The organism is Salinispora sp. CH2A1_6, assembly GCF_056820975.1.
On the sequence record NZ_JBXEDG010000001.1, the window covers coordinates 788,366 to 903,708 of the forward strand.

Below are 115,343 nucleotides of genomic sequence, written 5' to 3' on the forward strand. Positions count from 1 at the left end.
CGCCGGCAAATCCACCCTGCTGCGCCTGCTCACCCGGCAGGAGGAGCCGGACGACGGCCGGGTGACGCACCGTCGCGACCTGCGCGTCGCCGCGTTGCCGCAGACCCTGCAGCTGGCCCCCGACGCGACCGTCCGAGACGTGGTCCTCGGCACCGCGTGGCTGGCCGAGGGGATGGGCGCCGAGCACGAGTGGGCCGGCGACGCCGGAGTCCGGGCGGTCCTCGACGGTCTCGGGATGCCGCACCTCGGCCTCGACGCTCCGGTCGGCCCGATGTCCGGCGGCGAGCGCCGGCGGGTCGCCCTGGCCGCGTTGCTGGTCCGCGACGCCGACCTGCTGATCCTCGACGAGCCCACCAACCATCTCGATGTCGGCGGCATCGACTGGCTGGCCCGGCATTTGCTCACCCGCCGCGGTGCGCTCGTCGTGGTCACCCACGACCGCTGGTTCCTCGACGCCGTCTGCACCACCACCTGGGAGGTCGCCGACCAGACCGTCCGGGCGTACGAGGGCGGTTTCGCCGCCTGGACCCTCGCCCGGGTCGAACGGGAACGGGTCGCCGCCGCCACCGAGGCGCGCCGCCAGAACCTACTCCGTAAGGAGATCGCCTGGCTGCGCCGCGGCGCGCCGGCCCGTACCGCCAAGCCGAAGTTCCGCATCGACGCGGCGAACGCGCTGATCGCTGACGTTCCGCCGCCGCGGGACAGCATGTCGCTGCAGCGGCTCGCCACCGCCCGGCTCGGCAAGCAGGTCTACGACCTGGAGCACGTCCGGTTGGACGCGGGGCCGAAGGAGATCCTGCGCGACCTCACCTGGCAGGTCGGTCCCGGGGATCGGATCGCCGTTCTCGGCCGTAACGGCGCTGGCAAGACCACTCTGCTGCGGATGCTCGCCGGCGTCACCCGGCCGGACCATGGCCGGTTCGTGGCCGGTTCCACCGTGCGTCCCGCGTTCCTCTCCCAGGAACTCGCCGAACTCCCCGGCCGGCTGCGCGTCCTCGAGGCGGTAGAGGAGGTCGCCCGCCGGGTCCGGCTCGGTGACCGAGAGATCTCCGCCGCCCAGCTCGCCGAGGTCTTCGGCTTCGACGACCGCCGGCTCTGGACCCCGGTGGCTGATCTCTCCGGTGGCGAGCGGCGGCGGCTGCAGCTGCTGCGCCTGCTCGCCGGTGAGCCGAATGTGCTCCTGCTGGACGAGCCCACCAACGACCTTGACACCGACACCCTCGCCGCGCTCGAGGATCTGCTCGACTCCTGGCCCGGCGTGATCGTCGTGGCCAGCCACGACCGTTACCTGGTGGAACGGGTCGCCGACACCGTGTATGGCATGTTCGGTGACGGCGAGCTGGTGCACCTGCCCGGCGGGGTTGACGAGTACCTGGCTCGGGCCACCGACGGCCCCGCTCCAGCGCCGGCGACGGGTGCGGGGCCGGCGCCGGCGAAGGCGAGCGGGATGTCTGCCGCGCAGGTCCGCCAGGCCCGCAAGGAACTGGCCCGGCTCGAGCGGCAGGTCGGCCGGCTGGAGCAGCGGGAGGCGGAGCTGCTTGACCAGCTGGCCGCGAACGCGACCGACTACGCGCGGGTCGCTGAGCTGGATAGCCAGCTCAAGGAGGTCCGGGGCGAGCGGGAGCAGGTCGAACAGGCCTGGTTGACGCTCGCTGACGAGATCCCGAGCGACTGACCGCCGCCGCGCCGCAGCCCGCCCGGACCGTGTGCGGCGTCACACCGGCCGGTACGGGACAATCGGCGCCGACCCTCACCGTAACGTCGTTGGAGACTCAGCCATGGCCCACACCCCCGTGAACCACCCCGCGCGGCCGATCTACCGGGCGATCGGCGGGCTGACCGGCCTGTACCTGGTCGCCTTCGGCGCGCTCGGTCTCGTCGCGACCGTCGGCGACGAGCTCTGGGCCCAGGGCGACACCGCGGTGCTCGGTCAGGGCACGAACCTTGGTTTCTCGTTGCTCAGCGTGCTGCTCGGTGGCACCGTGCTGGCCGGTACGGCGATCGGCCGCAACGTCGATGTGTTGATCAATCAGGGGCTGGGGTACCTGGGTATGGTGCTCAGCCTCGCCGGCCTCGCCTTCCTTCGGACCGAGGCGAACATCTTCAACTTCAGCATCGCCACCGTCCTCGTGCTGATGGTGACCGGCCTGGTCCTGCTCATGGTCGGGATGTACGGCAAGGTCGGCACCGACGCCGAGCAGGAGGCCTGGCAGCGGGCGCGGCTGGTGCTCTGACCATCGGCGCCGTGGTGCTTGCGGCTACCGGTCGATTCCCCGTACGTGCGGCCCCGGCCCGGGTGACAATGGCCCCTGACTGTCGTCGATCGGTCGGAGGGCGTCATGGCGCACATCCCGCTGAACCATCCGGCGCGGCCGATCTACCGGGTCCTCGCCGGGCTGATCGGTCTCTACATCCTGGTCTTCGGCGTCTGGGGCACCGCGCAGACGCTGGGTGACCCGCTCTTCGACCGGGACGGAGAGTGGGTGCTCGGCCTCCGCACCAACCTCGCGTTCGCGCTGGCCTCGGTGGTCTTCGGTGTCTTCCTCCTGGTGGGGGCGTCCCGGCGGGGCAATCTGGGCCACTACATGAACCTGACCGCCGGGGTCGTCTTCCTGGTGACCAGCATCCTGATGATGGCGGTGCTGCAGACCTCGGCCAACTTCCTCAGCTTCTCGATGTCGACCGTGGTCGTGTCGATGCTGTTCGGGCTGATCCTGCTCGGCACCGGCCTCTACGACAAGGTCGGGCCCGTGGAACACACCGAGACGGAGCAGGGCGGCTCTGGCCAGCCGGTCGCCGACCAGAACCGGTCCTGACTCAGCGTCTCCGGATGGTGATCAGGTCGGGCTTCGCCTCGAGGTGAGACAGGCCGTTCCAGGCCAGGTTCACCAGGTGCGCCGCCACCGTCTCCTTGCGCGGCCGGCGCACCTCCAGCCACCAGCGCCCGGTCAGCGCCACCATTCCCACCAGGGCCTGGGCATAGAGTTCGGCGAGTTTCGGGTCGTAGCCGCGGCTGGAGAACTCGGCACCGAGGATGTGCTCCACCTGGTGCGCGACGTCGTTCATGACGCTGCTGAAGTTGCCCGTTGACGACATCAGGGGTGATTCCCGGACCAACACCCGGAATCCGCTGGTCTCCTCCTCGATGTAGGTGAGCAGGGTCAGCGCGGCCTGTTCGAGCAGCTCCCGCGGGTGGCCGGCGGTCAGGGCGGTGGTGATCCGGTCGAGCAGGCCGCGGACCTCCCGGTCCACCACCACCGCGTACAGCCCCTCCTTGCCGCCGAAGTGCTCGTACACCACCGGTTTGGAGACCTTCGCCCGAGCCGCCACCTCTTCGATCGAGGTGGCGTCGAAGCCGCGTTCGGCGAAGAGCTGGCGCGCGGTCGAGATGAGTTGTTCGCGCCGCTGTGCCGCCGACATGCGTACCCGTGCGCTCTTGCCGGCCGCCGCGGCTCCCCGTCGCCGACCGGGGGTGGGGTCGGTGCTCAGGCTATCCATCATGTCGTCACCTCATCGGCGCTCGGTGCCGTCCAGTCGTGCGGGGTCGAGCCGGTCACCGGCCATCCTGCCAGGTGGGCTCGGCCGCTCCGTTCGGCGGCGGTCGGGAGTATGGCCGCCGTGGCACGGTGTGACCCGCGCCGACCCCACCACCCGGTTGCCCCTCGGGGGGCGGGGACTATCGTGGCTTCCGGTAATCCGACACGCGGTCGGGCGCCGTCCGGGCGGATCGCAGGTATGATCACCGAGCTGTTCCGGATCGTAGGTCTGCCCGACTGCGCCTTCGGATGACATGGCGATGGGGTGTGGGGTAACGGCAACCCGCAGGCCTTTGGAGCCTTGAGCTCCTGGTTCGAATCCAGGCACCCCAGCTCATGCCACCGGTCAGCATTGTGAAGGCCCCGCCGATGCCGCGTTGATGTCTGGTTAGCATGACCGCGAGACTGTCGCCGCACCGACGGGAGCCCTTCCGTGTCCCAGCAGCCCCCTGCCCGTACCGTCGTCGTGCTCGCCGCCGGTGCGGGTAAGCGGATGAAGTCCGGGCTCCCGAAGGTGCTGCATCCCCTGCTTGGCCGCACGCTCGTCGGCCACGTGCTCAGCGCCGCCGCACCGCTCGCCGCCGACCGCACGGTGGTGGTGGTCGGCCACGGCGCCGACCAGGTCCGGGCTCATCTGGCGGAGATCACCCCGCAGGCCACCCCGGTGCTCCAGGCCGAACAGCTCGGCACCGGGCACGCGGTGCGGATCGCGTTGGCCGCCGTCCCGGAGAGCAGCGGCACCGTGGTGGTTCTCAACGGGGACGTGCCGCTGCTGCGGCCGGAGACGCTCGGCGGGTTGGTCGAGGCGCACGAGCGGGCGGGTGCCGCCGCGACGGTGCTGGCCGCGGAGGTACCCGATCCGACCGGGCTCGGCCGGGTCGTCCGGGACGCGGACGGTCAGCTTCAGCAGATCGTGGAGCAGCGCGACACGACCCCCGCCCAGCGGGAGATTCGGGAGATCAACGCTGGCATCTACGCCTTCGACGCGGACCGGCTGCGGGGCGCGCTCGGCAAGCTGTCGACCGACAACGCCCAGGGCGAGGAGTACCTGACCGACGTCTTCAGCCTGCTGCGGTCGGCGAACGAGCCGGTGGCGGTGCACGTGGCCCCGGACCACATCGAGACGCTGGGCTGCAACGACCGGGTGGAGTTGGCCGGGCTGCGGCGACTGCTGCGCGACCGGGTCAACGAGGCCTGGATGCGCAGCGGGGTCAGCCTGCTCGACCCGTCGACCACCTGGATCGATGTGACCGTGGCGCTGGACCGGGACGCGGTGGTCGATCAGAACACGCAGCTACGGGGTGGCACCGCGATCGGTGCCGGGGCGCAGGTCGGCCCGGACGTCACGTTGGTGGACACCCTGGTCGGGCCCGGCGCCACCGTGGTCCGCAGCCACGCGGTCGGGGCGGAGATCGGCCCGGCGGCCAGCGTCGGCCCGTACGCGTACCTGCGGCCGGCGGCACGGCTGGCGGAGAAGTCGAAGGTCGGCACCTTCGTCGAGGTAAAGAACTCCGAGGTCGGCGTGGGGTCGAAGGTTCCGCACCTGACCTATGTCGGGGACGCCACGATCGGCAAGCAGACCAATATCGGCGCGGCGACCGTGTTCGTCAACTACGACGGGGTACGCAAGCACCGCACGGTCATCGGTGACCACGCCCGTACCGGCGCGGACAACATGTTCGTGGCGCCGGTCGAGGTCGGCGACGGGGCGTACACGGCGGCGGGTTCCGTGATCGCCGAGGACGTGCCGGCCGGGGCGATGGGGGTGGCCCGGTCGCGGCAGCGCAACATCGAGGGCTGGGTGCTCAAGCGGCGGGCCGGCACGGCCGCCGCGGCGGCCGCCGAGCGCGCCGGGCGGGCCGGTGTCGCGGGAGTGTTCTCCGGGGCGACGGCAAGTGAAGGTGAGGCAATGCACGCGGGGCCCGAGCCGGTGGGCGGGGCGCACGGCACCGGGGATACTGCAACCGACTAGCCCCGGCCCACCACCCGCGCCGGGCACCACCAACCAACAGGAGCAGACGGGCCATGGGCAGCATCGTCGCCGAAAACCGCAAGAGCTTGATGCTCTTCTCCGGGCGTGGCTTTCCGGAGTTAGCCAAGGAGATCGGCGAGGTGCTCGGGGTCGCCCCGACACCGGCCGACGCCTACGATTTCGCCAACGGTGAGATCTTCGTCCGCTACAAGGACTCGGTGCGCGGTTCGGACGCCTTCGTGGTGCAGTCCGTGACGCACGGGGTCAACACCTGGGTCATGGAGACCCTGATCATGATCGACGCGTTGAAGCGTGGGTCGGCCAAGCGGATCACCGTGGTCCTGCCGTTCTACCCGTACTCGCGGCAGGACAAGAAGCACCGGGGTCGGGAGCCGATCTCGGGCCGGCTGATCGCGGACCTGTTGAAGACCGCCGGCGCGAACCGGATCCTCACCGTGGATCTACACACCGCCCAGATCCAGGGCTTCTTCGATGGCCCGGTGGACCACCTCTTCGCGATGGACGTGCTCGCCGAGGAGGTGGAGCGTCGGTACGCGGGGAGACCCATGACGGTGGTCGCCCCGGATTCGGGTCGGGTCCGGGTCGCCGAGCGGTGGACCGACCGGCTGGGTGGTTGCCCGCTGGCGTTCATCCACAAGACCCGGGACCCGTCCAAGCCGAACCAGGTGGTGGCGAACCGGGTGGTCGGTGAGGTCGAGGGCCGGGTCTGCCTGATCGTCGACGACATGATCGACACGGGTGGCACGATCACCAAGGCGGCGGAGATCCTCAAGGAGTTGGGTGCGGCCGAGATCGTCGTCGCCTCCACCCACGCGCTCTTCTCGGATCCGGCGACCGAGCGGCTGAAGAACAGCCCGATCAGCGAGGTGCTGGTGACGAACACGTTGCCGCTGCCGCCGGAGAAGCAGCTTGACAAGATCACCGTGCTGTCGATCGCACCGCTGCTGGCCCGGGCGATCCGGGAGGTCTTCGACGACGGCTCGGTGACCACCCTCTTCGGTGGCCTGAGCTGAGTTGCGCTGTGGGAGCCCGGTCCGCAGTGGTCACCGCCGTCGGACCGGGCTTCTCCGGCACTCTGTGCCGGCTTTCGCTTCGGTGTGCTGGGGGGACGCTCCGGCGGGAGCGATCGAATCGCGGGGTGCCGCCGGAGTGGGCGGCAACCTTCGGGTAGACTAGTCGGGTTGCCACGGCGAGGGTGCCCTGCGGGCCGCTGACCAGGACCGCATGGAGGCGCCGTCATCGACGCGGCGCTCCTAGGCGGTCGGTCATGACGCAGGAGCCCCAGCGAGCCCCTCACCCGGCACCGAGACGACCATCGCCGCAGCGAAGCATCAGGAGTTCCCCCGTGTCCGAGGTAAAGATCAGCGCCGAGCCCCGCACCGAGTTCGGCAAGGGTGGTGCCCGCCGTACCCGCCGGGCCGGCAAGGTGCCTGCCGTGCTGTACGGCCACGGCGAGAAGCCCAAGCACATCGCGCTGCCGGCCCGTGAGTTCGCCGCGGCGATCCGGCGCGGTGGCGCCAACCAGCTCTTCACCATCGACATCAGCGACGGCACGCAGGTGCTGGCGCTGCCGAAGGCGATCCAGCGGGATCCGATCAAGGACACCTTCGAGCACGTGGATCTGCTGCTGGTCCGCCGCGGCGAGCAGATCACGGTCGAGGTCCCGGTGCAGCTGGTCGGGGAGGCCGCGAAGGGCACGCTGATCGTGCACGACCATGACAGCCTCTCGGTGACCGCGGACGCCACCAAGGTGCCGGACCACCTCGACGCCACCATTGAGGGCTTGGAGGCGGGCACGCAGGTCGCCGCCGGCGATGTGCAGCTGCCGGCCGGAGTCGAGCTGGCCACCGACCCGGAGCTGCCGGTCGCCGCGGTGACCGCCGCCCCGACCGAGGAGCAGCTCGAGGCCACGCTGCCGGAGGTGGAGGAGGCCGCTGCGGAGGCCGAGGCCGAGGTCGGCGAGGTCACCGAGGGTTCGGAGGGCGCCGAGGCCGGGGCTCCGGCGACCGAGCAGGAGGCGGGTTCCGAGGCGAAGGCCGAGGCCTGATCGTTCGCTGCGCAGGTGCCAGGCGTCCCCGCTCGTCGGGGGCGCCTGTTGGCGTATTGGTGGGCGGCACGGTGTGAGCGGAAGGGGCAGACGGTGGCGGAGGAGACAGGGCCGTGGCTGGTCGTCGGTCTGGGTAACCCCGGTCGGCAGTACGCCGGAAACCGGCACAACGTCGGCTTCCTCGTGGCTGACCTGTTGGCCGGGCGGCTGGGGTCCCGCTTCAGTCGACACAAGCGGGCGATGGCGGAGGTCGCCGAGGGACGGTTGGGTCTCGGTGGCCCGCGGCTGGTGCTGGTGAAGCCGCTGACGTATATGAACCTCTCCGGTGCGGCGGTGGCCGGCCTGGCGCAGTTCTACAAGGTGTCGCCGGCGCGGGTGGTCGCCATCCATGACGAGCTGGATATCCCCTACGGTCAGATTCGGGTGAAGTGCGGCGGCGGCGAGGGCGGCCACAACGGCCTGCGGTCGATGACGAAGTCCCTGGGGACGAAGGAGTACGCCCGGGTGCGGTTCGGGGTCGGCCGGCCGCCGGCGCGGCGGGACCCCGCGGATTTCGTACTGTCGGATTTCGGTACCGTCGAGCGCAAGGAGCTGGATTTCCTGGTGGATCGGGCGGCAGATGTCGTGGAGTCGGTTCTCCAACGCGGGGTGGAGCCGACCCAGAACCTCTATCACGGTGCCTGACGGCCGGTGTGGTGATGGTCTCCGATCCTTCAGGCGGGTGGCGCGGCGACGGGAGTACGGGAATGAGTAGCCCTCCGATGATCGACGGGGCATTCGCCCGTTGGCTGGCGGTCCGGGCCGGGCAGGCGTTGGTCAGCCTCCGCGACGAGGTGGGCTTCGGTGACCCGGCTGCCCTGAAGGCCGCGGGGGACAAGGTCTCGCACGACCTGCTCCGTACTGAACTGGCGATGTGGCGTCCGCAGGATGCGGTCCTGTCGGAGGAGGACGAGGGCTCCCGGCTGGCCTGGTCGGCGGAGGCGGGCGCTTCGACCGCACCCCGACTGACCAGCGACCGAGTGTGGATCATCGACCCCTTGGACGGGACCCGGGAGTTCGCCGAGGCCGGCCGGGTGGACTGGGCCGTGCATGTGGCGCTCTGGGCGAGGAACGCCCCGACGCCGCACGGACTGGTGGCGGGTGCGGTCGGGTTGCCGGCCCAGGATCGGGTACTGGGAACGGACTACCCGCCGGGATACCCGCCGGCGGCGACCACTGCGGGCGAGCCGGCGATCCGGTTGGCCGTCAGCCGCAGCCGCCCCCCGGTCTTCCTCACCGACCTGGCCGCCGAGGTGGGTGCCCAGCTGGTGCCGATGGGTTCGGCCGGTGCGAAGATCGCGGCGGTGATCACCGGTGAGGTGGACGCGTACATCCACGCGGGCGGGCAGTACGAGTGGGACTCGGCGGCGCCGGTGGCGGTGGCGACCGCCGCTGGGCTGCATGCTTCCCGAATCGACGGCTCCGCACTGAGGTACAACGACGCCAACCCGCGCCTGCCGGACCTGCTGGTCTGTCGCAAGGATCTCGCCAGTCGGTTGCTTGCGGCGGTGCAGCGCCATTGCGGGTAGCCTGAGCGCTACTTCTGGTAAAGCCGACCGGAAAGGTCTGGAAATGAGTGCGGGAATCGAGTCGGCGTCATGACGACGACGGCCGCATACCAGGTATCCCACCTTGACGCGCTGGAGGCGGAGAGCATCTTCGTGCTGCGCGAGGTGGTCGCGGAGATGGAACGACCGGTGCTGCTCTTCTCCGGCGGCAAAGACTCAATTGTGATGCTGTGGCTGGCGCAGAAGGCGTTCGCCCCGGCGAACATTCCGTTCCCGGTGCTGCATGTCGACACCGGGCACAACTTCCCCGAGGTGCTGGCGTACCGGGACCAGCGGGTCGCCGAGCTGGGCCTGCAGCTGGTGGTGGCGAGCGTACCGGAGGCCCTGGCCAGTGGGCTGGTACGGGAGAGCGCCGACGGCATGCGCAACCGGATCCAGACCCCGGTGCTCCTGGCCGCGGTCGAGCAGCACCGCTTCGACGCGCTCTTCGGTGGTGCCCGTCGGGATGAGGAGAAGGCGCGGGCCAAGGAGCGGGTGTTCAGCTTCCGGGACGAGTTCGGCCAGTGGGATCCGAAGAACCAGCGTCCGGAGCTCTGGTCGCTCTACAACGGCCGGCACCAGCCGGGTGAGTCGATCCGGGCGTTCCCGCTGTCCAACTGGACCGAGCTGGATGTCTGGCACTACATCGCCCGGGAACGGATTGAGGCGCCCTCGATCTACTACGCGCACGAGCGCGAGGTGATCGAGCGCGACGGGATGCTGTACGCGGTGAACGAGTTCATCCGCCCCCGCGCCGGCGAGGAGCGGTTCAAGGCTCGGGTGCGCTATCGGACGGTGGGCGACGCCTCCTGCACGGCGGCGGTCCGGTCGGACGCCGACACGGTGGCGAAGGTCATCGCGGAGGTGGCAGCCACCCGGATCACCGAGCGGGGCGCGACCCGCGGTGACGACCGGGTCAGCGAGGCCGCGATGGAGGACCGCAAGCGGGAGGGCTACTTCTGATGACCACCGAGACGACCGTCGAGGTCGGTGCCGAAGCGGCGTCCGCCCGTCCGATGGACCTGTTGCGGTTCGCCACGGCCGGCAGCGTGGATGACGGCAAGTCGACCCTGATCGGCCGCCTGCTCTATGACACCCGGTCCCTCTTCACTGATCAACTCGCCGCGGTGGAGGCGGTCAGCGCGGCCCGCGGCGACGAGTACACCAATCTCGCGCTGCTCACCGACGGCCTGCGGGCCGAGCGGGAGCAGGGCATCACGATCGACGTGGCGTACCGCTACTTCGCCACCCCCCGGCGGAAGTTCATCATCGCCGACACCCCGGGGCACATCCAGTACACCCGGAACATGGTCACCGGTGCCTCCACCGCCGACCTGGCGCTGATCCTGGTCGACGCGCGGAAGGGGTTGGTGGAGCAGTCCCGTCGACACGCCTTCCTCTGCTCCCTGCTGCGGGTGCCGCACCTGGTCCTCTGTGTCAACAAGATGGACCTGGTGGACTGGTCGCGTGAGGTCTACGAGAAGATCGCCGACGAGTTCACCGCGTTCGCGGCGAAGCTCGACGTACCCGACCTGACGGTGGTGCCGGTCTCCGCGCTGCACGGCGACAACATCGTCTCCCGGTCGGAGAAGATGCCCTGGTACGAGGGGCCGTCCCTGCTGCACCACCTGGAACGGGTGCACATCGCCAGCGATCGCAACCTGGTCGACGTGCGTTTCCCCGTGCAGTACGTGATCCGCCCGCAGTCCACCACCGTCACCGACTACCGCGGGTACGCGGGTCAGGTCGCCTCCGGCGTCCTCAAGCCCGATGACGAGGTGATGGTGCTGCCGAGCGGTTTCACCAGCCGGATCGCCGCGGTGGAGACCGCCGACGGGCCGGTCCCGGAGGCGTTTCCGCCGATGTCGGTGACCGTACGGTTGACTGACGAGATCGATATTTCCCGAGGCGACATGATCTGTCGCCCGAACAACGCCCCGGCCGTTGCCCAGGACATCGAGGCGATGGTCTGCTGGATGGACGAGACCCGACCGTTGCAGCTCGGTGGCAGGTACGTGATCAAGCACACCACCCGGTCGGCCCGAGCCATCGTCCGTGGGCTGCACTACCGGTTGGACATCAACTCGCTGCACCGGGACGAGTCGGCGGGGGAGTTGAGGCTCAACGAGATCGGTCGGGTCCGGTTCCGGACCATGGTTCCGCTGCTCGTTGACGAGTACCGCCGGAACCGCACCACCGGTGGATTTGTGGTCATCGACGAGACAACGAACCGGACGGTTGGCGCCGGCATGATCGTAGAGGCGGGCTGACCCACCGGTCGCGCGAGCGCTCCGGGCCGCCGCCCATCGCGATGGCCGCGTGCCGGCGACACGTGCCCCGGCACGCGCCGCCGGCACCCTGCCGGCTACCCCCGTTTCGGCAATTGGTCGCGGTAGAAGGTCCAGGCGTCGCGGACGATGTCGTGCAGGGCAGGCATGCTGGGCGTCCAGCCCAACTCGGTGCGGGCCAGGTCGGCGGCGGCGACCAACTCGGCGGGGTCGCCGACGCGGCGGGGGGCGACCACCACCGGAACCGGACGGCCGGTGACCTCACGGACCACCTCGACGACCTGACGGTTGGTGAAGCCGCTGCCGTTGCCGAGGTTGTAGATCCGGTGCTGCCCGCCGGCCGCGGCGTCGAGCGCGAGTAGGTGCGCCCGGGCGAGGTCGGTGACGTGGATGTAGTCGCGGACGCAGGTGCCGTCAACGGTCGGGTAGTCGTCGCCGAAGAGCTGAAGCTTCTCCCGGTGGCCGGCGGCGACGTCGAATGCGATGGGGATGAGGTGCGTCTCCGGATCGTGCCGCTCCCCGAGGGGCACCGGGGCATCCAGGTGAGCGCCGGCGACGTTGAAGTAGCGCAGCGAGACGGCAGCCAACCCGTTCCCGGCCGCTGCCGAGGTGAGCGCCATGTCGACGGTGAGCTTGGTGGCCCCGTACGTGTTGGTGGGGGCGGTGATCGCCGTCTCCGAGATGGGTAGCGCGGTCGGGTTGCCGTACACGGCGGCGGTGGAGGAGAAGACGACCTTCGGCACGCGGGCGACGCGTACGGCCTCGAGCAGGGCGAGGGAGCCGACGACGTTGGTGTGCCAGTACAGCTCTGGCCGGACCATCGACTCACCGGCAGCGATCAGGGCGGCGAAGTGCAGCACCCCGTCGAAGCCCGCCTGTGGGGTCAGTACCTGTGCCACGTCGTCCAGGGGGGCGACGACGTGGGTGGCGTCGGGTGCCACGGCGACACGGTGTCCGGTTCGGAGGTCGTCCAGGACGACAACCTCGTGGCCGGCGTCGAGCAGCATCCGGGTCACCACGCTGCCGATGAAGCCGGCGCCGCCGGTGACGAGCAGTTTCACGTCGATCTCCTCCCGCCGGGTCACCCCACCAGCGACCTTCGGTGGTCACCCTACGGCGGCTGGCTGTGCCGGCGCTGCGAGTCCACCGGCGGGGCGGGCCGCCGTCTCCGTCGAGGAAGAACTGGCGCAGTGCTGTCCCGCCACGGCGATCGGTGTCTACCATCCATCTCATGCGGGAAGCGGGTCGTCCCGGGCTCCGGCGCCGTGCGCGGGGGCGATCCCGCCGCGAACCCAGCCCGCTGGCCTGGGCGGTCGCCCGGGTCGTGGTCCGCGCCGCTGCCGCCGCCGCCCGACTGGTGACCGGTCTGCTCGGCACCAGCCCGGCGGCCGGCCGGGAACGGATCAGCGAGGACGAGTTGCGCGACCTGGTCGCCGCGGCGACCGTGCTGGGCCCGGTGGAACGGCGGATCATCGACGAGGTCCTCGTGGCCGGTGCGAGCCTGGTACGCGAGGTGATGATGCCGCGCACCGAGGTGGTCTTCCTCTCCACCGAGCTGAGCACCGCCCAGGCGGAGCGCCTGGTCCGGGCGGAGCCGCACACCCGCTACCCGGTGGTTGACGGGACCCACGACGACGTGGTCGGCTTCGTGCACCTACACGACGTGCTGCTCCGTACCGACGAAGATCCCCAGGTCACGGTCGGCGAGTTGGCGCGGGAGGTCAAGCGCCTGCCCGGCAGCAAACGGGTGCTTCCGGCCCTGACCGAGATGCGCCGGGAGGGGCATCACCTGGCGGTGGTCGTTGACGAGTACGGGGGGACCGCCGGCATCGTCACTTTTGAGGATCTGATCGAGGAACTGGTCGGCGAAGTGCACGACGAGTACGACACGCCGCCGGAGCCGACCCACGCCGGATTGCCCACCACCGTTGACGGTCGGCTGAACCTGGCCGACTTCGCCGAGCGCACCGGGGTGAACCTGCCGAACGGACCGTATGAGACGGTTGGTGGTTACGTCATGGCCGCGCTGGGGCGGCTGCCGGTGGCCGGCGACGAGGTGTTGGTGATCGTCGCCCCGGCCGCCCCGGTGGCGCCGGTGCGGGAGACACCCGGGTGGCGGCTGCGGGTGCTGGCGCTGGAGGGGCGTCGGGTGGCCCGGGTGACGGTAGCCGCCGCTCGGCCCCCCGAGTCGAGACGGGAGACGGGTGCCCCCACCCGGTCCGGCCACGATCGACCCGCCGGCCCGTCCTGACGGGCGCCTCGGCTTGCTGACAGAATTGCCAGCATGTCCAACGTACCCGTTCGACCGCGCGTGTTCTCCGGCATTCAGCCGACCGCCGATTCGTTCCATCTCGGCAACTATCTGGGCGCGGTTCAGCACTGGGTGGCGTTGCAGGAGACGCATGACGCCACCTACTGCGTGGTCGATCTGCATGCGATCACCGCCGGGCACGACCCCCGGGTGTTGGCGCAGCGGTCCCGGGTGGCCGCTGCGCAGCTGCTCGCGGTGGGGCTGGACCCAGAGCGCTGCACCCTCTTCGTGCAGTCCCAGGTGCCCGAGCACGCGCAGCTGGCCTGGGTGCTGGGGTGCATCACCGGGTTCGGCGAGGCGGGCCGGATGACCCAGTTCAAGGACAAGTCGCAGAAGCAGGGCAACGAGCGGGCCAGCGTCGGCCTGTTCACGTACCCGGTCCTGCAGGCGGCCGACATCCTCCTCTACCAGGCGGACGCGGTGCCGGTCGGCGAGGACCAGCGGCAGCACCTGGAGCTCAGCCGCGATCTGGCGCAGCGGTTCAACACGCGGTTCGGGTCAACCTTCACGGTTCCCGCGGCGCACATCGTCAAGGACACGGCGAAGATCACCGACTTGCAGGACCCAACGGCGAAGATGTCGAAGTCGTCCTCCTCGCCGGCGGGTATCGTCCTGTTCCTGGAGGACGCGGCCCGGTCGGTCAAGAAGATCCGTTCGGCGGTCACCGACACCGGCCGCGAGATCGTCTTCGATGTCCAGCAGAAGCCGGGTATCTCCAACCTGCTGACGATCTACTCGGCGCTCTCCGGTCGGAGCATCGACGATCTGGTCGGCGCCTACGCGGGCAAGGGCTACGGTGACCTGAAGAAGGACCTCGGAGAGGTGGTACGCGAGTTCGTGACGCCGATCCAGGAACGCACCCGCGGCTATCTGGACGACCCGGCCCAGCTCGACAAGCTGCTCGCTGCCGGGGCGCAGAAGGCGCGGGCGGTGGCGGCACCGACCCTGCGGGCGGTGTACGAGCGGGTGGGCTTCTTCCCGCCGGTGCGCGGCGAGTAGGCAGCGCCGCGACGGGTGCGGGTGAGCGGGATGGAACCGGTGGCCAAAGAGGTGACACGAGGCGTGGACCTGCGGGACGGGTCGCCGGCGGCCGGCGGCACAATCCAGATCGGCATCGCTGTGGACATCCCCGAGCCGTGGGGGAGTGTGCTGACCCAACGGCGAATGGCGGCGGGGGACCAACAGGCCGTCCCGGCGCACGTGACGCTGCTCGGGCCGACCGAGATTCCAGGTGCTGCCCTGCCGGCCGTCGAACGGCACCTGACCGCGGTCGCCGCCGCGCACGTCCCATTCAGCCTGCACCTGCGTGGGACCGGGACGTTCCGGCCGGTCACCCAGGTGGTTTTCGTAACGGTGGCGACCGGGATCAGTGAGTGTGAGCTGCTCGCCGCGGCGATCCGGGCGGCTCCGGAGCTGCGCCGGGAAACCCGATTTCCGTACCATCCGCACGTCACGGTGGCGCAGGATGTCTCACCCGAGGCACTGGACCAGGCGTACGGGGACCTGGCCGACTTCTCGGCGATGTTCGAGGTGGGGGCGTTCACCCTCTTCTCCCATAGTGGCCAGACGCGGTGGCAGCCCCGGCGGGACTTTCGGCTCGGCGGCTGAGCAGGTGCCTCGCCCCCGACGGCGCAACCCGTACCCCGTTCCCGGCGGGTCCGCGTCGGTCCGGGCTTACCGCGGGGGATGCCGGTGCGCCGGTGACAGGTCGGCGAGGATGGCGGGGTGAACGTGTTCCGCCGTATTCAGGATGGTGTCCTCGGGCGGATCACCACCGCGCGGCGCCGCTATCCGGCCTTCGACCACGGGCTGCGGGCGGCCCTGCTCTACAACCGCCGGTTCGGCAGCCGGCTCGCCGCCGCGATCGCGTACTACGGCTTCTTCGCGGTCTTCGCGCTCGCCCTCGTCGCCTACTCCGTCTTCGGGGCGATCCTGGAGGACAACGCCGAGGTCAATTCCGCCGCGGCGGGATTCCTCCGGGAGAATCTGCCCTTCCTTGACCCGGTGCAGGTCGCGGAGAGTAGCGGGGCCGTCGGCGTGGTCGGCCTGGTCATCCTGGTCTTCACCGGGGTCGGCTGGGTGGAGGCGATCCGTTCCTCCCAGCGGCTGCTGTATGACCTCGACCAACAACCCGGCAACTTTGTCGTTCGCCGCCTGGTCGACCTGGGCGTGCTGCTGGTGGTCTTCGTGCTGCTCGGCGTCTCGGTCGCGGCGGTGGACACGCTGGAGTCGCTGCTGCGGTGGTTGTTGGGCAGTGCCGGCTCGGCCGGACTCACCACGATCAGCGCGGTGCTCAGCATCTTCGTGAACGCGGTGCTGGCGACCCTGCTGCTGGTGGCGGTGCCTCGGCTGCGGCCCAGCCGGGTCCGGCTGCGCCCGGCGGTGCTGCTGGTGGCGGTGGGTATCACCCTGCTCAACACCATCGGGCGCTACTACGTGGTGCGGACCGAGCGAAACCCGGCGTACACGGTGGTGGCGGGCGCGGTGGGGCTGTTGCTCTACCTCTACCTGCTCCACCAACTCGTGCTCTTCGGCGCGGCGTTGGTGGCTACCGACACCCGGGGACAGGTGGTGGACCTCACGGCGGAGCGGGGGGTGGGCGATCAGGAGGAGGAGGGCTCCCCACCTCCCGAGCAGACGAGTGCGAACCGGCCGACGGCACCCGAACAAGGGACGGAGCGTCGAACCGGGGATCCGCCCACGGCCGGGCAACGATGATTGGCGGGTGGGCGCTCTCGTGACACTCGATCTGCCGGACGACTCGCCGATGCTCGACCTGCCGTGGATTATCACCTTCGGGCCGCTCGGCGACGCCGACGAGTGGGAGCCGGTGGTCTGTGGCCCGTACGAGCGAGCGCCCGCGTTGGCGCTGGCCGAGGTGATGGTGGCGGAGGAGGCGTTGATGGCGGTGGTCGAGCCGCTGCTGCCGGCGGTGTCGGCGGAGCAGATCCGCGATGAGATCACCGCGGCGCAGGCCGCCGCCGAGGATGAGGCGGCGGCGGAGGCGGACAGCGACGAGCTCTACGGCAACTTCGAGGACACCTTCGACGAGGAGTTGGCGGCGGCGGAGCGGGAGCCGGAGGCCCCGCCGGCGATGCCACCGAGTGAAGCCGCGATCCGGGCGGGCTTTGCCCGGATCGCGGCGAAGTTGCCCGGCCTCGAGCGGTGACCCCGCGCCGGTCGGTGCCTAGCCGCCCGGCGGCGCGGGGCACGCCGAACGACCAGGTCGATCAGGGCATACCCGCTCAGCGTCGTTCGAACCAGGCAGCCGCGTCGACCGGAATCAGGTAGCTGGAGCCCTCCCGGGTGAGCGCGGCGCTGGCGACGAGCGGCTCGCCGTATTCGGCGCTGACGGCGGGTGCGTCGCTGATGTTCACCACACAGGTGAGGGCCGTACGGTCGGCGGCTCGGGTGAAGGCGAGGACGCCCGGCTGGGTCTCCTCCCAGACGAGGTGGGCCGCGGCGGTGGAGAGCGCCGGGTGCGCTCGGCGGATCCGGAGCGCGGTGCGATACAGCTCGAGCGTGGAGTCGGGGGCACCGGTCTGGGCGGCCACCGACAGTTCACGCCAGGTGGCCGGGGCGGGTAGCCAGCTCGGCGCGCTGCCGTCGGGGCTGAAGCCGTACGGGGCCAGCTCGCCGCTCCACGGGATCGGCACCCGGCAGCCGTCCCGGCTCTGGCCGGTCCGCAGGTACTGCGGGTCCTGTCGCAGGTCCTCGGGGAGGTCGAGGACCTCGGGTAGGCCCAACTCCTCGCCCTGGTAGACGTAGGCGCAGCCGGGCAGCGCGAGCATCAGCAGGGCCGCGGCGCGGGCGCGGCGCAGCCCTGCTGGCCCATCCCCGTACCGGGTGACGTGTCGCTGCTTGTCATGGTTCGACAGCACCCAGGTGGTGGGCGCGTTGATGACCGCTGACTCGGTGAGGGCGCTGTCGATGACCTTACGGAAGGAGTCGGCTGACCAGTGGGCGTCGAGGAAGTCGAAGCTGAACGCCTGGTGCAGCTCGTCTGGACCGATGTAGCGGGCGAGCCGTTGCGGGGTCTCCGCCCATGCCTCGGCCACCGCCATCCGGCCGCCGGGGTAGCTGTCCAGGATCGGCCGCCAGGCACGGTAGATCTCGTGCACCTCGTCCTGGTCAAAGTAGGGCAGTCGGCTCTTGCCGAGCAGCTCGACCTGTCGTTGGCCGGTCTGCTGGCCGAAGCCGACATCCGGCAGGCCCTCCGCCTTGATCATTCCGTGGGCCACATCAATCCGGAAGCCGTCCACACCGCGGTCCAACCAGAACCGGAGCACATCCTCGAACTCGGCGCGGACCTCGGGGTTGCGCCAGTTCAGGTCTGGCTGTGCCGAGTCGAACAGGTGCAGGTACCACTGCCCGTCGGGCAGTCGGGTCCAGGCCGGTCCGCCGAAGATGCTCTCCCAGTCGTTCGGCGGCAGTTCGCCCGCCGTGCCGCGCCCCGCGGCGAAGTGGTAGCGGGCCCGCTCGGGGGAGCCGGGGGCCGCCGCGAGGGCAGCCTGGAACCAGGGGTGGGCGCTCGACGTGTGATTGGGCACCAGGTCGACGATGATCCGTAGGCCCAGTGCGTGGGCGTCAACGACCATCTCGTCGAACTCGGTGAGGGTGCCGAACATCGGGTCGACATCGCGGTAGTCGGCGACGTCGTAGCCGCCGTCAATCATGGGTGAGGGGTAGAAGGGGGTCAACCAGAGCGCCTCCACCCCGAGGTCCCTAAGGTACGGCAGGCGTTGCCGCAGGCCCGCCAGGTCGCCGATCCCGTCGCCATTCGCGTCGGCGAAGCTGCGGAGGTAGACCTGATAGATGGCGGCGGAGCGCCACCAGTCATCGTCGGAGGTCGACGGGGTGGGGTTGCGGACGGTCATGAGGGGTTCCCCGATCTCGCGCGGTACGGCGGTCTCCGGCGCGGGCAGGGGTGGTGGCGCCGGTTGCTGTGCAGAATGCCGGCAGGGCGTTGCAAGAGTCAAGCAGAGCTTGCGCAAGATTACTCGACGGCTTACGTCCTGGGGGGAACCCGACGGGCGGACGGCGGGGTGTTCAGACCGAGACCGCCAGGGGGGACGGGGCGGGGTCAACGCCGGGCGTCCGGGCGACCGCGGTCGAGCCGCGTACCACCAGCTCTGGCCGGAACAGGTACTCCGAGTGGGGGGCGGCGTGCCCGTTGATCTCGTCCACCAGGGCCTGGACGGCGGCGACCGCCATCGCCGCGACCGGCTGGCGCATGGTGGTCAGGGGTGGGTCGGTGAAGGCCATCAGCGGGGAGTCGTCGTATCCGACGACGGAGATGTCGCGGGGCACGGCGAACCCACGCTGCCGGGCGGCGCGGATGGCACCCAGCGCCATCGGGTCGGAGCCGCAGACCAGGCCGGTGACGCCGCGGTCCAGCAACCGGGTGGCGGCGGCCTCGCCTCCCTCGACGCCGAAGAGGGAGAGCTCGGTCAGCTCGGTGAGCTCGGCCGCGGAGATATCGGTGCAGCGCCGCATGGCGGCCTTGTAGCCGGCGACCTTGCGCTGCACCGGGACGAACCGGTCCGGTCCCGTGATCAGGCCGATCCGTCGGTGTCCCAGCGCGACCAGGTGGGTGACGGCCAGCTCGGCGGCCTCCCGGTCGTCACAGGAGATGAAGGGCGCGGGGAGGGTCGGTGCGTAGCCGTTGACCATGACAATCGGCAGCGGGCGGGCGATCAGTGCGCGGTACCGCTCGTGGTCGGCGGCGGTGTCGGCGTGTAGGCCGGAGACGAAGACGATGCCGGAGACCTGTCGGTCGAGCAGCATCTCCACATATTCATCCTCCCGGATTCCCCCGGGGGTCTGGGTGCACAGCACGGGGGTGAAGCCGGTCGGCGCCAGGGCCGACTCGATGATCTGCGCGAAGGCGGGAAAGATCGGGTTGTCGAGCTCCGGGACGACCAGGCCCACCAGTCCGGCGCAGCGTTTGCGCAGCCGGGCTGGACGTTCGTAGCCGAGCACGTCGAGGGCGGTCAGGACGGCCTGTCGGGTCTCGGGCGCCACTCCGGGTCGGTCGTTGAGTACCCGCGACACGGTGGCCTCACTGACCTCTGCCTGCTGGGCGATGTCGGACAGTCGAGCGCGCATGGCGGCACTGTAGCTCACCGAATCCTTTTTGCGCTTACCGGCAAGTTTTTGCAGTCGTGGGTTCCGGGGCTGCCAGCCCGGGCTGCGGACGGCGTGTGGTCGGTGCGCGCCCAAGGCCCTGCATCGAGCAGCGTCAACGCGGCGGGGGTGCTGGCGGCCGGGGGGCGGAGGGCGATGGCCGACCGATGCCCGGGCCTGCCGTTTTGTCGCGCAAGCCCGACATGAGAAGGGTCTGGATGACAAGATGGCCCCGGTTGTTGCAAGACCGTTCGCAAAGGGTTTCTAACTTAGAAAACTCTTGCTAGTGTCCCGCCGACACCGGCAGGCAATCTAGGAGCGAACATGCGTCGCACAGCCAAGGGAGTCGCCGTACTCGCCTCCGCCGCCCTTGCTCTGACCCTCGTCGCCTGTGGCGAGGACGAGCAGAGCGCGGGGGAAGGGTCAACGACCGACCCCGCAGCCATGAAGGCCGAGCTGACCTGGTGGGACACCTCGGACCCGAAGAACGAGGGTCCGGTTTTCCAGGAGCTGATCGCCAAGTTCAACCAGGCCTATCCGAACGTGAAGATCAATTATCAGTCGGTCCCGTTCGGTGAGGCACAGAACCAGTTCAAGACGGCAGCACAGGCCGAGACCGGCGCGCCGGACATCCTGCGGGCGGAGGTGGCCTGGGTTCCGGAGTTCGCCTCGCTGGGCTACCTCTACGCGCTGGACGGCTCCGAACTGCTCGCCGACGAGGCGGACTTCCTTGCTACTCCGCTCGCCTCGAACAAGTACGACGGCAAGACCTACGGCGTCCCGCAGGTAACCGACACGCTCTCGCTCATGTACAACAAGAAGCTGTTGGCCGAGGCGGGTGTCGCCGCCGCGCCGACGACCTGGGCCGGACTGAAGACCGCCGCCCAGGCCGTCAAGGAGAAGACCGGCGCGGACGGCCTCTACCTCAATCCGGAGGGCTACTTCCTCCTGCCGTTCCTCTACGGCGAGGGCGGGGACCTGGTGGATGTCCCGGCCAAGAAGATCGTCGTCGGCTCGGACCAGAACGTGACCGGGCTGAAGATCGCCAAGGATCTGATCGACAGTGGGGCGGCCGTCGCGCCGCCCGCGACGGACTCCTACGGCACCATGATGACCCTCTTCAAGGAAGAGAAGGTCGCCATGATCATTAATGGTCCGTGGGAGGTCAACAACGTCGCGCAGGCCCCGACCTTCGGCGGCGTGGAGAACCTCGGCATCGCCCCGGTCCCCGGCGGCTCGGCCCGGGCCGGTGGTCCGGTCGGCGGGCACAACTACACCGTCTGGTCCGGTATGCCGGAGGAGAAGATCGAGGCCGCTATCGCCTTCGTGGCCTTCATGAGCTCCGCCGAATCACAGGCATTTCTCGCCGAGAAGCTCGGGCTGCTGCCGACGCGCAAGTCGGCCTACGACCTCGACGCGGTACGGAGCAATCCGATCGTGGCCGCGTACCAGCCGGCCGTCGAGGCCGCGGTCAGCCGCCCCTGGATCCCCGAGGCCGGCCAGTTCTTCGAACCGCTGGACCAGATGGCCACCGAGGTCCTGATCCAGAACCGGGACCCGAAGGAGGCGCTCGACGAGGTCGCGAAGAGGTACCAGGCGGAGGTCGTCACCGCGTACGGGTTCTGATCCACCGCCGGCGGGCAGGGGCCGGCGACCACTCGTCCCTCGGCATCCGGCAGGGCCGGCGACCGTTCCGGTCGCCGGCCGGCCGGCTCACCTACTGGAGCTCAGCTGATATGCGCACCGTGACCGCCGCGCCAGCATCCGCGCCGCCGGACCGTCGCCCCGTCCGCCCCTCTCGACTTCGTCGTAGCTGGGACCGGAACTGGTACGCCTGGGCGATGGTCCTGCCGGTGGTGATCGTCCTGGCAGTCTTGATCTTCTATCCGCTCGGCCGGGGAATCTGGCTCTCCTTCACCAACCTCAACGAGGCCAACCAGGTGGCGGAGATCTGCACCAAGTCGATCACCGGCGGTGAGGTCTGCGAGGAGAACCCCAACCGGTGGGAGTACGCGGGTCTGGACAACTACGTCCGGGTCCTCACGGGCCAGGTTGGCCGGTTCTGGGAGTGGACCGGGATCACCCTGATCTGGACCTTCGTCGGCGTCGCCTTCCACTATGGTCTCGGGCTTGGCCTCGCCATCCTGCTCAACCGCCCGATCCGCGGCCGTGGCCTCTACCGGGTGTTGCTGGTGCTGCCGTGGGCGGTGCCGGCCTTCGTCAGCGCCTTCGCCTGGAAGTTCATCTTCAACGAGCGCTTCGGCCTGGCGAACTCGCTGCTCACCGGGCTCGGGGCCGACCCGCTCCCGTGGTTCTCCGAACGGTGGACGTCACTGTTCACCGCGATCGTCACCAACGTCTGGCTCGGCGTGCCGTTCATGATGGTGGCGCTGCTCGGCGGGCTGCAGACCATTCCCGGTGAGCTCTACGAGGCGGCGGAGATCGACGGTGCGTCGCCGTGGCAGCGGTTCCGGGCCGTCACGATGCCGGGTCTGCGGTCGACCAGCATGACCGTGATCCTGCTCGGCACCATCTGGACGTTCAATCTCTTCCCGGTCATCTTCCTGGTGACCGAGGGCGAGCCGGCCGGAGAGACCGAGATCCTGGTGACCGGCGCGTACCGGGCCGCCTTCGAGGGCATTCGGAACTACTCGCTCGCCTCCACGTACGGCGTGTTGATTCTCTCCATTCTCTTGGTCTTCTCCGTGTTCTACCGGCGGGCACTGCGTAAGCAAGGCGAGGTGTGGTGATGAGCCAGTCGACCAGCTCCGGGACGGCCGCGTCCACGGCGGGGGCGCCGGCGGCCCCGATCGAGGCCGGGGCCACGCCGACCGCCCGGGCCGAGACCGCGCGGCGTGCTGGCCGTGGTCGGCGTAGCCCGACGACGTCGTTGCTGCTGCACGGGACCTTGATCGTCGCGTCGCTGGTCGCGATCGGTCCGATCGTCTGGGTGCTGCTCTCCTCCTTCAAGCCCGGGTACGCGGTGCAGAGCACCGACCTGACCCTGGTCCAGGATCCGACCCTGACGAACTACCGCTACGTGCTCTTCGACACCAGCTTTCTGCGGTGGCTGCTGAACTCGGTGATCGTGGCCGCCGGCACGATGGGGATCGGTATCTTCCTCTCGGCGACCACCGGTTACGCCGTCTCCCGGTTCAACTTCCCGGGCCGCCGGCCGCTGATGATGGTCTTCCTGGTCACCCAGATGTTTCCGGTGGCCATCCTGATCGTGCCGATTTACACGATCATGGCGCGGCTCGGGTTGATCAACACGTTGCCGTCACTGGTGATCGCCTACCTGACCATCGCCGTTCCGTTCTGCTCCTGGATGCTGAAGGGCTACTTCGACTCCATCCCCACCTCGCTGGACGAGGCGGCGGCGCTGGACGGCTGCGGCCCGTTCGCCACCTTCTGGCGGGTGGTGCTGCCGCTGGCCCGTCCGGCCGTCGCGGTCACCGCCTTCTACACCTTCCTCACCGCGTGGGGGGAGGTCGCGTACGCGTCGGCCTTCATCCAGACCGACAGCCAGTTCACCCTGGCGTACGGGCTTCGGCAGTTCGTGCCGCAGTACAACCCGCAGTGGGAGTATCTGACGGCGGCGGCGGTGCTGGTGACGGTCCCGGCTGGTCTGGTCTTCCTGGTCGCCCAGCGGCACCTGGTCTCGGGCCTGACCGCGGGTGGTACGAAGGGCTGAGGCGCTGATCGACCGAGCCCCCTCTACTACAACCCGTCGTTGTGCGGGAGGATAGGCCGCGTGGAAGCTCTACGACTCACCCTCCGTTACATACACCTGATCGGGTTCGCGCTGTTGCTCGGTGGCGCGGTGGTGCAGTACCTCAAGGGCAGGTTCCGGATCAACCCGGCCATGCTCTGGGGCGCGACGCTCACGTTGCTGACCGGAATCGGCCTCTCCGCACCACTGCGGGACGGAGGTGAGCCGGATCCCGCGAAGCTCGTCACCAAGCTGTCGCTCGCGCTGCTCATCTTCGTCATGGTCTTCTTCTCCCGGAAGCGGGAAGCGGTCAATCGTGGACATTTCCTCGCGATCATCGGGCTGACCCTGGTCAACGCTGCAGTGGCGGTCTTCTGGCGGTAACGTCCGACTGAGGGGTATCTCCCCCTTCGGAGGAGAGTTCGTCCCACCCACGCTCCTTTGACCGGCATGTCGAGTGACCGAAAAACCCCAGGATCACGTCGGGGTAACAGGCACTCAACAGTCACGCATGATTGTCGGCCGGGGGAGGTGCCGGGGCGTACGCTCGGCGTCCGGAACGTGGGACACCGGCGGCACAGTGCAGGCCGGTTCACAAGGGCTGCCACCGTGGTGAACGCGGTGCGCAACGGAAGGAGTCGTCTTGCGCTCGGTGCGTGGGATGCGGATCGCCTCGGTCTTCGCGGTGGGTGGCCTCGTGCTGGCCGCCTCCGCCTGCGGTGAGGCGCCCGAGGAGAACAACGCCGGTAACGGCGGCGAGAAGTTCAGTGCCTGCATGGTGACCGACGTCGGCGGGATCGACGACAAGTCCTTCAACACCTCGGCCTGGCAGGGCTTGGAGGCAGCCAAGGCCGAGAACAAGGACATCGACATCAAGTACGTCGCGTCGAAGGCCGAGGCGGACTACGAGCCGAACCTGACGCAGTATGTCAACCAGGACTGCGACTTCATCCTCGCCGTTGGTGGCCTGATGGGGGGCGCCACCGGCAGGATCGCGGAGGCGAACCCGGACCAGCAGTTCGGCATCGTGGACACGAAGTTGCCGCAGAGCAACGTCTACCCGATGCAGTTCGACACCGCCCAGGCCGGCTTCCTCGCCGGCTATCTGGCCGCCGGCTTCAGCCAGACCGGCAAGGTGGGCACCTACGGCGGCGAGAAGATCCCGCCGGTGACGATCTTCATGGACGGCTACGCCGACGGGGTCGACCACTACAACGAGGCCAAGGGGAAGAACGTTCAGGTCCTGGGGTGGGACAAGGCCAGCCAGGACGGCTCGTTCGCCAACAGCTTCGTCAAGCAGGACGAGGGCAAGAAGGTCAGTGACGCGCTGGTCGCCCAGGGCGCGGACATCATCATGCCGGTCGCCGGCGGTGCGGGCCTCGGCACCACCGCGGCGGCCCAGGCCTCCGGCGGCAAGTACAACACCATCTGGGTCGACGTCGACGGCTGCGAGAGCACCTCGAACTGCCCGGCGATCATCACCACCGTGGTGAAGAACATCCCCGGCGCCGTTCAGGAGGCCGTGCTCAAGGCCGCCGCCGGCGAGAAGCTGGAGGCGAACCCGGGCTTCACGGGCACGCTGGCCAACGAGGGCGTCTCGCTCGCGCCGTACCACGAGTTCGACAGCGAGATCCCGGCCGAACTGAAGGCCGAGGTCGACAAGCTGAAGGCGGACATCGCCGCTGGCCTGATCAAGGTTGAGTCGCAGTCCCAACCGCAGTGAGCTGATGCCAGCTCGCCGTGGTGAGATGCTCTACCACGCCGTTCGGCGAGCGGCACCGCACGACGATCCGGCCGCCTTGGCGCCACGGGACCTCCCGCTGGCGCCGGGGCGGCCGATCGGCTCCACCACGAGTGTCGTTGCCGGCGTACCGGCAACTCCCCCGCACCATCGCTTCGTACCCGGGAGGTTGCGCTGAGACTCGAACTGCGCGGCATCACCAAACGCTTCGGTGACCTGGTCGCCAACGACCACATCGATCTCACGGTGGAGCCGGGGGAGATCCACGCCCTGCTCGGGGAGAACGGCGCGGGTAAGTCGACCCTGATGAACGTGCTGTACGGGCTGTACCAGCCCGACGAGGGCGAGATCCTGGTGGACGGAAAGCCGCTGCAGCTGCGCGGCCCAGCGGACGCCATCGCGGCCGGGATCGGGATGGTGCACCAGCACTTCATGCTGGTCCCGGTCCTCACCGTGGCCGAGAACGTCATGCTCGGGGCCGAGCAGGTCCGGGGCGGCATCGTCGGCTTCCTCGACCGCCGACGTGCCCGGCGCGAGGTAGCGGAGGTCTCCGCCCGCTACAACCTCCAGGTCGACCCGGACGCGATCATCGAGGACCTGCCGGTCGGCATCCAGCAGCGGGTCGAGATCGTCAAGGCCCTCACCCGCGACGTTGACCTGCTCATCCTCGACGAGCCGACCGCGGTGCTCACGCCGCAGGAGACCGAGGAACTGCTCACCGTCATGCGGGAGCTCAAGGCCGCTGGTCGGTCGATCGTCTTCATCACCCACAAGCTCGGCGAGGTGAAGGCCATCGCCGATCGGGTCACCGTGATCCGGCGTGGGCGGACCGTCGGCACCGCCACGCCGGAGGCGAGCCGGGACGAGCTGGCGGCCCTGATGGTTGGCCGCACCGTCCGGCTCACCGTGGACAAGCAGCCCGCGACGCCGGGCGAGCCCGTTCTCGAGCTCTCCGGGCTGGTGGTGGACGACGACCGGCAGGTACGTGCGGTGGACGGCGTTGACCTGTCCGTGCGCGCGGGTGAGGTGCTCGGCATCGCCGGCGTGCAGGGCAACGGCCAGACCGAGCTGGTCGAGGCGGTCATGGGGCTGCGTCCGCTGCTCGCCGGCTCGGTGCAGCTGGGCGGGGAGCGGATCGACGACTGGTCAACCAAGGAGGTCCTCCGCGCGGGCGTCGGCTACGTGCCCGAGGATCGCAGTGTTGATGGGTTGGTCAAGGAACTCAGCATCGCGGAGAACCTGGTGCTGGACCTGTACGACCGACCGCCGTTCGGCAGGGGGCTCGCGCTCCGGCCGGATGCGATCAAGAAGTCGGCGCAGGAGCGGATCGCCCAGTTCGACGTCCGTACCCCGTCGGCGGAGGCGGCGGTCGGCACGCTCTCCGGCGGTAACCAACAGAAGGTGATCGTCGCCCGGGAACTGTCCCGGCCACTGAAGCTTCTCATCGCCGCCCAGCCGACCCGCGGCGTCGATGTCGGCTCCATCGAGTTCATCCACAGTCGGGTCATCCACGAGCGGGATGCCGGAACTGCCGTCCTCCTCGTCTCCAGTGAACTCGACGAGGTGATCGGCCTGGCGGACCGGATCGCGGTGATGTATCGCGGCCGGATCATCGGCATCGTCGGCCCGGACACCCCCCGCGAGGAGATCGGCCTGCTGATGGCGGGCATCACTGCGGACCCGGCGGGCGCCGGGGCGAACGGAGCGACGGCGGGTACCGACGGCGGGGCGCCCAGCCCGTCGGGCCCCGGCAGCGAGGACGAGGCATGACCAACGCAGAGTCCGGCTCCCCGGACAAGGAACCGGCGACCGCGGACCAGACGGCCAGGATGGCGGTCGACAACACCGAGCGCGCCGAGCCGACGAGTCAGCAGCCACCGGAGCGCCCCACGCTCGGGCGGCTCTTCGTGGCGAATCTCTGGGCCGCCAACACCTTCACGGTGACGTTGCTGTCGCTGGTCCTGGCGATGATTGTCGGCGGCATCCTGATGATTGTCTCCGATCCGGACGTACTGGCCACCTACAGCTACATCACCGCCCGCCCGGCCGACGCCCTCAACGCCAGTTGGACGTTGGTCAGCGAGGCGTACGCGAACCTGTTCAAGGGCGCGGTCCTCGACCCGGACGCGGTCGGGCTCACCGCGGCGCTGAGCCCGATCTCGGAGACGCTGACCTACACCGCCCCGCTGGTCTTCACCGGTCTCTCCGTGGCGCTCGCCTTCCGTGGCGGCCTGTTCAACATCGGTGCCCAGGGGCAGGCCACGATGGGCGTCATCGGGGCCGGACTGGCCGGGTTCCTGCTGCCGCTGCCGGCCGGGCTGCACCTGCTCGTCGCGGTGTTCGCCGGTGCGGTCGGCGGGGCCGTGTGGGGCTTCATTCCGGGGATCCTCAAGGCCCGCACCGGCGCTCACGAGGTGATCAACACGATCATGCTCAACTACGTCGCGGGCTACTTCCTGGTGTGGCTGATCGTGCAGAACGGGGTTCAGGACCCGAATCGTACGAATGCCATCAGCCGGCCGGTGGACGCCTCCGCGCAGCTTCCCCGGCTCTTCGGCGACAACCTGCGGGCGCACGCCGGAATCATCCTCGCCGTGCTGGCGACGTGGGCGGTTGCCTGGCTGCTGAACCGATCGACCCTCGGCTTCGAGCTGCGGGCCGTGGGGAGCAACCCGGCGGCTTCGCGTACCGCCGGCATCAGTGTCACCCGGACCTATGTGTTGGTCATGGTCTTCGCCGGCGCCCTGGCCGGCCTCGGCGGCTCGCAGATGGTGCTCGGCACCACCGCTGCCGCACTGACCCCGCTGGTCGTGGCCCAGGTCGGTTTCGACGGCATTCTGGTGGCGCTGCTTGGCCGGGTGAAACCGTGGGGCGTGTTGCTCGCCGCCCTGCTCTTCGGCGCGCTGCAGGCCGGCGGTAACCGGATGCAGTCGTACTCGGGCGTCTCGCTGGAACTGGTTACTGTGCTCCAGGCGCTGATCGTCATCTTCATCGCCGCACCGGCCCTGGTGAAGGCGATCTTCCAGCTTCGAGCCGCCCGGGCCGCCCGGCCGCAGACGAGCCTCGCGAAGGGCTGGTGACGCGCATGTCCACCATGGCTGTTGACGACGTCGCGGTCGCCCCGGTCAACGAGGGGTTCTGGACCCGGGCCCGGAAGGCCGGCCTGGTGCTGACCGCGCTCGGCCTGCTGGCGGTGCTGCTCTTCACCACGCTCGCCGCCAGCGAGCCGGCCCGGTTCACCCTCAGCGAGGATGCCAGCGGCGCCGCGTTGAAGATCAATGGAACGGTCGGCGCGGCCCTCTTCGGGGTGGTCGCCCTCGCCGCCGGGGTGGCGATTCTGGCCGGGCTGCCGAAGCGCTGGTTCACCCTCGTGCTCGGTGTCGGCCTGGTCGGCTTCGTGGTGAGCTTCCTCTGCTGGCAGGTCTCCACCGCGCCGGCCGGGCAGAACTTCATGCCCCTGGTCAACATCGTCCGGGGCACCTTCATCCTGGCTCTTCCGCTGATCTTCGGTGCGCTGGCCGGCGTGCTCTGCGAACGCTCCGGCGTGGTCAACGTGGCCATCGAGGGCCAGCTACTGATGGGGGCCTTCAGCGGTGCCCTCTTCGGCAGCCTCAGCGGCAACCTCTGGGTGGGCCTGGTCGCCGCGGCGATCGGCGGCACCTTCATCTCGCTGCTGCTGGCGGTCTTCGCCATCCGCTACCTGGTGGACCAGGTGGTCATGGGGATCGTGCTGAACCTGCTCGCGGTGGGCATCACCGGCTTCCTCTACGAGCGGCTGATGCAGCCCGACCCGGCGAAGTACAACAGCGCCCCACACTTCAGCACCTGGGAGATCCCGCTGCTGTCGGAGATCCCGGTGCTCGGGCCGGCGCTGTTCGCCGGCAACATCTTCCTCTACCTCGGCCTGCTCCTGGTCCTGGTGATTCACATCGGGCTGTTCCGTACCCGGTGGGGCCTGCGTACCCGCTCGGTCGGTGAGCATCCGACCGCCGCCGACACCCTCGGCGTCCGGGTGTTGCGACTGCGCTACCGCAACGTGCTGCTGGCGGGGGCGGTCGCCGGCATCGGTGGTGCGTCGTACACGCTCGCTCTCTTCTCGTTCACCAAGAACATGATCGGTGGCAAGGGCTTCATCGCCCTGGCGGCGCTGATCTTCGGCCGGTGGAGCCCGACCGGTGCGCTGCTCGCGGCGCTCTTCTTCGGCTTCGCCGACCAGCTCGCCACCTACCTGAGCGCGATCAACAGCGCCATTCCGAGCCAGTTCCTGGCGATGCTGCCGTACCTGGCGACGATCCTGGCGGTGGCGGGGCTGGTGGGTAGGGTTCGGGCGCCGGCCGCCGATGGAAAGCCATATATCAAGGGTTGATGGGGATACCAGATGGAGCTCGACTGGGGGCGACTGCGCGCCGCCGCGACCGAGGTGATGCGGCACGCGTACGTGCCGTACTCGAAGTTTCCGGTAGGGGCGGCCGCCCTGGTTGATGATGGCCGCATCGTGGTCGGCTGCAACGTGGAGAACGCGTCGTACGGCATGGCGCTCTGCGCCGAGTGCGGCGTGGTCTCTTCGCTGCGCGCCACCGGTGGTGGGCGGATCGTCGCGCTCTCCTGCGTTGATGCCACCGGGGAGCCGCTGATGCCGTGCGGGCGGTGCCGGCAGTTGCTCTGGGAACACGGTGGCCCGGAGTGTCTGATCGAGGTGAAGAGCGGAGCGCTGCGGATGGCCGAGCTGCTGCCGCACGCCTTCGACGTGGCGGATCTGGAGGCGGTGACCGGGGCGGACCCGGTTCCGGTGGTGCCGGAGCGGCTGGCTGCCTGGCGGGGACGCGGGACGGTTTTCGTGCACCCGGACCTGTCGGCGGGGCAGCAGGTGTGGACGGCGTATTGGGAACGCTCGGCGGGGGAGGCCGGCGACGGCGACACCGGTGTTCTCGAGGAGGGGCCGAGCTGGGACGATCCAGCGGAGGCGATCACCTGGGGGCTGGCCCGGGTACCCCGGGTTGTGGTGGTGGACGCGGCTGGCACGATCTTCTGGGCGGGTGAGGGCGAGCCGCCGTTGGAGATCCCGATCCGGTGGCCGGGCTGAGCGTAGGGGTCGAGGGCCGACCGACGGGCGGGACACATCGGAGCGTGCGGGTGGCAGCCCGGGCTGAGAACGTGGGGGAGAGGGTTAGCTCATGACGGAATTTACGGCGGTTGATGTCATTCGGGCCAAGCGGGACGGCGCGGTCCTCTCCGATGCGCAGGTTGACTGGGTGGTGGACGCCTACACCCGGGGCCAGGTGGCGGACGAGCAGATGGCCGCGCTCGCAATGGCGATCCTGCTGAACGGGATGACCACGCCGGAGATCGCCCGGTGGACCGCGGCGATGATCTCCAGCGGGGAACGGCTGGACCTCTCGACGGTCGACCGGCCGACGGTTGACAAGCACTCGACCGGCGGTGTCGGAGACAAGATCACCCTGCCGTTGACGCCGTTGGTCGCGGCCTGTGGTGCGGCGGTGCCGCAGCTGAGTGGCCGGGGCCTCGGGCACACCGGCGGCACGCTGGACAAGCTGGAGTCCATTCCGGGCTGGCGGGCATCGCTGGGCAACGAGGAGTTTCTCGCCCAGCTCCGCGACGTCGGCGCGGTGATCTGCGCGGCCGGTGCCGGTCTCGCGCCGGCCGACCGCAAGCTGTACGCGTTGCGGGACGTGACCGGCACCGTGGAGGCCATCCCGCTGATCGCGAGCTCGATCATGAGCAAGAAGATCGCTGAGGGGACCGGCGCGCTGGTGCTGGACGTCAAGGTCGGCTCGGGTGCGTTCATGAAGTCGGTCGACCAGGCCCGGCAACTGGCCCGCACCATGGTCGAGCTGGGTGGTGCGCAGGGCGTCCGCACGGTCGCCCTGCTGACCGACATGTCCACCCCCCTGGGGCTGGCCATCGGCAATGCGGTCGAGGTGACCGAGTCCGTGGAGGTGCTGGCGGGCGGCGGTCCGGCTGACGTGGTGGAGCTGACCCTGGCCCTGGCCCGCGAGATGCTGGACGCGGCCGGGCTACCGGACGCCGATCCGGCGGCGGCATTGCGCGACGGCCGGGCGATGGACGCCTGGCGGGCGATGCTCCGGGCCCAGGGCGGGGACCCGGACGCCCCGCTACCCACCGCCCCGGAGGTCGAGGTGGTCCGCGCTGAGGAGAGCGGCGTGGTGGCCCAGGTCGACGCGTACGGGATGGGGTTGGCCGCGTGGCGGCTCGGTGCCGGACGGGCCCGCAAGGAAGACGCGGTGTCCGCGCCGGCGGGGGTGCTGCTGCACAAGCGTCCCGGTGATCCGGTCCGGGCTGGCGAGCCCCTGTTTGAGCTGCGGGCCGAGGAGGCCGACCGGATCCCGGCGGCCCGGAGCGAGGCGGTGCGGGCGGTACGGATCGCCGCGTCCGCACCGGAACAGCAGCCGCTGGTGCTCGAGCGAATCAGCTGACCGTCCGATCCGTTCCCCGCAGCGGAGGGCTATCCTGCCTGGCCAGGAGGACAATCCGGCCAGTCAGTCCAGATAGACGAGGATGACCGTCGTGGCGGTACCTGCCCCAAACCCCCGAATGGTGCGTGCGGCCAGCCTGGAGGAGTTGTCTCGGCTGGGTCTGCCCCTGCCCCCGGCGCACTTTCCACTGGTGTGGGAGCCCGGCGACGAGATCGAGCTGCGCCCGACCGGCGAGCTCGAGACGCGGGTCGCGGTGCTCCACCTCATCCTGGCCCGCTGTTTCGGGATGTCACCACAGGCCGCGATGAGTTGGCTGCTCGCCTCGCATCTGGTGGAGACAGTCACCCCGCCGGAGTGGCAGTTCGTTACCGGCGGTAAGGGTGACCACCGTTCGTTCGTGTTGCACTATGACGCGTTGTACGCCCTGGCCTGGGTGCTCGGCCTAACCCGGCAGTTGGACCCGACACTGCCGGTGGACGAGCGGCTGGTGGAGCGGCTGCCGAACATACTGGCCGGCGAGACGGTCCGGCACTGGCGGTCCCGAACCCTCACCGCCCCCCGGCATCCGGCGGACGCGGCAGCCCTGCTTGACCTGCACTACTGCCTGGACTGGGCCTATCTCGAGGTGGAGCACGCCCACCGCACACCGCCCGGCCTGGTGGACGCCAATGCGATCGGGCAGCGTCGGTGGGCACTGGAGTGGGCGGTGGTCCTCCGGGGCCCCTACCACGACGAGCCCCCCGGCTGGGAAGAGGTGGATCTCTCCACCTAACAACGGCGGTGGACGCCGAGCCGGACGGCCACGGTCACCTCGACCGGTTCGGGCAGGGCGGCGATCCGTTCGGTGAGCCCGTCCGGGTCGGTGTGCCAGGCGCTGGGTCCCATCCCGACCAGAGCGGCGATTTCTGGGCGGGTCAACGTCAGCCGGGTTCGGTGTGCGGTCTCCGACTCGGTGGCAAAGCGCCTCCCGAGGTGCCCGGCAACCCGGTCGGACTTCGCCGGATCCACCCGGAGCAGGCCGAGTACGCCGACCAACTCGGTGAGGTGATCGGCGGCCGGCGTGACGACCAGCAACGCCCCGGCCGGATCGAGGACCCGGTGAAACTCCGCTCCGTTGCGCGGGGCGAAGACGTTCAGCAACACGGCGACCGACTCGTCGGGCAGGGGCAGCTGCTGCCAGGTGTCGGCCAGTGCCGCCCCGGCTCGTTCATGGGCGCGGGCCGCGCGGCGAAGCGCCGGTTTCGACACGTCCAGGGCTAGGCCGACGGCATCCGGCAGCGCCCCCAGCACCGCGGCGAGATGTCGCCCGGTGCCGGCACCGGGCTCAACTACCAGGGGGTACGCCGCGGCGCTCGCCCCGGGCTGGGGGTGCGCGGCGCGGTGGCGGGCGGCGGCGACTGTGGCCGCGCCGGCCAGCGCCCGGGAGATCAGGTCGTAGTGTCCGGCGGCGAGGAAGTCGGCGCGGGCGGCGACCATCTCGCTGGTGTCCCCGACGTGTGGTGTCCGGCCGGCCAGGAGGTTTACATAGCCCTGTCGAGCCACGTCGAAGCTGTGTCGGCGCGGACAGGCCAGCGTCTGGGTGGTGCCTGCGGTCGCCTCGGCCAGCGGGAGGGCGCAGATCGGGCAGCGCAGCCGCTGGCGGATGCGGGGATCCATGTCGGGCTCCGGCCGGTCGGTGGTTCCCCGGGCGGTCGCCCCGGGGAACCGGCATCCTATCGACCCGGTTGCCGCGTCGCGCACTGCCGCGCCCGGCTGGCGGGCGTGACCCGAGCAACGCGCCAACGGGTCTGACGCGGTGCAGACGCCGGTGCCGACTAGGGTCTGAACATGGTTGCGACTATCCGGTATGAGGACATCGTCCAGGTTCCCAAGGCGCTGCTGCACGATCACCTTGACGGCGGCCTGCGACCAGCGACGGTCGTCGAGCTGGCCGCTGAGGTGGGGCACGAGTTGCCGACGACCGACCCGGAGGCGTTGGGCCACTGGTTCGTCGACGCAGCCAGCTCCGGCTCGTTGGAGCGGTATCTGGAGACCTTCGCGCACACCGTTTCGGTCATGCAGACCGCTTCGGCACTGCGGCGGGTGGCCCGGGAGTGCGCGCTGGACCTGGCGACCGACGGCGTCGTCTACGCGGAGGTCCGGTTCGCGCCGGAGCTGCACCTGGAGCGGGGCCTCAGTCTGGACGAGGTGGTTGCGGCGGTGATCGCCGGCTTCGTCGAGGGCAGTGACCTCGCCGCGGCGCAGGGCACGCCGATTCGGGTCGGCACGCTGCTGACCGCCATGCGGCACGCCGCCCGGTCGCAGGAGATCGCCGAGCTGGCCGTGCGGCACCGGGACGTCGGCGTCGTGGGCTTCGACATCGCCGGTGCTGAGGCCGGTTTCCCGCCCACCCGGCACCTGGACGCCTTCGAGTACCTGCAGCGGGAGAACTTCCACTTCACGATCCACGCTGGTGAGGCGTTTGGGCTGCCGTCGATTTGGCAGGCCATCCAGTGGTGCGGAGCGGATCGGCTCGGCCACGGCGTGCGGATCGTGGATGACATCACGCCCGGATCGGAGCCGGTGCTCGGCCGGCTGGCCGCCTACGTGCGGGACAAGCGCATTCCGTTGGAGCTGTGCCCCTCGTCGAACGTGCAGACCGGGGCGGCCCCGTCGATCGCCGACCACCCGATCGGGCTGCTGCGGGATCTGCGGTTCCGGGTCACCGTCAACACCGACAACCGGTTGATGAGCGGCACCTCGATGTCCCGGGAGATGGCCTTGCTGGTGGACGCGTTCGGTTATGGCTGGCGGGAACTGCAGTGGCTGACGATCAACGCCATGAAGAGCGCCTTCATCCCGTTTGACCAACGACTGCAGATAATCGACGAGGTGATCAAGCCGGCGTACGGGCGACTGCTGGCCGGTGCGGGGCAGCAGTAGGGTGGAGCCCCCTACTCGCGAGTAGGGGGCTCCACCCTTGGTGATGGGCGTAACCTCCGGCAACAACACCCGTTCGGAGAAAAAGAGTAGCGGGTTGGCTACCTTTTCTGCCTAGTTGACTATACAAATTCCGCAGTTGGTTGCGTATAATGCCGGGCCGAGTCGGCCGGTGCTGGGTTGGAGTGCCGTTCCCCCCTGTCGTGTCAGCGCGAGCCGGGTCGGCGCCTCCCCGGCAACGTGGTCTTGTGTGGTAACTGCGGCGGGTGCGCGGAGTAGCGCGCACCCGCCGTTCGCATCGAGGCGGGAAGTCCGTTTCATCGAGCTATATGCGACTTTCGTTGGCCGGAGGGTTGCCTAACGGGACGACGCGGAGGGCCGTCCATTGCATTGGGTGATCCTGGTCGCACTCAAGGCGACCGAATTGCCAAAACATCTCACCGCGTCCGGGGTTCGGCCCGGGCTGGGCTTTCTCTTTCCGGGGCGGCGTGGTGGAATCTCGTGGTCCGACCCAGTGGGTGGGTCACCCAGTGTTGCCCGCGGGCAACGAGCAAGAAGCAAACGCGAGGCGGTGACGTGAGCAAACGACCGAAGAAGGCAGGTTCTCTCCTGTCGCGTCTGCGCCGGCCGGCAGGTCGGCTTCGCGACCTGCCGATCTGGTCAAAGCTCGGTCTCATTTTGATCGTGCCGACCGTCGCAACGGTCGTCGTGGGTACCAGTGGCATCGTTGACCACTTGCAGGAACTCAACAATGCCAATCGCTCCGGCGACCTCGCCAGCCTGGTCGCCTACTCGGGTGACCTGGTCGGCCAGCTGCAGGACGAGCGGACGGAAGCGATCCGGCTGCTCGGCGAGGATCAGCCGGCGCAGCGGGAGGAGCGCGGCGCGGCGTACGAGGAGGTGTCCGCCCGCGTTGACCGGGCGAAAGAACCCTACGCCGAGCGGCGGAGTGAGGTTGAGGACCTGCCCACCACGCTGGAAAACCAGCTTCGCTTCATCGATCAGACCCTCACCGACCTGCCCGGAACGCGAAGCCAGGTGCTTAACGGTCGGCTCAGCATCACCCAGGCGCAGCAGCAGTACGACGCCCTGCTCGCCGACCTGATCAACCTGCGGGACTCGGCCACCCAGCTGGCCGGCGACTCCGAGCTGAGCGACCGGATGCGGGCCGCGACCGCCCTGACCCGGAACAAGGAGTACCTGTCCCAGCAGCGGGACGTGGTGCACATTGCCCTCAGCCGGCAGCAGCTCACCCCCGAGCTTCGGAACACCTACATCTTCACCTGGACCGGTCAGCGACAGTGGCTGGAGACTTTCGCTGCCGTCGCCGACCGCGCTGACCAGGAGCTGTACGACCAAACGGTCGCCGGTCCCGACGCCCGCGAGGCGGACTCCTACAACAGCAATCTGCGCGGTCTCTCCGACGCCAGGAACCTGGCGAGCGCCGGCTTCACACCCGACCAGTGGGATAACGCGATGGTCGCGTACGCCGCCCTGGTCCGGGAGGTGGAGGCGAAGATCGACAGAGACTCCGTCCAGCTCGCGGACGAACTCCGGTCGGCCGTGCAGCTGCGAGTGTTCCTGGAGACCGGGCTGCTGCTCAGCATGCTGCTGCTCGCTATTCTCTTCGCCTATTTGGTCGCTCGGTCGATGGCGCGGGCGCTGCGCGACCTGCGGCAGGGCGCATTCATGATCGCCGAGCACGGGCTGCCGCAGGCCGTCGCCCGACTACGGGAGACGCAGAGCGCCGGCGGCCAGCAAACTCCGGTGCAGCTCGCCACTCGGATCGCCGAGCCGCTGCCGGTGCGCAGCAAGGATGAGTTCGGCCAGGTGACCGAGGCGTTCAACGCGGTCCACCTGGAGGCGGTGCGTACCGCGGCGGAGCAGGCCGCCCTGCGGGCTTCCGTGGCGACCATGTTCGTCAACCTCGCCCGCCGGTCGCAGATCCTGGTCGACCGACTCATCGGCCAACTCGATCGACTCGAACGGGGCGAGGAGGACCCGGACCGGCTGGCCGAGTTGTTCCAGCTCGACCACCTCGCCACGCGGATGCGCCGTAACGACGAGAACCTGCTGGTCCTCGCCGCCGCGGATTCCACCCGCGTGCAGCGGGAGCCGGCCGCCCTGATCGACGTACTTCGGGCCGCCCAGTCCGAGGTGGAGCACTACACGCGGATCGAGTTTGGCGTCATCGATCGCGATATCGAAGTCGCGGCCGCCGCCGTCAACGATCTGGTGCACCTCGTCGCCGAACTGTTTGACAACGCGACGGCGTTCTCGCCGCCCGAGTCGCAGGTCGTCGTGGAGGCCCGCCGGGTCGGTGACCGCGCCTCCCTCTACGTGGAGGACCGTGGCATCGGCATCAGTCCCGAACAGCTACGGGAACTGAACGAGAAGCTCGCCACCCCGCCGCAGGTGGACGTAGCGGTTTCTCGGATGATGGGCCTGGTCGTGGTTGCCCGGCTGGCGTCCCGGCACGGGGTCCGGGTGCAGCTGCGCTCTGGCGCCGATCGGGGAGCCGTCGCGGAGGTGAGCCTTCCAGCTGGCGTGCTGGTGCCCCGGGCGCTCGCCGCCGGGCCACAGCTGCCTCCCGGCCTGCCACCAGTGGCGAACACCAGCTCGACGGCCTCGTTCGAGGCGCTTCCCGCAGCGAATGGTTCGCTCTCCGGCCCCCGTCCGGGGGAGTCGGGCAACCAGGTAACGCTGGGTGGCCGGCCCTTCGATCCGGCCCACAGCAACGGTGCGGGTACGCCCTCGGGTTCGCCGCAGGCGATGCCGGCGTGGTCCGATCTCACCGGTGCGAACCGCGCCAGCACCGGCGGTGCGTTCCCTACCCCGCCCCCCACCAACGGGCAGCCGAATGGCGCGTTGCCGCAACGGCGCTCCTCGGGTGGGTCGGAGATTGCCGGGCAGCAGCCGGGGATTCCGCGACAGCTGCCGAGCAGCCCAGAGGCCCAGCCGTACGCCGCGCCGCCGATTCCGTACCCCGGGCGGTCGGCTTCCGGCCCACCAGCCGCTGGCATGCCGACCTCTGCGTCGCCGGTGTCCGGTACCCCGACGTCCGCGTCGCCGGTGTCCGGTACCCCGACTTCCGCGGCACCGGTCTCCGGGCAACCGTTCGCGGCGCCGTTGCCGCAGCGTCCGACCACCCCGCCCCCGAGTAGCGCCGCCCCACCGGTGTGGCCACCGGTGCCCAGCGCAGCCGGAGACGCCGCCGCTGCCCCGGCCTCCGAACGGTCTCCCGCAGCCCCGGACCTGACTACCGAGTTGCCCCGGGTAACAGGTCCGGCCGGCCCTCCGCCCGCCGCGTACCCCGCCGCTCCCGCGTCGGCCGGCCCCGCCGCTCCCGCGTCGGCCGGCCCCGCCGCTCCGGTGCCGGGTCCCCAGCCGACCGCGGCGCCGGCGATGCCAACGACACCGCAGACCGCACCGGCGCAGAGCCAGCAGCCGCCGGCTGACGCGACGATGGAACTGCCGATCTTCCGGGAACTGGAATCGGCCTGGTTCCGTACCCGACGACCCGGGCCAGAAGAGGCGGCCAAGGGCGCCGACGCTGCCGGGGGCGGCGGTGCCAAGGGGGCGGGTGGTGCCGCGAACCAGCAGTTCGCCAGGATGGATGCGGACAGGCAGCAGCAGACACCACCCGCAACGACAGGTAACACACCAATGGCAGAAACCCCGACGACCGGTGGTACGTCGCGTCAGAACGGCACGACAGCAAACGGGAGCACACTCCCCACGGGCGGGTTCACCCAGCGGCGGGGAAGAGCCGGTGAAGGCTGGAGCACCGCCGCCGATGATGGTTGGCGGGCCGCCACCGCGGCCAGCGACGTACCGGTGGCGGCGACCACCTCGACTGGCCTACCGAAGCGCACGCCGATGGCGCAGCTGGTACCAGGCGCGGTGGAGAAGCCGTCGGCGGCGGTTCAGCGTCGCACGCCCGAGTCGGTCCGAGGGCTGCTCTCCGCGTATCACCGTGGGGTCCAGCGGGGGCGCAAGAACCCTTCGGACAGCAACCGGAGCAGCCCGGAGGGGAATCCGGGCGGGCAGTCCTCGCAATCTGGCTCAGGCCCAATGGCCGGGAGCGGGCAGAAGGAGCAAGAAGGATGACTACTACGCAGGACCTCGGCTGGCTTCTCGCCAACTTTGCCGATCGGGTGCCGGGAGTCGCGCATGCGGTCGCCGTCTCGGCGGACGGCCTACTCCTCGCGGCCTCACGGGACCTTCCACGAGACCGGGCCGACCAGTTGGCTGCCATCGCATCCGGCCTGGTCAGCCTGACCCAGGGAGCAGCCCGCTGCTTCGAGGGCGGTGCCGTGCTCCAGACCGTGGTAGAGATGGACAACGGTTTTCTCTTCCTGATGTCGATCTCGGACGGCTCGTCGTTTGCCGTGCTCGCCGCCCGCAACTCTGACGTGGGGCAGGTCGGGTACGAGATGGCCCTTTTGGTTGACCGGGTGGGTGATGCGTTGACCCCGCAGCCGCGTGCGGCGGCAGGCATGCCGGGCTGATGTTTCGCTGACCGGGTGGTCGGCGGGGCAAGGACAACAACGAGGGGACCGGCCCGCGCCGGCCAGTCCCGGGTGCGAAGGAGGTGAGCGGCGACATGACTGATCATGATGACGAACCGACGGGCGCGTTGGTCCGTCCGTACGCCGTGACCCGGGGTCGCACCCGTCCCCGGCTCGACATCGCGATGGAAGCGCTGATCGAGACGACGGTGCGCGGGCGGGCTGTTGCCACCGGCAACGGCGGACACGGCCGTGAGCACCAGTACATCGCCGCGCTCTGTGATGGACGTGTGCAGTCGCTAGCCGAGATCGCGGCGCGGATGCAGCTTCCGCTCGGGGTGGCCCGGGTGCTCATCGCCGATATGGCGACAGATGGCCTGGTCGCCGTCCATGAGCCGACCATTCTGGACGACTCGGACGATGTGGTGGGCACTGAACTGCTGGAAAGGGTGCTGAGTGGACTTCGCAGGCTCTGACGTGGCGCGTCCGCCGACCTCGAGCGGCCGCGTGACATCGGCGAAGATCGTCATTGCCGGTGGATTCGGCGTCGGTAAGACGACGCTGGTCGGCTCGGTCTCGGAGATCACGCCGCTGACAACGGAGGCGGTCATGACCTCCGCGAGCGTGGGCGTTGACGACAACCGGCAGGTGCCGGGGAAGTCGACGACCACGGTGGCCATGGACTTTGGCCGGATTTCTATCGACCGAGACCTGATTCTGTACCTGTTCGGTACGCCCGGTCAGACTCGGTTCTGGTTCATGTGGGACGAATTGGTCCGTGGCGCCATCGGCGCCGTTGTCCTGGTCGACACCCGTCGACTCGCTGATTGCTTCGCGGCGATCGACTTCTTTGAGCACCGGCGGCTGCCCTACCTGGTGGCCATCAACTGCTTCGATGGGATGCAGTACCACAACCCGCAGGAGGTGCGGGATGCGCTGGCGATCTCCAGCGACGTGCCGGTCGTGCCGTGTGATGCCCGCAACCGAGAGTCCACGAAGCACGTGCTGATCTCGCTTGTCGAGTATGTGCTGACCATGCGCCGGTCCCGGGCTGTCGCCCGGGCCTGATTGACGTGCGGGCGGTCCAGCGACGGCAAGGCCGTCGCTGGACCGCCGAGCCGTCGCTGGACCGCCGAGCCGTCGCTGGACCGCCGAGCCGTCGCTGGACCGCCGAGCCGTCGCTGGACCGCCGAGCCGTCGCTGGACCGCCAGGCCGTTCAACGCCGCCGGCCAGGAGTGGCTGCGCCATATCCGGCCCCCGTATGCCTACCCCGCCCCACATGCGCTACCCACCGATGCCGCGGCATGCCGGGGACTGAGGAAGTCGAACAGCCCCCGGCCAACTGCCGAGGGCTGTTTCGCGAGCTGGCTGGTGCTGGTTGCGGCCTGGGGCTCCGGGAGCCGGAGTCAGGACCGGTATCCGGCCGAGCGGTACTCGTACTTTCGCTCCTCGTCCCGGTCACCGGTGTCCCGGGTGAAGTCCCAGCCACCAGCGGCTTCGCGCCCCGGGCGGCCGCCGACCGCGAAGCCCCCGATCTCCTGACCGCGACGCCAGCCGCGGAAGTAGCCGGTGGTGTTCTCCGCGAGGCTGGCCGGATCGCGAACAATCCGTAGCGGCCGGTCGTCCCGCTTCGGCGAACCGGGGACCAGGTTGGCCTGCGGCACCCGGATGGGAAGGCCCGCTGCCGTCTCGGAGCCGGCTGCCGGCTTCGCGGCCTGCTCCGCGGCCTGCTCGGCCGCCTGCCAACCGGTGTCGTTCAGCGACGACCAGTCCACCTCATCGTCTTCGCTCTGACCGACGAACCAGGCCGACTTCGCCTGGGCGAAGATGAGCAGGTCCCCGTCCCCGTCCCCATCGTCGGCGACCGGTGCGGGTCGGTGTTCCACCGGCGGCATGTGCTGCCCGGTGGGGTGCTCACTGGGCTGGTGATCGCCAGGCCCATCCCGGTCAACGAGGCGGAGCGGCGGCGTCTCGAGCTGTGGGTTGGCCCCATCGCGCAACGCGCGGTCGGCCAGCGGGGGTGGCTCGACCAGGCGCAGCACCGGCGGCTCCTGCGGCATGTCGTCGGCCAGCCACGGTGGTGGCACCCGATTCTCCGCGCCGGGATCAGTCGGAGCGTCCACCCCCTGCCCACCATACGATTCGGCCAGCGGGTTAAGCGCGGAACTGTCCGCCGGATCCGGGTTGTTAACCAGCGGCCAATTCGCCCGCGAGCCCGGAGCGGGATCCCGGGGACGCGGAGTGGGCACCGGCACGCTGGGGTCGGTCACGCTGAACCCGCCGCTCGGGGGCGGCGGTTCGGCTTTCGTGTTGGGTCGTGGCGGGATGACGGTGCGCTGCCGCTCAGCGCGGGCACTCTGGATCGCCGCGGTGGTCAACGTCGCCCGGAACGGCTCACCCGCCTCCGCTGGCGAGCTCGAGCCGCGCTGCGACGGCGGGGCCGGGGTGCTGCCAGGCGACGAGACGGGGCGGTTCGTCGGGCCGTCAACGGCGCCTGGCGTCGCCTCCGGTTGAGCCGGTGCCGCAGCGCCCGCCGGGCCGGCCACGGCCGCGGGCGCGATCGGCTCCGGGGCCACCGGCGGGGGTGCAACCGGCATCGGCGCAACCGGCGGGGGGCCGAGCGGGCGTGGGGACGGCGGGACAGCCCGGCCCGGCAATGCCTCTGGTGGGGACCGGCGGGTGCCAGCCGGCCGGGTGGACAGGGCAGTGCTGGTGGACGCGGGGTCGTCGATTGGTGCACCGCGTCGAGCGGCGGCCCGGCGGCCCGGCACCTGAGTGCCCGCCCGGTCATGGAGCACACCGACCAGCGCCTCACAGCCGACGTCGCAGGCCCGGACGGCGGCGACGGCCTGCCGTACGGTCGTGGCAACCGCTGAGGTGAGGGCCCGGCTGACCGAGGCGCGGCGCGGGGTCTCGGAGACCGCGATCCGGAGGGAGGTGATCGCGGCCTCGACCACCTCGGGTGTGGTCACGCCATCGGCGGCAAGGTCCGCGACGACTCGAGCGGTCGGCTCGTCGGGCCCGCTGCTGGCCAACATCCCGGGCTCGGGAAGGGCGTCCAGCACCGCCAGCGCAACCGGCTCGGCCGGGTCCGGGTAAGCCTGTAGAGCGGCCGGGAAGAGCTCCCGCAGTACCTCCCGCAGCGCGACCGCGGCCGAATGCCGGCCGCTGGCGAGCGCGGCATGCGCGGCGAGGACCGGCTTGTAACCGGCGAGATCCCGAGGAGCGGGGAGCGCGACGGCGGAGAGCGCACCGGCCTGCAGGGCACGGGCGAGGCCGATGGCCCGTCGCTGCACCGGCGGTGCCTGCGTCTCCTCAACCGAGTCGTCGTCGGCGAACCGCTCGGCGAAGTCGTCCACCGAGTCGTCGTCGGCGATCGCCAGCGGACGACCGGCGGCGCTGACGAGGGAGGTGACTGTGTGGTCGTCGTTGTCCGCGGCGATCGCCGCGCCGCTGGGTCCGCCCGATCGCTCCACCAGCAGCGTGACCAACTGGGCGTAGCCGACAGGGTCGTCGCTGATCTCGTGGATGTGTAGCAGACGACCAGCGTCGTCAACCACAGCGGATGTCAGCGTCGAACCGACGGAAGCTGGCTGCTCAGCCGGATCCGCCGAGGCCAGGCCGCAGTACACGCGCACGAGCGCCACGCGTCGTCCTCCTCCCGGGACACAGATCTTCTCTGCCAGAGAATGATGCTCCCTGGTACGGGTCAGTCGCGCCAGTCCACAACGGCAGAGATCTTGCCGACAATGGTGCGCCAACCCAGGCTTGCGGTTTGTGCCCCGATCTTCTTGAGCCGGCGCCGGGCGCGAAACGCGCCGATCCCCCCGTTGCTGGCCGCCCGTAACGCCTCGTCCAGGTCGTCGAGGCTGGAGCCGGTGGAGAGCATCTCCAGCACGGCGGGGAGCCGCAGCGCGTACGAGAGGTCACGGGCGATCTCGCCGGATTCGATGAGCAGCGTGGAGTCCCACGCGTCGCGCCCGCCGCGCAGGTTCTCCACGACCAGGTCGAGCTCGTAGGTGTCCTCGTCCAGCGGCGTGACGTCGGCCGGCTCCACCCGCTCGGACAAGTCGCCCCAACTGTCTAGCTGGGACAGATCGTTGGGGGCGCCGGAGCGCACGAAGCTGACCAGGGACTCGGCCGTCTTGAAGAGCAACAGCCGACCCTGGTGACTGAGGAAGACCGGTACCTCCTCGTCGCCCGCGTCGTCCGCGTCCTCCGAGGTAGCCTTCGTCTCGTCCGCGGAGTCGCCGTGGGTCTTGCGCTCCTCCTCGTCGCTCTCCGCGAACTCCTGGGCGACCTCCTCATCGAGGATGACGACCTCCTCGTCGTCCTCTTCGGTCACCACCTGGCGCCGGGCGAGGAAGGGGTCGTCCTGGTCGCGCTCTTCGACGTCGGTTGGGGTCAGCTCCCGAACGGGGCGGTAGGCCCGCAGCGTGTAGCCGGTGCCGGCGGGTAGTGCGATCTCCACCGGGTCGATCCGCAGCTCCGCCCAGAGCGCGCGGGTGGCCTCAGCCGACTCGGCGGCGGTGCCGGAGGCAGCCGAGTCGTCGAGTTCAGGCTCGTCGGAGTCGGGTCGTTGAGGCGACTGGCGGGCCACGCTGACCTCCGTGTGCTTCGGATTGCCCACCCACCAGGTCGACCGGCGGGTGACTACGCGCACATACCCTAGTGGGCGGCACCGGGCTGTGGTGTCGGCACCCCGGCGGCGTTTGGGAATTACAGACGTGCGAGCGGACCGAGACCAGCCTACGGGCAGTGGCTGGATGCACGTCAATCCGGAAACCGCCGGCCCGGTCAGGGCAGCGGGCCGAGCGCGAGATAGCCGCGCTCGGCAGCCTCCTGGAGCTGCCACTGATCCCGGTACCAGCCCGGGGAGGCGACCAGGTCGGCGTGACGGCCGCGTTGGACCAACCGACCAGATTCGAGCACCAGGATTTCGTCAACCGCGTCGAGGCCGCGCAGCCGATGGCTGATCAGCAGGACGGAGCGCTGGGCCGGCGTGGCGGCCAGCACGGACGCCAGTACGTCGTCCGCGGCCAGCGGATCGAGCCCCTCGGTCGGTTCGTCGAGCACCAGCACCGCCGGCGCGGCGAGGAGCGCCCGGGCCAGCGCGAGACGCTGCCGCTGGCCGCCGGAGAGCTGCCCGCCCTCTTCCCCCACCACCGTGTCCCCGCCGTCGGGCTGCTCCCGTACCCAGCCTGCCAGCCCGGCGGTGCCGGTTGCCGCAGCGAGATCCTCCTCGGTCGCCTCGGGGCGACCGAGCAACAGGTTCTCCCGGACCGTGGCGTGGAAGACGTACGCCTCGGCGAGCAGGCCCCCGACGAAGCGGGGCAGGAGCTCCGGCGGGTAGGTGGAGAGCTCCTGTCCGTCCAGGATGATCTGTCCGGTGGTCGGCCGTACGCTGCCGGTCAGAACGGCGGCGAGCGTGCTCTTGCCGGCGCCGCTCGGCCCCACCACGGCGACCCGTCGACCGGGGGGTAGGTCCAGGCAGAACCGGTCGAGGGCGGGCGGCCCCGCACTGCGGTAGCGGACGGTGACGTCGCTGAACCGGATCTCCGCGGCGGTGGGGGCGGGGTGTGCCGGCGGGGTGGCCGCGGATGCTGCCGGGGCCTCCCGCAGTAGCGCGGCGACCCGGGTGAGGCCGGCACGGAGGCCGGTCCACTGCCGGGCGGCGCCGACGAGGGCGAGCGCGACCTCGACGGCGACCAGCGTGCCTACGGCGAGGACGCCGACCAGCACCCCGGTCACGCCGTCGGCCAGGGCCACCAGCAGCACCGCCCCGGCGGACAGCCCGGCCACCAGAACCCCCAGCGCGTCCACCGCGAAGCCGGTCGCGGCCAGCCGCCGCTCGATACGGGCCAGCCGCCGGATCCGGCCGGTTGCCGCGCCCCGGGCCCGATCGGTGGCCCCGAAGGCGGCGAGGTCGGCAGCGCCGTGGGTCAGGTCAACGGCGTCGGTGGCCAGAGCGCCGCGGAGCGGCGCCAGCTCGGCGGCGGCCCGCCGGGTCAGCGCGGTGGCCAGCGCCGGCAGCGCGACCCCCGCAAGCAGTAGTCCCACCGCGAGCGTGCCGGCGGCGGCCGGTGAGACGAACGCGGTCGCGGCGACGGCCACCACGCCTACCAGCCCCGCTGCCGTTGCCGGAACGAGGACCCGTAGTAGCAGGTCCTGGACGGCTTCGACATCGGAGACCAGTCGGCTCAGGGCATCGCCAGAGCGCTGCCCGGCGTTGTCCCGCCGGGACGCCAGGGCAGCGAAGACGCGGGTACGGACATCGGTGACCAGCCGCAGCACCGCGTCGTGCCCGGCCAGGCGCTCGGTGTAGCGGAGCACGCCCCGCCCGATGGCGAGCGCACGGACAGCGACGATCGCCACCGTCAGCCGGTCCAGCGGCGGGCGGCCGGCGGCGCTCATCAGCAGCCACGTCGCGGTGGACATCAGGGCCAGCGCGGCGAACTCGGTGGCGGCGGCGAGCAGTCCCGCCCCGAGCAGCCGGTTCAGGTAGGGGCGGGCCAGCCGCAGCACCACCCACTCCGGCGTACCGGCACGCCCGGTCCACCGCGGTGCCGCGTCGCCCGCGGTGGCGTCGCCCGCGGTGGCGTCGGCCGGGAGAGCTCCGGGGTTGCCGGTCGGGTTGGAGACACTCATCGGGCCGTCCTCCCGGCGGGGGTCGGGGTGAGCTCGGTAACCCGCCCGTCGGCGACCCGCAGCACGCGGTCCGCGTCAGCCAGCAGCGCGGGACGGTGGGCCACCAGCAGCGCGGTGCGGGCAGCCACCAGCGCCCGGGTGGCCTCGAGGACGGCAGACTCACTCTCCGAGTCCAGGCGGGCGGTCGGCTCGTCGAGGAGCACCACCGGGGCGTCCCGGAGGAAGGCACGGGCTAACGCGATCCGTTGTCGTTGACCGCTGGAGAGGCCGTGCCCCCGCTCACCGAGGCGGGTGGCCAGCCCGTCGGGGAGCGCGGCGACGACATCGGTCAGCGCTGCGTCGCGTACGGCGTCGGCCAGCGCGGCGTCTGGTGTGTCGGGGGAGCCGAGACGGATGTTGTCCGCCAGCGAGGCGGCGAAGAGGTGGGCCCGCTGCGGGACCCAGGCGAGGTTGCGGCGCCAGGCGTCCAGGTCGGCCTGGGCCAGATCGACACCGTCCACGGTGACCCGGCCGGAGGTGGGCCGAACAAATCCGAGCAGCAGGTTCAGCAGGGTGCTCTTGCCGGCGCCGCTCGGCCCGACCACCGCGATCCGCTCGCCAGGTCGGATGGTCAGCGTGACATCACGGAGCGCCGTGGTCCGGTCGTAGGCGACGGTGACACCCTCGAACCGGATCACGCCCCGGCCGTTCGGCTGGGCCGGGCCCGCCCCGGCACCGGCGTCGGGTGCCCCGGCGGAGAGGGTGAGCGCCTCGTCCAGCGCGGTGAGCCCCTCCATGCTGGCGTGGAAGCGGCTGCCGGCGGTCCGCAGCGGCAGGTACGCCTCGGGGGTGAGGAGCAGCACCAGCAGTGCGGTCTGCAGGGTCAGCCCGCCGCCGAGTAGCCGGACTCCGACCGGCACCGCGACCAGCGCAACGGAGAGGGTGGCGACCAGCTCCAGCACCAGCGCGGAGAGGAACGCGATGCGCAGCGTCCGCATGGTCGCCACCCGGTGCCCGTCGGCCATCCGGCGGACCACCTCGGTCTGCGCCCGGGCCCGGCCAAACGTCCGCAGCGTCGGGAGCCCGGCGATCATGTCCAGGAAGTGCCCGCCCAGCAGCGCCAGCCGCCGCCACTGACGTTCCGTCGCAGCCTGCGCCTGCCAGCCGAGCAGTGCGCCGAAGATCGGGATGAGGGGGAGGGTGACCGCGATGATGAGGGCGGAGCTCCAGTCGGCGACGAAGATCCGGGCGAGTACGGCGATCGGCACGGTGACGCTGAGTACAAGCTGTGGCAGGTACCCGGTGAAGTAGGCGTCCAGCGCGTCCAGCCCGCGTCCGGCCAGGGTCGCCAACTGCCCCGCCCGCTGCCCGGCGACCCAGGTCGGGCCGTGCCGACCGACCGCGGCGAGCAGCTCCGCGCGTAGCGCTGCCTTGACCGTCGCGGCGACCCGGGCCGACACCGTTCCCTGCGCCCACACCAGCAGCGACCGGGCGCTGATCGCCACGACGAAGCCGGCCAACGCGGGCCGGTTGAGTCGTCCGTCGAACGCGGTGGCGAGCAGTGCGGCGAGCGCGGTCGCCTGCGCCAGCACCAGGCCCGCGGCGAGTACGCCGAGCAGCGCGAGGACGGCGAGGTCGCGCCGGGCCGCGGGGATCCGTCGCAGCAGGCGTGGATCGAAGGGACGACGGTTCACCGCGGTCCCGGTGCTCTGTCGTTGGTCTGCCCCCGGAACTCCCACCAGCACATTTCGCAGAGCCTAGTCGGGTCGGACTCTGGTGACGCCGTTGCCATCAACTCAGGAACAGCGAGATCGGCAGGGCAACCAGCGTGGCCGTCACCGTCAGCGCGGTGGCGGCCAGCAGCCGGGGCGGGCGCCCCGACTCCAGTAACCGGTGGACCCGGAGCTCGAGATCGTCGTTGCCGATGCCCAGGGTGCCGGCCGGAGCCAGCCGGTCACCAGCGGCGGCGAACCGGCGCAGCGCGCCCGCCAGGGGTGCCTCGGCGTGCCGCTCCCGGGCCTTGTCATCCGCGCGCATCTCGACGAGCAGGGCGACTCGCTCGTGTGCGTCCCGTACCCAGCGGAGCCAGGGCAGCACCCGGCGGAGCGCGGTGAACGGCAACAGGACGAGATCGTGCCGTTCCTGGGCGTGGGCCCGCTCGTGGGTGAGCACGGCCGCCAGTTCGGCCCGGTCCAGCAGGTCGAGGGTGCCGGCACTAACGACGACCCGAGGCCGTACTCCGGGCAGGCAGTACGCGGCCGCACTCGGATGGTCGAGCACCAGGGCACCGGGCACCGTCGGATCCTGCCGGGCGACCAGCGTGAGCAGATCCCGGTGGCGGCGTTGGGCCCGCACTGCGCTGTGCAGGCTGCGGAGGGTGGTGGTGAACAGCACCACGCCGATACCGCAGCCGAGACCGACGAGCCCGAGCTGAGGCGCGGTCACCCCGGCCGGCCATGCGCCGCGCCGCAGCTCTCCGGCGAGGGCCCAGAGGGCGCTGCCGGTCGGCAGGTCGTAGGCGGCCAGGCCGAGGGCCATCGGGAGACCCATCGCCGCCAGGCCAACCGCCAGGCCGACCGCCTGCCAGCAGAGAATGGCCACCCGCGGGCTGCGCCAGGTCCAGGTCGAACGGGCCAACACCTGCGCGGTGAGCCAGCAGGCCAGCACCGTGAGCCCGAAATGCAGCGCGTAGGTCATTCGGGCCGCCCTAGTGCTCCGGCGTCTTGGTAGCCGGTGTGACCGGGCCCGTCGGTGTGGTGCGGGCCGCCGGTGTGGCGGGGCTGGCCGGTGCGCTGGGCTCGCCCGCCGCGCTGGGCTCGCCCGCCGCGCTCAACGCGGCGCGCAGCACCTCCGCCTCGGTGCCGGTCACCGACCGGGCGAAGCGCACCAGGGCGGCGTCTCGGCTGCCGCCGAGGTCCAGCGCGTCGAGCATGAGTTGGGCGATGTGCGCCTCTCGGCTCGCGGCGGCCCGGTACCGCCAGGCCCGCCCCTCGCGTTCCCGCCGCACCATGCCCTTGCCGGCGAGCCGGTCCAGCACGGTCAGCACGGTGGTGTAGGCCAGCTCGCGCCCGGCGAGGGCGTCCACGACCTCCCGCACCATAAGCCCGTCTGATCTGCTGGGGAGTAGGTCCCACAGCACATCCATCACTGCGCGTTCGAGCTCGCCGAGCCGGGTCACCCCGCTATCCTACCCTGCGTAGTAGTGTCCGCTACCCGCCCTTGGGGTGCCAGACCGTCTTCGTCTCCAGCAGTGCCGTCATCCGGGCCAGGCCGGGATCGGCATACCAGTCGTGGTTGGCCGGGACTGGGCGTAGCACCCGCTTGAGGTTCTCCGCCGCCTTGACCTCCAGACTCGTCGCCAGCTCGGCGTCGGCCACGCCCGCCAGGTCGAGGGCGTTGACATCCCGGTGACCCGCCAGCGACGGGACCGTCTCCTGGAGCCGACCGGTCAGGATGTTGACCACCCCGGCGGGCAGGTCGGCGGTGGCCAGCACCTCGGCCAGGGTCACCGCGGCGAGGGGGTCGGTGGGCGAGGCCGCCACGACCACCGTGTTTCCGCTCACGATCGCCGGGGCGATCACACTGACCAGGCCGAGTAGCGCTGGCGCCGCGGGGGCCACCACGGCCACCACGCCGGTCGGCTCCGGCGTCGACAGGTTGAGGTACGGGCCAGCGACCGGGTTCACGCCGCCCCGCACCTGGGGCAGTTTGTCGGACCAGCCGGCGTACCAGACCCAACGGTCGGTCGCGGCGTCCACCTCGTCGCCAGGGATGCCCAGGGCCACGAACTGCTCGCGCCGGCCTTCCAACATCTCGGCGGCGCGGTAGAGGATCTGACCCCGGTTGTACGCGGTCGCGCCGGCCCACCCCGAACCGGCGGCCCGGGCCGCCACGACCGCGTTTCGTGCGTCCTTGCGCGAGGCGAGCGCCACGTTGGCCGTGCTGTTCCCACCTGACTGCACGAGATACGACCGTCCCGACTCGCTGCGCGGGAACTTCCCGCCGATGTAGAGCTTGTACGTCTTTCGTACCGCGACCCGCTCAGACATTCAGGTACGCCTCCAGCCCGTGCCGGCCGCCCTCGCGACCGTAGCCCGACTCCTGGTAACCGCCGAACGGCGAGGTGGGGTCGAATTTGTTGAAGGTGTTGGCCCAGACCACGCCGGCGCGAAGCCGGTCGGCAAGCCACAGCATCCGGGAGCCCTTCTCCGTCCACACGCCGGCGGAGAGCCCGTACGGAGTGTTGTTGGCCTTCTCGACAGCCTCCGCTGCGGTGCGGAAGGTCAGCACGGACAGCACCGGGCCGAAGATCTCCTCGCGGGCGATCCGGTGGGCCTGGGTGACACCGGTGAAGATGGTGGGCGCGAACCAGAAGCCCCGCTCGGGAAGCTCGCCCGGGGGCGACCAGCGTTGCGCGCCCTCGGCCGTGCCGGCGTCGGCGAGCGCGCTGATCCGGGCCAACTGCGCCGCCGAGTTGATCGCCCCGATGTCGGTGTTCTTGTCCAGCGGGTCACCGACGCGCAGCTGGGCCATCCGCCGTTTGAGCGACGCCAGCACCTGGTCGGCGACCGACTCCTGCAGCAGCAGGCGGGAGCCGGCGCAACAGACGTGCCCCTGGTTGAAGAAGATGCCGTTGACGATGCCCTCAACCGCCTGGTCCACCGGGGCGTCGTCGAAGACGATGTTGGCGGCCTTACCGCCCAGCTCCAGGGTCAGCCTCGTGTCGGTGCCGGCGACGGCGCGGGCGATGGCCTTGCCCACCTCGGTGGAGCCGGTGAAGGCGACCTTGTCCACGTCGTGGTGCTCGACCAGGGCCCGGCCGGTCTCACCCGCGCCCGTGACGATGTTCACCACTCCGGCGGGGAGGTCGGCCTGTTGGCAGATCTCGGCGAAGAGCAGCGCGGTTAGCGAGGTCGTCTCCGCGGGTTTGAGCACCACGGTGTTTCCGGTGGCCAGCGCCGGGGCGATCTTCCACGCCAGCATGAGCAGGGGGAAGTTCCACGGGATGATCTGCGCGGCCACCCCGAGCGGCCGCGGGCCGGGCCCGAACCCCGCGTGGTCGAGCTTGTCCGCCCAGCCGGCGTAGTAGAAGAAGTGGGCAGCGACCAGCGGTAGGTCAACGTCCCGGGACTCCCTGATCGGTTTGCCGTTGTCCAGCGACTCCAGCACCGCCAGCTCGCGGGAACGCTCCTGGATGAGGCGGGCGATCCGGAACAGGTACTTGGCCCGGTCTCGGCCCGGCATCGGGCCCCAAACCCGGTCGTACGCGGATCGCGCGGCGCGCACCGCGCGGTCGACGTCGCCGACGCCGCCCGCGGCGACTTCGGCGAGGACCTCCTCGGAGGCGGGGTTGATCGACGTGAAGCTGTCGCCGTCGGTCGGATCGACGAACTCGCCGCCGACGAAGAGCCCGTACGCGGGCTGGAGCCGTACCACCGAGCGTGACTCGGGGGCGGGGGCGTATTCGAACATCGCGCTCAGTCCCGGGTGAAGTAGTCGGGACCGGCGTAGTCGCCGGTCGTCAGCTTGGTGCGCTGCATCAGCAGGTCGTTGAGGAGGCTGGAGGCGCCGAACCGGAACCAGTCCGGGTCCAGCCAGTCCGTGCCGACCGTCTCGTTGACCAGCACGAGGTATGTGATGGCGTCTTTGGTGGTCTTGATGCCGCCGGCCGGCTTCACGCCGACCTGCCGTCCGGTCGCGGCACGGAAGTCCCGGACCGCTTCCAGCATCACCAGCGTCACCGGCGGGGTGGCTGCCGCCGGGAGCTTGCCGGTGGAGGTCTTGATGAAGTCGGCGCCGGCCAGCATGGCGAGCCAGGACGCGCGGCGGACGTTGTCGTAGGTGGCGAGCTCCCCGGTTTCCAGGATCACCTTGAGGTGGGCCGGTCCGCAGGCCTCCCGGATGGCCACGATCTCGTCGTAGACCTCCTGGTAACGGCCGGTCAGGAAGGCGCCCCGGTTGATCACCATGTCGATCTCGTCGGCGCCGGCTGCGACCGCTGCCCGGGTGTCGGCGAGTTTGACCTCCAGCGGCGCCTGGCCGGAGGGGAAGGCGGTCGCCACGCTGGCCAGGTGCACCACGCCGGCCCCGGCCGGTCCTGCCCCGCCGGCGGGCCCACGTAGCACCTCGGCCACATACGGGACCATCGACGGGTAGACGCAGACGGCGCCGACGTGCGGACAGGACGGGTCGGCGGGGTCGGGGCGCAGGGCCTTGGCGGCGAGTGCCCGAACTTTGCCGGGGGTGTCGGCCCCCTCCAGGGTGGTCAGGTCGACCATCCGGATTGCCAGATCGATCGCCCAGGCCTTCGCCGTGGCCTTGATCGAACGGGTGCCGAGCTGCGCCGCCCGCTGCTCGGCACCGACCTGGTCCACGCCCGGCAGGCCGTGGAGGAACGCCCGGAGGGCGGTCTCGGATCGTCCCAGCTCGGTAAGGTCCGACCGGGCCGACATCGCTGTCGCCGTCATGGTCTGGAGTCTACGCCGGAGCTCCAGGCTGTGATCTTGGCCATGGTCATGGTGTGTACCCGCGCCGCCGGTCCGGCCACACCCAGGGTGCCCAGGACCGAGGGCGGGTAGGTTGAGCGACCGTGGAAGTACATGTCATTGACCACCCGCTCGCCCAGGCGCGGCTGACCGCGATGCGCGACGCCCGGACCGACTCGGCCTCGTTCCGCGCCGCGCTGCACGAACTCACCACCATGCTGGTGTACGAGGCGGCCCGCTCCTTCCCCGTCGAGCGCTACCCGGTGCAAACCCCGGTCACCGGAACCCAGGGCACCCGCCTCGCCAATCCACCGCTGCTGGTGCCGGTGCTGCGGGCCGGCCTCGGCATGGCCGACGCCGCGCTGGGCCTGTTACCGGAGTCGTCGATGGGCTTCGTCGGCCTGGCCCGGGACGAGGAGACCTTCGAGCCCCGCGCGTACATGGAGTCGCTCCCGCCCGACCTCGCCGGACTGCCGGTGCTGGTGCTCGACCCGATGCTCGCCACCGGTGGCTCGTTGGAGCACTGTTGCCGGTTGCTCGCCGATCGGGGATGCACCGAGATCACTGTGCTCTGCGTGCTCGCCGCGCCGGTCGGAATTGACCGGTTGCACCACTCCGGCCTGCCCCTGCGTCTGGTGACGGCCGCAATCGATGAGGGTCTCAACGACCACCGGTTCATCGTTCCCGGCCTGGGCGACGCCGGTGACCGGCAGTTCGGCGGTATGCCCCGCTTCTGACTGACCGCTCCACGGCCGGTGTTGCTGCTGTCGGGTTGCTGGGCATGGTCCGGTGTTCTGCTGCCGAGCTGCCCCGCGCCTGCGTCCATCGTTGGTGCGGGGCAGTCCGCTGCTGCTGAGGGGCATCGGGCCGCGGCGCCCCATCTGTGCGGGCAGCTCGACAGCGTGGAATTCCGGAGTATGCCGATCTGTCGGCTGCCCCCAGCATCCTCGGTCGACTGGGACATGCTCGGGCGGCCGCCCCAGAATGCCCCGGTCGGCCGCCCCAACATCCTCGGCGGTGCTGCTTCGGAACGGACCCGCCCTACACGCCCAAGCTGGCGGCGACCTCAGCGCGCAACTCGGCGACGGCAGCGGCGGCGCGGCGGCGGGCCGCGGCGATATCACCCGCCACGACCGGCTGCACCACCTCCAGGTACGCCTTGAGCTTCGGTTCGGTGCCGGATGGTCGGATCACCACCCGGGCGGTGGCGCCGCGCAGGATCACCACGTCGGCCTCTGGGAGCAGGTCCCGAGATTCGATGATCGGCTCTCCGCGCAGCGTGTTCGGGGTCGTGGCGCGGATCCGGGCCATCGCGTCCGTGATCACCTGTAGGTCGTCCACCCGTATTGATAGCTGGTCGGTGTGGTGCACGCCGAACTCGGCCGCCAACTCGTCCAGCCGGTCGGCGAGGCCACGGCCCTCCGCCTTGAGCCCAGCGGCGAGCTCGGCGATGGTCAACGCTGCGGTGACGCCGTCCTTGTCCCGAACATGGTCGGGGGCGACGCAGTAGCCCAGCGCCTCCTCGTAGCCGAAGACCAGCGGGGAGGACCCCCCACCGGCCCGGACAATCCACTTGAACCCGGTAAGGGTCTCGTCATATGGCAGGTCGCGGGCGGTGCACATGGCGCGTAGCAGCGCCGACGACACGATGGTGGTCGCGTAGAGACCGGCTCGGCCGCGTCGCATCAGATGGTCGGCGAGGAGCGCCCCCACCTCGTCACCCCGGAGCATGCGCCAGTGCGTGGCGTCTCGGTCCGCCGCGGAGTCGGCCGACTCCCGGATCACCACCGCGCAGCGGTCCGCGTCCGGGTCGTTGGCGATCGCGAGGTCCGCGCCGGTCGCGTTGGCCAGGGCGATGAGCCGGTCAACGGCACCGGGCTCCTCCGGGTTGGGGAAGGCGACCGTGGGGAACTTCGGGTCGGGCTCAGCCTGGTCCGCCACGAGCTGCGGGGTGGGGAAGCCGGCGTGGGTGAACGCTGTGGTGAGCACCGCTGCGCCGACTCCGTGCAACGGTGTGTACGCCACCTTCAGGTCGCGTGGTCCGCCTGGTGCGATCACCGCGACGGCCTGCTGCACGTACGACTCCACCAGGGTGTCGTCGAGGAGCTGTCCCGGTGGGCCCAGCGGTACGGCAGCCAGCGGGCCGACCGCGCGGATGGCGGACTCGATCTCGGCGTCCGCCGGCGGCACGATCTGCGCCCCTGCTCCCAGTTCACCGCCGAGCTGGGCGCCCAGGTAGACCTTGTAGCCGTTGTCCTGGGGCGGGTTGTGGCTGGCCGTCACCATCACTCCGGCGACCGCCTCGTGCTGGCGTACCGCATGGGCCAGCACCGGCGTTGGCAGCGGGCGGGGGAGCAGCAGGGCCGGGCGGCCGGCGCCGGTGGCGACCTGCGCGGTCCGTTCCGCGAAGGCGCGGGAGCCGGTCCGGGCGTCGTACCCGATCACCAGCGGACCGGCGCCGCCTCTTGCGGTCAGCCAGGCGACCAGCCCGGCGGCGGCCTGCGTGACCACCGCGAGATTCATTCCGTTCGGGCCGGCGCGCAACGGGCCGCGTAGGCCCGCGGTGCCGAAGGTCAGCGGGCCGGCGAAGCGGTCCGCCAGCTCCGGGGCGCTGGCCGGAAACCGGTCGAGCACCGCCTGTAGCTCGGCGCGGCTGGCCGGGTCCGGATCGTCGTCGAGCCAACGTTGGGCCTGTTCACGAAGGTCATTGAGGTGGTGGTGATCCGCCGACATGCCTCTTGATAGCACGTCGGCGGATCACCGCGTCGGCGCGCCCAGCCTCAGCTGGCCGCGGTCAGCTGGAAAGATTTGACCATCTCGTCGAAGATCGGTCGACTCTCCTCGAAGCGGGCGTCGGTGGCGGTTAGGTAGAACGAGTACGACTGGCCCTCGTGGGCGACGCCACGCCAGATGCCGTGCCGCATCTCCGCGCCCTCGCCACAGGTGTATTCGAACTCGGCCGCCGGCTTGCCGGCCAGCTCCGTCTCGACGTCCAGGGCGATCTGACGGTACGGCTTCACACAGGAGGTGGAGCGGGTCTGCAGCCCCTCCTCGGCGACCTCTGCCCAGCGTGCTGAGGTGTTGGTCCACTTCTCGGTGATGACGCGGACCCGACGGCCATTGTCCTCCGGGTCGACGTAGTCGGTGTACAGCCCGCCGACCTTCTCTTCCCAACCCTTCGGCACCAGGACCCGCACCCCCCGCGCCGAGTGCTCCACCAGCTCGGGGAGTTCGACGTCGGGAGCGGTCGACGTCGGGGCCGCCTGTGGGGCCACCGGGGTCTCCGAGTCGTCTGCGCCGGTGAGGGCGAGGACGCCGACGAGGAGCACCACGGCCAGCCCGCCCGCGGCGGCGAGTTGGACCTTGCCCGGCCAACCCTTCACCCGGCGAACGAGTTGGTCGCCGGTGGCCCGCGCCCGGCCGGCGAGACCGCCGGCTGGTGCCGGTGTCGGCGACTGCGGTGTGCTGGTCCACGCCTGACCGGTACCCGGAACCGACCACTGGGCGCCGCCCGCGGTGGGAGCGGCCGGGCCCGGGTAGCCGCCGATGCGCTGGGTGGCATCCCCGCCGTAGGTGCGGCTCGGCGCCGGCATCGCCCCGGTCGGTGTGTTCAACGGACCGGCGAGCCCGTCGGCGCTGGTGTTCTCCAGGATGGCGGGGGTGGCCCGGGACTCCACCGCGGGACGCTCACCCCGGCGCAGCGCGGCCAGTCGGTCGGTGAGTGATTCGCCGGCCGCGAGCATCGCTCGCCCGCCGATCGCGCCGCTCGGCTTCGGCTGGGCTGGTGGGGCCGGCTGAGCCGGCTGCGGGATCGCGGCTGGTTGCTGCTGGACCGGCACCACCGAGTACGGGTCGGTCACCGAGTGCACCGCGGCTGCGGTGCTGGTCAGCGGGCCGGCGAGTAATTCGCGAAGCATGGCGCGGGCGGTGTGTACCGGCAGCCGGCGGTCTGGGTCCTTCTCCAACAGCCCCATCAGCACCGGCACCAGCGGGCCACTGCGCTGGGGCGGGGCCGGCGGGTCTTCGACGACCGCATGCATCGTCTCGATCGGATCGCCCCGGTCGAAGGGCGGGCGTCCCTCGACGGCCGTATAGAGGGTTACCCCGAGGGAGAACAGGTCGCTGGGCGGCCCGAAGTCCTGGCCCATCGCCCGTTCGGGGGAGATGAAGTGTGGGGAGCCGAGCACCATGCCGGGCGTGGTGAGTTGCACGTCGGTGGGCATCCGGGCCACGCCGAAGTCGGTCAGCACGCAACGGCCGTCCGCACAGATCAGCACGTTGGCCGGCTTGACATCACGGTGCAGTACACCGATCGCGTGCGCCACCTCCAGCGCGCCGAGCAGCGAGACGCCAATCTTGGCTACCACCCGCTGGGCTAACGGTCCGTCTTCGATCACCATGTCCGCGAGGCTGCGGGAGTCGAGTAGCTCCATCACGATCCACGGCCGGCCACCCTCGGTGACCACGTCGTAAACCTGGACGACGGCGGGGTGTTGGATCGCTGCTGCGGCACGGGCCTCGCGCAGGGTGCGTTCGTACATGGCGTCGCGGTCTGAGGGGGCCAGCCCCTGGGGGAGGACGACCTCCTTGACGGCCACGTCTCGGCGCAGGAGCGTGTCTGCGGCACGCCAGACCGTGCCCATGCCGCCGTTGCCCACTGTCGAGCGCAATGAGTAGCGCCCGCCGATGATGGTGTCGGGTGTTGCGCGGTCGCTGGGAGGACTGACAGGTCCGCCGCTCCACGTCGGGATCTGAGTCACTGAAGAGCCACCGGGGATTTCGAGGGGGGCTGGGACACAACCCCCCTATCTTGCTGGGTCGGACGCCGGTTGCGAAAGCCGACGCGGCGGACATCCGGCAAAGTCGACGATGCGTGTCCGACCGGGCACGCCGGGTTGGCCCGGGCGGGTTCGTGTGCCCAATCCCTCATCCGGTGCCGGAGCAGGGCGTCTTACCATCCGGTAATGAGCGAACGGCGGTCAAGCGAGTCCGGTTTCCCGATTCAGGGCGTCTACACGGCGGCCGACCTCCCGGAGGACCTGGACTCCCGGCTGGGCAACCCGGGGGAGTACCCGTACACCCGCGGGGTCTACCCCACCATGTACACGGCGCGCCCCTGGACGATGCGCCAGTATGCCGGCTTCGGTACCGCCGCGGAGTCCAACGCGCGCTACCACCAGCTGCTTCGGGCGGGCACGATGGGGCTCTCCGTCGCCTTTGACCTGCCCACCCAGATGGGGTACGACTCGGACGAGCCGATCGCGCACGGTGAGGTCGGCAAGGTCGGTGTCGCCATCGACTCCATCGAGGACATGCGGGTGCTCTTCGGCGGCATCCCACTGGACAAGGTCTCCACGTCGATGACGATCAACGCGCCGGGTTCAGTGCTGCTCCTGCTCTACCAGTTGGTCGCCGAGGAGAACGGCGTGCCCGGGGCGGCGTTGAACGGCACGATCCAGAATGACATTCTCAAGGAGTACATCGCCCGCGGGACATACATTTTCCCGCCGAAGCCCTCGCTGCGCCTGGTCGCGGACACCTTTGCCTACTGTCGCACCGAGGTGCCGAAGTGGAACACCATCTCCATCTCCGGTTACCACATGGCCGAGGCAGGCGCCTCACCCGTTCAGGAGATCGCCTTCACCCTGGCCAACGGGATCGAGTACGTGCGCGCGGCGATCGCCGCCGGGCTCGCGGTGGATGACTTCGCGCCGCGGCTGTCGTTCTTCTTCGTCGCCCGGACGACGCTGTTGGAGGAGGTGGCGAAGTTCCGTGCCGCCCGGCGAATCTGGGCGCGGCTGATGCGGGACGAGTTCGGGGCGAAGAATCCGAAGTCGATGATGCTCCGCTTCCACACCCAGACCGCCGGCGTGCAGCTCACCGCCCAGCAACCGGAGGTCAACCTGGTCCGGGTGGCGGTGCAGGGGCTCGGCGCCGTACTCGGCGGAACGCAGTCGCTGCACACGAACAGCTTCGACGAGGCGATCGCGTTGCCGACGGAGAAGGCCGCCCGGCTCGCGCTGCGGACGCAGCAGGTGCTCGCCTACGAGACGGACCTGACCGGCACCGTGGACCCGTTCGCCGGCTCGTACGTGGTGGAGGCGATGACGGCCGAGATCGAGTCCGCGGCGGAGGGGCTGATGCAGCGGGTCTTCGCGCACGGTTCGGCGGTTGAGGCGATCGAGGTCGGGTTCCAGAAGCGGGAGATCGAGCAGTCGGCGTACCAGATCGCGCAGCAGATCGACTCCGGTGAGCGGGTCGTGGTGGGCCTCAACCGGTTCGCGGTGGACGAGGAGGAGCCGTACGAGCCGTTGCGGGTGGACCCGGCGATCGAGGTCGCGCAGGCCGAGCGGCTGGCGAAGCTGCGGGCCGAGCGGGACTCCGGCGCGGTGGAGCGCGCTCGGGCGCAGCTGCGGGTCGCTGCCGAGGGGGGCGGTAACGTGCTCTACCCGATGAAGGAGGCGCTGCGGGCCCGCGCCACGGTTGGCGAAGTCTGCGGCACGCTGCGTGAGGTCTGGGGGATGTACCGCCCCGCTGACCGTTTCTGACCCGTCCCGCTCCCCGCGTCGCTGGCGGGCGCCGCTCGTTGTCGGCGCTGCCCGCTGCCCGCTGCCCGCTGCCCGCTGCCCGCTGCCCGCTGCCCGCTGCCGCTGCCGGTGGCGGTGGCGGTGGCGGTTTCGGTGCGTAGCGGGCGGCATCCGTGGGTAGCCCGTTCGAGTGCGGTAAACGCACACCGTGTGTGGTCGGTTGCCGGGTGAACGTGTGACCGTCTGCGGGCCCGGTCGCGAGTGTGGTTACTAGTTGTCGGAGTGTCCGTTAACAGAACGGACTAAATGCCACAATTCGGATGACGGTCTCGAGTGTGGGGGAAATTTTCCACACTCGTGAATCGGTTACGCGTTGTAGGAGGTGTGGGGCAGATGGCAGCGTTCAACCGCGATCTACCTGCTGTCCCGCCGATGAACGAGCGCCTCGAGCAGGGCGTACGTGACGCAGAGCGGCCCGATCGCTACCAGAACGAGGTTGCGCAGAGTCACCGTCGGAGGTCTAGGCTGTCGGCGGTTCCGGAAGATTCATCCATTTCTAGTGATCGAGAATTCGACGTGACGAGTGCGTTGACGCTGCCGAGTAATGGCCAGCTGGCGTCGTCCTGGACGGAGGCGCCCGCCGGCTCCCAGCCCCTACCCCTCGACCTGGACCAGTTCCTTGCGCTCCGGGTTTCGGGCCTGATCGCCACCCGTCGGCGGATCCACTCGCATCCGGAGCTCTCCGGCGAGGAGTTCGAAACCGCCGCTCTGATCGCCCGGGAGCTGACCCGGGCCGGGTTGCGACCCCGGCTGCTCCCCAAGGGCAACGGAGTCATCTGTGACATCGACGGCCGGCCAGACGGTCCCGTGATCGCGTTCCGGGCCGACATCGACGCGTTGCCGTTGACCGACAGCAAGGACGTGCCCTTCCGCTCCACCGTTGACGGGGTCTGTCACGCCTGCGGCCACGACGTGCACACCGCGGTCATGCTCGGCTTGGGGATGCTCCTCGCCCGCCTCGCCGAAGCGGGTGAGCTGCCGGGCCGGGTGCGCCTGATCTTCCAACCGGCCGAGGAGATCCTGCCCTGTGGGTCGCTCGAGGTGATCGAGGCCGGCGGTCTCGACGAGGTGGTGCAGATCTTCGCGTTGCACTGTGACCCGAACCTGCCGGTCGGTGAGGTCGGCCTCCGGGTTGGTCCGATCACCGCTGCCGCCGACAACGTCAGCGTTCGGTTGACCGGTCCCGGTGGGCACACTGCCCGCCCGCACCTCACCGTCGACCTGGTTGACGCCCTCGGTCGGCTGATCACCGAGGTGCCGGCCCTGGTCGCCCGGCGGGTGCCGGCCAACAGCGGACTACTGCTGGTGTTCGGCCACGCCTCGGCCGGCACCCGTTACAACGTCATCCCGTCGGAGGCCTGCGCCTCCGGGACGCTGCGCGTGATGGATCGGGACACCTGGGCGATGGCCCCAGAGGTCGTCGCCCAGGTGGTCCAGGACGTGATCGCCCCCACCGGCGCCACCGTGGACCTGGACTATCAGCGTGGTCGACCGCCGGTCAGCAACGACTCCCAGGCCATCCAGGTCCTCGCCGCCGCCACCGCCGCAGCGCTCGGGCCGGCCGGGATCGCGGAGACCCCGCAGAGCATGGGGGGTGAGGACTTCTCCTGGTACCTGGAGTACGTCCCCGGTGCCCTGGCCCGACTCGGTGTCGGCCGCTCCGGCCCGAACGTTGACCTTCACCGTGCGTCGTTCGACCCGGACGAGCGGGCCATCCCGGTCGGCGTTCGGCTCATGGTGCAGACCGCGCTCCAGGCGCTTGCGGCGGCGCAGTAACCACACCAATGCGCCCCGCGTCTGGGTCGAGCACCGCCTCGGTGACGTCCTCGGTGGAGGTCTCCTGTCGCTGCCGGGTGCCGAGTTCGGCGACCCGCTGCACCGCCGTGTTGAACGTCGCGGCCGGCACCCGGAGCGTCAGCTCGGCGGTGGCGTTCCCGGCCGCACTGCGTCGCTGGTCACTACCGACGAAATCGCCGGCCGTGGTGGTCAGGGCGATCGCTTCGCGGGCGGCCCGGACGGCAGGGACGATCGGTCAGTCGGGACGCGATGCGGCGTCCCTTCGGGCAGACTGCGCTGAGGAGGTCACGATTCGATTCTCGAGGAGTCACGAATGCGGCTGACCAAGTACACGCACTCCTGCATCCGGGTGGAGGACGAAGGCGGGGTGCTGGTCGTGGACCCCGGCGTCTACAGCGAGCGCGTCGCGCTGGACGGGGTGGACGCGGTGCTGATCACCCACGAGCACCCGGACCACGTGGACGTGGCAGCCCTGACCGAGCAGCACGATCGGGGGCCGTTCGTCCTGTACGGGCCGCCGTCGCTGGCGGCCGCGCTGGCTGGCCTGGCCGCCGCGTTCGTTCCGGTCGAGGCGGGCGCGGAGTTCACCGCCGCCGGCGTCCCGGTCCGCGTCTACGGCGGTGAGCACGCGGTGATCCACCCCGACCTTCCGCAGGTGGAGAACCTGGCGTACCTGATCGACGACGTGGTCTACCACCCCGGTGACTCCTTCGTCGTGCCGCAGGACGTGCCGGTCGACACCCTGTTCCTGCCGATCCACGCGCCCTGGGCGAAGTTCTCCGAGTCGCTGGACTTCCTCCGTTCCGTCGCGCCCCGCCGGGCGTACGCGCTGCATGACGGGTTGCTCAACGATCGCGGCCTGGACGTGCTCAACAACAATTTCGCCCGCCTCTCCGACGTGGACTACCGGCGGCTCGTACCGGGCACTCTGGTGGACGCCTGAGTGGCATGTCTGGTCCGTCCCGGGAGCTGCTGCGGCAGCTCTATCGCACGCCTCCCGACCGGTTTGTGGCCGCCCGGGACCAGGCGGTGGCCGAGGCGCGGCGGGCCGGCGACGCATCTGCCGCGCGGGAGATTGCCCGGCTTCGTCGCCCCACGGTCGCGGCTTGGTTGGTGAACCTGCTCGCGTTGGAGCGACCGGAGCTCGTCGCCAACCTGGGTCAGCTCGCGGAGTCACTCCGGTCGGCCCAGCGCGAGCTTCGCGGCGCGCAACTGCGGGAGCTCTCCACCCAACGGCGGGCCGTGGTCGGCGCGTTGCTCGCGGAGGTTCGCAGCCTGGCGACCGCGGTGCCCGGTGCCCCGTCGCCGGGCAAGCTTCCACTCGGTGCGGTGGAGTCGACCCTCAACGCCGCGCTCTCCGACGTCGAGGTCGCCGAGCAGGTGCGCTCCGGCCGGCTGCTCCGGGCCGCCAGCTACGCCGGCTTTGGCGAGGTGCCCCGACCACAGCTGCGTCTGGTCACCGAGGAACCAATGCCGCCGTCCCGGGCGCCGGGTAGCGACCGGTCAGCACCCCGTGCCCGGCAGGCGGAGCGGGCCGCCCGTGCCGAGCGGGAACGGCGACGCCGGGTGTTGGAGAGGGAGTTGGCGAAGGCGCGTACCGATCAGGAACGGGCCGAGGTGGAGCTGGCCGGTGCCGCGGAGGCCGAGCGGGGCGGGGTGGACGGCCTCGCGGCGATCGAGGCGGAACTCGCTGAGCTGGAGCGGCGACGGGCTGTTGCCGAAGAGGAGCTGAGCCGGGCTAGGTCGGCGCGGCGGGCAGCTGAACGGGCGGTCACCGTCGCGCGGCGCCGGACCGGCGAGGTTGAGGCCGCGGTCGAAGCGTTCGTCGAGGAGGAGGAGGCTGACCCGAGCGGGGGCGCCGACACCCAGATGTGTGATTGACGACGCACGGCGGGGCCGGCTCGTTGCCCCATCGGGGGCGATAGCAGACTGGGATCGTGCGACATGCCCCGACAGACTGCTGGCCGTCAGGCCGACGCGGTGCCGGTGGGGCGGGAGCGCAGCCCCGTGACGTAGTCGTCCGGCGCGCCCGCCTTCTCGGCGGCGTTGGCGATTTCCGAGAGGTACCACGAGGTCGGCAGGCCGCCCTCGTAACCGTCGAAGACATAGATCCATGCCGTCACGTCGCCGGTCAGGGCCGACACCCGCAGGTGAAGTTTTCGGTAGGTGTCGGAGGTCACGCCCTCGATCTCGTCGAGCTGCGCCGCGTCGAACGGGTGGATGTCGTAGAGCGCCACGAAGACGCGGTCTCCGGGCGACTCCACCACGGTGCTGACCGCGCCCTCCCAGCCGATCACGCCTTCACCGGCGAACGTGAGCCGCCAGCCTTCGAGCCAGCCGGTGCCCACCATCGGCGAATGCGGACAGTAGGCGCGCATCCGGGCAGGGTCGAGGTTTGAGCCGTAGGCGGCGTAATGACGCACAACGATGACGATAGCCCGGTCGGCGGGTGGGGGAGAATACGACGGTGCGTGTCGGATGCGTTCGGGAGAAGAAAGTCACCGTGAGCATGGACGGAGAGTGAGCGCTGTGAGCCGGATCGTGATCATCGGTGGGGGGCCGGCCGGTTACGAGGCGGCGTTGGTCGCCGCCCAACTGGACGCCGATGTCACCGTGGTCGAGGCAGACGGTGCCGGCGGTGCCTGCGTGCTGTCCGACTGTGTGCCGTCGAAGACCTTCATCGCCAGCTCGCAGCTGGTGACGGGGTACCGGGACACGGAGGAGTTCGGGGTCCACTCGGACGGGCTGGAGGCGGTCACCGTTGACGCCCCGGCGGTCCACGCGCGGGTCAGGCGGCTCGCGCTCGCGCAGTCCGCCGACATCCACGCCAAGTTGGTCAAGGCCGGGGTGACGTTCGTGGCGGGCAGCGCCCGGCTCGGTGAGGACACGCTCGGTCACAACCACCGGGTGATCGTCACACCGGCGGACGGCGGCGCGGAGTACCGGATCGATGCCACCACCGTCCTGATCGCCACCGGCGCGACCCCGCGTCAACTCCCCACCGCTGTCCCGGACGGCGAGCGCATCCTCACCTGGCGGCAGGTGTACGACCTCCCCGAGTTGCCCCGGCACCTGGTCGTGGTCGGCTCCGGCGTCACCGGCGCCGAGTTCGCCAGCGCCTACCTGGCGATGGGGATTGAGGTCACCCTCGTCTCCAGCCGGGACCGGGTGATGCCGCACGAGGACGCCGACGCGGCGATGGCGATCGAGCGGGTGTTTCGCAGCCGGGGGATGAGCATCCTGAACAACTCCCGGGCCAACGCCGTCAGCCGGACCACTGACGGCGTCGAGGTCGAGCTCTCCGACGGGCGCCGGGTGCACGGTTCACACGCGCTGATCGCGGTGGGCTCCATTCCCAACACCGCCGACCTGGGGCTGGCCGAGTACGGCGTCGAGTTGGCCCGGGGTGGGTACGTCGCGGTCGACCGGGTGTCCCGGACCAACGTGCCCGGAATCTACGCCGCTGGGGACTGCACCGGGATGCTGCCGCTGGCCAGCGTTGCCGCGATGCAGGGCCGGATCGCGATGTGGCACGCGCTCGGCGAGGCGGTTCGGCCCCTGCGCCTGCGGACGGTCGCGGCGAACGTCTTCACCGACCCGGAGCTGGCCACGGTCGGCGTCTCCCAGGATGAGGTGGACGCGGGGAAGGTGCCGGCCCGGCAGGTCATGCTGCCGCTCGCCGGCAACGCCCGGGCGAAGATGGACGAGGTCCCCGACGGCTTCGTCAAACTCTTCTGCCGGCCCGCCAGCGGCCAGGTGATCGGTGGCGTGGTGGTCGCCCCGAAGGCCAGCGAGCTGATCCTGCCGATCACGATGGCGGTGGAGAACCATCTGACGGTCAACGAGCTGGCGCAGACCATCACCATCTACCCCTCGCTCTCCGGCTCCGTCACCGAGGCCGCGCGGCAGTTGATGCTGCACGAGCCGGAGTGACCACGCCAGAACTCGCGGGGCTTGCCTCCCGAGACCACCAGCCCCGACTCGCAAGGGTCGGGGCTTGCGGCGGTCGCGATCGGAGGTGGGTGAAATTCGGGTGTGGGCTCGGGGTTGCTCGCCGTAGCCTCGCCCCATGCATGCTGCGGTAGGGAACACGACGCCGGGGAACCCCGGCATACCGCACTGACTTCACCGTCAACGAGGCCCCGGGGCGAACCGCCCCGGGGCCTCGGTTGCGTTCCGGGTACCGATCGCTTCGCCGGCCGTACCCGAACCAGGAGCGCGACATGATCGACCACCGTAGGCTCGGCCGGGAGCTGGGCCTGTTCACCTCCGACCCGCTCGCCGGCGCGGGGCTGCCGCTCTGGCTGCCGGCCGGGGCGGCGGCCCGGCACGCCGTCGAGGAGTACCTTCGGGATCTTGAACGCCAGGCCGGCTACCAGCACGTTGTCACCCCGCCCCTCGGTCGGCGGGAACTCTTCGAACGCTCCGGGCATCTGGGCCACTTCGCCGAGGAGATGTTTCCACCGATGCGGCTGTCGGCCGACGATGAGCTCCTGCTCCGCCCGGCGCTCTGCCCGCACCACGCGTTGGTCTACCGGTGCCGGGGACGATCCTGGCGGGACCTGCCGCTGCGGATCGCCGAGCTGGGCGGGATGTACCGGGCCGAGCGCTCCGGTGTGCTGGGCGGGCTGGCCCGGGTACGGACGATCTCGCTCAACGACGCCCACAACTTCTGCACCCTGCAGCAGGTCGGGGCGGAGGTGGCGGAGATCCTTCGGCTGATCCGCACGGCACACGCCGCCCTCGGCGTACGGCCGGCGGGGTTCCGGCTGTCGCTCCGGGGCCCGGGTCAGCGCTACGTCGGCGCGGAGGACGACTGGGCGTGGGCCGAGGAGTTGCTCCGCGCCGCGCTCGACGGGGTGGGGTACACCGAGGATGTCGGTGCGGCGGCCTTCTATGGACCAAAGATCGACATCCAGGTGGCGGACGCCGCCGGTCGAGAGTGGACGCTGTCCACCATCCAACTCGACTTCGACAAGCCGGAGCGGTTCGCTCTGTCGTACGTCGACTCCGGTGGTGCCCGGCGCCGGCCGGTGCTGGTGCACCGCAGCCTCGTCGGGAGCATGGAGCGGCTGTTCAGCTACCTGATCGAGGTGCACGAGGGGGCGTTCCCCGTCTGGTACGCGCCGGTTCAGCTGGTGGTCCTGCCGGTCGCGGCCGAGCAGGACGGCGCGGCTGACGAGTTCGTTGCCGCGGCGCGGGCGGCCAGACTGCGGGTCGAGGTGGACCGGAGCGGCTCGCTGGGCGGGCGGATCCGCGACGCGGCGCAGGCCCGAATCCCGTATGCCGCGGTGGTGGGCCCGCGGGAGGCCGCCGCCGGACGGGTGTCGCTGCGGCTGCGGGACGGCCAGCACCTGGCCCCGCTGCCCGCCGCCGAGGCCCTCGCGCTGGTTGCCCGGGTCGTCGCGACCCGCTCGCCGGAGCTCCTCCCGCCGGGCTGAGCGGCACGCCGAGGAACCGCCGGCAACCCGGCTGATCTGGGTTGCCGGCGGTTCCTCGGCTTTCGTACGGGAGGCGATCTTCCGCGGTCCCCCGGTGTCCCTGCGCCGGCTACGGAGCTGAGCTCGGCTCGGACTCGGCCGGCTGGCCCTGGGTGAACTGGGAGCGGTGCAGGCCGGCGTACGGGCCGTCGGCCGCGAGCAGTTCGTCGTGGGTGCCCTGTTCGACGATCCGCCCGTCCACCATCATCAGGATCAGGTCGGCGTCGCGGATGGTGGAGAGTCGGTGTGCGATCACGAAGCTGGTGCGGTCGGAGCGCAGTGCCGCCATCGCCCGTTGGAGCAGCACCTCGGTCCGGGTGTCCACGGAGCTGGTGGCCTCGTCGAGGATCAGTAGCGACGGCTCGGCGAGGAAGGCGCGGGCGATGGTGATGAGCTGCCGTTCGCCAGCGCTGATATTGCTCCCCTCCTCGTCGATCACGGTGTCGTAGCCCTCGGGCAGGCTGCGTACGAAGCGGTCCACGAAGGTCGCCCGGGCCGCCGCCAGGATCTCCTCCTCGGTGGCGTCGGGTCGACCGTAGGCGATGTTCTCCCGGATCGTGCCGGTGAACAGCCAGGTGTCCTGGAGCACCATGCCGATGCGAGAGCGCAGGTCGTCCCGGCGCAGCCCGGTGATGTCCACCCCGTCGAGGGTGATCCGACCCGCGTTCAGCTCGTAGAAGCGCAGCACCAGGTTGACCAGGGTGGTCTTGCCGGCCCCGGTCGGCCCGACGATCGCCACCGTCTGGCCGGGCTCGGCGGTCAGTGACAGGTCCTCGATCAACGGCTCGTCCGGCGTGTACCGGAAGGTGACGTGCGCAAACGTGACCCGCCCGCGGGGTGCGGTCAGTTGGGCCGGGGCGGCCGGTTCCGGAGCCTGCTCCTCGGCGTCGAGCACCGCGAAGACCCGCTCGGCAGAGGCGACCCCGGACTGGAGCAGGTTCATCATCGCGGCGAGCTGGGTGAGCGGCTGGGTGAACTGGCGGGAGTACTGGATGAAGGCCTGCACGTCGCCGAGGGTCATCGTGCCGGATGCCACCCGGAGCCCGCCGACCACGGCGATCGCCACGTAGCTCAGGTTTCCGATGAACATCATCGCCGGCATGATGATTCCGGAGATGAACTGTGCCCCGAAGCTGGCCTGGAACAGCTCCTCGTTCTTGGCCGCGAAGGAGGTTTGCACCGCCCGCTGCCGGCCGAAGACCTTGACCAGCTCGTGGCCGGTGAAGGCCTCCTCGATCTGGCCGTTGAGCTCGGCGGTGTGCGTCCACTGGGCGACGAACCGCGGCTGGGACCGCTTCGCGATCTGCTGGGTGACGAGGACCGACAGGGGCACCGCCACCAGTGCGATCAGGGCCAACAGCGGCGAGATCCAGAACATCATGGCGAGCACCCCGACCACGGTGAGCAGCGCGGTGAGCAGTTGGCTCAGGGTCTGCTGCAGGCTGACCGAGATGTTGTCGATGTCGTTGGTGACCCGGCTGAGCAGCTCACCCCGGGGCTGTCGGTCGAAGTAGGGCAGAGGCAGTCGGTTCAGCTTGGCCGCCACGTCTTCGCGCAGCCGGTGCACCGTCCGCTGCACGATCCCGGTGAGCAGCCAGCCCTGCCCCCAGAGGAGCAGGGAGGCCGCGACAGCGAGGGCGAGCGCCAGCAGCAGCACCCGGACCAACGCGGCCGAGTCGATCCCGGTGCCGGGAACCACGCCCATCCGGGTGATGATGTCGGCGAAGCTGTCGTTGCCCGCCGCGCGGGCCGCCGCGGCGGCGGCCTCCGTCGTCGTGCCGGGTTCGAGCTGTCTCCCCAGTACCCCGGCGAAGATCAGGTCAGTGGCGTGGCCGAGCACCCTCGGCCCGACCACGTTCAGGCCGACACCGAGCACCGTCAGGGCGATCACCCCGATCAGGGGGAGGCGGTGCGGGCGTAGCCGTCCGAGGAGGCGCCGCGCCGACGGCCCGAAGGACATCGACCGTTCGGCGGGCATGCCGGCCCCCGGCCAGGACGCTCCGCTGCCGCGTGGGCCGCCGTTTGGTAGCCGCTGGGGCGTGGGCTCCTCCCCGGGTGGGTTCTTCTTCGGTACGACTGGAGCGCTCACGCCGTCACTCCGGTGCTCTGCTGAGATGCGACGATCTCCGCGTACGTGGGGCAGGTCGTCAGTAACTCGGCGTGCCGGCCGATCCCCACGACACCCCCGTCCTCCAGCACCACGATCCGGTCGGCGTCTGCCACGGTGGCGACCCGCTGCGCCACGACCACCACCGCCGCGTCGGCGGTGACCGGGCGCAGCGCCGCCCGTAGCCGCGTGTCGGTGCCGAGGTCAAGGGCGGAGAAGGAGTCGTCGAAGAGGTAGATCTCTGGTCGGCGGACCAGCGCCCGGGCGATGGCCAGCCGCTGCCGTTGCCCGCCGGAGAGGTTGGTGCCCCCCTGCGCTACGGGCCCGTCCAGCCCGTCCGGCAGCGCGGCGACGAAGTCGCGGGCCTGCGCCACCTCCAGCGCCGCCCAGAGCTCGGCCTCGGTCGCGGCCGGGTTGCCGTGCCGCAGGTTGGTGGCGATCGTGCCGGTGAACAGGTACGGGCGCTGGGGCACCAGGCCGATCCGCTGCCACAGCGCCTCCGGTGCGAGATCCCGGACGTTGACCCCGTCCACCAGCACCGCACCGGAGGTGACGTCGATCAGTCGTGGGATCAGGGCGAGCAGGGTGCTCTTGCCGGCGCCGGTGCTGCCGATGATCGCGGTGGTCGTGCCCGGGGTCACCCGGAACGACACGTCCCGCAGCACCGGTTCGGCCGCACCGGGGTACTGGAACCGCACCCGGCGCAGCTCCACCTCGGCCCGGGCCGGCGGTGCGGTGACCGGCTCCGGTGGGGGCGGGACCGAGGTCTCGGTCGCCAGCACCTCGCTGACCCGCTCGGCGCAGACCGCCGCTCTCGGCACCATCATCAGCATGAACGTGGCCATCATGACCGCCATCAGGATCTGCATCAGGTACTGGAGGAAGGCGGTGAGGGAGCCGACCTCGATGGCGCCGGCGTCCACCCGTTCGGCACCGAACCAGAGCACCGCGACGCTGGAGACGCTGAGGACCAGCATCACGATCGGGAAGATCAGTGCGGCCAGTCGGCCGGTCTGCAGGGCGGTCGCGGTCAGGTCGGTGTTGGCGGCGGCGAAGCGCCGGGTCTCGTCCGGTTCCCGGACGAACGCCCGTACCACACGGATGCCACTGATCTGCTCGCGGAGGATCCGGTTGACGGTGTCGATGCGGGTCTGCATGAGTCGGAACCCGGGCACCATCCGGCGGATCACCTGGCCCAGACCGAGCGCCAGGACGGGGACGCAGACCAGCAGCAACCAGGAGAGCCCGAGGTCCTCGCGCAGCGCCATCACCACCCCGCCAACGCTCATGATCGGCGCCGCGACCAGCATCGTGCAGCTCATCAGCACCATCATCTGCACCTGCTGCACGTCGTTGGTGTTGCGAGTGATCAGGGATGGTGCGCCGAAGTGGGCGACCTCCCGGGCGGAGAAGGTGTTGACGTGGGCGAAGAGCGCCGCCCGGACATCCCGGCCGTACGCCATCGCGGTGCGGGCGCCGAGGTAGACGGCGGCAACCGAGCAGACGATCTGGACCAGGCTGACGGCGAGCATCCAGCCCCCGGCGCGGAGGATGAAGCCGGTGTCGCCGCGGGCCACTCCACGGTCGATGATGTCGGCGTTGAGGCTCGGCAGGTACAGCGAGGCGATGGTGCCGACGAACTGGAGGGCGACCACGGCCGCCAGGGGGCGGTGGTAGGGGCGTAGGTAGGTGCGGAGCAGTTGGATCAGCACGCCGGCTCTCCGTGGGGCTCGCCTCGGTCGGCCCGGGCGGTCAGGATGACCAGCGCCCGAGTGGCGCGTCCTGGCGGGGGGTTACGGTCACCCGGGCAGGTTAGTGGTCGGATCGTCAGGCGCCAACCGAAATGGCGACGGCGGTGGCGACGAAGACTCCCTGGATGGCGGTACGGGCGGCCAGCGGGGTGACGGGACGGCCGGCCAGGGTGAGCTTGCGCCGTGCCCCGGACACGTTCGCCGGGAACATCGCCAGCATCAGGACGGCCAGCCCGGCGGCGGCCCACCGAGCAGTGGAAGGAGCCAGGAGCGCCGCCGCGCCGAGTAGCTCCAGCACCCCGGTGAGGGTGACCAGGAACGTGGGGTGGGGGAGCCGTGGTGGCACCAGCGCGACCAGGTCGGCCCGGCGTCGTGGGCTGAAGTGCGCCAGGCCGGTGACCGTGAGCATCAGGGCGAGCCCCACCCGCAGCGCGGGATGCCAGCCGTCGAGCGCACCCACGCCGGCCAGACCGGCCAGTCGGGCCAACCCGGTGCCGGCCACCAGTGTGATCAGTGGAACCATCGGAACCTCCAAACCGGATCTTGTCGGTGGCAAGACTGCCTCCGTCGGCAAATCTTGTCAACGGCAAGATATGCTTCCCGGATGACCGGTGCACGTGGCTACCATCACGGCGATCTTCGGCGGGTCCTGCTCACCGCCGCCGTGGTGGCGATCGAGGAGTCCGGGCCCGCCGCCCTGAGCCTGCGGGACCTCGCCCGCCGAGCCGGCGTGTCGCATGCGGCGCCCGCCCATCACTTCGGCGACAAGTCGGGGCTGCTGACCGCGCTCGCGGTCGAGGGCTTCGACCTGCTCGCCGCGGCCCTGCAGACCGGCGACAGCCTGCTCGAGATGGGGGTGGCCTACGTGGACTTCGCCGTCCGGCGTCGGGCGCACTTCGAGGTGATGTACCGCCCCGACCTCTACCGCGTTGACGCGCCGGAGGTGGTGGCGGCCCGAGGACGATCGCGTGCGGTCCTGCGTTCGGCAGTGGCGGACCTGCCGCCGGGACCGGGCGCGGTGGGCGGCGTCGCCGGGGACGCGCTGGCCGCCTGGTCCATCGTGCATGGCTTCGCCACCCTGTGGAACGCGGGTGCCCTGCCGGACGAGGCGGGGGATGATCCGCGGGAGGCCGCACGCGTCGTTATTCGTCGGCTGTTCGGATCCCGCGTGGCGGACGTGGACGCGCGAGGTCGGGCGGCTCCTCCTGCGCGGTCACCACGTACTCCCGCATAACCTCGGCCACCTCCCGCAGGAAGGTGGCCGTGGCGGCTGCCTGCTCCGGCGTGAGCCGGTCGACGGCCTGCTCGATGCCGGCCAGCATCGGCCGCAGTGCCGCCGACACCTCGTCGTACCCCTGGTCGGTGACCTGCAGCGCCACCCGGCGACGATCCTGTGGATGCGGCGTGCGGGCCAGGTGACCGGCGCGCACCAGCCGATCCACCAGCGCGGTGGCCGAGGCGGACCGGATGCCGAGGTGGTTGCCCAACTCCACCGGGCCGAGTGGGTCCGGGCTGGCGGCGAGGTGGTCGATGGCGGCGGCGTCGGTGACCCCGATCCCGAGCCGGTGGGCCAGTGCCCCCCGGGTGCTGCTGGCGGCCCGGATCACCTCGCGCAGGGCCCGGGCGGTTCGGCTGGTCGAGGGCGCTTCGCTGTACGGCCCGCGACGCGAGCCGGCGGTAGTTGACGCGGCGCTGTCCACGGGACGAAGCTAGCAGCTCAGGTAGCTAGACAAACTAGCGATCGGAGCGAAATATGCCGGAGCAGGGACGTGGCCGCTGGTGGGGGCTGCTCGCCATCAGCCTCGGAGTCGCCACGATCATCGTCGACGTGACGATCGTCAACGTCGCCGTCCCGGCGATCATCGCCGACCTCGGCGTCAGCTCCGCCGGGGCGCAGTGGGTCCAGGAGGCGTACACCCTCGTCTTCGCCGCCCTGCTCCTGGTCGCCGGCCGCTTCGCTGACCGCGCCGGCCGGCGACGAATGTTCGTCGTCGGTGTGCTGGTCTTCGTCGTCGCAAGCCTGCTCGCCGCGTCCGCCGGCTCCGGTGCGGAGCTGATCGGGGCGCGGGTGCTCCAAGGGCTCGGCGGCGCGATGATGCTGCCCACCTCACTGTCCCTGTTGAACGCGAACTTCGCCGGCCGAGAGCGGGCGATCGCCTTCGCGGTCTGGGGCTCCACGATCGGCGGGGCCGCCGCGCTCGGCCCGCTGCTTGGCGGCTGGCTCACCACCGAGCTCTCCTGGCGGTGGGCATTCGGCATCAACCTCCCGATCGGCCTGCTGGTCGTCACCGCCACGCTCGCGCTGGTCCCCGAATCCCGCGACGACCGGGTCGAGCGCGGCATCGACCTGATCGGGGCGCTGCTGTCGGTGCTCGGCATGACCGGCGTCGTCTTCGCCCTCATCGAGGGGCGCACGTATGGCTGGTGGGGGTTGGCGAAGCCGGTCAGTATCTTCGGCCTGGACTGGCCCGCCGCGATCTCCCCGGTGCCGGTCGTCGGGCTGACTGGCCTGGCCGCCCTTGCCCTTCTGGTCACCCACCAGGTGCGCCGCAACCGGCTCGGTCGGCCGGCGCTGGTCGACCTGTCGCTGTTTCGGATCGGCTCCTTCCGGACCGGCGTCACCGCCGCCGCGATCGTCAGCCTGGGCGAGTTCGGTCTCCTCTTCGCGCTCCCGCTCTGGTACCAGAACGTCCTCGGCTACAGCGCCTTCCACACCGGCCTGGCGCTGCTGCCCCTCGCCGTCGGGAGCTTCCTCTCCAGTGCCCTCGGAGCGCTTCTCGTCAAACGGTGGGGTACCACCCGGGTGGTGCAGCTCGGCGTAGCCGCGGAGATCGCCGGCATCGCCGGACTCGGCCTCGTGGTCGCCCCCGACACCCGCTGGTGGGCTCCGCTCGGCCTGCTCTTCGTCTACGGCGTCGGCGTCGGTCTGGCCACCGCCCAACTCACCGGGGTGTCGCTGCGTGAGGTGCCGGTCCGGCGCAGCGGCCAGGGGTCCGGGGTGCAGAGCACGGCGCGGCAGTTCGGATCCGCCCTCGGCATCGCTGTGCTCGGCACGGTCCTCTTCGCCGGGCTCAGCGGGCTTCTCGGCGCGCGCCTCGCTGATCGGTCCGAGCTTGGCTCCACCCAGCGTGACCAGGTGGTGACCGAGGTTCGGGAGAGTGGCGGAGCGGCGATCGCCGGGCTCGCCGCCGACCCCCGCACCGCGCCGATCGCCGAGGAGGCGAAGGCCGCCTTCGCCGACGCCACCCGGTACGCCGCCTTCACCGCCGCCGGCTTCCTGCTCATCGGGCTGATCGCCTGCGCCCGACTACCGCGGGATCGCCCCGGGGTAGCGGACCCGGCGCCGACGCCACAACCGGTGGCCAGTCCGGCCAGCTAGCCGTGGCGGGCTGCCGGCACCGAGTGGTCGAGTCACCAACTCGTCGGGAGCGGCATCCCCTCGGTGTAGCCGGCCGCGCTCTGCACCCCGACCAGCGCCCGCTCGTGGAACTCGGTGAGGTTGTGCGCCCCGGCATAGGTGAAGGCGCTACGTACCCCGGAAATGATCTCGTCAACGAGGTCCTCCACGCCCGGCCGCTCCGGGTCCAGGTACATCCGCGCCGACGAGATGCCCTCCTCGAAGATCGCCTTCCGGGCGCGGTCGTACGCGGAGTCCTCCGCCGTCCGCGCGCTGACCGCCCGGGCCGAGGCCATGCCGAAACTCTCCTTGTAGCGGCGGCCGTCGGCGTCGGAGTAGAGGTCGCCCGGGGACTCGTAGGTGCCGGCGAACCAAGAACCGATCATGACGTTTGAGGCCCCCGCGGCCAGTGCCAACGCCACATCGCGGGGGTACCGGACCCCGCCGTCTGCCCACACGTGCCGGCCCAGTGCCCGCGCCGCCGCGGCACAGTCCAGGACCGCCGAGAACTGGGGTCGCCCCACCCCGGTCATCATTCGCGTGGTGCACATCGCGCCCGGCCCCACGCCGACCTTCACGATGTCCGCACCCGCCGCAACGAGATCACGCACGCCGTCGGCGGTGACCACGTTGCCGGCCGCGACCGGTACGGCCGGATCGAGCGCGCGTACCGCCCGGAGGGCGGAGATCATCCGTTCTTGGTGGCCGTGCGCCGTATCCACGACCAGGGTGTCCACCCCGGCCTCCAGGAGGGCTCGCGCCTTGCCGGTGACGTCGCCGTTGATGCCCACCGCCGCGGCGATGCGCAGCCTGCCCCGGTCGTCGAGTGCCGGTCGATAGAGCGTGGCGCGCAGCGCACCCGACCGGGTCAGCACGCCGACCAAGCGCTCCTGGTCGTCCACCACCGGTGCCAGCCGACGCCGGCCGGCCGAGAGCCGGTCGAAGCCGGTACGCGGATCGGCGTCCGCCGAAACAGTGTGCAGCTCCGCCGACATCACGTGCCGTAGCTGCGCGAACCGGTCCACGCCCACCGTGTCCGCCTCGGTGACCACCCCGACCGGCCGGCCGGACTCGTCCACCACGACCACCGCGCCGTGCGACCGCTTCGGCAGCAGGTGGATGGCGTCGCCGACGGTATCGGTCGGACCCAGGGTGATCGGGGTGTCGTACACCAGGTGCCGCTGCTTGACCCAGGCGACGACGTGCGCGACCACGTCGATCGGGATGTCCTGCGGGATGACCGCGATGCCACCCCGTCGGGCCACGGTCTCGGCCATCCGCCGCCCCGCGACCGCGGTCATGTTCGACACCACCAACGGGATGGTGGTGCCGGTGCCGTCACCGGTCGAGAGGTCGACGTCGAGCCGGGACGCCACCTCGGAGCGGGCCGGGGCCATGAAGACGTCGTTGTAGGTCAGGTCATGCGCGGGGACCGCGCCGTGAAGGAACCGCACTCGGCCATCATGACTGGCTGACTCGGCTCGCGTTCCCCGGGTCGGGCAACATCCCGCCGTCTGGCTGCCGGGCGGCGCCCGCAGCGCGGGCGGCCGGGTCGTCGGTGTACGTCCTCCGAACCGCGGCAGCCAGCGCCGCTCAGGCGATGGTGCAGATCGCGCCGCCAGCGGTGATGACCGCGCCGATCTCGGCGGCGAGGCTGCTGACCGTGCCCGCCTGGTGCGCGTGCAGCGGCTGCTCCATCTTCATCGCCTCCAAGACCACGACCAGGTCGCCCTCGGCCACGATGTCTCCGTCGGCGACCGCGATCTTCACGATCGTGCCCTGCATGGGGGAGGTGAGCGTGTCGCCGCTGACCGCGGCCCCGGCCTTCGCCCCGCCGCGCCGACGGGCCGGCTTCTTCGCCGTGGGCGTGGCGGTGGCCGTGCCGGCGCCGAAGCCGGCCGGGAGGCTGACCTCCAGCCGCTTGCCGCCCACCTCCACCACCATGGTGTCGCGCTCCGCCGGGCCCTCGGTGGGGCTGGCCGTGGCGGTGAAGGCCGGCACGGTGTTGTCGAACTCGGTCTCGATCCACCGGGTGTGCACGGTGAACGGCTCGGCGGTGAAGGCCTCGTCCCGGACCACCAGCCGGTGGAAGGCAAGCGCGGTGGCCATGCCCTCGACCACCATCTCGTCCAGCACGCGACGGGCCCGCTCCAGGGCCTCGGTACGCGTCTCGCCAGTCACGATCACCTTGGCGAGGAGCGAGTCGAAGTTGCCGCCAATCACATCGCCGGCGGAGACACCGGTGTCGACCCGTACTCCCGGGCCCGTCGGCAGGCGCAGCGCGGTGATCGTGCCCGGGGCGGGCAGGAAGCTCCGGCCCGGGTCCTCACCGTTGATCCGGAACTCGATGGAGTGTCCGCGGGGCGTTGGGTCCTCGGTGAACCGCAGCTGCTCCCCGTCCGCGATGCGGAACTGCTCCCGGACCAGGTCGACACCGGCCGTCTCCTCGGTCACCGGATGCTCCACCTGAAGTCGCGTGTTGACCTCCAGGAAGGAGATGGTGCCGTCGGCGCCGACCAGATACTCGACGGTGCCGGCACCGTGGTAGCCGGCCTCCCGACAGATGGCCTTGGCCGAGTCGTGGATCTGCTGTCGCTGCGCGTCGGTGAGGAACGGCGCCGGCGCCTCCTCGACCAGCTTCTGGTGCCGGCGCTGGAGGGAGCAGTCCCGAGTGCCCACCACGACGACGTTGCCGTGCTGGTCGGCGAGGACCTGGGCCTCGACGTGCCGAGGCTGGTCCAGGTACCGCTCGACGAAACACTCACCCCGGCCGAACGCGGCGACCGCCTCCCGGGTGGCCGACTCGAACAGGTGGGGGATCTCCTCCATGGTTCGGGCCACCTTGAGGCCGCGACCGCCCCCGCCGAAGGCCGCCTTGATGGCGACCGGCAGGCCGTGGTCGGCGGCGAAGGTCAACACCTCGTCGGCGCTGCCGACCGGGTCCGGGGTGCCGGGGACCAGCGGCGCGCCCGCGCGTTGCGCGAGGTGCCGGGCGGTTACCTTGTCCCCCAGGTCGCGGATCGCCTGCGGGTTCGGCCCGACCCAGGTCAGCCCGGCGTCGATCACCGCCTGGGCGAAGTCGGCGTTCTCGGAGAGGAAGCCGTAGCCCGGGTGCACCGCGTCGGCACCCGATCGCGTCGCGACATCGATCAGCTTCTCCATGCGCAGGTAGCTGTCGGCGGCGGTGTCACCGCCGAGCGCGTACGCCTCGTCGGCCAGGGTGGCGTGCAGGGCGTCGCGGTCGGAGTCCGCGTAGACGGCGACGCTGGCCAGGCCGGCATCGCGGCACGCGCGAATAACGCGGACAGCGATCTCGCCGCGGTTGGCGATGAGTACCTTGCGCACCTTGGGGGCTCCTCCCGGGGTGTTCGTTGACGGGGAGTGTAACGGCCCTGCCGAAGCTCCCTAACGAGCGCTAAGTGTGGGATGCCGCACTGCCCGTTCACCAACCGTCCCGCAGCGCCGCGCGGCGGGCCGGTCAGCGCACCCGGGCCAGGGTCAGTCCGTCGGCGATCGGCAGCATCACCGGGTCCACCCGTACGTCGGCCAGCACCTCGTCGTTGAACGCGGCGATGGCCCGGTCGGCGTCGTCCTGCGGGGCGAGCACCCGCCCGTCGCGGAGGACGTTGTCGACGGCGATCACTGCGCCGGGCCGCATCCGGGGTACCAACTCCGCCCAGTAGGCCGAGTAGCCGACCTTGTCCGCGTCGATGAAAGCGAAGTCGAGGTGACGGTTGGCCGGTAGCTCCTGCAGCGTCTCTCCGGCGGGGCCGATCCGCAGCTGCACCCGGTCGTCCACGCCGGCCCGGGCCCAGTGGCGCCGAGCGATCCCGGTGAACTCCTCCGAGACGTCGAAGCAGGTCAGCTGCCCGTCTTCGGTCAGCCCGCGGGCGATCGCCAGCGCGGAGAGCCCGGTGAAGGTGCCGACCTCGACTGCTCGTCGCGCCCCCAGCAGCCGGGTCAGAAAGGTCAGGAACGCGGCCTGTTCCGGTGCCACCTGCATCTTCGCGTCTTCCGGCAGGTGCGCCCGGGTCTCCTCGATCAGGTCGAGCATGACCTCATCCGGTGGGCCACCGTGGGCGACCAGGTATGCGTGCAACTCCGACGTCAACGGGATGGACTTGGTGGTCAACGCTGCTCCTTCGTGCTCTCGACGGCGATACTCTCGCCGGTCAGGCTCCAGGGTGTGGCTTTGCGGCGGCCGGGGTGCCGGACTGTGTGGCGCTCGATGTGCCCCGGCTCCACAGGTCGGTGATCTGCAGATCCAGCTCGGCCAGGAGACGGCGCAGTAGCGGCAGGGAGAGGCCCACCACCGTGCTGGGGTCGCCCTCGATCCGTTCCACGAACGGTCCACCCAACCCATCGATCGTGAACGCGCCGGCCACTGCCAGGGGTTCACCCGTGTTGACGTACGTGGCGATCTCGTCGTCACTCACCGCGGCGAAGTGCACGGTCGTAGCGGCGACGGCCTCTGCCCGTCGGTCGGCCGTCAGGTCAATGAGGCAGTGCCCGCTGTGCAGGATTCCGCTGCGCCCCCGCATCCGCTCCCACCGGCGGATGGCGTCGGCCCCATCGGCGGGCTTGCCGAAGATCTCGCCATCGAACTCCAGCACCGAGTCGCACCCGATCACCAGGGTGCGCTGGTCCTTGGTCGGGCGCTGCCGGGTCAGGACCGCCTGCGCCTTCAACCGGGCCAGCTCAAGGCAGAGTTCATCCGCGCGATCGCTGACCACGAGGGACTCGTCAACGCCGCTGACCAACACCTCCGGTTCGATCCCCGCTGCCTGGAGGGTCTTGCGGCGGGCAGGGCTCGCGGAGGCGAGGACGAGGCGAGGCGGTAGAGATCCAGACACGACGCAGACGTTACCCGCTTCGTCCCGGTGCTTGGGACGCTGTGGCCCTGGCCAGTGGGATCACCGCGACGGGACCCGGCTGCGTGGTCAGCAACGTCAATCGGTGCAGTCGATGGCGGGGTCGGTCGGCCCGTCCTTCGGCGGGCGGAGCGTCGGACTCACCCCCTGGACTGTCTCCCCCCGCTGGTCGGGATCCCAGGTGCGCGCCGTCTCCTCGGAGTTGAGGTGGTGTGTCGGGCCCCCCGGGCGGCCAGTCGGCACCGAGGACCCCGCTGCGGCCCCGAAGGGCGGGATGGTGGGATCGCCGGGGAAGCCCTTGCCGCCCCTCGGGCGAGAACCGGCTCCGCCGGTGGGTGCGGTGCCCGCGCCGCCACCGCCGATCACTCCGCCGCGGGGCCGGCGTGGCGGGCCGTCGGTGGGGGAGGGGCAGCCCGATCCCGGGCTCGTGCCGGTGCTGAGCGCCGGAGTGGTCCGGGTCTTCGACGGGGCCGGCGTTGGCGTGGAGGTGGCTCCAGGCGACGGTGGCGACGGGGGTGAAAGGGGCGCGGGAAGACTCGACTTCGGGCCTGCCGCCCCGGGCTTGTAGGAACGCTCCTGGTGGAGCTTCGCCTGGTGCTCCTCAGGTATCTCCACCACGCCGCTGAGGCTCGGAGACTGGGCCGCTGGACGACCCTCACCCTCCTCGACCATCGTCCCTCCCTTTCTGTCACCGCGCCGTTTCCATGAGTGAGGGTAGCGGGTGCGGGATGGGAGTTGCAGTCTTGAATAAGTGCATTTCGGATGAGAAGCCTAGGGTGGGCGCACCTCATAGTGGAGTCAACCGCTCGCGTCAACGTGAATCGTGGACGCGGGAACCGACAGTCAGCCCCACCGGCTCTGGGCGCTACCGTGGCGCGGATCTGCGGTGGGCGGTGGCGTGCCACCCGACCGGCTGTTTCCGGCGCCGGGTACCGTTTCAGGCGATGTCGAACGCACCTTCGGAACTTGTCGCTGGCCGGTACCGGCTTTTGTCGCCGATCGGCCAGGGTGGCATGGGTCGGGTGTGGAAGGCGCAAGACGAGGTGCTGCATCGGACTGTGGCGATCAAGGAGTTGGTTCCGCCGCCCAGTCTTACCGATGAGGAGCGTCGTGAGATGCGGGAGCGTTCGCTGCGTGAGGCGCGGGCGATCGCTCGTCTCAATCACGTCAACGTCGTTCGTATCTTTGATGTGTTGCGTACCGATGGTGATCCGTGGATTGTGATGGAGTACGTGGCGTCGAAGTCCCTCCAGGGCACGCTTGCTGAGCAGGGGCCGGTGTCGTCGGCTCAGGCGGTGCAGATTGGTCTTGGGGTGCTTGGTGCGCTGCGGGCGGCGCACAGGGCGGGTGTGATGCACCGTGATGTCAAGCCGGGCAACGTGCTGCTCGCTGAGGACGGGCGGGTGGTGTTGACCGACTTCGGGCTTGCCACTGTTCCGGGTGACCCGAATGTCACCCGCACCGGCATGGTGCTCGGTTCTCCCGCCTACATCGCACCCGAGCGGGCGCTGGATGGCACCGCGGGGCCGGAGGCGGATCTCTGGTCGCTGGGCGCGACTCTGTATGCGGCGGTTGAGGGTAAGTCGCCGTACGCGCGTTCCTCGGCGATCGCGACCCTCGCGGCGCTGGCGACCGAGCCGCCGCCGCCGCCGAAGAACGCCGGCCCGCTGCGCCCGGTGCTCAACGGCCTGCTGTGCAAGGATCCGACCGAACGGATCACCGCCGAGGTGGCGGAGCGGCTACTGCGCCGAGCCGGCGCCCCCTCGACAGCGATGCCGGCCAACGCCCGCCCGGCCAACCCACCCTCGGCCAACGCCCGCCCGGCCGCGCCGGTCGGCCCTCCGGCGGCCCGAGCAGACGCCGGGCCGACGGTGAAGGCCGGTGAGTCGGGTGTCCCGGCATTGCCCGTGCCCCCGCCAGCCGCGCCCGGTGCCGGTGCGCAGCGCTACTCCACCCGCCGCAGACGGCTGTTCAGTGCCGTGGCGGGTCTGCTCCTGCTCGGTGCCGTGCTGTTCTCCGGGTGGCTACTCGCCACCGAACCGATGATCGGTGCCGTGGCGGGTCTGCTCCTGCTCGGTGCCGTGATGGCCTATCCCCGGCGCATCCCGGACGACGACGGAGCAGGTCCGGATGCCGTCCTGCCCGGCGCCGTGCCCGCCGAGGCTCCGGCGCGTTCGACGGCCGGGGGCGACTAGATCGGGTGGTGAGCCGGGGGTGGGCTCGCCGGCACCGGGATCCTCGGTGCGGACCGGATAACCCGGTGTGGGGCGGAAGTCGTCGTCAGCGGGGCAGGCCGGAGGCGCGCCAGGCGTCCGGGCCGACGGTGTGGCCGCTACTGGCGGGGCGGGCGCCGCGTGCCCAGACGGAAACCGTAGGTGGGGCGGGGGGTGCCGCCGGCCGGGGGTGAACGACGATCGCGCCCACCAGGGCGGCCAGCTCCTCAGCGGTCGGCGTGCCGTGAACGACGCGGAACAGTGGCTCCTCGGCAGACATGGCGTCAGCGTACGCCTGGAGTTTGGATCTTCGTTGTGCGGTGGCGTGCCGCCCGAGTTGCCGCCGCTGCCGCCGGGTACCGTTTCAGGCGATGTCGAACGCACCTTCGGAACTTGTCGCTGGCCGGTACCGGCTTTTGTCGCCGATCGGCCAGGGTGGCATGGGTCGGGTGTGGAAGGCGCAAGACGAGGTGCTGCATCGGACTGTGGCGATCAAGGAGTTGGTTCCGCCGCCCAGTCTTACCGATGAGGAGCGTCGTGAGATGCGGGAGCGTTCGCTGCGTGAGGCGCGGGCGATCGCTCGTCTCAATCACGTCAACGTCGTTCGTATCTTTGATGTGTTGCGTACCGATGGTGATCCGTGGATTGTGATGGAGTACGTGGCGTCGAAGTCCCTCCAGGGCACGCTTGCTGAGCAGGGGCCGGTGTCGTCGGCTCAGGCGGTGCAGATTGGTCTTGGGGTGCTTGGTGCGCTGCGGGCGGCGCACAGGGCGGGTGTGATGCACCGTGATGTCAAGCCGGGCAACGTGCTGCTCGCTGAGGACGGGCGGGTGGTGTTGACCGACTTCGGGCTTGCCACTGTTCCGGGTGACCCGAATGTCACCCGCACCGGCATGGTGCTCGGTTCTCCCGCCTACATCGCACCCGAGCGGGCGCTGGATGGCACCGCGGGGCCGGAGGCGGATCTCTGGTCGCTGGGCGCGACTCTGTATGCGGCGGTTGAGGGTAAGTCGCCGTACGCGCGTTCCTCGGCGATCGCGACCCTCGCGGCGCTGGCGACCGAGCCGCCGCCGCCGCCGAAGAACGCCGGCCCGCTGCGCCCGGTGCTCAACGGCCTGCTGTGCAAGGATCCGACCGAACGGATCACCGCCGAGGTGGCGGAGCGGCTACTGCGCCGAGCCGGCGGCAAACGTTCGCAGCTCATCCCGCTGCTGTCCGGGGTGCGCCGGCCTGGGCCGAACCGTCGCGAGGGGCGGACGCCCGCAGCTGTGCCGGCGCCGCGACCGGCGCCGAAGCTTCCCGAATCCCCGGTGCCGGCCGCACCGGCATCCGCGCCGCCGCCACCGGCATCCCCACCGTCGCCACCGGCGGTCGCGCCGTCGGCCGATGCCGCCCCCACCGCGAAGGTGACCGGCACCGGTCCGACCGCACCGGTTGACCCTCCGGTGGACCGAGTCGATGCCGACCCGACAGCGAAGCTGGGTGGGCCGTCGGCTGCCCTGACATCGGCGGTGCCCTCGCCCGGCGGGCCCACCGGTACGAAGCGCTACGCCACCCGTCGCAATGTGTTCATCGGTGCCGTGGTTGTCCTGCTCCTGCTCGGTCTCGTGGTGGCCTATCCCCGGCTCGCCACCGAGGACGACGGAGCGGATCCGGGTGCCGTCGCGACCGGTGCCGGGCCCACCGCGGCTCCGGCCAGCTCGGCTCCGAGCGCCGCGGCGTCAACGAGTCCTCCGCCGGCCAGCGCCAGCTCTCCGCCGACCAGCGGCAGCCCGACGCCGAGCGGCACGGCGGGCGCGGCCCTGCCGGCCGGCTGGAAACTACACCAGGACGCCACGGGATTCGTGGTGCCGGTGCCGCCGGGGTTCGACCTGGACTATCGCCGAAAGTGGGGTCGGGGGCCGGAGGACTATCGGGTCCGGTTCTCCGATGGCCAGGGACGGGCCCTGCTCATCGACCAGACGACGACGCCATTGGACGATGCCGAGGCCGACTGGCGTAAGCAGGAGGCCGCCCGACGCGGCAACTACCGTGGCTACCAGCACGTCAAGATTGTTTCAGTGGACTACTGGGATGAGGCCGCCGACTGGGAGTGGATCTTCGATGACGATTACGGACGTCGGCTGCACGTCCGTAATCGTGGCTTCGTGACCGCGCCCGACAAGGGGTACGCGATCCGCTGGGACTGCCCGGAGAACGACTGGGCGGCGAACGAGCCAGTCTTTGCGATCATCGCCGCCGGGTTTGTGCCAGTACGTAGCTGATCTCGTCCCGCGCGGCCGCCGGCGGCCAGATCGGGCCGGGAGCCGGCGGGGACGAGGGCGGTAGGCTCCCCGCCCATGGTGTCGATCGACGGTCTGACCGGTATCTGGGACACACTGCTCGGCGCGCAACCGGACCCGCCTCCGTTGTTGGTGCTGCTGACCGGGGTGGGGGCGCTGGTGGTGGTCAGCACCGGTCGACCCTGGCGGGTCGCCCGCAACGCGGTGACCATCGCCCACGAGGGCGGGCACGCCCTGGCCGCCCTGCTCACCGGCCGTCGCCTGCACGGCATTCGGCTGCACTCGGACACCTCCGGGCTCACCCTCTCCGCCGGCCGTCCCACCGGTCCCGGCATGGTGATCACCCTGCTCGCCGGCTACCTGGCTCCACCGCTGGTCGGGCTCGCCGGCGCCGGGATCCTCGGTGGAAACCGGATCACCCTGCTGTTGTGGATCGCCGTCGCACTGCTGCTGGCCATGCTGGTCCTGATCCGCAACGTCTTCGGAGTGCTGTCGCTGGTGGTTACCGGGGGGCTTGTACTCGTCGTCTCCTGGTACGCCGCACCGCAGGTGCAGGCGGCGTTCGCATACACCGGAGTGTGGTTCCTGCTGCTCGGCGGTGTCCGCCCGGTGGTCGAGCTGCAACGGCTACGCGCCCGCGGCCGGATGCCCGCCTCCGACGCCGACCAACTCGCCGGCATCACCCCCTTCCCCGCGTTCTTCTGGGTCACGGTGTTCGCCCTGGTCAACCTGGTCGTGCTGGGGTTTGGCGCGGCGTTGTTGGCCGGCCCGGCCCTGACCGGGTACGGGCTGACCGGTTGAGCCGGTCAGCCCGGGATGGCCCGGTCGGGGCAGAAAAGCCGCGGCCTTCCGGCAACCTGGAGCCGGCGCTGGCGCGTGTCCTCTGCGACCGCCACGGGAGGTAGCCAGGTGCCGGATATCGAGGGGTTCGACGAGTTCTACCGGGGGAGTCGGCAGCGGCTGCTCGGCTTCGTGTACGTGCTCACCGGTGATCTCACCGAGGCTCAGGATGCGGTGCAGGAGGCGTATATCCGGGCCTGGCAGCGCTGGTCAAACGTGAGCGGGTACGACGACCCGGAGGCATGGGTACGGGTGGTGGCGAGCCGGGTCGCGGTCAGTCGCTGGCGCAGCCTACGCAGTCGTGCTCGGGCGTACCTGCGGCACGGTGCCGTCGGGAGCGTCCCCGCACCGAGCACCGACACGGTGGCGGTGGTCGCCGCGCTGCGCCGACTACCCGAGGAGCAGCGCATCGCGATCGCGCTCTACTACCTGGTGGGAATGCCCGTCGTCGAGGTCGCCCGGGAGACCAACGCCCCGGTAGGCACCGTCAAGGCCCGGCTGGCTCGGGGGCGGGCGGCTCTCGCCGGGCTGCTCGCCGTCGTTGATCTGGAGGAGGCCGTCGATGCGTGACGAGCTGAGCGCCGTCGAGTCCATGCAACGTGCCCTGCGCGACATCCGTTGGCCGGAGGCGGCGGAGCTCCGTGCTCGGGCCCGCCGTCGAAGCCGGCGGACCGTCCTGTTGGCGGGGGGAGTCCTGGTGGGGACCCTGGCGGTGGCCATCATCGCGGTGGTCAACCGTCCCTCGGGATACCAACCGTCCACTTCGGCACCGGTGCAGGCTGCGGTGGGCAGCGCTCCGGCGTCGACTGCCGGGCTGGTCGCGACGATGCGCTCCGACCTCCCGCCCGAGCTCTTCATCCAACAGTCGGACCTGGTGGTGCGCACCGAACTGCACCTCAAGGAGGCCGCTGCGGGCGGGAACGTCACGTTGGGCCTCGGGCGCGACCGATGTGGTTTGGGTTCGAGGGCGGAGGCCTGGATGAGCCGGTCGCAGACGTTGCTGCGGTGGTCGGCCGGCGGACCCGACCGACTCGGGGACGTCCTGGTCGTGCAGGATCTGTACCGGTTCCGCGACGATGCCGCGGCCCGCTTCTTCACCGAGGTCCGGCAGACGATTGTTGCCTGCCCCCAGCAGGGGGAGGTCTGGACGGCCGACTACGAAGGCAGGGGGGTCAACCTGCAGGCGGTGCACCGCTGGGACACTCCGCGGGTGGGCTTCGCCGGTGACGAGTCGCTGCTGCTACGGCACTCGTCCGCCCTGCTCCCCAATCCCGCGACGGGCGAGCTGCAGACCGTGGTGAACTCACCGGAGCTGCGGGTCGTGCTGCGCGTCGGTGACCTGGTTACGGTGCTCTTCGCCAGCATGGCCGGCGAGACGGAACTGGTCCGCCTCGCCGACGTGGCAGCCCGTCGAATGTGCATCGCTGCCAACCCGCCCTGCGAGCCACGCTGACCGCACACCTACAGCGGGATGTTGCCGTGCTTCTTCGGGGGAAGGGTTTCGCGCTTGGTGCGCAGCACTCGCAGTGCGCGGACGATCTGTGCCCGGGTTTCGTGCGGCGGGATGACCGAGTCGATGTACCCGCGCTCGGCGGCGATGTACGGATTGGCGAGGGTGTCCTCGTATTCCGTGATCAGCTCAGCACGCCGCGCCGCCGGATTGGTGGCGCCGGCCAGCTCCTGCCGGTGCAGGATGTTGACCGCCCCCTGCGCCCCCATCACTGCGATCTGGGCGGTCGGCCAGGCGAAGTTCAGGTCAGCGCCGAGGTGCTTGGAGCCCATGACGTCGTACGCGCCGCCGTACGCCTTGCGGGTGATGACGGTGACCTTTCCGACGGTGGCCTCGGCGTAGGCGTAGATGAGCTTCGCGCCCCGGCGGATGATGCCCTCCCACTCCTGGCTGGTGCCGGGGAGGAAACCGGGTACGTCCACGAAGGTGATTACCGGAATGTTGAACGCGTCGCAGGTGCGGACGAAGCGCGCGGCCTTCTCCGACGCGGCGATGTCCAACGTGCCGGCGAAGTGCATGGGCTGGTTCGCGACCACGCCGACCGGCCGGCCCTCGACCCGGCCGTAGCCGACGATCAGGTTCTGTGCGTACAGCGGTTGCACCTCGAGGAACTCGCCCTCGTCGAGGACGTGCTCAATGACCTGGTGCATGTCGTATGGCTGGTTCGCCGAGTCCGGGATGAGGGTGTCCAGCTCCCGGTCCTCGTCACTGATCTCGAGGTCCGGGTCGACCGGGTACGTGACCGGCTCGTCCAGGTTGTTCGACGGCAGGTACGACAGCAGCGCCTTGACGTACTCGATCGCGTCCTCCTCGTCGGTGGCGAGGTAGTGCGCGTTGCCGCTACGCGAGTTGTGGGTACGGGCGCCGCCCAGCTCCTCCATGGCGACGTCCTCACCGGTGACGGTCTTGATCACGTCCGGGCCGGTGATGAACATGTGCGAGGTGTGGTCCACCATGACGGTGAAGTCGGTGACCGCCGGCGAGTAGACGGCGCCGCCCGCGCACGGGCCGAGAATGAGCGAGATCTGTGGGATGACGCCACTGGCCCGTACATTGCGGAAGAAGATCTCGCCGTAGAGGCCGAGCGAGGCGACACCCTCCTGGATGCGGGCACCGCCGGAGTCGTTGATCCCGATGACCGGGCACCCGATCTTCATGGCCAGGTCCATCACCTTGACGATCTTCTCGCCGAAGACCTCGCCGAGGGAGCCGCCGAAGACCGTGAAGTCCTGCGCGAAGACGCAGACCTGGCGGCCGTCGATGGTCCCGTAGCCGGTGATGACGCCGTCGCCGTAGGGGCGGGTCTTCGCCAGCCCGAAGTTGGTGGACCGGTGTCGGGCCAGCTCGTCCAGTTCGACGAAGGAATCGGGGTCGAGGAGGAGCTCGATCCGCTCCCGTGCGGTCTTCTTGCCCCGTGCGTGCTGTTTGTCCACGGCGCGTGCCGATCCGGCGTGCACCGCCTCGTCGATCCGACGCTCCAGGTCCGCCAGCTTGCCCGCGGTGCTGTGGATGTTGGTCCCGGTCTCGGTAGTCACCAAGGGAATATAACGATGGTTCAGCTCGGTGCCGCTGTGCAGTGCGCCTCACCACCGGTCATCGGGAGGGTCGTAGGCTGGCGGGATGCTGGGTTCCCCGTACACCGATCTGGATCGCCCGCCGTTGTCGGTGGTGCGGCTGCGCCGCGCGTTGGTCGCGCCGCATGGTCCGTGGGCCCGGCTGGAGCTTCTCGCCGAGACCGGTTCGACCAACGCGGACGTGGCCGACTACGCCCGCTCCGGGGAGCCGGAGGGCCTGGTACTGGTCGCGGAGCGGCAGCGTGCGGGGCGGGGCCGGCGGGGCCGCGACTGGCAGTCGCCGGCTCGGGCGGGCATCGCGACCAGCGTCTTGCTTCGGCCGGGGGAGGCGGTGGCCGAGCGGGGCTGGGCAGCGGTACCACCGTCGGCGTACGGGTGGCTGCCGCTGCTCGCCGGAGTGGCGTTGGTGGAGGCGGTGACCCGGCTGGCCGAGCTGGAGGCCACCCTGAAGTGGCCGAACGATCTGCTTGTCGGTGCGGCGAAGTGCGGCGGGATCCTGGCCGAGGGGGTGCCGGTGGCGGGCGTGGCTGCGCCCCCCGCGATCGTTCTCGGTATCGGTCTGAACGTGACTGTTCGTGCTGACGAGTTGCCGGCGAACCCGACCGGTCTGCCGGCAACCTCGTTGCAGTTGGTCGGTGCGGCGGCGACCGACCGGGATCCGTTGCTGCGGGCGCTGCTCCGGTCGCTGGGTGACTGGTATGGGCGTTGGCGGGCTGCGGACGGTGATGCGGTGGCGAGCGGCCTGCGAGCGGCGTACCTGGCCGTCTGTGCCACCGTGGACCGTCCGGTCCGGGTGCTGCTGCCGGATGGTGGCGAGCTGACCGGTACGGCGACCGGCGTTGACGCCGACGGCCAGCTGGTGGTGGCGACCCCGGAAGCCACCCGGCACCTCTCCGCCGGCGACATTCTGCACCTGCGCTGAACGGCCACTGCTGACCCGGCGGGGCTGGCTCGGCGGTGTCCATCGTCGTCCGGCCCGCGCGGCTGATGCCCTGTGGTCGGGTGAGCGGTTACGGTCTGCGCGTCCGATCTGCGCTGGAGGTATCCGTGGCGTTTCCTGAGGACGTGCTCACCGAGGACGAGCACGTCGTGCTGCACCTGCATCCGCACTGGAAGGCCCTGGTCCGGCCGGTCGCGGTGACGGTTCTCGCCGTCGCGGTGGTGGCGGCGGTCCTGGTGCTGGCTCCCGGTGGGGCCGGTCGGGCGGTGCTGTTGGTGCTGCTCGGCGGGTTGGCGCTGGTGGGGGTGCTCTGGTTCGCGCTCTGGCCGGTGCTGGTCTGGCGGGCGACCCACTACCTGTTCACCGACGAGCGGGTGCTCATCCAGCAGGGTGTGCTCTCCCGCGACCGCCGGGACATTCCGCTTACCCGGGTGACCGACCATGCGATGCAGCAGCGCTTCAGTGAGCGGCTGTTCGGCTGCGGCACCCTGACCATCGATTCCGCCGGGGAGCGGGGGCGGTCGGTGTTGGGCGATGTGCCGCAGGTGGGGCGGGTGCAGACCACCCTCTACGAGCTGGTGGAGGCGCAGTACGACCGACAGCCGTCCGGCGACGAGCTTCGGGAGGCGCTGACCGAGGTCCAGGACGGCAAGCCGCTACGGGAACCGGGCTGAGTGGGTTCGTCGTGGGGTGGGTGGGCCGGCGCGCACCGGCTCCGGAGCCGGTGGTCAGGGGTGACGGGCCCGGTCAGGCGCGACGAGATCGGCGAGTGCTCGCCTGGAGTTCCGCAGCGAGCTCGGCTGCCAGCTCCCGGTCCAGGTCGAGGCGGGCGTCCAGCGGGATGGTCAGGCCTTGGACCGGTGTGCGGTGCGGTTGGTGGGTGCCCGGTGGCGGGGCGCTTTCCTCCAGCTCGGAGACCGACTCCGCCAGCTCGGCGACCGGGTCCATCTCGGCCATCGTGTCCCACTCGTCGCGGGGGATGCTGTGCCAGTTGTTCGCGGCCGGCGCTGGCGCCGGCTGGAAGACGAACGTCCGGTAGGACCAGAACCGGAACAGCGTCGCCAGCACGATACCCATCGTCTTGGCGAGGTTGAGAGCGAGCAGGCTGGTCACGCCGAGGCCGTATTTGGCCGCGGCCAGCACGCCCAGTTCGATGAGGAGCCCTGCGCCGTTAAAGAGGAAGAAAAGGACATACTCGCGCTGAACCGCTGTTTTCGGGCGATCGCGGTACGTCCAGTGGCGATTCATCAGGTACGACGTGATCGTCGCCGTGATGGTGGCGACGACCGTCGCCTTCAGCGCGCCGCCCTGGAAGACAGTGAGTGCAAGGGCGTTGAACACCGCGTAATTGATGACGGTGTTGACGCCCCCGACGATGCCGAACTTCAGCGCCTCGTGGACGAACTTCTGCCAGCGCTCGGGCAGGAGACGGACAAGACGCATGCGGAACACCTTAGGCGAGTGGACTGGGCCGGGACCGTCCCGGCCTGGCGAGATGGGCGCCAGGTCACGCCCGGTATCGGTCGTGCTTCGCTTTCGGTGCGGCAGGAGTTCCCGCTGGTACGAAGACGAACCGTCGATAGGACCAGAACCGGAAGAGGGTCGCCAGCCCGGTGCCGACGAGATAGCTGGCGATGTTGTCCGCCAGCGGGGTCTGGAAGACCTCCGGCCAGATCTGGCCCAGGCCGTAGCGGCTGATCGCCAGGACCGCCACGGTGATACCAAGGCCCACCGTGTTGAAGATGAAGAAGAGCGCGTACTCGCGGGCCGGGTTGCCGCCCCGACGGTGCCGCCACGTCCAGAACCGGTTGCCGAGGAAGGCGAAGGTCGCCGCCACCACCGTGGAGATGGTCTTCGCGGTCACCTGCTCGACCTCCTGCACCGAGGTCAGGAAGTTGAACAGGGCGAAGTCAACGAGGAAGGCGACGCCGCCCACAGTGGCGAACTTGCTCAACTCGTGGACGAGGTGACCGAACCGGTCCAGCAGGGAGTGGATGAGACCTGGCCGAGTCCGCCGGGAGCCGGGCTCCCCGGCCATCGTCGCTGCCACCGAGCGAGCGTACCGGGTGCGGGCCCGCGGCACGGGTAGCACCGGCCGGCATGGCTGATCCCGGGCAGTGGTGCTGAGCGGAACGTAACCGTGTGCCGCGGGGTCTCCCGGGCGATCCGCCCAAGCGGGGCCGGATCACCGGGCGTACCGGACGACGACGGGCCAGATGTTTCGTCACTGGATTTGCGTGAAACTGCGCGTGAAAGCGGGTATTAGCTCGCGATGCCGCAGCTGGGCCGTACCTTGTGCAGTTCTTCACAACCAGTCCCACTGACTGGTGGCGCAAGCCGGTTTACGCTGAGGCCAATCCCAGGTTTCACGTAGGCGACGCACCGCGCCGTCAAGCCTCGTGCATCCCATAGACCGGTCAGCGTCGACCACAAGGAGATGTGTCATGGTTGCTCCGGCGACTGTTCGGGGTATCGATCAGGCCCCGACATCCCACCCCAAACTGCTTGCCTGGGTCCGTGAGATCGCGGAACTGACCACCCCGGACCGTGTGGTCTGGGCCGACGGGTCAGAAGAAGAGTGGCGTCGTCTCACCGACGAACTCGTCGAGGCCGGCACCCTGGTCCGACTCAATCCGGAGAAGAAGCCCAACTCGTTCTACGCGCGGACCGACCCGACGGATGTGGCGCGGGTCGAGGAGCGCACCTTCATCTGCTCGGTGGACGAGGCAGACGCCGGTCCGACCAACAACTGGATGGCGCCCGCCGAGATGAAGCGGACGATGACGGAGCTGTACCGCGGCTGCATGCGCGGTCGCACCATGTACGTCATCCCCTTCTGCATGGGCCCGGTTGAGGCTGAGAAGCCGATGTTCGGCATCGAGATCACGGATAGTCCGTACGTGGTCGCCTCGATGCGGATCATGACCCGGATGGGTGCGAAGATCCTGGAGGCGATGGGCGACGACGCGGACTTCGTGCACGCCCTGCACTCGATCGGCGCGCCCCTCGCGCCGGGTCAGCAGGACGTGTCCTGGCCGTGCAACGAGACGAAGTACATCTCGCACTTCCCGGAGACCCGGGAGATCTGGTCCTACGGCTCCGGTTACGGCGGCAACTCGCTGCTCGGCAAGAAGTGCTACTCGCTGCGGATTGCCAGTGTCATGGGGCGGGACGAGGGCTGGCTCGCCGAGCACATGTTGATTCTCAAGATTACCTCTCCGGAGGGGAAGGTCTACCACATCGCCGGGGCCTTCCCGTCGGCCTGCGGCAAGACCAACCTCGCCATGCTGGAGCCGACCATTCCGGGCTGGAAGGTCGAGACCATCGGGGACGACATCGCCTGGATGCGGTTCGGCCCGGACGGACGCCTCTACGCGGTCAACCCGGAGTACGGCCTCTTCGGGGTCGCCCCCGGGACCGACTGGAAGACCAACGCCAATGCGATGCGGACGTTGGACCGCGGCAACTCCATCTTCACCAACGTGGCCCTCACCGACGACGGTGACATCTGGTGGGAAGGCATGGGCGAGCCCCCGACGCACCTGATCGACTGGAAGGGCAACGACTGGACGCCGGAGAGCGAGCACCTCTCCTCACACGCCAACAGCCGGTTCTGCACCCCGATCACCCAGTGCCCGATCCTTGCCGAGGACTACTACGACCCCAACGGCGTACCGATCGACGCGATCCTCTTCGGGGGGCGGCGGCGGGACACCGTTCCGCTGGTCACCGAGGCGCGGGACTGGGTGCACGGCGTCTACCTGGGTGCCACGCTCTCCTCGGAGACCACCGCCGCGGCCTCGGGGGCGGTCGGCGTCGTGCGCCGGGACCCGATGGCGATGCTGCCCTTCATCGGTTACCACGCCGGTGACTACTTCCGGCACTGGATCGAGATGGGCAAGGGCGCCGACGGTGACGAGTCGAAGCTGCCGAGCGTCTACTACGTCAACTGGTTCCGTAAGGACGCCGAGGGCAGCTTCCTCTGGCCGGGGTTCGGCGAGAACTCCCGGGTCTTGAAGTGGATCGTCGAGCGGCTCGAGGGCCGGGCCGACGCCGTGGAGACCCCGATCGGCATGGTTCCCGCCGAGGACGCGCTGGATGTTGAGGGTCTGGACATGACCTCCGAAGACATTCGGATCGCGCTGAAGGTCGACGTGAACGAGTGGCAGGCCGAACTGCCGTTGGTTACCGAGTGGTTTGAGAAGTTCGGGGACAAACTGCCCGGTGTCCTCTGGGCCGAGCTGGACGCGCTGCGTGCTCGGCTCGACGCGGAGCCGCAGAAGTAGCGGAAGTAGCGGAAGTGGCTGGGCCGGCGCCGCAGGCGGTGGATGATCCCTGCAACGGCCGCCGAGAGCAGTAGGTCGGCGGCGGAGAGGGGGCGCGACGTGGCGACCGGGCCGGCCGACGGGGGCGACGAGTTCGATGTCGTGGTGGTGGGGGCGGGGCCGGCGGGTTCGGCCGCCGCCATCGCCGCCCGCCGGACGGGAGCCCGAGTGCTCCTGCTGGATCGGGCCAACTTCCCCCGGGACAAGGCCTGCGGGGACGGGATCGCCGCGCATGCGCTGGATGTCCTGGCCGGGCTGGGGGTACCCGACCCGGTAGCCGGATACGCCCCGCTGCCCGCGCTTCGCCTGGTCGCCCCGGGCGGTCCGGCGGTGGCGCGGGCGCTGCCCCGCCCCGCGTACACGGTGCCCCGAACCGTCTTCGATGCTCGGTTGGTCGCGGCGGCGGTCGCGGCCGGCGCCCAGCTGCGCCAGCACGTGGTACGTCGGGTCGAGGTGCGGGCGGACCGGGTCGTGCTCGACGGGTGGATCGCCGGGCGGGCCGTGGTGGGTGCCGACGGTGCGGGCTCCGTCGTACGCCGGGCGCTGGGGCACCCCCCGAACCCCGACCGCCATCTGGCCCTGGCGATCCGGGGTTACGCCCCCGCGTCGTCCGGCCCACCAGAGCAGCTCATCGTCACGTCAGCCGCCCGCTGGCCGGCATACGCCTGGTCCTTCCCGATCGGCGACGGACGGGCGAACGTCGGGTACGGGGAGGTGCTTCGCGGCGAGCCGCTCACCCGGGAACACCTCCTTGCGCGGATTCCAGCGTTGCTACCCGGAGTCGATCCGGCGGCGGTTACCGCCCTGCGGGCCCATCACCTGCCGCTCTCCACCCACCGGCCAGTGTCGGGGCGAGCTCGGGCGGTGCTGGCCGGCGACGCGCTCTCGTTGATCAACCCGTTCACCGGGGAGGGGATCTTCTACGCACTGCTCTCCGGAGCGCTCGCCGGCACCGCGGCGAGTCGTACGCCGGAGCAGGCCGCTCGGCGCTACACCGCGGCGCTTCGTCGTCGACTCGGTGGTCATCTGCGGCACAGCTCGGTTGCGGCCTGGCTCGCCCGGCGGCGGTCGGTGGTTGACGCGGCGGTGTGGGCGGCCAACCGGGATGAGCAGGTGTACCGGGCGGTGGTGGAGTTGGGGCTCGGCGACGGCCGGTTGGACATCCGGACGTTGGCCATGATCGGGCGTCGCCTGGCCAGCGGGGATCGGCATCCCGAGCCGTGAGGCGTCGTTCCGGTCGCTACCCTGGCAGGTGATGACTCTGCGGGACGTTGTCTACTCGGTGTACGAACGCCGGCTCTCGGCCAAGCTGGCGGGCAAGCCGGTGCCTCAGCATGTCGGTGTGATGTGCGACGGTAACCGCAGGTGGGCGCGGGAGATGGGGTTTGTTGACCCCAACGACGGCCACCGGGTCGGCGCCGAGCGGATCAAGGAGCTGCTGCGGTGGTGTGACGCGGCCGGCGTCGGGCACGTGACGCTCTGGCTGCTCTCCACCGACAACCTTACCCGCCCGGCCGCTCAGCTTGATCCGTTGTTGCAGATCATCGAGGACCTGACGAGCGAGCTGGCCGAGGAGGCCAACCCCTGGCGGCTGCGGCTGGTCGGGGCGCTCGACGTGCTGCCGGCGCAGCACGCGGCGGCGCTCAAGGCAGCGGTGGAGCGGACCCGGGACCGGGTCGGCGGCGCACAGGTCAACATCGCCGTGGGCTACGGCGGTCGGCGCGAGATCGCCGACGCGGTGCGATCGTTCCTGCACGAGCACGCGAAGGCCGGCACCAGCATCGAGCAGCTGGCCGAGACGTTCGATGTCGAGCACATCACCGATCACCTCTACACCCGGGGGGTGCCGGACCCCGATCTGATCATCCGGACCAGCGGCGAACAGCGCATGTCCGGTTTCCTGCTCTGGCAGTCCGTCCACTCGGAGTTCTATTTCTGCGAGTTGAACTGGCCGGACTTCCGCCGGGTTGACTTTCTCCGCGCGCTGCGCTCCTACGCCACCCGTCAGCGCCGTTTCGGCATCTGATCGCCCTGGCACGGCCTCGGCCGCCCCGGGGCGGCCGGGCACATGGTCGTCGGCGGGTCACCCCACCGGGGGCGAGGTGCGCTCCGGCCGCCTGCTGCGTCGGAGCGTGGGAGTCAGGCCAGTCGGCGTGCGGCGGCGGTGAGGAAGTCGCCGAGCTCTGCGGGCGAGTCGATGGTCAGGTCCGCGGCGGCGGCAACCTCCTCGCCGGTCTCCGGGTTGGCGACGGCGACGCAGACGCCGAAGAAGTGCGGGTCGGCGGCGGCACGGGCGCGCAGCGCCGCAAAGGCCTTGATGTCCGATACGTCGTCGCCGAAGTACCAGGCGGCCTCCGCATCCCGCACCACCTCGTCGATGACCATGCCCTTGTCCCGGTCGACGGGAGGCTTCAGCTCCAGGACCATCCGTCCGGCCTGGACCCGGAGGCCGAGCTGCTCGGCCTGGGCGCGACCCCATTGGGTTACCGCCGGGCCGAGCTGCGGGGCGGTCCGCCAGTGCAGTGCCACCGAGAGCCGTTTGTACTCCACCAGGGTGCCCGCAGGGAGCTCGGTGCGGGCCTTGTCGGCGAGCTCCGCCATGGTTGGCACCCAGGGCAGCGCCGCCGGTTCGGTGACGGTTTCACCGCCGGAGTGGCTGTGCTCCAGCCCGTAGAGGCCGTAGAGGTCAACACCGGCCAGATCACCGAGGCGCTCGCGGAGGAAGTCGACCGGGCGGGCGGAGACGATCGCGATCCGACGGACGACGGGAGCGAGCGCCTCGATGGCGGTGAGCACCCTCGGTGCGGGGTGCACCGCCGTCGGGTCGTCCCGGACCGGCGCGAGGGTGCCGTCGAAGTCGAAGAAGAGGATGGTGCCGGCAGCCCGGGCAGCGGTTGTCTGCCAGGCGAGGTCGGCGGTGAACGGGGTCTTCGGCGGCTGCTTGCCCAGATTCAACGGCGGCACGCGCGACAGCGTACCCCGCTCGGAGCGGCTCAATCGTGGCCGTGAGGTACCCGGCCACCGGGCCGGGTGGCGGGTGAGTGACCGGCTTTGGTGGCGGTGTTCAGCGTTCGGCGGCTTCCCGTCCCCGACGCCCGATGGGAATGACGGTGGCTTCCCGACTGTGACTGAGCAGGTAGCCCTCGACGAAGCCGGAGTTTCGGTCCCCGGTGCTGGATTCGATCTCGTTGAGCCGCGCCACCAGGAACTCGGTGAGCGCGCTGATTCGGTCGTTGAGTCGGTCGTTGAGTTCGGCGAACACGGCCACGACGACGGCGGTGCCGGCGGCGGTGAGCGCGACGAGGTTGACGAGCAGGGGAAGCTGCCCGCCGTTGACCGCCAGGGTCACCGCGTTCCCGGTCACGCACAGCGTCAGGGACACGGTGCCAACCACGACTGCCAACCATTTCAGGGTCATGGACAGACCCCTCCTTCTGTCCCGCAGGGCTGGGTTCGGCCTTCCCGTCCCCCCGCCGACGACGAGCCCAAGCAGTACGAGTACGGACGCTAGCGTGCCGATCCGGGCCCGGGAGCGAAACGAATGAGTCTGACCTGCTGTTCTTTCGCCATCTGAGGATCATCCAACCTGTTTGCCCCGATTTGGTGCTGCTACGGGGAGAGTTGGACGATATGCGAGATAACGAATTGTTTCTCGAATGTGGAACTTCTCCGCGTCCGATACCTCGGGGTCAACCAGTCGACGCAGCAGTGCCTCGACATCGGGATCCATCGGGGGCAGGTCCGTCTCGGTTCGGTGAGGGGTGCTTCGTCGGTCCCAGCCCAGGGTGGTGAAGGCGGTTGCCGGGTCCAGCCCGAGTCCTTCACAGAACGCCACGACGCGTTCGGCCTCAGGGTCGCTGGCCCAGTCCCCCCGGACCCATCGGTTGATCGTCTGCCGGGAGACGCCGGTGCGCCGGGAGACCTCGGTGCCGCTCCAGGCGCGGGTGGCCCGGGCCTCGTCGAGCGCGCGACGGACGAAGGTGGCGAAGGCAATCTTCCGTGCGTTGGCCGTCTCGGTCACCTGGTGACCGTACGGCCACGGAGCCCTCGAGTGGTCTCCTGGCGCGCGGTTGTCACGCGAATGTGACGATACGCTCGGCTTTTCGTTGTCCGGGTGGGTGCTACTTGCCTGGCCCTCACCTGGGATGAATAGGTGGGAATGCGGTCGGGGGGAATCAGACGAAAAGCTGATACTGTCACGCTCGCGGGACACTCTACCGTGTGTCCGTGCAGGAGACGATGACTGCTTGCTCTCATGCGTGATATCTCCGGCACGAGGGGGACCTGGTGACCGAACTCGCCACCCGAGCGCAGGCCTTTGGCCTGATCGCCGCCGGGGTAGCCACCGGTTTGAGCGCGCCCTGGCGCCTCTACCTTGCCCGGGGTTCGCGTCACCTCTCCCTCAGCGTCGGGGATCGGGCGGAGTGGCATGCCTGGCGTACCCACCTCGGTTGTCCGGAACTCAGCGTCCGCGTCTACGACGCGGGTGGTGAGATTCGCCGCTCGTCGGTGGCCGAGGTTGTCCTGGACGGGTGCCGGATCAGCGTCGAGTTGGTCGAACAGGTCGGAACAGCCGACCTCGACCAGCTACTCGTCGTAGATCCCACCCCGGTTGAGCCGGAGGAACGATGAGTCCACACTGTCCGCGGTCCGGAGTGGCCGGATGAGCCCACTCCTCGCCCTGCTCCTCGTCTGCGTCCTGATCGCCACCAGCTATGCCGCAGGTCGCCTGCACGGTCAGCTCAGCTATCGGATCGGCTACCGGTTCGGCTACCGGCAGGGTTACTTCGACGGCGACCGCGGCGCCTGGAACCGGCGTCGGCGTGACGCCCAGGCGGCGATCGCGTCCGCGCTCGCCGGCCCGCCGCCGGTGAATCCGGCTCGTAACCGCGGCGCGCCACCGATGGCCCGCTCCGGAACCACCTACACCGGCTCGGCGGTGGCTCCGGCCGCTGGTCGACATCCGGCTGACTCGGCGGTGGCTCCGGCCGCTGGTCGGCACCCGGCCGGCACGCTGGTTCGGCGAAGCGGGTGACCGGGCCTGCCGCTGGTGGAGGTGGGGCTGGTCGGCGTAGCCGCTCCGCCGTCCCTGCAGCGGTGGTTTGACCTGCGGCGAGGCGGTGGGCTGCATGGTAAAAATGGACCGGTTTGGGGGCGTGCTCTGCTCTGGCCCGCGTGGACAGGCTCTGGTCGTGACCCTCGGTGATCGAGAGTCGATCCCTGGGTTTGTGGGGTTGCGCCAGGGAGAGTGGTGCAGATCACATTTAGGGCTGATGGTTTCCTATCCGCCCCATCGTGCGCGATCGTGTCCCCGAGTGCTCGCGCATCCGGCGGATCGCCGGTGACCGTTTGCCTGCGTCCCCGTTGGCGGAGCTGTCGGGGAGACGTGCGCGGTCGGAGCGCTCGCGGTGTGACCCCACCCCACCCAGGTGTGGTCTGCGCCGTGCCCGTGCCCCGAAAGAAAGGGACCGTCTCGTGAATCGGCTGTGGAGCCGGTTGGGCGCCCGGACGGCCACGGTGGCGCTGCTCTCCGCGGGCGTCGTCGGTGGTTTCCACCTGGGCGACAACCGGGATCAGGGTCGGCGCCTGCCGGATGCCGCCGGAGTCGAGCAGGTTGCGCTGTACGCACCGCAGGTGCACCCGATGAAGGAGCAGGCCACCGAGTACCGCGAGAAGCTGCACGAGGCCGCGTTCGCCGAGGCGGCAGCGGAGCGGAAGCGCCGAGAAGAGGCCGCTGCGGCGTCGCGGAAGACTGTCCGCGAGGCGGCGGCGGAGTTCGCCAAGGCTAAGGCCGAGGCCGAGGCGGCAGCGGAGAAGCCGTACGACGGCCCGATCCCGGACTCGTGTGCGGAGTTTACCGGCAACCGGCAGATCGGCTGCGCGGAGATGCTCAACGCCGGCTTCGCAATCGATCAGTTCCCCTGTCTGGACAAGCTCTTCACCAAGGAGAGTGGCTGGAACCACAAGGCCCGCAACCCGTCAAGCGGCGCCTACGGAATTCCGCAGGCGTTACCCGGTAGCAAGATGGCCTCGAAGGGTGACGACTGGGAGACGAACCCGAAAACCCAGATCCTGTGGGGGCTCGGCTATATCGAGGGTCGGTACCAAACGCCCTGCAAGGCCTGGGCCTATCTGCAGGACGTGGGCTGGTACTGAGCTCGAGCGGGGGCTGGTCCTGATCGTCGGACGACGGGGTGTGCGTGGTCACACCCCGTCGTCATCGGTCCGACATTGACCGCTGGCCCAGGTGGCGGCTGTCGCCGCTACCTGATAGCTGTTGACGGGTGAGTCTGCTACCGGAGGGCAGTGACGCGCACCGGTTCGGCACCGAGGCGTTCTACGCCGCGATTGGCCGGGCCTTCGTCGCCATGTGTGCGGTGGTGCCGTTCCTCTTCCTCATCGAGGCCGTTGACCAGGGGCTGGCATTCGGGCTCGACCCGGCGGCCGGCATCATCCCGCAGCGCCTCGACGGCCTGGATGGCGTCTTCTTCTCACCGTTCCTGCACCACGGCTTTGATCATCTCTACAGCAACAGTATTCCGCTGATCCTGCTCGGCACCTTCGTGCTCGCGGCGGGTGCGCGTCGCTTCCTCTGGTCCACGTTGATCATTATTTTGGTCAGCGGGCTCGGCGTCTGGTTCACCGGTTCCCCGAACTCCGTCGTGGTCGGCGCGAGCGGCGTCATCTTCGGCTACCTGGGCATCCTGCTCACCCGGGGCATCGTCGAGCGCAGCTGGTGGAACTTCGCGGTCGTTCTCCTGGTTGGCCTCCTCTACGGCTGGCAACTCGTCGGCATCCTCCCCACCGACGAGCGGATCTCCTGGCAGGGGCACCTCTTCGGGCTGGTGGGCGGGGTGGTCGCCGCGATCGTCTTCCGGCGGCGTCAACCGGGCCTGGGTGGCTCGCACTACTCCGACTCGACCCGCATCTTCGGCTGACCGGAGCGGCGACGACCGACTGCCGGACATCCTTGCCCGGCGGCTCCGGCCCCTCTACCGTCAGGGGCAGCGTCGGTTGAGCCGGGAGCGGAAAGCGACGGTACGCCCATGCACGAGGTCGATGTCGCGGTGATCGGAGCCGGGCCCGCCGGCCTCTTCGCGGCGTACTACGCCGGCTTCCGCGGGCTCTCGGTGGCAGTGGTGGACGCGTTGCCCGAGCCCGGTGGCCAGATCACGGCGATGTACCCGGAGAAGTTGATTCACGATGTCGCCGGCTTCCCGTCCATCAAGGGCCGGGATCTGGTGGCCAACCTGGTTGTCCAGGCCGCCCCGTTCGACCCGCGTTACCTGCTCGGCACGCGGGCGGAGAAGCTGTCCTACGCCGATGGTCGGCCGGTGCTCGGCCTGGCCGGGGGTGAGCAGCTCCGCTGCGGCGCCGTAGTGATCACTGGCGGGCTGGGCAGCTTCACGCCCCGCCCGCTGCCGGTCGCGGAGCGCTTCGTCGGCACCGGAATCATCTACTTCGTGCCGCAGCCGGCGGAGCTCACCGGTCAGGACGTGCTGATCGTCGGTGGTGGGGACTCCGCCTTCGACTGGGCGTCAACCCTCCAGCCACTGGCCCGTTCGGTGACCCTCGTGCATCGCCGGGAGAAGTTCCGCGCGCACGCCGCCACCGTCGCCCGGGTGCGCGCCCTGCCGGTGCGGGTCGTGGTGAACGCGGAGGTGACGGGGCTGCACGGGGGCGGCGCGGTGACCGGTGCCGAGATCACGGTCCGGGGCGGCGCGGCGGAGTTGTTGCCGGTCGACACCGTTGTCGCGGCGCTCGGCTTCACCGCTGACCTCGGCCCCCTGGCGGAGTGGGGCCTGCGCCTGGACCGCCGGCACCTCGTGGTTGACAGCACCATGGCGACCAACCTGCCGCGGGTCTTCGCCGCCGGGGACATCACCGAGTACCCGGGCAAGGTTCGCCTGATCGCCACCGGCTTCGGTGAGGCCGCGACCGCGGTGAACAACGCGGCCGTGGTACTCGATCCGGCGGCGCACCTCTTTCCCGGGCACTCCTCCGACGGGACCTGACCCGGTGGTGACCGGCGCTCAGTCTGCGGGAGTTGGCCACCCGCGCCGCGGCCCTGGCCGGCGCACCCACGCCGCGGTTGACCCGCCTGCCCTACCCGGCGCTCTGGCTGGGTGGCCTGGTCAATCCGTCAGCAGGCCCTCGGGATCGCGCCGACCGCGCTGGACGAAGCCCTCGCCGAGATCCTCGGCGCGCTGCGCCGGGACCCCGATGCCAGCTCGGCGAAGCTCAGCTCCTAACGCCGGGCGGCGATGAGGACAGCGACCAGGGTCAGCGCCGCGCCGAGCAGGGTGGTGGCGTCCGGGCGGGAAGCCGCGGTCGGTAGGAGCACGTCCAGTAGGACAGCGCCGACCACCTGGCCGGCGATCGTGGCCAGGCCGAGGAGCAGGACCCCGGTGAACTCGACGACAGCGGCGGCGATCGCGATGAAGGCGATCCCGATCGGCCCACCCAGGTAGAGCCACGGCTCGGCCGGTGGTGAACCGGCGGGTAGCCCGCGTATCGCGATGTCGACCGCGAAGACCGCCAACAGGGCGACGATGCCCACCGTGAAATTGACCAGCGTCGCGGTCAACGGGCTGCCGGCCGCCCGGCCGACCAGCCCGTTGACGGCCTGCTGCCAGGCCACCGCGATCCCCGCGAGCAGCGGCAGCACCGCCAGCGTCAGCGCGGTCGGATCGTTGAGCCGCCCGCCGACGGCCAGCCCGACCGCGAGCACGGTGAGCACCGCCCCGAACAGGCGTCGACCGGTAACCGGCTGGCGTCCGCTCGGGCCGATGCCGGCCCGGTCCACGAGGAGACTGCTGGCGGACTGGCCGGCGACTACCGCCACGGTGAAGACGGCGACGCCGAGGGTGCCGACCGTGAGGCCCTGCGTCGCCACGAGGAACGCCCCGCAGAGTCCGCCGAGGCACTGCCACGGGCGCAGCGTGCCGGCGGTCAGCGCGGCGCGCAGGGCGGCCAGCCCGCGCCGCCCGCCGGGCGTCGCCGGCACCAGCACCAGCAGCACCAGCAGGCCCAGACCGAACGAGATGACCGCCGCCGCGACCCCGTCGGCCAGGCGGACGCCCAGTTCGCCGTTGATCCGGGACTGCACGGCGATGGCAACTCCGGCAGCGGTCGCGAGCACCACCCCGATCAGCCGGCGGGCCGGGGACGGCCGGTGTAACGCCCCCGGCACTGCCTACTCCTGCTCGGCGAGGGGGCGGCCGTCGAAGTCGACCGCCGAGTACAGCGCCAGCTTCTCCAACCGGTGATACGAGTCGATGACCCGAATCGTGCCGCTCTTCGAGCGCATCACGATCGACTGCGTGTAGGCCCCGCCGGCCTTGTACCGGACGCCGCGAAGCAGGTCGCCGGAGGTGACCCCGGTGGCGACGAAGAAGCAGTTGTCACCGGTCACGAGGTCGTCGGTGCCGAGCACCCGGTCCAGATCGTGGCCGGCGGCGATGGCCTTCTCCCGCTCCTGTTCGTCGCGCGGCCAGAGCTTGGCCTGAAGGGCGCCGCCCATGCACTTCAGGGCGCAGGCCGCGGTGATTCCCTCGGGGGTGCCGCCGATGCCCATCAGCACGTCAACGTCGGACTCGCCGCGGGCGGCGGCGATCGCGCCGGCGATGTCCCCGTCGGAGATGAAGCGGATCCCCGCGCCGGTGCGGCGGACCTGGTCCACCAGCCCGTCGTGTCGGGGCCGGTCCAGCACACAGACCGTCACCTCGGAGGCGTCGGTGCCCTTGACCTTCGCGATCCGGCGTACGTTCTCGGCCACGCCGGCGTTGATGTCCACCACGTCGGCGTAGGCCGGACCGACGGCGAGCTTCTCCATGTAGAACACGGCACTCGGGTCGAACATCGCTCCACGCTCGGCGACCGCCAGTACCGCCAGGGCGTTCGGCATGCCCTTGCTCATCAGCGTGGTGCCGTCGATCGGGTCGACTGCGACGTCAACCTCTGGCCCGGTCTCGTCGCCGACCTCTTCCCCGTTGAAGAGCATCGGCGCATTGTCCTTCTCGCCCTCGCCGATCACCACGACCCCGCGCATCGGAATCGAGTTGATCAACTTGCGCATCGCGTTGACGGCGGCGCCGTCGCCGCCCTCCTTGTCGCCCCGGCCGACCCACCGGCCGGCGGCCATCGCCGCGGCCTCGGTCACCCGGACCAGGTCGAGGGCGAGGTTGCGATCGAGATTCTGTGGGGTCCGCGTCGTGGTGTTCGTCATGACGGCTCCTCCTCGCGACGGTGCGGGGTGGCCCGGCAGGCGTGGTCGCTGCCGGCTTTGTCGCTGATCCTCACATGATCGGCCACACTGCGTGGTGGTGGGGCGGTGATGGCTTGGTCACGTCTGATCGGGTGGCTGCGAAGATAGCGGGGTGGAACCCGCACAGCCCGCCGACCGCGTCCCTGCCGATCAGACCGCGCCGGAGCTCTCGCCGGTTGAGCCGGCGCTCCCCGGCCCGGCCGCGCCCGCGACCGCCGAGGAGCCGGCGGTGCCCCCGACGGCCGAGGAGCCGGCGTTGGTGGAACCCGCCACCGGCTCGGCGGCAGTCAGCGGCCCGACCGAGACCAACGGCGCCGGGGAGCGTAACGATGTCGGGGAGAGCAGCGGCGCGGAGGAGACCAGTGCTGCGGGGCAGACCAGTGCCGCGAGGGAGGCCGGCGAGTCGCCGGCACCGCCTGCTGCGGCGGACTCCACCCGTTCGGAGCGTTCGCCGAAGGACATGGCCATCTCGCTCCTCGTGCTGCTGATCCCGATTGCCCTGCTGCTCGCCTTCTATCGCGGCTTTCTCGGGGGAGACCAGGCAACCGTCGTGGACCCGGCACCCGCGGTGGACTCGGCGCAGGCGGCGGCGGCCTTTCCGGTCAGCCAGCCAGAGGGGTTGGATGCGGGGTGGCGTACCGTCCGGGCCGACTTCCGGACCGTGGAGGACGGGTCGACTCTGCGCCTTGGCTACCTGACCCCGGAGGGGCGGGGGGCTCAGATCGTGCAGAGCAGCGTGCCGCCGGAGCGGTTGCTCCCCACCGAGCTGACCGATCAGGGGCAGCCCCAGGGCCGGACCGACCTCGCGGGACGCACCTGGCAGCGGTACACGGCCCGTGGCAACGAGCAGGCGTTCGTGCTTCTCGAACCGAACCGCACAGTGATCGTGGTCGGCGATGCCCGAGACACCGAGCTGCGGGAGCTGGCCGGGGCGTTGGGCTGAATCGGCTCCGACCAACCGGCAGCGGGGCGGGGCCGGGGTCAGTCGGTGGGTTCTTGTCGAGCGGCGTCCAGGCGGGCTCGGGCGCCGTCCAGCCACGCCTGGCAGACCCCGGTCAGCTGCTCACCGCGTTCCCAGAGGGCCAGTGACTCCTCCAGCGTGGTGCCGCCGGCCTCCAGCCGTTCGACCACCGACGCCAACTCGGCGCGGGCCTGTTCGTAGCTGAGCCGCTCGTCCTTCGTCTCCTCGGTCATCGCTCACATCCCACCACATCCACCCGTCCGGGCCATTCCCGCCGTGCCCGGTGCGCCGCCGGTGCCCCGCCCCGACGGCCGGTGCCCCCATCCGGCCGGATCGGCGGCGTACCGCTACCGCCGTTGGGCCTCCGGGTGGGGCTCTCCGGCGTCGATGGTCGCCGTCACCTCCCCGTCGGTGAGCCGGACCCGCACCGGGTCTCCGCCGGTGACCTCAGAGACCGCACGGACGACGGTGCCGTCGGCGCGCCGTACGATCGCGTACCCCCGGTCGAGGGTGGCGGCCGGGGAGAGGGCCCGGAGTCGGGCCCGGGTGTGCCGCAGGCCGTCCTCGGCGGCGGTCAGCCGGTGGGCGAGACAGCGGTCGGCCCGGTGCCGCAGCCCGGAGACATCGGTAGCCCGCTGCTCGATCATCACCTCTGGCCGGGCCAGCACCGGCCGGGAGCGCAGCAGTTCCAGCCGGTGCGCCTCGCGGTCAACCAGGTTGCGCACCGCACGTTGGAGTCGGGACCGGGCCTGTCCGATCAGGCGTACCTCCTCGGTGAGGTCCGGGACGACTCGCTTGGCCGCGTCGGTCGGGGTGGAGGCGCGGATGTCTGCGACGTAGTCGAGCAGCGGCGCGTCGGTCTCGTGGCCGATGGCGCTGACCACCGGGGTACGGGCGGCGAACACCGCCCGGCACAGCGCCTCATCGGAGAAGGGCAGCAGGTCCTCGATGCTGCCGCCGCCCCGGGCGATCACGATCACCTCGATGGTGGGATCGGCGTCCAGCACCCGCAGTGCGTCCACGATCTGCGGCACGGCCGACGGCCCCTGCACGGCCACGTTGACCGTTCGGAACGCCACTGCCGGCCAGCGTCGGTGAGCGTTGGTACGTACGTCCCGCTCGGCGGCGCTGGCCCGGCCGGTGATCAGCCCGATTCGGTGCGGGAGGAAGGGCGGGCGTCGTTTGCGCCGGGGGTCGAAGAGTCCCTCGGCGGCGAGCAGCTTCTTCAGCTTCTCCAGCCGGGCCAGTAACTCGCCCAGCCCCACCTGCCGGATTTCGTCGGCGCGCAGGCTCAACGTGCCCCGGGCGGCATAGAAGTCGGGCTTGGCGTGCAGCACCACCCGAGCGCCCTCGCGAAGCTGCGGTGCGCCGGAGTCGAGCACGTCGCGGTTGGTGGTCACGGTCAGGCTGAGGTCGGCTGACGGGTCCCGGAGGGTAAGAAACACCGTGCTCGCGCCGGGCCGGCGACTGACCTGCGCGACCTGCCCGTCCACCCACACCCAGCCCAGCCGGGCGATCCAGGCGCTGATCTTCTGGCTGACCACCCGGACCGGCCATGGCTCCTCGGGCGTGCTGCGGGTAACCCCGCCATCCGAACTCACCCGCTCACCCTACGGACCGTCCCGGCGGGTTGCAGCCGCTGGCGGGTGGTGGGTCGGCACGTACGATGGGCGGGTGAGTGAGGCTGAAGCGACCCGGACCGGTAAGCGTGTGATCCTGGCGAAGCCGCGCGGTTACTGCGCGGGCGTCGACCGGGCGGTGCAGACCGTCGAGGAGGCGCTCAAGCTCTATGGCGCGCCGATCTATGTCCGCAAGCAGATCGTGCACAACCGGCACGTGGTGCGGACCCTGGAGGGCAAGGGCGCGATCTTCGTGGAGGAGAACGAGGAGGTGCCGGAGGGCGCGACCGTGGTCTTCTCCGCGCACGGCGTCGCCCCCGAGGTCCACGAGCAGGCGCGGAGCCGCTCGCTGAAGGCGATCGACGCAACCTGTCCGCTGGTCACCAAGGTGCACCAGGAGGCGAGGCGGTTCGCCGCTGAGGACTACGACATCCTGCTGATCGGCCACGAGGGGCACGAGGAGGTCATCGGCACCGCCGGCGAGGCGCCCGAGCACATCCAGCTCGTCGATGGTCCCCAGGACGCCGAGCGGGTCACCGTCCGGGATCCGAACAAGGTGGTGTGGCTGTCCCAGACCACCCTGTCGGTGGACGAGACGCTGGAGACGGTGGCCCGGCTGAAGAAGCGGCTGCCGCTGCTCCAGTCGCCGCCGAGCGACGACATCTGCTACGCCACCAGCAACCGGCAGCACGTGGTCAAGCAGATCGCGTCGGACTGCGATGTCATGATCGTGGTCGGCTCCACGAATTCGTCGAACTCGGTACGGCTGGTCGAGGTGGCCCTGGACGCGGGTGCGCGCGCCGGCCACCTCGTCGACTTCGCCCGTGAGATCGACGACGCATGGCTCGAGGGCGCCCGCACAGTCGGCCTGACCTCGGGGGCCAGCGTCCCCGAGGAGCTCGTCCAGGAGGTTCTCGCGCACCTCGCGGCGCGGGGCTTCACCGACGTCGAGGAGGTGCTGACCGCGGACGAGCGGCTGACCTTCTCGCTGCCGCAGGAGCTGAAGCGGGACATGCGGGCCGCGGCGGCCCGCGGTTGAGCGGTGGGGTCCCGCTTCGACCGGACGGGCCCGGGCCGCGTGGCGGCAGCGGCGTGGCGGGAACGAATCGACGGGCCGGAGCGTCCGAAACTGTATGAGAAGCCCTTGGCTCGCCACCCCGGCGTTGGCCGTCTGCCTGGCGCTCAGTGCCTGCGGCAGCGGCCAGGGTGCGGGTGAAGACCCCCCGACCGAGATGGGAGCGACGCCCGTGCCGACCCCCACCGATCCGGAACCAACGGCCGCCGACCCCGAGTCCTCCACCCTGGCCGCCCCCACCACCCCGAGGTCAACGCCGGCCTCCGTGCCGACGCGTACGCCCAAGGAGCCGGCGGGACCGAGTAAGCCGCCGCCGGTCGGCGCCGCCACCCTGACCGGCACCGTGCAGGCCGGGGTGGAGTCCGGATGTCTGCTGCTGGATGGCTATCTGCTGGTCGGTGGGCCCCCTGCGGTACTGACCCCGGGCGCGTCGGTGGTGGTGACCGGGAAGATCCAGCCGGACCTGGTGACCATCTGCCAGCAGGGCATCCCCTTCCTGGTGGAGACGGCGTCCCGGCAGGGCTGACCCCGCCCGCGCAACCGCCGGAGCCCGCCCCCGGTAACCGGGGACGGGCTCCTGCTTGTGTTGCGTACGGGTCAGTTCACCGAGCCGATGGCGACGGCGCTGCGGCCGACGACCGCGTCCTCCGCCGTCACCACGGTCAGCTCACCCTGCAGTTCCCGGCCAGCGGCCGGGCCCGCCAGGGCGGTCACCGTGCCGCTGAAGGCGTCGGTGTCGCCGTGTCCCAGGGCGAGTGGGGTGGACGGTGCCGACAGGCTGCCGAGCGCCGGGGCGGAGAAGGAGTCCCGGTAGTCGTACGCGGTGCTGCCACCGAGGCCGTCCACCGCGTACCCCTCGACCACGATCCGGTAGGTGCCCGCGGCCGGCTCCGACAGCGTTACCGCCTCCTCCGAGTCCCCGTCTGCGGAGGAGCCGAGCAGCTCGGTGCCCCGGTAGACGTACAGGTCCAGGTCGGCTCCGGCGTTTGCCGGGTTACCGATCCGGGCCGCGAACTCGGTCGCGTCGGCCGGCACCTCCACGAGGAACTCCTGCGCGGCGCCCTCGGTGATGGTCGGGCGGTCAGTGTGGACGCTGGCGAGCGGTCCACCCTGACCGGTGACGGTGACCGGGCCGTAGGTGTTGGTCACGCTCCACTCGACCGGGGTCGGCGTACCGGCGTCAACCGCCGGTAGCTCGACCACGGCCGGCTCGAACGCCACACCCTGGATCCGCGCCGTCAGCTGGTACGGGTTGTTCAGCGACGGCGAGGTGCGACGCGACTCCACCTCGATCTGCCAGACACCGGGGAGCGGGTTCTGGTAGTCCCGCTCCTGCGGGTTGCAGAGGTCGGGGTCGGAGTAGTTGGTGAAGCAGAGCCGGCTGGAGGTGCTCTCCGTCGGTACGCCGTACGGGTTGAACGCGATGAACCGGGTCTGCGAGCCGGTGGCGATGCCGCCGAGGTTCAGCTGGAGGGCCTCGGTACCGGGCGGAACGGTAACGAAGTAGGACTCGAAGCCGTTCCGGTCAACCGAGCCTTCGGCCGCGAAGGCGAAGTCCGGCTTGCGGGTGTCGTTACTGGCCACGACCACGAGGGAGACCTCGAAGTCGATCGTGTTGGTCGCCGGGTCATCCACCGTCATGATCGCGCCGTGCGCGCCCGCGTCCGGTCGAGCGACGACGGGGACGGTCACGGTCCGGTTCAGTGGCAGCTTGACGGACTTCGGTGCCTGGAAGGTGCCGTCATTGCCGCGCAGCGCGATGTCGTGCTTGACGGTGCCGGTCGGCCCGCTGGTACGGGTGATCTTGACCCGGTAGGTCTTCTTCTGGTCGATCCGGTGACCCCCCTCGCCAGCGGCGCACCGGTTGTAGACGCCGGTACCGCGGTCCGGCGTCCCCAGCTGGTCGGAGAGGACGGTGCAGACCGGCGCCACCGAGGTGTACGAGCGGGTCTGCACACCCTTGCGCAGCAGCTTCCACGCGCCGGACACGTCCACCATGCCGTAGCCCTGGCCGTACGTGGGCACGTCCTTGATCGGCTTCGCCGAGCTGTACAGCGCGCGGCGCAGCATCTGCGGGGTGACCCCGCGGTCGGTCGCCCGGGCGGCCGAGAGCAGCAGCGCGGTGGCGCCGGCGGCCTGGGGAGAGGCCATCGAGGTGCCGTTGAACATCCCGTAGCCCGGCGGCAGCGAGTAGCCGGCCTCGGGGACCGGGCTGCCCGCCTGCCAGAGCGGGATGGTGGAGATCGCCGCGCCGGGTGCGGCGACGTTCGGCTTGCTGCCGCCGTCTTCGCGTGGGCCCCGGGACGAGAAGTTGAACAGCGCGTTCTTGGTGCGCACCACCGAGCCGTAGTTGGCCAGCCAGGTGTCCTTGCTGACGCTGGCCGCGACGCTGACGACGTGCTGGGCGACTGACGGGTCGCCGATGGTGTTCAGACCGGGACCGGAGTTGCCGGCGGAGATGACGAGCTGGACGCCGTAGGTGGTGATGAGGTTGTTGTACAGCTCGGCGCGGGCGTTGTCGCCGTCGTTGAGCGCCGGCAGACCACCGATCGACATGTTGACCACGTCGACACCCCGGTTGATGACCAGGTCGGCCATGCCGCTGGTGAGCGCCGAGTAGGTGCAGCCACCGCCCCAGGAGCAGGCGCGGGACGAGACGATCTGGGCGCCGGGTGCGGCTCCGTCGAACACCTCGTTGCCGAACATGTCGTTGGCGGCGGTGATGCCGGCGACGTGACTGCCGTGGGCGTCCGAGACGATGCCGATGTTGACGTAGTCGACCAGGCCGGGGCCGCCGACGGGGGTGGTGTCGACGTCCTCCCGGAACTCGACCACGAAGGGCAGCTGCTCGCGGACGGTGGTTGCCGGGTTGTCCGTGCCGAAGTGCCCGATGTCGAACTTCTCCCGGTAGGGACGCATGACGGTCTCGTCGGTGAAGTCTCCGTCGAGGTCAACGTCGATCAGGATGTCGTTCGTGGCGGGGTCGTAGAGCACGCCCCACTCGTCGGTGGTGTCGCCGTCGCGGTTGACGTCACCGTCCACCTCGCTGCCCGCGGTGATCTCCTCCCGGAAGACGTTGAAGTGGTAGCTGCCCGCCGGTGCCGTCCAGGTCCCACCGGCCGACTCGAACGATGGGCCGGTGACCTCGGTGATCATCGGGCGCCAGGTGGCATCCTCGAACGGGTGCGTCGCGGTGACCCAGTCGACGATCTTTCGGTCGCCCGTGGTGGTGTGCTGGAGCGCCGGGTGGTCCAGGTCCACGCCGGAGTCCATGATGCCGATGGTGATTCCCCGGCCGTCCCACTCGGGATTCTGGTCAACGAACGTGACGGCGCCGGTCTCGCCGGCCGGCAGGTAGGGGTTGTCCGCGCGGGTGTCATCACCGGGACCGCTGAGCGTGCTGCCCTGCTTCGCCGCCCGCTGGCCGCGGGTCATCGGCCGCGGGTCGGCGAGCTGGATCGTCTCGTCCAGGTCGACCGCGGCGACCCCGGGCAGGGTGGCGGCCTTGATCACCTTGCTGGTCGGGACGGTGGCCAGGACGTAGTCGATGGTGTCGTATGTGTCCGTGACGGCCGCACCGAGCTCGGTCAGGTCGGCAGCGACCTCTTTCGCCTCGTCCTGCTCGGTCGCGACGATCAGGGTGACGGTCTCGGCCTTCGTCGCTTCCGCCTCGGCCAGGAGTTTGGCGTCGTGCGAACCCAGCACCTCCACGGGGGTGGATGGCGTGTCGGGTGCGGCGCTCGCGGTGGCGGCGCCGCCTGCGACGGTCACGGCGCTGGCGGCCATGACCGAGGCGAAGAGTCCGGCGGAGGTGCGCCGGCTCAGCTTTCGGGGTTTGCTCACGTTCTCTCCTCCGGAGAACAGGGCCCTCAGTTCCAGGGCACGCGTGAGCGAAATCCTTCGGCTATCGATGTCGGTTGTCACGACTGACAGAGGCCTTGTGACCATCTCGTGACCTGTGGGTTTGCCGCTGTCACACCGAATCGGCGCGATTTCCATCCACTTTCGCGTGAAACTGGGTCCACTCTGGAACATCGTCGGTGAGCTCCGGTGCCTGCGGTTGCCGGGGGGCGAGCTCCACCTGCGCCGGCGGGGCCAGCTCCTCGTCGGAGACGCCCAGCTCGGCGAGCTTGCGGGCGCTGACCAGTACCCGTGACTCCAGCGAACCGACCGCCCGGTTGTACGCCGTTACCGCCCCACCGAGCGCGGACCCCAGCCGGCCCACATGCTCGCCGAGCGTGGCGAGTCGGCCGTGTAGTTCCCGGGCGAGCGAGTGCACCGCCACCGCGTTGCTGGCCAGCGCCGCCTGCCGCCACGCGTAGGCGACCGTACGCAGCAGTGCGACGAGGGTGGCCGGGGTCGCCAGCACCACGTTGCGGGTGAAGGCGTGCTCCAGCAGGGTCGGGTCGCGCTGTAGGGCGACGTCGAGGAACGGGTCGGCCGGCACGAAGAGGACCACGAACTCCGGTGCCGGGTCGAATGCGGTCCAGTACGCCTTCGCGGCCAGCGCGTCGACGTGGGCCCGCAGATGTTTCGCGTGCGCGTCCAGGTGGGCGTCGCGTCCCCGTTCGTCGCGGGCCTCCATCGCGGTCAGGTACGCCTCGAGCGGCGCCTTCGCGTCCACCACCACCGACCGCCCCCCGTGCAGGCGAACCACCAGGTCGGGGCGGACCGTCTGCTGATCGGTCGCGGCTGTTACCTGCTCGGCGAAGTCGCAGTGCTCCAGCATGCCGGCCGCCTCGACGATGCGGCGCAGTTGGTGCTCGCCCCACCGCCCCCGGACCTGCGGCGCCCGCAGCGCCGCGACGAGCTGTTTGGTCTCGGTGCGCAGCTCACCAGAGACCGTGCTCATGGCGCGCACCTGCTCGCGCAGCTCGGCGTAGGCGTCAACCCGGTCCCGCTCCAACTCGGCGACCCGCTGCTCGTAGCGGTGGAGCGTGTCGTGCAGGGGGGCCACCGCGCGGGCCACCGCCTCCTGGGACTGCGCGGTCGCCTCGTAGCCCAGCGTCCGTAGGGACTGCTCCAGGCGACCCTCGCCCGCCTGCGCGGCGGCGAGCGTGGCCTCCAACCGGGCCAGCTCGGTGACGGATCGGGCCCGGGCGGCGTACCACCCCACCGCGCCGCCCGCCGCGAGGCAGCCGAGCACCACGGCCAGCGTCGGAAACTCCATGTCGCCGAGCATCCCAAACGGGTACGACCGACCGGTGCCGGGTGGATCGAAGGTGATGCCGCCCCGCCTCCGCCGTGGGCCGGCGAGGCGGCCCGTCCACGGTGCTCAGCCGGTGTTGCGCATGCCGGCGGCGATACCGTTGACCGTGGTGAGCAGGGCGCGTTCCAAAGCGGTGCCGTCGCTGGGCGCCCGACGACTGCCCGGTGCCGTCACCACCGCCCGGCCTGGTGCGCCGGAATCCCGGTACTGCCGCAGCAACGCCACCTGGAGGTGGTGCAGCGGTTCCAGGTAGGTGTCCCGTACCGCCAGCGTGCGCTGGAGCACCGGCGCGTTCTCCAACAGCTCCGGGGAGACGGTCACGGCGAGCACCTCCCGCCGGGTCAGCTCGTACTCCTGCTCGATCTTGTGGAAGATCGGGTGCAGCTTCTTCGGCACCAGCGTCTCCACGTACCGCCGGGCGATGGTCAGGTCGGTCTTGGTCAGCATCATCTCCACGTTCGACAGGAACGTCCGGAAGAAGTGCCAACTGCGGTGCATCTCGGCGAGCACGTCCCCGTGGCCGGCGGCGCGGGCCGCCGCCAGCCCGGAGCCGACGCCGAACCAGCCGGGGACGATCTGTCGGGTCTGGGTCCAGCCGAACACCCACGGGATGGCCCGCAGCCCGGTGAGCCCGGCACCGGTGTTCGGTCGCTTCGCCGGTCGGGAGCCGATGTTCAACGCGCCGAGCAGCTCGGTCGGGGTGGACGCCCAGAAGTACGCCGGCAGGTCCGGGTCCTCGACCAGGTCCCGGTAGGAGCGGTAGGCCGCCGCGCTGACCACGTCCATTGTCGCGTCCCAGCGTTCCAGCATCTCGGCCGGCTGCCGGGGTGCGGTGTGCAGCAGCGTCGACTGGAGCACCGCGGCCACGGTCAGCTCCAGGTTCTCCCGGGCCAGCGCCGGCAGGCTGTACTTGTCGGAGATCACCTCGCCCTGCTCGGTCACCTTGATCTCGCCGTCGAGGGTCCCGTACGGCTGGGCCAGGATCGCGTCGTGCGTCGGCCCACCACCTCGGCCGACGGTGCCGCCCCGGCCGTGGAAGAGCCGCAGCTGCACGCCGTGCCGGGCGGCCACGTCCCGCAGGGCGCGCTGCGCCCGGTGGATGGACCACTGACTGGTGGTGATGCCGGCCTCCTTGTTGGAGTCGGAGTAGCCGAGCATCACTTCCTGCACGTCGCCGCGGGCGGTGACCAGGGCCCGGTAGGCGGGTAGCGAGAGCAACTCGTCCAGCAGGTCGCCGCCGGCGTTCAACTCGGCGGGGGTCTCCAACAGCGGTACGAAGCCGATCCGGGCCCGGCTGCTGTGCACGTCCACCAGCCCCGCCTCGCGGGCCAACACCACGGCGGCGAGGACATCGTCCACACCGAGGGTCATCGAGATGATGTACGACTCGATCACCTCGGTCCCGAACCGGTCCTGGGCCTCCCGGATGGTGCCGAAGACATCGAAGGTCCGGCGGGCCGACTCGGTCAGCGGAGTGTCGAGCGTAGACAGGGGTCGACGGCCGGCCAGCTCGTCGGCGAGGAGCTTGGTGCGCTCCAGCCGGCTCAGCGCCGGGTAGTCGGACACCTCGCCCACCGCTGCGAAGAGCTGGGTCAACACCTCGTGGTGCTTCTCCGCGTGCTCGCGGACGTCCATGGTGGCGAGGTGCAGGCCGAAGGCGGAGACCGTACGGATGGTCGAGGCGAGCCGGCCCACGGCGGTGAGCTGGCCGGAGTTTCGGGCCAGCGAGGCGCGCAGCAGCTCCAGGTCGGCGATCAGCTCACCCGAGCCGCGGTAGTCCCGTCCCGGCAGGTGCGCCGTGTCCTGGCGTAGCCGCTGCCGGGTGTTGGCGAGCTTCGACTTCACGCACCGGGCCTTGAGCCGGTACGGCTCCTCGGCGTTCACCCGACGGAACCGGGGCGCCACCTCGGGCAGCGCGTCCAGGTCGGCGGCGAGGCTCGCGGAGAGGTCCAGCGAGACCCCGCGCAACCGCCGGGAGACGGAGACCTCGTTGATCAGTTGGTCCATGGCCTTTTCGGTGGCGGCGAGGCCGTGCTCGTGTGCGATGACCAGGACCTCCCGGGTCACCGTGGGGGTGACGAACGGGTTTCCGTCCCGGTCCCCCCCGATCCAGGTGCCGAAGGTGAGGGGCCGGGCGGTGGGTGCGGTCTCCACCCCGAGGGTGCGGAGCGTGTCGGCCAGGTCGTCGAGCACCTGGGGTGCCGCCTCGGCGTAGAGGTCGCGTAGGTAGTAGATGGCGTTGCGCGCCTCGTCGGTCGGGTCCGGCCGGTCGAGCCGCAGCTCGTCGGTCTGCCACATCAGGTCGAGTAGTTCGGCGAGGCGGCGGTTGGCCGGGCCCTCGTCGCTGGCGCCGTAGAGGACCGCGTTGGTGGTCTCGGTGTCCAACTCGTCGGCGATCGCGCGCAGCTTGGACAGGATCGAACGGCGGGCGGCCTCGGTGGGGTGGGCGGTGAAGACCGGGCGGATGGCCAGTCGCCGCGCCGCCGCCGCGATCTCCTCGGCGGGAACGCCACGCTCGGCGATCATCTTGGCGGTCTGGTCCAGCCAGCCGCCCTGCACGGCCCGACGGCGCCGCAGATCCCGGGCGCGATGGACCTGTTCGGTGATGTTGGCCAGGTGAAAGTAGGTGGAAAAGGCGCGGGCCAGCCGGGTGCCGGTGGCGACATCCAACCCGGCGAGCCGCTGCGCGGCAGCCGGGGCGTCGGTGCGAACCTGGGCACGGATCTCCTCGACGAGGTCGAGCAGGGGCCGCCCCTCCTGACGGGCCAGGGTCTGGCCGAGCAGGGTGCCGAGGCGGCGGATGTCGGCGCGCAGTGCGGCGTCGGGGCCGTCGTGGTCGTGTTGGTCGGTCACGAAGCGCTCCTTACGTGAGTACGAAGGACAGCGCTGTCCGACTCCCAGGATCGTAACCGCGGGGACCGGGCGGAGCCCACGGGGTCCTTGCTAAACCTTGGCGAGTCGCGCCCACCCAGCCCCGGGGATCCACGTCACGGGCCCGTTGACCCACCCCCGGAGAGATAGGGTCGACGAGTCAACCCCCCGTCCGGCTGGACGAGGGGCGCTCGTCGTGCCGTCGTCGTGGAAGTGATCACATGCTCACCGGACTCTTCGCCGCCGCCCTCGCCGACCCGGCCCTGGCTCGGGCTCGGGACCTGGCGCGTTCCGGCGCAGCCCAGGTCGACGGGCTCGACCTGACCGCACCGCCGGCGCTGCGTCCGTTCGCGGTCGCCGCCGTGGCGGCCGACGAGCCGGTGGGGGGTGCGGGGCGCCCGGTGCTGGCGGTCACCGCGACCACCCGGGAGGCGGACGACCTCGCCGCCGCGCTGGGCAGCCTGATCCCCGCCGACCAGGTGGCGGTCTTTCCGTCCTGGGAGACGTTGCCGCACGAGCGGCTCTCGCCGCGCTCCGACACCGTGGGCCGCCGGCTGGCGGTACTCCGCCGTCTCGCCCACCCCGAGGCGACCGACGCGCAGGGGCGCAGCGGCCCGCTGCGGGTGGTCGTCGCTCCCGTCCGATCTCTGTTGCAACCCCAGCTCAAGGGGCTGGGTGAGCTGGAGCCGGTGCGACTGTCCGCCGGCGACGAAGCGGACCTCGAGGAGGTGGCGCGCCGGCTCACCGACATGGCGTACGCCCGGGTCGACCTGGTCACCAAACGCGGTGAGTTCGCGGTGCGCGGCGGCATTCTCGATGTCTTCCCGCCCACCGACGAGCACCCGGCCCGGGTTGAGTTCTGGGGCGACGAGGTGGAGGAGATCCGCACCTTCGCGGTGGCCGACCAGCGCACCATTGAGCTGGTCGACCAGCTCTGGGCCCCGCCCTGCCGGGAATTGCTGCTCACCCCGGACGTCCGGAAGCGGGCCGCCGCACTGGCCGCGGAGCACCCGGAGCTGGCGGAGATCCTCGACCGGCTCGCCGAGGGCATTCCGGTCGAGGGGATGGAGTCGCTCGCTCCGCTGTTGATCGGGGCCGACTCGATGGAACTGCTGCTCGACACCATGTCCATTGGGACCCACGTGCTGCTCTGCGACCCGGAACGGATTCGTACCCGGGCGCACGACCTGGTGCGTACCTCAGCGGAGTTCCTCCAGGCCAGCTGGGCCGCGGCCGCCGTGGGCGGCGCCGCCCCGATCGACCTCGGCGCCGCCGCCTTCCGGACGCTCGCCGAAGTCCGCGCGCGGGCCGGTGCGCTGGGTCAGCCGT

General features: G+C 70.5%; 99 protein-coding genes, 1 tRNA gene and 3 pseudogenes (2 of these 103 running past the window's edge). 61 read left to right on the forward strand and 42 right to left on the reverse strand.

Annotation, left to right across the window (positions count from 1 at the left end; genetic code table 11):
* From AC1UKG_RS03795 to AC1UKG_RS03805, 3 genes are all read left to right on the forward strand, one after another.
* Positions 1-1,675, forward strand: partial view of an ABC-F family ATP-binding cassette domain-containing protein gene (locus tag AC1UKG_RS03795; RefSeq protein ID WP_018741931.1) — the 3' portion only. It extends 122 nt beyond the left edge of the window; the window shows 1,675 of its 1,797 coding nt (coding positions 123-1,797); its start codon lies beyond the left edge, outside the window; its stop codon occupies positions 1,673-1,675.
* A gap of 103 nt (positions 1,676-1,778) precedes the next feature.
* Positions 1,779-2,234 carry a DUF4383 domain-containing protein gene (locus tag AC1UKG_RS03800; RefSeq protein ID WP_482641842.1) on the forward strand — a complete coding sequence of 152 codons (456 nt, stop codon included), beginning with the start codon at positions 1,779-1,781 and terminating at the stop codon, positions 2,232-2,234.
* A gap of 105 nt (positions 2,235-2,339) precedes the next feature.
* A complete protein-coding gene (locus AC1UKG_RS03805; RefSeq protein ID WP_018741933.1) occupies positions 2,340-2,816 on the forward strand; it encodes a DUF4383 domain-containing protein in 477 nt (158 codons plus the stop codon).
* A gap of 1 nt (position 2,817) precedes the next feature.
* On the opposite strand, the gene AC1UKG_RS03810 is transcribed toward AC1UKG_RS03805, so the two are convergent.
* Entirely contained in the window at positions 2,818-3,501 is a 684-nt protein-coding gene (locus AC1UKG_RS03810) for a TetR/AcrR family transcriptional regulator (RefSeq protein ID WP_018741934.1), read from the reverse strand.
* Positions 3,502-3,797: 296 nt separating this feature from the next.
* Between AC1UKG_RS03810 and AC1UKG_RS03815 the strand changes: the two genes are divergently transcribed.
* From AC1UKG_RS03815 to AC1UKG_RS03850, 8 genes are all read left to right on the forward strand, one after another.
* Positions 3,798-3,869 (forward strand) — tRNA-Gln (locus AC1UKG_RS03815).
* A gap of 100 nt (positions 3,870-3,969) precedes the next feature.
* Positions 3,970-5,508 carry a bifunctional UDP-N-acetylglucosamine diphosphorylase/glucosamine-1-phosphate N-acetyltransferase GlmU gene (gene glmU / locus AC1UKG_RS03820; protein ID WP_482641841.1) on the forward strand — a complete coding sequence of 513 codons (1,539 nt, stop codon included), beginning with the start codon at positions 3,970-3,972 and terminating at the stop codon, positions 5,506-5,508.
* Between the two features lie 53 nt (positions 5,509-5,561).
* A complete protein-coding gene (locus AC1UKG_RS03825; protein WP_018218501.1) occupies positions 5,562-6,542 on the forward strand; it encodes a ribose-phosphate diphosphokinase in 981 nt (326 codons plus the stop codon).
* Between the two features lie 332 nt (positions 6,543-6,874).
* Positions 6,875-7,576, forward strand: coding sequence for a 50S ribosomal protein L25/general stress protein Ctc (locus AC1UKG_RS03830; protein ID WP_018741936.1), 702 nt, complete (start codon positions 6,875-6,877; stop codon positions 7,574-7,576).
* 93 nt (positions 7,577-7,669) lie between these two features.
* Positions 7,670-8,260, forward strand: coding sequence for an aminoacyl-tRNA hydrolase (pth, locus tag AC1UKG_RS03835; protein ID WP_018814342.1), 591 nt, complete (start codon positions 7,670-7,672; stop codon positions 8,258-8,260).
* Positions 8,261-8,322: 62 nt separating this feature from the next.
* Positions 8,323-9,144, forward strand: coding sequence for an inositol monophosphatase family protein (locus tag AC1UKG_RS03840; protein WP_026325053.1), 822 nt, complete (start codon positions 8,323-8,325; stop codon positions 9,142-9,144).
* 69 nt (positions 9,145-9,213) lie between these two features.
* Positions 9,214-10,125, forward strand: coding sequence for a sulfate adenylyltransferase subunit CysD (gene cysD / locus AC1UKG_RS03845; protein WP_018729499.1), 912 nt, complete (start codon positions 9,214-9,216; stop codon positions 10,123-10,125).
* Positions 10,125-11,432 carry a GTP-binding protein gene (locus AC1UKG_RS03850; protein ID WP_018741939.1) on the forward strand — a complete coding sequence of 436 codons (1,308 nt, stop codon included), beginning with the start codon at positions 10,125-10,127 and terminating at the stop codon, positions 11,430-11,432. The genes cysD and AC1UKG_RS03850 overlap by 1 nt, the downstream gene beginning before the upstream one ends.
* Before the next feature lie 95 nt (positions 11,433-11,527).
* Here the strand turns inward: AC1UKG_RS03850 and galE are convergent, their stop codons facing one another.
* The gene (gene galE, locus AC1UKG_RS03855; RefSeq protein ID WP_033662543.1) at positions 11,528-12,511 is read right to left on the reverse strand and encodes a UDP-glucose 4-epimerase GalE; all 984 of its coding nucleotides are present in this window, start codon (positions 12,509-12,511) and stop codon (positions 11,528-11,530) included.
* Between the two features lie 170 nt (positions 12,512-12,681).
* On the opposite strand from galE, the gene AC1UKG_RS03860 reads away from it, so the two are divergent.
* The 5 genes from AC1UKG_RS03860 (at position 12,682) to AC1UKG_RS03880 (ending at position 16,930) form a co-directional block, all read left to right on the forward strand.
* Positions 12,682-13,701, forward strand: coding sequence for a hemolysin family protein (locus AC1UKG_RS03860; RefSeq protein WP_018741941.1), 1,020 nt, complete (start codon positions 12,682-12,684; stop codon positions 13,699-13,701).
* A gap of 33 nt (positions 13,702-13,734) precedes the next feature.
* Complete coding sequence (gene trpS / locus AC1UKG_RS03865) at positions 13,735-14,760, forward strand: tryptophan--tRNA ligase (protein ID WP_026271450.1); 1,026 nt, start codon at positions 13,735-13,737, stop codon at positions 14,758-14,760.
* A gap of 30 nt (positions 14,761-14,790) precedes the next feature.
* Complete coding sequence (locus AC1UKG_RS03870; RefSeq protein WP_018814336.1) at positions 14,791-15,369, forward strand: 2'-5' RNA ligase family protein; 579 nt, start codon at positions 14,791-14,793, stop codon at positions 15,367-15,369.
* A 117-nt stretch (positions 15,370-15,486) separates the two neighbouring features.
* Positions 15,487-16,479 carry a YhjD/YihY/BrkB family envelope integrity protein gene (locus tag AC1UKG_RS03875; protein ID WP_018814335.1) on the forward strand — a complete coding sequence of 331 codons (993 nt, stop codon included), beginning with the start codon at positions 15,487-15,489 and terminating at the stop codon, positions 16,477-16,479.
* Between the two features lie 7 nt (positions 16,480-16,486).
* Entirely contained in the window at positions 16,487-16,930 is a 444-nt protein-coding gene (locus tag AC1UKG_RS03880) for a hypothetical protein (protein WP_018814334.1), read from the forward strand.
* Between the two features lie 76 nt (positions 16,931-17,006).
* On the opposite strand, the gene AC1UKG_RS03885 is transcribed toward AC1UKG_RS03880, so the two are convergent.
* Positions 17,007-18,638 carry a glycoside hydrolase family 13 protein gene (locus AC1UKG_RS03885; protein WP_018814333.1) on the reverse strand — a complete coding sequence of 544 codons (1,632 nt, stop codon included), beginning with the start codon at positions 18,636-18,638 and terminating at the stop codon, positions 17,007-17,009.
* Positions 18,639-18,810: 172 nt separating this feature from the next.
* Positions 18,811-19,869 (reverse strand): LacI family DNA-binding transcriptional regulator, encoded by a 1,059-nt coding sequence (locus tag AC1UKG_RS03890; RefSeq protein WP_018814332.1) that lies wholly within the window; start codon positions 19,867-19,869, stop codon positions 18,811-18,813.
* 342 nt (positions 19,870-20,211) lie between these two features.
* On the opposite strand from AC1UKG_RS03890, the gene AC1UKG_RS03895 reads away from it, so the two are divergent.
* The 11 genes from AC1UKG_RS03895 to AC1UKG_RS03945 all read left to right on the forward strand — a co-directional run bounded on the left by AC1UKG_RS03895 (position 20,212) and on the right by AC1UKG_RS03945 (position 32,567).
* On the forward strand, positions 20,212-21,513 hold the full coding sequence (locus AC1UKG_RS03895) for an extracellular solute-binding protein (protein WP_026271449.1): 1,302 nt from the start codon (positions 20,212-20,214) through the stop codon (positions 21,511-21,513).
* A gap of 110 nt (positions 21,514-21,623) precedes the next feature.
* The gene (locus tag AC1UKG_RS03900; RefSeq protein WP_029122699.1) at positions 21,624-22,637 is read left to right on the forward strand and encodes a carbohydrate ABC transporter permease; all 1,014 of its coding nucleotides are present in this window, start codon (positions 21,624-21,626) and stop codon (positions 22,635-22,637) included.
* Positions 22,637-23,581, forward strand: a complete 945-nt coding sequence (locus AC1UKG_RS03905) for a sugar ABC transporter permease (RefSeq protein WP_018814330.1) — start codon at positions 22,637-22,639, stop codon at positions 23,579-23,581. Before AC1UKG_RS03900 ends, AC1UKG_RS03905 begins: the two co-directional genes overlap by 1 nt.
* Positions 23,582-23,641: 60 nt before the next feature.
* Positions 23,642-23,983, forward strand: coding sequence for a hypothetical protein (locus AC1UKG_RS03910; protein WP_018741951.1), 342 nt, complete (start codon positions 23,642-23,644; stop codon positions 23,981-23,983).
* Between the two features lie 277 nt (positions 23,984-24,260).
* Positions 24,261-25,322 carry a BMP family lipoprotein gene (locus tag AC1UKG_RS03915; protein WP_482641928.1) on the forward strand — a complete coding sequence of 354 codons (1,062 nt, stop codon included), beginning with the start codon at positions 24,261-24,263 and terminating at the stop codon, positions 25,320-25,322.
* Between the two features lie 252 nt (positions 25,323-25,574).
* Positions 25,575-27,110: an ATP-binding cassette domain-containing protein gene (locus AC1UKG_RS03920; RefSeq protein ID WP_475888855.1), complete on the forward strand. Its 1,536-nt coding sequence runs from the start codon at positions 25,575-25,577 to the stop codon at positions 27,108-27,110.
* Positions 27,107-28,420 (forward strand): ABC transporter permease, encoded by a 1,314-nt coding sequence (locus tag AC1UKG_RS03925; RefSeq protein ID WP_018741954.1) that lies wholly within the window; start codon positions 27,107-27,109, stop codon positions 28,418-28,420. The genes AC1UKG_RS03920 and AC1UKG_RS03925 overlap by 4 nt, the downstream gene beginning before the upstream one ends.
* Before the next feature lie 5 nt (positions 28,421-28,425).
* Positions 28,426-29,706: an ABC transporter permease gene (locus tag AC1UKG_RS03930; RefSeq protein ID WP_482641840.1), complete on the forward strand. Its 1,281-nt coding sequence runs from the start codon at positions 28,426-28,428 to the stop codon at positions 29,704-29,706.
* A gap of 12 nt (positions 29,707-29,718) precedes the next feature.
* The gene (locus AC1UKG_RS03935; protein ID WP_018741956.1) at positions 29,719-30,423 is read left to right on the forward strand and encodes a cytidine deaminase; all 705 of its coding nucleotides are present in this window, start codon (positions 29,719-29,721) and stop codon (positions 30,421-30,423) included.
* Positions 30,424-30,514: 91 nt separating this feature from the next.
* Positions 30,515-31,795 carry a thymidine phosphorylase gene (locus AC1UKG_RS03940; RefSeq protein ID WP_018741957.1) on the forward strand — a complete coding sequence of 427 codons (1,281 nt, stop codon included), beginning with the start codon at positions 30,515-30,517 and terminating at the stop codon, positions 31,793-31,795.
* 118 nt (positions 31,796-31,913) lie between these two features.
* Positions 31,914-32,567 (forward strand): DUF4272 domain-containing protein, encoded by a 654-nt coding sequence (locus tag AC1UKG_RS03945; RefSeq protein WP_018741958.1) that lies wholly within the window; start codon positions 31,914-31,916, stop codon positions 32,565-32,567.
* Here the strand turns inward: AC1UKG_RS03945 and AC1UKG_RS03950 are convergent.
* On the reverse strand, positions 32,564-33,451 hold the full coding sequence (locus AC1UKG_RS03950; RefSeq protein ID WP_018814327.1) for a putative RNA methyltransferase: 888 nt from the start codon (positions 33,449-33,451) through the stop codon (positions 32,564-32,566). The genes AC1UKG_RS03945 and AC1UKG_RS03950 overlap by 4 nt on opposite strands.
* A 171-nt stretch (positions 33,452-33,622) precedes the next feature.
* On the opposite strand from AC1UKG_RS03950, the gene AC1UKG_RS03955 reads away from it, so the two are divergent.
* The 5 genes from AC1UKG_RS03955 (at position 33,623) to AC1UKG_RS03975 (ending at position 40,293) form a co-directional block, all read left to right on the forward strand.
* Positions 33,623-34,717 (forward strand): adenosine deaminase, encoded by a 1,095-nt coding sequence (locus AC1UKG_RS03955; RefSeq protein WP_018741960.1) that lies wholly within the window; start codon positions 33,623-33,625, stop codon positions 34,715-34,717.
* A 573-nt stretch (positions 34,718-35,290) separates the two neighbouring features.
* A complete protein-coding gene (locus AC1UKG_RS03960; protein ID WP_018814326.1) occupies positions 35,291-38,824 on the forward strand; it encodes a nitrate- and nitrite sensing domain-containing protein in 3,534 nt (1,177 codons plus the stop codon).
* Positions 38,821-39,225, forward strand: coding sequence for a roadblock/LC7 domain-containing protein (locus AC1UKG_RS03965; protein ID WP_011904728.1), 405 nt, complete (start codon positions 38,821-38,823; stop codon positions 39,223-39,225). Before AC1UKG_RS03960 ends, AC1UKG_RS03965 begins: the two co-directional genes overlap by 4 nt.
* Positions 39,226-39,320: 95 nt before the next feature.
* The gene (locus AC1UKG_RS03970) at positions 39,321-39,701 is read left to right on the forward strand and encodes a DUF742 domain-containing protein (protein WP_018814325.1); all 381 of its coding nucleotides are present in this window, start codon (positions 39,321-39,323) and stop codon (positions 39,699-39,701) included.
* Between the two features lies 1 nt (position 39,702).
* Positions 39,703-40,293 (forward strand): GTP-binding protein, encoded by a 591-nt coding sequence (locus tag AC1UKG_RS03975; protein WP_026271447.1) that lies wholly within the window; start codon positions 39,703-39,705, stop codon positions 40,291-40,293.
* 339 nt (positions 40,294-40,632) lie between these two features.
* On the opposite strand, the gene AC1UKG_RS03980 is transcribed toward AC1UKG_RS03975, so the two are convergent.
* The 9 genes from AC1UKG_RS03980 to deoC all read right to left on the reverse strand — a co-directional run bounded on the left by AC1UKG_RS03980 (position 40,633) and on the right by deoC (position 52,320).
* Complete coding sequence (locus AC1UKG_RS03980) at positions 40,633-42,873, reverse strand: hypothetical protein (RefSeq protein WP_029122707.1); 2,241 nt, start codon at positions 42,871-42,873, stop codon at positions 40,633-40,635.
* A 62-nt stretch (positions 42,874-42,935) separates the two neighbouring features.
* Positions 42,936-43,856, reverse strand: a complete 921-nt coding sequence (locus AC1UKG_RS03985) for a hypothetical protein (protein ID WP_018741964.1) — start codon at positions 43,854-43,856, stop codon at positions 42,936-42,938.
* A 167-nt stretch (positions 43,857-44,023) separates the two neighbouring features.
* Positions 44,024-45,874, reverse strand: a complete 1,851-nt coding sequence (cydC, locus tag AC1UKG_RS03990) for a thiol reductant ABC exporter subunit CydC (RefSeq protein WP_482641839.1) — start codon at positions 45,872-45,874, stop codon at positions 44,024-44,026.
* Complete coding sequence (gene cydD / locus AC1UKG_RS03995) at positions 45,871-47,547, reverse strand: thiol reductant ABC exporter subunit CydD (RefSeq protein WP_018814322.1); 1,677 nt, start codon at positions 47,545-47,547, stop codon at positions 45,871-45,873. The genes cydC and cydD overlap by 4 nt, the downstream gene beginning before the upstream one ends.
* A gap of 97 nt (positions 47,548-47,644) precedes the next feature.
* The gene (locus AC1UKG_RS04000; protein WP_018741967.1) at positions 47,645-48,550 is read right to left on the reverse strand and encodes a M56 family metallopeptidase; all 906 of its coding nucleotides are present in this window, start codon (positions 48,548-48,550) and stop codon (positions 47,645-47,647) included.
* Between the two features lie 10 nt (positions 48,551-48,560).
* On the reverse strand, positions 48,561-49,031 hold the full coding sequence (locus tag AC1UKG_RS04005; RefSeq protein WP_018741968.1) for a BlaI/MecI/CopY family transcriptional regulator: 471 nt from the start codon (positions 49,029-49,031) through the stop codon (positions 48,561-48,563).
* A gap of 31 nt (positions 49,032-49,062) precedes the next feature.
* Entirely contained in the window at positions 49,063-49,902 is an 840-nt protein-coding gene (locus tag AC1UKG_RS04010) for an aldehyde dehydrogenase family protein (RefSeq protein WP_018741969.1), read from the reverse strand.
* Positions 49,895-51,325, reverse strand: coding sequence for an aldehyde dehydrogenase family protein (locus AC1UKG_RS04015; protein ID WP_018741970.1), 1,431 nt, complete (start codon positions 51,323-51,325; stop codon positions 49,895-49,897). Before AC1UKG_RS04015 ends, AC1UKG_RS04010 begins: the two co-directional genes overlap by 8 nt.
* Before the next feature lie 5 nt (positions 51,326-51,330).
* The gene (deoC, locus tag AC1UKG_RS04020; RefSeq protein ID WP_026271446.1) at positions 51,331-52,320 is read right to left on the reverse strand and encodes a deoxyribose-phosphate aldolase; all 990 of its coding nucleotides are present in this window, start codon (positions 52,318-52,320) and stop codon (positions 51,331-51,333) included.
* Between the two features lie 122 nt (positions 52,321-52,442).
* On the opposite strand from deoC, the gene upp reads away from it, so the two are divergent.
* The gene (gene upp, locus AC1UKG_RS04025) at positions 52,443-53,075 is read left to right on the forward strand and encodes a uracil phosphoribosyltransferase (RefSeq protein ID WP_018741972.1); all 633 of its coding nucleotides are present in this window, start codon (positions 52,443-52,445) and stop codon (positions 53,073-53,075) included.
* A gap of 304 nt (positions 53,076-53,379) precedes the next feature.
* Here upp and AC1UKG_RS04030 read toward each other — a convergent pair whose 3' ends face one another.
* Both AC1UKG_RS04030 and AC1UKG_RS04035 read right to left on the reverse strand, forming a co-directional pair.
* Complete coding sequence (locus AC1UKG_RS04030; RefSeq protein ID WP_482641838.1) at positions 53,380-55,071, reverse strand: phospho-sugar mutase; 1,692 nt, start codon at positions 55,069-55,071, stop codon at positions 53,380-53,382.
* Between the two features lie 47 nt (positions 55,072-55,118).
* Entirely contained in the window at positions 55,119-57,098 is a 1,980-nt protein-coding gene (locus tag AC1UKG_RS04035) for a serine/threonine-protein kinase (protein ID WP_026325059.1), read from the reverse strand.
* A 204-nt stretch (positions 57,099-57,302) separates the two neighbouring features.
* Here AC1UKG_RS04035 and AC1UKG_RS04040 point away from each other — a divergent pair, with 204 nt between their 5' ends.
* Both AC1UKG_RS04040 and AC1UKG_RS04045 read left to right on the forward strand, forming a co-directional pair.
* The gene (locus AC1UKG_RS04040; protein ID WP_482641837.1) at positions 57,303-58,886 is read left to right on the forward strand and encodes an acyl-CoA mutase large subunit family protein; all 1,584 of its coding nucleotides are present in this window, start codon (positions 57,303-57,305) and stop codon (positions 58,884-58,886) included.
* A gap of 555 nt (positions 58,887-59,441) precedes the next feature.
* Entirely contained in the window at positions 59,442-60,701 is a 1,260-nt protein-coding gene (locus AC1UKG_RS04045) for an amidohydrolase (RefSeq protein ID WP_018741977.1), read from the forward strand.
* Positions 60,702-60,717: 16 nt separating this feature from the next.
* On the opposite strand, the pseudogene AC1UKG_RS04050 reads toward AC1UKG_RS04045, so the two are convergent.
* A pseudogene (locus tag AC1UKG_RS04050) lies at positions 60,718-60,951 on the reverse strand (DUF4349 domain-containing protein); the annotation flags it as partial.
* An 84-nt stretch (positions 60,952-61,035) separates the two neighbouring features.
* Here AC1UKG_RS04050 and AC1UKG_RS04055 point away from each other — a divergent pair.
* Both AC1UKG_RS04055 and AC1UKG_RS04060 read left to right on the forward strand, forming a co-directional pair.
* The gene (locus AC1UKG_RS04055; protein ID WP_482641836.1) at positions 61,036-61,665 is read left to right on the forward strand and encodes an MBL fold metallo-hydrolase; all 630 of its coding nucleotides are present in this window, start codon (positions 61,036-61,038) and stop codon (positions 61,663-61,665) included.
* Positions 61,666-61,670: 5 nt separating this feature from the next.
* Positions 61,671-62,603, forward strand: a complete 933-nt coding sequence (locus AC1UKG_RS04060) for a hypothetical protein (RefSeq protein WP_018741980.1) — start codon at positions 61,671-61,673, stop codon at positions 62,601-62,603.
* Positions 62,604-62,689: 86 nt separating this feature from the next.
* On the opposite strand, the gene AC1UKG_RS04065 is transcribed toward AC1UKG_RS04060, so the two are convergent.
* Positions 62,690-63,145: a gamma-glutamylcyclotransferase gene (locus AC1UKG_RS04065; protein ID WP_018737796.1), complete on the reverse strand. Its 456-nt coding sequence runs from the start codon at positions 63,143-63,145 to the stop codon at positions 62,690-62,692.
* Positions 63,146-63,251: 106 nt separating this feature from the next.
* Between AC1UKG_RS04065 and AC1UKG_RS04070 the strand changes: the two genes are divergently transcribed.
* Positions 63,252-64,655: an NAD(P)H-quinone dehydrogenase gene (locus AC1UKG_RS04070; RefSeq protein ID WP_018741982.1), complete on the forward strand. Its 1,404-nt coding sequence runs from the start codon at positions 63,252-63,254 to the stop codon at positions 64,653-64,655.
* A gap of 290 nt (positions 64,656-64,945) precedes the next feature.
* Positions 64,946-66,163 (forward strand): threonine--tRNA ligase, encoded by a 1,218-nt coding sequence (gene thrS, locus AC1UKG_RS04075; RefSeq protein ID WP_482641835.1) that lies wholly within the window; start codon positions 64,946-64,948, stop codon positions 66,161-66,163.
* A gap of 109 nt (positions 66,164-66,272) precedes the next feature.
* Here thrS and AC1UKG_RS04080 read toward each other — a convergent pair whose 3' ends face one another.
* From AC1UKG_RS04080 to AC1UKG_RS04090, 3 genes are all read right to left on the reverse strand, one after another.
* A complete protein-coding gene (locus AC1UKG_RS04080) occupies positions 66,273-68,291 on the reverse strand; it encodes an ABC transporter ATP-binding protein (RefSeq protein ID WP_482641834.1) in 2,019 nt (672 codons plus the stop codon).
* Positions 68,288-70,021: an ABC transporter ATP-binding protein gene (locus AC1UKG_RS04085; protein ID WP_482641833.1), complete on the reverse strand. Its 1,734-nt coding sequence runs from the start codon at positions 70,019-70,021 to the stop codon at positions 68,288-68,290. Before AC1UKG_RS04085 ends, AC1UKG_RS04080 begins: the two co-directional genes overlap by 4 nt.
* A 115-nt stretch (positions 70,022-70,136) precedes the next feature.
* On the reverse strand, positions 70,137-70,583 hold the full coding sequence (locus AC1UKG_RS04090; RefSeq protein ID WP_018741986.1) for a DoxX family membrane protein: 447 nt from the start codon (positions 70,581-70,583) through the stop codon (positions 70,137-70,139).
* Between the two features lie 81 nt (positions 70,584-70,664).
* Between AC1UKG_RS04090 and AC1UKG_RS04095 the strand changes: the two genes are divergently transcribed.
* Positions 70,665-71,294, forward strand: a complete 630-nt coding sequence (locus tag AC1UKG_RS04095) for a TetR/AcrR family transcriptional regulator (protein WP_018814315.1) — start codon at positions 70,665-70,667, stop codon at positions 71,292-71,294.
* On the opposite strand, the gene AC1UKG_RS04100 is transcribed toward AC1UKG_RS04095, so the two are convergent.
* Complete coding sequence (locus AC1UKG_RS04100) at positions 71,203-71,760, reverse strand: MarR family transcriptional regulator (RefSeq protein ID WP_018741988.1); 558 nt, start codon at positions 71,758-71,760, stop codon at positions 71,203-71,205. The genes AC1UKG_RS04095 and AC1UKG_RS04100 overlap by 92 nt on opposite strands.
* Before the next feature lie 53 nt (positions 71,761-71,813).
* Here AC1UKG_RS04100 and AC1UKG_RS04105 point away from each other — a divergent pair, with 53 nt between their 5' ends.
* On the forward strand, positions 71,814-73,439 hold the full coding sequence (locus AC1UKG_RS04105) for a DHA2 family efflux MFS transporter permease subunit (protein ID WP_482643182.1): 1,626 nt from the start codon (positions 71,814-71,816) through the stop codon (positions 73,437-73,439).
* 32 nt (positions 73,440-73,471) lie between these two features.
* Here the strand turns inward: AC1UKG_RS04105 and AC1UKG_RS04110 are convergent, their stop codons facing one another.
* The 5 genes from AC1UKG_RS04110 to AC1UKG_RS04130 form a co-directional block, all read right to left on the reverse strand.
* Positions 73,472-74,911, reverse strand: coding sequence for a GuaB1 family IMP dehydrogenase-related protein (locus AC1UKG_RS04110; RefSeq protein ID WP_018741990.1), 1,440 nt, complete (start codon positions 74,909-74,911; stop codon positions 73,472-73,474).
* 139 nt (positions 74,912-75,050) lie between these two features.
* A complete protein-coding gene (locus tag AC1UKG_RS04115; protein WP_482641832.1) occupies positions 75,051-76,802 on the reverse strand; it encodes an acetyl/propionyl/methylcrotonyl-CoA carboxylase subunit alpha in 1,752 nt (583 codons plus the stop codon).
* 133 nt (positions 76,803-76,935) lie between these two features.
* Complete coding sequence (locus AC1UKG_RS04120) at positions 76,936-77,589, reverse strand: O-methyltransferase (RefSeq protein ID WP_018741992.1); 654 nt, start codon at positions 77,587-77,589, stop codon at positions 76,936-76,938.
* A gap of 40 nt (positions 77,590-77,629) precedes the next feature.
* Positions 77,630-78,310, reverse strand: a complete 681-nt coding sequence (locus AC1UKG_RS04125) for a Maf family nucleotide pyrophosphatase (RefSeq protein ID WP_026325061.1) — start codon at positions 78,308-78,310, stop codon at positions 77,630-77,632.
* A gap of 96 nt (positions 78,311-78,406) precedes the next feature.
* Entirely contained in the window at positions 78,407-79,000 is a 594-nt protein-coding gene (locus AC1UKG_RS04130) for a hypothetical protein (protein ID WP_155244453.1), read from the reverse strand.
* A gap of 272 nt (positions 79,001-79,272) precedes the next feature.
* On the opposite strand from AC1UKG_RS04130, the pseudogene AC1UKG_RS04135 reads away from it, so the two are divergent.
* A pseudogene (locus tag AC1UKG_RS04135) lies at positions 79,273-80,511 on the forward strand (serine/threonine-protein kinase); the annotation flags it as partial.
* Between the two features lie 97 nt (positions 80,512-80,608).
* On the opposite strand, the gene AC1UKG_RS04140 reads toward AC1UKG_RS04135, so the two are convergent.
* Entirely contained in the window at positions 80,609-80,821 is a 213-nt protein-coding gene (locus AC1UKG_RS04140; protein WP_475888806.1) for an acyl-CoA carboxylase epsilon subunit, read from the reverse strand.
* 91 nt (positions 80,822-80,912) lie between these two features.
* Between AC1UKG_RS04140 and AC1UKG_RS04145 the strand changes: the two genes are divergently transcribed.
* The 4 genes from AC1UKG_RS04145 to AC1UKG_RS04160 all read left to right on the forward strand — a co-directional run bounded on the left by AC1UKG_RS04145 (position 80,913) and on the right by AC1UKG_RS04160 (position 85,116).
* The gene (locus tag AC1UKG_RS04145; RefSeq protein WP_029122721.1) at positions 80,913-82,805 is read left to right on the forward strand and encodes a serine/threonine-protein kinase; all 1,893 of its coding nucleotides are present in this window, start codon (positions 80,913-80,915) and stop codon (positions 82,803-82,805) included.
* 75 nt (positions 82,806-82,880) lie between these two features.
* The gene (locus AC1UKG_RS04150; RefSeq protein WP_018741995.1) at positions 82,881-83,624 is read left to right on the forward strand and encodes a M50 family metallopeptidase; all 744 of its coding nucleotides are present in this window, start codon (positions 82,881-82,883) and stop codon (positions 83,622-83,624) included.
* A 108-nt stretch (positions 83,625-83,732) separates the two neighbouring features.
* Positions 83,733-84,233, forward strand: a complete 501-nt coding sequence (locus AC1UKG_RS04155; protein WP_018741996.1) for a sigma factor-like helix-turn-helix DNA-binding protein — start codon at positions 83,733-83,735, stop codon at positions 84,231-84,233.
* Entirely contained in the window at positions 84,226-85,116 is an 891-nt protein-coding gene (locus tag AC1UKG_RS04160; protein ID WP_018814536.1) for a hypothetical protein, read from the forward strand. The genes AC1UKG_RS04155 and AC1UKG_RS04160 overlap by 8 nt, the downstream gene beginning before the upstream one ends.
* Before the next feature lie 8 nt (positions 85,117-85,124).
* On the opposite strand, the gene AC1UKG_RS04165 is transcribed toward AC1UKG_RS04160, so the two are convergent.
* Complete coding sequence (locus AC1UKG_RS04165; RefSeq protein ID WP_482641831.1) at positions 85,125-86,708, reverse strand: acyl-CoA carboxylase subunit beta; 1,584 nt, start codon at positions 86,706-86,708, stop codon at positions 85,125-85,127.
* A gap of 85 nt (positions 86,709-86,793) precedes the next feature.
* Here AC1UKG_RS04165 and AC1UKG_RS04170 point away from each other — a divergent pair, with 85 nt between their 5' ends.
* Both AC1UKG_RS04170 and AC1UKG_RS04175 read left to right on the forward strand, forming a co-directional pair.
* The gene (locus AC1UKG_RS04170; protein WP_018741999.1) at positions 86,794-87,669 is read left to right on the forward strand and encodes a biotin--[acetyl-CoA-carboxylase] ligase; all 876 of its coding nucleotides are present in this window, start codon (positions 86,794-86,796) and stop codon (positions 87,667-87,669) included.
* Between the two features lie 125 nt (positions 87,670-87,794).
* Complete coding sequence (locus tag AC1UKG_RS04175) at positions 87,795-88,361, forward strand: PH domain-containing protein (RefSeq protein WP_026271499.1); 567 nt, start codon at positions 87,795-87,797, stop codon at positions 88,359-88,361.
* Positions 88,362-88,434: 73 nt separating this feature from the next.
* On the opposite strand, the gene AC1UKG_RS04180 is transcribed toward AC1UKG_RS04175, so the two are convergent.
* The 3 genes and pseudogenes from AC1UKG_RS04180 to AC1UKG_RS04190 form a co-directional block, all read right to left on the reverse strand.
* Complete coding sequence (locus AC1UKG_RS04180; protein ID WP_018742001.1) at positions 88,435-89,130, reverse strand: GtrA family protein; 696 nt, start codon at positions 89,128-89,130, stop codon at positions 88,435-88,437.
* Between the two features lie 64 nt (positions 89,131-89,194).
* A complete protein-coding gene (locus tag AC1UKG_RS04185) occupies positions 89,195-89,770 on the reverse strand; it encodes a GtrA family protein (protein ID WP_018814537.1) in 576 nt (191 codons plus the stop codon).
* A gap of 141 nt (positions 89,771-89,911) precedes the next feature.
* A pseudogene (locus AC1UKG_RS04190) lies at positions 89,912-89,996 on the reverse strand (GtrA family protein); the annotation flags it as partial.
* A gap of 135 nt (positions 89,997-90,131) precedes the next feature.
* Between AC1UKG_RS04190 and AC1UKG_RS04195 the strand changes: the two are divergent.
* From AC1UKG_RS04195 to AC1UKG_RS04205, 3 genes are read left to right on the forward strand one after another with little or no spacing between them, the layout of a single operon-like run.
* Complete coding sequence (locus tag AC1UKG_RS04195) at positions 90,132-91,973, forward strand: phosphoenolpyruvate carboxykinase (GTP) (protein WP_018742003.1); 1,842 nt, start codon at positions 90,132-90,134, stop codon at positions 91,971-91,973.
* 42 nt (positions 91,974-92,015) lie between these two features.
* Positions 92,016-93,236: a geranylgeranyl reductase family protein gene (locus AC1UKG_RS04200; protein ID WP_482641830.1), complete on the forward strand. Its 1,221-nt coding sequence runs from the start codon at positions 92,016-92,018 to the stop codon at positions 93,234-93,236.
* Between the two features lie 31 nt (positions 93,237-93,267).
* The gene (locus AC1UKG_RS04205) at positions 93,268-94,038 is read left to right on the forward strand and encodes an isoprenyl transferase (protein ID WP_018742005.1); all 771 of its coding nucleotides are present in this window, start codon (positions 93,268-93,270) and stop codon (positions 94,036-94,038) included.
* Positions 94,039-94,151: 113 nt separating this feature from the next.
* Here the strand turns inward: AC1UKG_RS04205 and otsB are convergent, their stop codons facing one another.
* From otsB to AC1UKG_RS04220, 3 genes are all read right to left on the reverse strand, one after another.
* Entirely contained in the window at positions 94,152-94,976 is an 825-nt protein-coding gene (otsB, locus tag AC1UKG_RS04210) for a trehalose-phosphatase (protein WP_018742006.1), read from the reverse strand.
* Positions 94,977-95,076: 100 nt separating this feature from the next.
* Entirely contained in the window at positions 95,077-95,430 is a 354-nt protein-coding gene (locus AC1UKG_RS04215) for a hypothetical protein (protein ID WP_018742007.1), read from the reverse strand.
* Between the two features lie 159 nt (positions 95,431-95,589).
* Positions 95,590-96,033, reverse strand: a complete 444-nt coding sequence (locus AC1UKG_RS04220) for a helix-turn-helix domain-containing protein (protein WP_018742008.1) — start codon at positions 96,031-96,033, stop codon at positions 95,590-95,592.
* Positions 96,034-96,299: 266 nt separating this feature from the next.
* Here AC1UKG_RS04220 and AC1UKG_RS04225 point away from each other — a divergent pair, with 266 nt between their 5' ends.
* The 6 genes from AC1UKG_RS04225 (at position 96,300) to AC1UKG_RS04250 (ending at position 100,264) form a co-directional block, all read left to right on the forward strand.
* A complete protein-coding gene (locus AC1UKG_RS04225; RefSeq protein WP_018742009.1) occupies positions 96,300-96,644 on the forward strand; it encodes a hypothetical protein in 345 nt (114 codons plus the stop codon).
* A gap of 31 nt (positions 96,645-96,675) precedes the next feature.
* Positions 96,676-97,047, forward strand: coding sequence for a hypothetical protein (locus AC1UKG_RS04230; RefSeq protein WP_018742010.1), 372 nt, complete (start codon positions 96,676-96,678; stop codon positions 97,045-97,047).
* Positions 97,048-97,487: 440 nt separating this feature from the next.
* On the forward strand, positions 97,488-98,168 hold the full coding sequence (locus tag AC1UKG_RS04235) for an aggregation-promoting factor C-terminal-like domain-containing protein (protein WP_482641829.1): 681 nt from the start codon (positions 97,488-97,490) through the stop codon (positions 98,166-98,168).
* 128 nt (positions 98,169-98,296) lie between these two features.
* Positions 98,297-98,950 (forward strand): rhomboid family intramembrane serine protease, encoded by a 654-nt coding sequence (locus tag AC1UKG_RS04240; protein WP_018742012.1) that lies wholly within the window; start codon positions 98,297-98,299, stop codon positions 98,948-98,950.
* Positions 98,951-99,058: 108 nt separating this feature from the next.
* On the forward strand, positions 99,059-100,027 hold the full coding sequence (locus AC1UKG_RS04245; protein ID WP_018742013.1) for an NAD(P)/FAD-dependent oxidoreductase: 969 nt from the start codon (positions 99,059-99,061) through the stop codon (positions 100,025-100,027).
* Positions 100,028-100,138: 111 nt separating this feature from the next.
* Positions 100,139-100,264 (forward strand): hypothetical protein, encoded by a 126-nt coding sequence (locus tag AC1UKG_RS04250; protein ID WP_018814541.1) that lies wholly within the window; start codon positions 100,139-100,141, stop codon positions 100,262-100,264.
* Here the strand turns inward: AC1UKG_RS04250 and AC1UKG_RS04255 are convergent.
* Both AC1UKG_RS04255 and glpX read right to left on the reverse strand, forming a co-directional pair.
* Positions 100,261-101,205 (reverse strand): DMT family transporter, encoded by a 945-nt coding sequence (locus AC1UKG_RS04255; RefSeq protein ID WP_018742014.1) that lies wholly within the window; start codon positions 101,203-101,205, stop codon positions 100,261-100,263. The two genes, AC1UKG_RS04250 and AC1UKG_RS04255, sit on opposite strands and share 4 nt — an antisense overlap.
* 3 nt (positions 101,206-101,208) lie before the next feature.
* On the reverse strand, positions 101,209-102,240 hold the full coding sequence (gene glpX / locus AC1UKG_RS04260; RefSeq protein ID WP_018742015.1) for a class II fructose-bisphosphatase: 1,032 nt from the start codon (positions 102,238-102,240) through the stop codon (positions 101,209-101,211).
* 151 nt (positions 102,241-102,391) lie between these two features.
* On the opposite strand from glpX, the gene AC1UKG_RS04265 reads away from it, so the two are divergent.
* Positions 102,392-103,222, forward strand: a complete 831-nt coding sequence (locus AC1UKG_RS04265; protein ID WP_018742016.1) for a DUF4245 domain-containing protein — start codon at positions 102,392-102,394, stop codon at positions 103,220-103,222.
* A 38-nt stretch (positions 103,223-103,260) separates the two neighbouring features.
* Here the strand turns inward: AC1UKG_RS04265 and AC1UKG_RS04270 are convergent, their stop codons facing one another.
* Together AC1UKG_RS04270 and xseA are read right to left on the reverse strand one after the other, a co-directional pair.
* Positions 103,261-103,473: an exodeoxyribonuclease VII small subunit gene (locus tag AC1UKG_RS04270; RefSeq protein WP_018721170.1), complete on the reverse strand. Its 213-nt coding sequence runs from the start codon at positions 103,471-103,473 to the stop codon at positions 103,261-103,263.
* A gap of 114 nt (positions 103,474-103,587) precedes the next feature.
* Positions 103,588-104,841 (reverse strand): exodeoxyribonuclease VII large subunit, encoded by a 1,254-nt coding sequence (gene xseA / locus AC1UKG_RS04275; RefSeq protein WP_080641866.1) that lies wholly within the window; start codon positions 104,839-104,841, stop codon positions 103,588-103,590.
* A 73-nt stretch (positions 104,842-104,914) separates the two neighbouring features.
* Here xseA and AC1UKG_RS04280 point away from each other — a divergent pair, with 73 nt between their 5' ends.
* Positions 104,915-105,898 carry a 4-hydroxy-3-methylbut-2-enyl diphosphate reductase gene (locus tag AC1UKG_RS04280; RefSeq protein ID WP_026271502.1) on the forward strand — a complete coding sequence of 328 codons (984 nt, stop codon included), beginning with the start codon at positions 104,915-104,917 and terminating at the stop codon, positions 105,896-105,898.
* A 94-nt stretch (positions 105,899-105,992) separates the two neighbouring features.
* Complete coding sequence (locus AC1UKG_RS04285) at positions 105,993-106,460, forward strand: hypothetical protein (protein ID WP_029122724.1); 468 nt, start codon at positions 105,993-105,995, stop codon at positions 106,458-106,460.
* 71 nt (positions 106,461-106,531) lie between these two features.
* On the opposite strand, the gene AC1UKG_RS04290 is transcribed toward AC1UKG_RS04285, so the two are convergent.
* From AC1UKG_RS04290 to ppc, 3 genes are all read right to left on the reverse strand, one after another.
* Positions 106,532-109,777 (reverse strand): S8 family serine peptidase, encoded by a 3,246-nt coding sequence (locus AC1UKG_RS04290; protein WP_482641828.1) that lies wholly within the window; start codon positions 109,775-109,777, stop codon positions 106,532-106,534.
* 130 nt (positions 109,778-109,907) lie between these two features.
* Positions 109,908-111,116, reverse strand: coding sequence for a DNA recombination protein RmuC (gene rmuC / locus AC1UKG_RS04295; protein ID WP_482641827.1), 1,209 nt, complete (start codon positions 111,114-111,116; stop codon positions 109,908-109,910).
* A gap of 93 nt (positions 111,117-111,209) precedes the next feature.
* The gene (gene ppc, locus AC1UKG_RS04300) at positions 111,210-113,996 is read right to left on the reverse strand and encodes a phosphoenolpyruvate carboxylase (protein ID WP_018742022.1); all 2,787 of its coding nucleotides are present in this window, start codon (positions 113,994-113,996) and stop codon (positions 111,210-111,212) included.
* Between the two features lie 239 nt (positions 113,997-114,235).
* Between ppc and mfd the strand changes: the two genes are divergently transcribed.
* A protein-coding gene (mfd, locus tag AC1UKG_RS04305; protein WP_018742023.1) for a transcription-repair coupling factor crosses the window boundary here: on the forward strand, positions 114,236-115,343 show its beginning. 2,543 nt of this gene lie beyond the right edge of the window; only the first 1,108 of its 3,651 coding nucleotides appear in the window; it begins with the start codon at positions 114,236-114,238; its stop codon lies off the right edge, out of view.

Excerpts from the sequence above, each read along its gene's own strand:
- AC1UKG_RS03905 (WP_018814330.1), top strand. The coding sequence starts at position 22,637 with ATGAGCCAGTCGACCAGCTCCGGGACGGCCGCGTCCACGGCGGGGGCG.
- AC1UKG_RS03900 (WP_029122699.1), top strand. The coding sequence starts at position 21,624 with ATGCGCACCGTGACCGCCGCGCCAGCATCCGCGCCGCCGGACCGTCGC.
- AC1UKG_RS04195 (WP_018742003.1), top strand. The coding sequence starts at position 90,132 with ATGGTTGCTCCGGCGACTGTTCGGGGTATCGATCAGGCCCCGACATCC.
- cysD (WP_018729499.1), top strand. The coding sequence starts at position 9,214 with ATGACGACGACGGCCGCATACCAGGTATCCCACCTTGACGCGCTGGAG.
- AC1UKG_RS04270 (WP_018721170.1), bottom strand. The coding sequence starts at position 103,473 with ATGACCGAGGAGACGAAGGACGAGCGGCTCAGCTACGAACAGGCCCGC.
- AC1UKG_RS03955 (WP_018741960.1), top strand. The coding sequence starts at position 33,623 with ATGGTTGCGACTATCCGGTATGAGGACATCGTCCAGGTTCCCAAGGCG.
- AC1UKG_RS04000 (WP_018741967.1), bottom strand. The coding sequence starts at position 48,550 with ATGACCTACGCGCTGCATTTCGGGCTCACGGTGCTGGCCTGCTGGCTC.
- AC1UKG_RS03885 (WP_018814333.1), bottom strand. The coding sequence starts at position 18,638 with ATGACCGTCCGCAACCCCACCCCGTCGACCTCCGACGATGACTGGTGG.
- glpX (WP_018742015.1), bottom strand. The coding sequence starts at position 102,240 with ATGACGAACACCACGACGCGGACCCCACAGAATCTCGATCGCAACCTC.
- AC1UKG_RS04130 (WP_155244453.1), bottom strand. The coding sequence starts at position 79,000 with ATGGTCGAGGAGGGTGAGGGTCGTCCAGCGGCCCAGTCTCCGAGCCTC.
- cydC (WP_482641839.1), bottom strand. The coding sequence starts at position 45,874 with ATGAGTGTCTCCAACCCGACCGGCAACCCCGGAGCTCTCCCGGCCGAC.
- AC1UKG_RS03930 (WP_482641840.1), top strand. The coding sequence starts at position 28,426 with ATGTCCACCATGGCTGTTGACGACGTCGCGGTCGCCCCGGTCAACGAG.
- AC1UKG_RS03800 (WP_482641842.1), top strand. The coding sequence starts at position 1,779 with ATGGCCCACACCCCCGTGAACCACCCCGCGCGGCCGATCTACCGGGCG.
- deoC (WP_026271446.1), bottom strand. The coding sequence starts at position 52,320 with ATGACGGCGACAGCGATGTCGGCCCGGTCGGACCTTACCGAGCTGGGA.
- AC1UKG_RS04150 (WP_018741995.1), top strand. The coding sequence starts at position 82,881 with ATGGTGTCGATCGACGGTCTGACCGGTATCTGGGACACACTGCTCGGC.
- trpS (WP_026271450.1), top strand. The coding sequence starts at position 13,735 with ATGTCCAACGTACCCGTTCGACCGCGCGTGTTCTCCGGCATTCAGCCG.
- AC1UKG_RS04095 (WP_018814315.1), top strand. The coding sequence starts at position 70,665 with ATGACCGGTGCACGTGGCTACCATCACGGCGATCTTCGGCGGGTCCTG.
- AC1UKG_RS03915 (WP_482641928.1), top strand. The coding sequence starts at position 24,261 with ATGCGGATCGCCTCGGTCTTCGCGGTGGGTGGCCTCGTGCTGGCCGCC.
- AC1UKG_RS03925 (WP_018741954.1), top strand. The coding sequence starts at position 27,107 with ATGACCAACGCAGAGTCCGGCTCCCCGGACAAGGAACCGGCGACCGCG.
- AC1UKG_RS04205 (WP_018742005.1), top strand. The coding sequence starts at position 93,268 with ATGACTCTGCGGGACGTTGTCTACTCGGTGTACGAACGCCGGCTCTCG.
- AC1UKG_RS04245 (WP_018742013.1), top strand. The coding sequence starts at position 99,059 with ATGCACGAGGTCGATGTCGCGGTGATCGGAGCCGGGCCCGCCGGCCTC.
- AC1UKG_RS04010 (WP_018741969.1), bottom strand. The coding sequence starts at position 49,902 with ATGTCTGAGCGGGTCGCGGTACGAAAGACGTACAAGCTCTACATCGGC.
- AC1UKG_RS04285 (WP_029122724.1), top strand. The coding sequence starts at position 105,993 with ATGAGAAGCCCTTGGCTCGCCACCCCGGCGTTGGCCGTCTGCCTGGCG.
- AC1UKG_RS04145 (WP_029122721.1), top strand. The coding sequence starts at position 80,913 with ATGTCGAACGCACCTTCGGAACTTGTCGCTGGCCGGTACCGGCTTTTG.
- AC1UKG_RS04170 (WP_018741999.1), top strand. The coding sequence starts at position 86,794 with ATGCTGGGTTCCCCGTACACCGATCTGGATCGCCCGCCGTTGTCGGTG.
- AC1UKG_RS03895 (WP_026271449.1), top strand. The coding sequence starts at position 20,212 with ATGCGTCGCACAGCCAAGGGAGTCGCCGTACTCGCCTCCGCCGCCCTT.
- AC1UKG_RS04105 (WP_482643182.1), top strand. The coding sequence starts at position 71,814 with ATGCCGGAGCAGGGACGTGGCCGCTGGTGGGGGCTGCTCGCCATCAGC.
- AC1UKG_RS03965 (WP_011904728.1), top strand. The coding sequence starts at position 38,821 with ATGACTACTACGCAGGACCTCGGCTGGCTTCTCGCCAACTTTGCCGAT.
- AC1UKG_RS03890 (WP_018814332.1), bottom strand. The coding sequence starts at position 19,869 with ATGCGCGCTCGACTGTCCGACATCGCCCAGCAGGCAGAGGTCAGTGAG.
- AC1UKG_RS04140 (WP_475888806.1), bottom strand. The coding sequence starts at position 80,821 with ATGTCTGCCGAGGAGCCACTGTTCCGCGTCGTTCACGGCACGCCGACC.
- AC1UKG_RS04160 (WP_018814536.1), top strand. The coding sequence starts at position 84,226 with ATGCGTGACGAGCTGAGCGCCGTCGAGTCCATGCAACGTGCCCTGCGC.
- AC1UKG_RS03850 (WP_018741939.1), top strand. The coding sequence starts at position 10,125 with ATGACCACCGAGACGACCGTCGAGGTCGGTGCCGAAGCGGCGTCCGCC.
- AC1UKG_RS03940 (WP_018741957.1), top strand. The coding sequence starts at position 30,515 with ATGACGGAATTTACGGCGGTTGATGTCATTCGGGCCAAGCGGGACGGC.
- rmuC (WP_482641827.1), bottom strand. The coding sequence starts at position 111,116 with ATGCTCGGCGACATGGAGTTTCCGACGCTGGCCGTGGTGCTCGGCTGC.
- AC1UKG_RS04040 (WP_482641837.1), top strand. The coding sequence starts at position 57,303 with ATGAGCGAACGGCGGTCAAGCGAGTCCGGTTTCCCGATTCAGGGCGTC.
- AC1UKG_RS04030 (WP_482641838.1), bottom strand. The coding sequence starts at position 55,071 with ATGTCGGCGGATCACCACCACCTCAATGACCTTCGTGAACAGGCCCAA.
- AC1UKG_RS04180 (WP_018742001.1), bottom strand. The coding sequence starts at position 89,130 with ATGCGTCTTGTCCGTCTCCTGCCCGAGCGCTGGCAGAAGTTCGTCCAC.
- AC1UKG_RS03935 (WP_018741956.1), top strand. The coding sequence starts at position 29,719 with ATGGAGCTCGACTGGGGGCGACTGCGCGCCGCCGCGACCGAGGTGATG.
- AC1UKG_RS03825 (WP_018218501.1), top strand. The coding sequence starts at position 5,562 with ATGGGCAGCATCGTCGCCGAAAACCGCAAGAGCTTGATGCTCTTCTCC.
- AC1UKG_RS03805 (WP_018741933.1), top strand. The coding sequence starts at position 2,340 with ATGGCGCACATCCCGCTGAACCATCCGGCGCGGCCGATCTACCGGGTC.
- AC1UKG_RS04200 (WP_482641830.1), top strand. The coding sequence starts at position 92,016 with ATGATCCCTGCAACGGCCGCCGAGAGCAGTAGGTCGGCGGCGGAGAGG.
- AC1UKG_RS04090 (WP_018741986.1), bottom strand. The coding sequence starts at position 70,583 with ATGGTTCCACTGATCACACTGGTGGCCGGCACCGGGTTGGCCCGACTG.
- AC1UKG_RS03860 (WP_018741941.1), top strand. The coding sequence starts at position 12,682 with ATGCGGGAAGCGGGTCGTCCCGGGCTCCGGCGCCGTGCGCGGGGGCGA.
- thrS (WP_482641835.1), top strand. The coding sequence starts at position 64,946 with ATGATCGACCACCGTAGGCTCGGCCGGGAGCTGGGCCTGTTCACCTCC.
- AC1UKG_RS04215 (WP_018742007.1), bottom strand. The coding sequence starts at position 95,430 with ATGACCCTGAAATGGTTGGCAGTCGTGGTTGGCACCGTGTCCCTGACG.
- AC1UKG_RS04060 (WP_018741980.1), top strand. The coding sequence starts at position 61,671 with ATGTCTGGTCCGTCCCGGGAGCTGCTGCGGCAGCTCTATCGCACGCCT.
- AC1UKG_RS04015 (WP_018741970.1), bottom strand. The coding sequence starts at position 51,325 with ATGTTCGAATACGCCCCCGCCCCCGAGTCACGCTCGGTGGTACGGCTC.
- AC1UKG_RS03810 (WP_018741934.1), bottom strand. The coding sequence starts at position 3,501 with ATGATGGATAGCCTGAGCACCGACCCCACCCCCGGTCGGCGACGGGGA.
- AC1UKG_RS03840 (WP_026325053.1), top strand. The coding sequence starts at position 8,323 with ATGAGTAGCCCTCCGATGATCGACGGGGCATTCGCCCGTTGGCTGGCG.
- AC1UKG_RS04230 (WP_018742010.1), top strand. The coding sequence starts at position 96,676 with ATGAGCCCACTCCTCGCCCTGCTCCTCGTCTGCGTCCTGATCGCCACC.
- AC1UKG_RS03870 (WP_018814336.1), top strand. The coding sequence starts at position 14,791 with ATGGAACCGGTGGCCAAAGAGGTGACACGAGGCGTGGACCTGCGGGAC.
- AC1UKG_RS03945 (WP_018741958.1), top strand. The coding sequence starts at position 31,914 with ATGGTGCGTGCGGCCAGCCTGGAGGAGTTGTCTCGGCTGGGTCTGCCC.
- AC1UKG_RS03950 (WP_018814327.1), bottom strand. The coding sequence starts at position 33,451 with ATGGATCCCCGCATCCGCCAGCGGCTGCGCTGCCCGATCTGCGCCCTC.
- AC1UKG_RS03970 (WP_018814325.1), top strand. The coding sequence starts at position 39,321 with ATGACTGATCATGATGACGAACCGACGGGCGCGTTGGTCCGTCCGTAC.
- AC1UKG_RS04055 (WP_482641836.1), top strand. The coding sequence starts at position 61,036 with ATGCGGCTGACCAAGTACACGCACTCCTGCATCCGGGTGGAGGACGAA.